The following is a 115,343-nucleotide window of genomic DNA, read 5'->3' on the forward strand; positions in this document are numbered from 1 at the left end:
ATCTTTCGAATCCAGAATACGCAGTGGATTAGTCGTCAGACGGCGTTGAGAATCTTCATCCAGATCCGCTTTATGTGCTTGTAAGAATTCAACCAATGCCGCGCGGTATGCTGCACGCTCGTCAGACTCGCCCAGTGTATTCAGTTCAAGTTGAACTTTGTCAGCCACGCCCATACGTTTCCATAGACGCGCTGTCATCAGGATCAGTTCTGCATCCTGATCAGGCGTTGCCACACCAAAGGTTTCTACACCAAACTGGTGGAACTGACGATAACGGCCTTTTTGCGGTTTTTCATAACGGAACATCGGTCCGATATACCAGACTTTGGGGGTCGCACCGCGAAGCAGGTTATGTTCCAGCATCGCACGTACACAACCCGCTGTTCCTTCAGGACGTAAAGTCAGAGACTCAGGCGGATTACCTTTGTCCAGGAAGGTGTACATTTCTTTTTCAACGATATCTGTGGCATCACCGATCGAACGTTTAAACAGATTGGTCTGTTCAACCATCGGCAAACGGATTTGTTGATAGCCATAGGCATCCATCAGACCTGATAGATGCTGTTCAAGACGTCTCCAAGCTGGGGTTTGCGTTGGGAGAATGTCATTAAAACCTTTGATTGCGACGATTGAACTCATGATCTACTCAGAAAAACTTGTGCGAATAATTTCTTTTGATTTGGCTTCTTCAAGCTCGGAAACACGTTGACGAACCATTGATTCGATTTCATCAACCAGTTGATTGGTATCGATTAAATGGCTCTTTTCGCCATTACGATACACCAGTGAGCGCGGACTTGCACCTACTACACCGATATCGGCTTCTTTGGCTTCGCCTGGACCATTCACTTTACAGCCAATCACAGACACATCCATCGGAACACGGACATCTTCCAGACGTTCTTCAAGGGTCTGCATTACTTTAATCACGTTAAATTCCTGACGTGAGCAGCTTGGGCAGGCAATGAAATTAATTCCGTTAGAACGAAGGCCCAGCGATTTCAGGATATCAAAACCAATCTTGATTTCTTCTTCAGGCTCAGCTGCCAGAGAAATACGCATTGTATCGCCAATGCCTTCCATCAGTAGACCGCCAAGAGCAATCGCTGATTTTACTGAACCGGTACGATACACACCCGCTTCAGTCACACCCAAGTGCAGTGGATTATCAATCTGTTTAGACAGCAGACGATAAGCATCCATAGTCAAAAACACGTTTGATGCTTTGACCGATACTTTGAATTCATGGAAATTCAGGCGATCCAGAATGTCGATATGACGCATCGCAGATTCCAGCAATGCTTCACCAGTTGGTTCGCCATATTTTTTCTGGATATCTTTTTCCAGTGAACCGGCATTCACACCAATCCGCATGGAAATGTCGTTGTGACGTGCTGCTGCCACGACTTCACGAATCTTGGCTTCTGAACCGATATTCCCCGGGTTAATACGCAGACAGTCTGCACCCAGATCAGCAACAGCCAGCGCAATTTTATAGTCGAAGTGAATATCTGCAACCAGTGGTACGTCAACTCGCTTACGGATTTCACCAAATGCAGCCGCTGCTTCCATACTCGGGACAGAAACACGCATGATGTCTGCGCCTGCATCCACACAACGCTGAATTTGTGCAACAGTTGCTGCGACATCACAGGTTTCAGTATTGGTCATTGACTGAACAGTGATCGGTGCATCACCACCGACATAGACAGAACCGACACGGATTTTACGTGTTGGACGGCGCTGAATTGGATTTACGATCATGATTTCGCCCTATCTGCTCACCATTAACGTGATAAACGGAAATCTGCTTTTCCGTTAACCGTATAAGGTGACAATGCAATACTTTCATTATTTAAACTGAGTGATACTGCGGTCGCATCATCCAGTCGGATCTGGAATGGCGCTTCACCGTTCAGCTCTAAAGTAGACGCCTGACGGCCAGTGGCCAGCACGTTACCGCCTGCATCTACAATATGCACAGAGGTCGGACGGCTAAAATCAAGCTTAAGCTGATCACCGGACATGGCAGCACCGGCATCCAGATTTAAAATTTCGACATCAGAAGAGGTGTCCGCAACTTCGGCACTATTCTCGCTGCTCTCTGACCAGTTCTGGATCATTGCGACCAGTACACCCAAAATCAGTACTATAACCAGTGCAATCAGGCCACGCTTTAACCATTTGCGGTTACGATCACGCTTTGATCCTGGCAATTTACCCATGATCTTGATTGGAGAATCTTTCAGGGCATGCGTTGCGACCATACCGGTATCACTGGCATAAATTTCATCAAAACGCTGAATCAGGCTAGAAGCATCGACACCGAGATATTTGGCATAGGTGCGGTAATAGCCCTTGATAAAGGTTGCTTCAGGCAAGGATTTATAATCATCCTTTTCCAAGGCATTCAGGGTCTTTACCGGAATATTGAGTTCTTTGGCAACGTCTTCAAGCTCACGTTGCTGATTAATACGAATCTTGCGTAAGTACTCACCTGGACGCTGAACATTTCCTAACGCGTTTGGAGCTACGCTCGAATTATTCGAATCTGAATTAGGATTTACTTCCATACGGCCTCAGTACTGTACTGTAATTGCAAATAACGTTGGTATTCCGGGCTTTCAGGGAACAATGCACGTAATTGATTCACCAATACCTGCATGCCTAACTGATCGCCACTGGCACGCGCAGTGCGAATGCCAATCCAGAGCGCACGGGCACTCTGGTTTTTCTGCCCCACACCACGCACAAACTGTTCATACATTTGAGTCGCGGCCGGGAACTGCTGGTTCAGATAAAAAATTTCTGCCAACTCTAACATTGATATATACGAAGCGCGATTAGCCTGTAGTGCCTGTTTGAATGATTTTTCAGCATTCGCCAGATCACCCTGTTTCAGGTAAATTCGCCCCATATTTTCAAGGGCACGAAATCGCTGGTCATAACCTAAAGTTGCGCCGGCAATTTCGAACTGCTCGATCGCATCTTTATAGCGCTCAAGCTGATATAAATAGGTGCCATAGTTATTTCGTGCCTGGGCATTTTTGGGATCTGCCGAAATTGCACGCTTGAAATAACCTTCGGCTTTTTCAAGATTAGGTTTGCTGCCTTCCTGCTGAAGCAGCACGCCCATCATCATATTGGCTTGCGAATCACGCGGATTGGTTTCCAGTGCCTGATCCAGCGCACGTTTGGCTGAATCCAGATCACCGTTTTTAAGATATTCAACCGCCAACTGAGTACGAACCTTGGTGGCTTTTTCCGGATCCTTCTGACCCAGATCTGGTGTTTGACACGCAGTTAAAACCAAAGACCCACATACTACTGAAACCAAAGCAAGTTTAGATGTCAGATTACTCAATTGGCGACCTCTTGTTATCCTTGTGAGCGCATAATCTCATTGGACTGCGCAATTTTCTTTTTCCACTGTTCCGCACGACGGGTACGGTCAGCAACTTGTCCTACCAGTTGTCCACACGCAGCGTCGATATCATCACCACGTGTCTGACGAATCGTACACACAAAACCGGCATCAGACAAAGTTTTTTGGAAAGAAATAATCCGGTTACGGCTTGAACGGCCATATGGCGCATGCGGGAACGGGTTAAATGGAATCAGGTTAATCTTGCTTGGCAGATCTTTGAGCAGCTTGATCATCTGCTGGGCATGTTCAGGTTTGTCATTTACGCCATCCAGCATCACGTATTCGATGGTCACGTGCTTACGCGCACTTTCATTACCATCTTTAGTAATGTAACGCTGGCAGGCTGCAATAAGCTGCTCTAATGGATATTTTTTGTTGATTGGTACCAGCTCATTACGCAGCTCGTCATTGGTTGCGTGTAATGAAATCGCCAAAGCCACATCAATATCTTGGGCCAACTGGTCAATTTTCGGCACGACACCAGACGTTGAAAGCGTTACGCGGCGTTTAGACATGCCATAAGCAAAATCATCCAGCATAATGCGCATAGAATTTAATACAGCGTCATAGTTCAGGAGTGGCTCACCCATGCCCATCATCACCACGTTGGTCACTGAACGCTCACGCTCAGCCACAGGCACTTCTTCCATATAGGAATAGTTGGCCATCCACAACTGACCAATGATTTCAGCTTGAGTCAAGTCACGCTGGAAACCTTGCTTACCGGTTGAACAGAATGAACAGTCCAGAGCACAGCCCACTTGTGAAGAAATACACAGGGTCTTACGTGAGCCGGTTTTGTCTTCTGCCGGAATCAGGACCGTTTCAACCAAAGAGCCATCACCATCACCGACACGGAACACCCATTTACGGGTACCGTCTTTGGAATAGTTTTTATGCACCACTTCTGGTGCTTTAATTTCACAAATCTTTTCCAGTTTTTCACGCAGCTTGCCTGAGATATTGGTCATCTCGGCAAAATCAGTCACGAAATACTGATGAATCCATTTCATCACCTGACCGGCACGGAACTTCTTCTCGCCCATATCTTCGAAGAATTTTTCCATTTGCGGACGTGACATGCCTAGTAAGTTCACTTTTTCCACAGAATTTTGCTGTGCAGGAGTGGACGGAGATTGTTGCTGTGCATCAGAAACTGCTGATGTAGCGACCACTTCAGTACTCATGTGTATACCTAAACCATGTCTAAAGATGAAAGGAGAAGCTCAATATCTGAGCAAAGAATTATTCAGAGAATAAAAAAACCAGATAAGTATAATAACACTTATCTGGTTTGAATACTGCGTATTAACGAGTACGTGGAGCAATCTCAGTTTGCGCGAAGAAGTAGTTAATTTCGCGGTCAGCAGATGCTACAGAGTCAGAACCGTGAGCAGCGTTTTCATCGATGCTTACAGCGAAGTCTGCACGGATTGTACCGGGAGCAGCTTCTTTAGGGTTAGTCGCGCCAAGGATGTCACGGTGAGCAAGAACAGCGTTTTCGCCTTCAAGAACTGAAACAACAACTGGACCAGAAGTCATGAATGCAACTAGGTCACCGAAGAAACCACGTTCTTTGTGCTCAGCGTAGAAGCCTTCAGCTTCAGCTTGAGTCAGGTGTTTCATTTTAGTCGCAACGATTTTAAGACCTGCTTTTTCGAAACGAGCAAAGATGTCACCGATGTGGTTTTTAGCAACTGCGTCTGGTTTTACGATAGATAATGTACGTTCAATAGCCATGATTGGCTCCTTAAGTCAATTGTTGACATGAAAATTTGCCGCATTATACCGAATAATGGACTTTTTTCTGCCTTTAAACTGTAAAAAAATTGCTTTTTTCAATTGGCAATTAACGTGCTTCGTCAATCCATGCCATTTGAATGGCTTCCAGAAGCCCTTCGGTTGATTTGGTTGGATCGTCTTCAAAATCAGGAAGTGCACATACCCAGGCATGCAGGTCGGTAAAGCGAACCCATTGCGGATCCACGTCTGGATGCGCTTCATACAATTCAATCGCGATATCGAGGGTATCTGTCCAACGTAAACCCATGTCTATTCCTAAGCCTATTTACTATGATGTAGTACTTTAGCAAATCTGCAAAATTCTGCGAGTCTTTGCTGGATCATCTCGTGATTTTTTACAACATGATATTAAAAAAAGGCGCCGTAAATACAATCATGGTGGCCACCAGCGCGCCCAATATGGCTCCTACCGCTACATCGCTTGGATAATGCAAACCTAAAACCATTCGAGAGATCGCGACTAGAATGGCAAATGGCAGCATCAAAAATAGTAAAAAAGGCACAATATAACCCAGCACAATGGTTACCATCACTGCATGCAAGGTATGTCCCGAAGGAAAACTAAAATGATCCAGCGGATGCTCACAGAGCCGAATCACCTGATGCACCTGATAAGGACGTGGACGTACTGTTTTGGTTTTTAGAAGTTTATAAATCAGGGTTCCGACCATACTGCCAAACACCAGATAAACAATCTGCAAGGTATACATCAGGCCCTGAATCAGCCAGACGGCAATGAGCATCAAATACCAGAATACGCCATTGCCCAACCGGCTAATGATTTTGAAAAAAGCTGCAATGCGTTCTGAATGTGAAAAATGATTAAGATAAATACAGCCTTTTAAATCAATTTCTAAAAATTTTAGTTTTGCATTCTGAAATTTCATTGTAGAGCTCTTATTGTTTTATGCCCTGTATTTCAGGTTTTGCACGACTGAAAAATAGAGCTTGTTCAAATTGACACATGAGATAATCGCTATTCACCTTTTTAGTTTGTTAATGTCCGCATCCTTCTGTAATCGTTATAAATCGCTTAATTCAGACATCTAACAGATGAATTCTTGCCACTATCTCAACCTACTCAGCCAACCTGTCCAATCATGTTGCACCTGTAAATCAGTACGTCCATGATCATTAGCGATCACTGCTCCACCGCTGGCCATCGCCTCCTGCACTATATTTTTAACCTTTCAATCCGACCTATCCTTGAACTGTTAATAGATGATTTATTTGTACTGGTATTTATTGAAATAAGTCTGAACAAAACCTGAGAAGGATCGAATGTGCTTCGAGTATAGTGCAGTTATAGCGCCCAAGACTTTGGTGAAAATGTATCTGGAAGCCGCTTCTTGCCTTGCTCTTACTCAAAATTTGGTTATTTCAAAGCATTTAAAAGTTAATGAGATATAACTATCCATACTTTTGATTAAGTATGGGGTTCAAGTGTGACTGTTTTATGAATTGATTTATGGGAGCTTAGCATTTCTTACATTATCAAACTTGCTGATGCTTTATGTCTGTTCCATCTACCTTTTCAATTTCTTTACTATACTTATGCTCAACTAATAACCGATTAAATACCTGATCCATGCCAATGAATTCAACTTGTAAAATAGTTGCCATTTTTGAATATGATTTATTTTTTGAGATAACCTTTTATCTTCAAATCCCCAGTCAACCAACAAAGCTGCTCTAAGCAATAAAATTAAAATTAAAATTAAAATTAAAATTAAAACAGCTAACCACAAACTTAATGAAAGCCAACTACCCCACAATACATCACGATAAATAATTGTTTGGATTTGCTGCCATGAAGTTTTGGTATTTTTTAATTCGAATGCATATTGCTCAAACTCTTGATCACCTACTCCTACTTCAGTCCAAGCATAGATATGATTTTCTATATTAAAAATTCAGTTCGATCTTTCATCTTATCTTTTTATATTTATTTAAATTATTATTCGACTATATAAAAAAACCCACTCTAGTGAGTGGGTTTTCGCATTCAAATCAAATGATTCAAGAAATTAGTTTTTCTCTTTATCAACGATTTTGTTTGCTTGAATCCATGGCATCATCGCACGCAGTTTAGCACCAGTTTGTTCGATACCGTGTGCAGCATTTTGACGACGACGAGCAGTCATAGATGGGTAGTTCAACGCACCTTCTTGGATGAACATCTTCGCATATTCACCAGATTGGATACGTTTAAGCGCATTACGCATTGCTTCACGAGACTGTTCGTTGATAACTTCAGGACCAGTTACGTATTCACCGTACTCAGCGTTGTTAGATACTGAGTAGTTCATGTCAGCGATACCACCTTCGAACATCAAGTCAACGATCAGTTTAAGTTCGTGTAGACATTCGAAGTAAGCCATTTCAGGTGCATAACCAGCTTCAACCAGAGTTTCGAAGCCCATTTTAACCAGTTCAACAGCACCACCACAAAGAACCGCTTGCTCACCGAACAGGTCAGTTTCAGTTTCTTCACGGAAAGAAGTTTCGATGATACCAGTACGACCACCACCTACACCTGAAGCGTAAGAAAGTGCAACATTACGAGCATTACCAGAAGCATCTTGGTGGATCGCGATTAAGTCAGGAACACCTGAACCACGTTGGTATTCAGAACGTACAGTGTGACCAGGAGCTTTAGGCGCAACCATGATTACGTCTAGGTCTTTACGTGGAACAACTTGGTTATAAAGAACAGAGAAACCGTGAGCAAATGCAAGAGTCGCGCCTTCTTTGATGTTTGGCTCGATCACGTCGCGGTAAAGTTGAGCTTGGAACTCATCTGGAGTCAAGATCATGACTACGTCAGCTTGAGCTACAGCAGCAGGAACTTCAGCAACTTTAAGACCAGCGTTTTCAGCTTTTTTCCAAGAAGTAGAATTCGCGCGTAGACCCACAGTTACGTCAACGCCAGAATCTTTAAGGTTAAGCGCGTGTGCGTGACCTTGTGAACCATAACCAATGATTGCTACTTTCTTAGATTGGATAATAGATAAGTCGCAGTCTTTATCGTAAAAAATTTGCATTGCTGTCTCCGCTTAAATGCTTGTGTGTCCGTTTCATCAGGCAATGATCCTTGATCACATTGCCTGAAGCCCCCTTCTTATTAGAATGAGGAAATAATTTAAAAAATTTAGATGGTTAGTACTTTTTCGCCGCGTGCGATACCTGATACGCCTGAACGCACCACTTCCAGAATCGTGTTTTCTGCTAATGCATCAATAAAACCGTCGATTTTTTCAGTCGTACCCGCGATTTGAATCGTGTAGGTTGTTGGCGTTACGTCAACCACCTGACCACGGAAAATATCGGTCGTACGTTTGATTTCATCACGGGTTGCACCTAAAGCTTTCACTTTGATCAGCATCAACTCACGTTCAATGTGCGCACCTTCAGACAGATCCACTACTTTAACCACTTCTACCAGCTTGTTCAGCTGTTTGGTGATCTGTTCGATCTTGTGATCATCACCATACGTGGTCAAAGTCAGACGTGAAAGTGTTGGGTCTTCAGTTGGCGCAACGTTCAATGTTTCAATGTTGTAGCCGCGTTGTGAGAATAAACCCACCAAGCGAGAAAGCGCGCCTGCTTCGTTTTCTACGAGTACAGAGATAATATGTCTCATTTCGTGCGCTCCCCTTTTGCTAACCACATATCCTGCATCGATTGACCCGCAACCAGCATTGGATATACGTGTTCTGTACGGTCAACCATTACGTTAATAAATACGCACTTATCATTGATTGCCATCGCTTCTTCAAGCTTAGACTCAAGCTCGTCCGCATGGTCAATCTGAATACCTACATGACCATAAGCTTCCATCAATTTTGCAAAGTCAGGTAAAGACTCTACATAAGAGCTAGAGTGACGGCCTTCGTAGTTCATGTCCTGCCACTGTTTCACCATACCTAGGGCACGGTTGTTCAGGCACAGGATTTTAACGTTCAAGCCGTATTGCTTACAGGTAGAAAGTTCCTGGATACACATCTGAATAGACGCTTCACCAGTAATACAAACCACTTGCTGATCCGGGAATGCAAGCTTAGCCGCCATTGCATATGGCAGACCTACACCCATCGTACCTAGACCACCAGAGTTGATCCATTGACGAGGACGTTTGTAGCGATAGTGCAACGCGCCGAACATCTGGTGCTGACCAACGTCAGACGTGATGATCGCTTCGCCATTGGTGACTTTATCTAGAGCACGAACCACTTGCTGTGGCTTCATAGAACCGTCAGTCGGTACATCGAACTTCAAGCCATGAACCTGACGCCATTCATCAATCTGTTTCCACCATGCCGCAATCGCTTCAGGATTTGGCTTGGACACATTCATTTGCTTCAACTGGTTCAGCATTTCGTTCAGCACAGGTTCTACTGCACCCACGATTGGAATGTGCGCCATGATAGTCTTAGAAATGGTCGCCGGATCGATGTCAATGTGAATGACTTTGGCATTCGGACAGAATTTCGCAGGATTATTGGTTACACGGTCATCGAAACGCGCGCCTACACACAGAATCACGTCTGCATTGTGCATGGTCATGTTTGCTTCGTAAGTTCCGTGCATACCCAACATGCCGATGAACTGTGGATCATCGCCCGGGAATGCGCCAAGACCCATCAAGGTATTGGTAACTGGGTAACCCAATAGATGTGCAAGCTCAGTTAATTGTGCTGAAGCATTGCCCTGAACCACGCCGCCGCCTGAGTAAATCACTGGGCGTTTCGCATGAATCAGTTCATCAATCGCTTTACGGATTTGACCTGAGTGACCACGGTATGGTGGTTGATACGAACGCATCTTCACTTTTTCAGGATATTCGTAAGCAAATTTCTCTGCTGGATTGGTTGCATCTTTAGGAATATCAACAACCACCGGACCTGGACGGCCAGATGACGCGATATAGAATGCTTTTTTGATAATTGAAGGAATTTCGCTGGCATGGCGAACCTGGAAGCTGTGCTTCACGATTGGGCGAGAAATACCGACCATATCAGTTTCTTGGAACGCATCCTCACCGATCAAATGGCTTGCGACCTGACCAGACAGGATCACCATTGGAATGGAATCCATATAAGCCGTTGCAATTGGAGTAACGGTATTGGTCGCGCCTGGGCCAGAAGTGACCAGCACAACACCAGTTTTACCTGTTACGCGTGAGTAAGCATCCGCCATGTGACCGGCAGCTTGTTCGTGACGTACGAGGTAATGATTAATTTTGTCTTGTTGAAATAGCGCATCATAAATATGCAGTACTGCGCCGCCTGGATATCCAAAAACATGTTCAACGCCTTCATCCGCTAATGCGCGAACGAGCATTTCACCACCAGATAGAAGTTCCAACGTGATTCACCCTATATTATTCACTGCACAAATGGGAGGCATTTGCAGTGTTCATTCATTAACTGTCTGCACTGTTATAGCACACAAATTTCATAGTTTTCAAAGCAATAGGAATAAAAAATCCGATCTACCTGCTGTTCGAGCAATACAAGATCTAAAACATGTTGGGGTAAACATATTTTGTTCGCTTTGTTCAATTTTTCGGCTAGAAAAATTGCCCATTGCATGACATGACACTTATTCGAAGGGTGATCGATCTAAGGCATATAAAACTATTGCTGCATTCTTGTGTTTTCAGCCTTTAAAGTCAAGTTTAAAAAACAGGCTATTATTGTTTATACGTCTAAAATTTGCTGCTTTTACAGGCAATTTCGACTTTAACTCTGGTTTTTAGCTTTAAAATTCTAATTTAAATTAATAAATTTCATATACTTAAAACTTTAATTTTATAAATTTTTAATATGTCTTATATAAAAAAATTGAATGAATTTTTAAGAAATTCAATGCAACTGTTTATAAATAAATTTCTTTTTATATAAAATTACTCTGTTTAGGTATCAGCTCAAAACATTAAGATCACTACTGATCACAAAATTAATTGAATTAAAAATCATCTTATGGCAAAAAATTCTCTACAATAACAACCCTATTTAACCGCTTGAAATTTTCAGGACTTTTACTCATGAAAAGATCTTTCCTGACCGCATTAAGTTTTGCCACTACGTTTGTTTTAGGTGTAGCAAGCAGCTCTGCTTTAGCGATTGAATATTATAAATGGGTCGATGCCAAAGGCGTGACTCACTACACTAAAACCCCGCCTCCTAAAAATGCCAAGCACAAAAGCAAAGTAGAAACCTATGGCTGGAACAATTCCGCGCCTACCCCAGCAAGAACAACCGAAAATGAGAACCAGACCGAAACGGGTAACTCAAACTCATCTGCAGCTGTGCCTGTCGTTTCTGAAAATGAGCAGCAACAGCGTGAAGCCAATGAAGCTTTACAACGTGGTCAGTCTGAGCGTGTAGCCTTCTAATCATACTCGTCTGCCAATTTAGATTTTTCCTGCAGAATACCATCCGCAAAATTCACTTTTAGGTGCATTTTGCGCTATGCTGTGCCTTATATTTTTTTAACCGTTCTCTTGTATTACGTATATGACTACTCACATTGACTCAGAATATCAAGCCAGTGCGATTGAGCCTCAAGTCCAACAGGACTGGGAATCTCGCAAAGCCTTTAAAGTTGCCGACACTGTAGAAGGTCCACGTCGTTATATCCTCTCGATGTTCCCTTACCCAAGTGGCAAACTGCATATGGGTCATGTGCGTAACTATACGATTGGTGACGTGATCAGCCGCTTTCACCGTCTAAAAGGCGAAACTGTATTACAACCAATGGGTTGGGATGCTTTCGGTCTTCCTGCGGAAAACGCTGCAATTGCACACCAGGTCGCTCCTGCAAAATGGACTTTCGAAAATATTGATTACATGCGTAATCAGTTGAAAAAACTTGGCCTGTCTGTAGATTGGGATCGTGAATTCGCAACCTGCACACCAGAATACTATCGCTGGGAACAATGGCTATTCGTTCAGCTTTATAAAAAAGGCCTGATCTATCGTAAACTTTCTACAGTCAACTGGGACCCAGTAGACCAGACAGTTCTTGCCAATGAACAGGTTGAAAATGGTCGCGGCTGGCGTTCAGGCGCATTGGTTGAGAAACGTGATATCCCAATGTACTACTTCCGCATCACAGATTATGCGCAAGAATTACTGGACGATCTTGAAACACTGAAAGACGGCTGGCCACAACAAGTCTTGACCATGCAACGCAACTGGATTGGTCGCTCACAAGGTATGGAAATCACCTTCCCTTCAGCGAATCCAGACGTGTATGCAAACGGCTTAACAGTATTCACAACACGTGCCGACACTTTAATGGGTGTGACTTATGTTGCAGTGGCAGCAGAACATCCAATGGCGCTAAAAGCAGCTGAGAACAATCCTGAGCTTCAAGCATTCATCGAAGAATGCCGTATGGGTTCTGTGGCAGAAGCAGATCTTGCGACTGCTGAGAAGAAAGGCATGGCAACAGGTCTTTCTGTAAAACATCCTGTGACAGGTGAAGAAGTTCCGGTTTGGATCGCAAACTACGTTCTTATGTCTTATGGTTCAGGTGCGGTGATGGCAGTACCTTCACACGATGAACGTGACTTCGAATTTGCCAATAAATATGGCTTAACCATCAAGCAAGTCATTGATGCTAAAGGCGCAGAAGATGCAGACTTTGATGCAACACAATGGCAAGAATGGTACGGCTCTAAAGAAGGCAAATTGATCAATTCAGGCGAATTTGACGGTTTAGACTTCCAAGGCGCATTTGATGCATTCCTTGCAAAATTAGAACCACAAGGTCTTGCGAATGTAAAAGTTCAATTCCGTCTACGTGACTGGGGTGTATCTCGTCAGCGTTACTGGGGTTGCCCAATTCCAATGATCAACTGTGACAAGTGCGGTCAAGTGCCGGTACCTGAAGATCAACTTCCTGTTGTTCTTCCAACTGACGTGGTTCCAGATGGTTCAGGTAACCCGTTAAACAAAATGCCTGAATTTTATGAAACCAAGTGTCCTTGCTGTGGTGGCGATGCACGTCGTGAAACAGATACGCTAGATACATTCGTAGAATCATCTTGGTACTATGCACGTTATGCATCTCCAGACTTTACTGATGGCATGGTGAAACCAGAAGCAGGTCAAACTTGGCTTCCAGTAAACCAATACATCGGTGGTGTTGAACACGCGATTCTGCACTTGTTATATGCACGTTTCTTCCACAAATTGATGCGTGACGAAGGCGTGGTACAAGGTAACGAGCCGTTCACTAACTTGCTCACTCAAGGTATGGTGCTTGCGGATACTTATTACCGCGAATCTGAATCAGGCAAGAAAACCTGGTTTAACCCTGCCGACATCGAACTTGAGCGTGATGAAAAAGGCCGTATCACCTCTGCGAAATACAAAGGTGATGGTCAAGACGTCATCGTTGGCGGTCAGGAAAAAATGTCGAAATCGAAAAACAACGGTATCGACCCGCAAGCGATTATTGACCAATACGGCGCAGATACTGCACGTGTGTTCATGATGTTCGCAGCGCCACCTGATCAATCACTTGAATGGTCTGATGCTGGTGTGGAAGGTGCAAACCGCTTCTTGAAACGTGTATGGCGTTTGGCAACAGGTTTCCTTGAAAAAGGTAATACTGCGACTGAATTCGATAAAGCTGCTCTTTCTACAGCTGCGCAAGATTTACGTCGTAAGACTCACGAAACCATCCAGAAAGTGGGTGATGATATTGAACGTCGTCACGCATTCAACACTGCCATTGCAGCGATGATGGAGCTATTAAATGCGAACAACAAGTTTGAAGCCAAAGATAACAATGACGTTGCAGTAGCACGTGAATCGATCACTACGCTTTTAACTTTGCTTGCACCATTTGCACCACACTTAAGCCAGACTTTATTGGCTCAGTTTGGAATCGAGTTAACTCAAGCGCAGTTCCCACAAGTGGATGAATCTGCATTGACTCGTAATACCCAAACGATTGTGGTTCAGGTGAACGGTAAACTTCGTGGCAAACTCGAAGTGTCTGTGGATGCATCTAAAGATGACATTCTCGCTCAAGCCAAAGCCTTGCCTGAAGTTCAGCAATTCTTGACGGGCCCAACCAAGAAAGAAATTGTGGTGCCGAATAAGTTAGTGAACTTGGTGGTTTAATTTAATCCCCCTAAATCCCCCTTTACAAAAGGGGGACTTCCCACTTCAAATAAAAAAATGAAGTCTCCTCCCTTTTTTAAAGGGAGGTCGGGAGGGATTAAATTAACCTCTCCCTAACCCTCTCCTTGTAGGAGAGGGAAATTTCTTCTCCCTTTGGGAGAAGGTTAGGATGAGAGAAAGGATTTCACAATTCCAAACAAAGCCCGTTGCCAGCCAACGGGCTTTGACTTTACAATCCGGTTCAGGATTTCAAATATTTCCCTGAGGGAAAAAGAGGATACTCATGCATTTAGGCAAACGTTTAGCAGCAATTGTTTTAACTTGTGGTCTAAGTGCAGGCCTCGTCGGCTGTGGCTTTCATTTAAAAGGAACCAATCCGAGTTCCGCACCTGTAGCTTACTCAGTCATGAGTCTGGCCCTGCCTGACAATACTGAAGATCTTCAGGAAAAACTAGCCGTTTACCTGGGTGCTGCTGGAGTACAGCTAAGTAATGCACCTGATGCTTATGTCTTACGTGTCCTAGATTACACCCCTCGCCGTTTAGAATTGAATGGCAAACTGGTGGAAACCTTATTGCGCCTGAATGTGACGTTCCGAATCGAAGATGCACAAGGCAATCCGGTGACTGAACCCCGTACGGTAATCGCGACCCGTACCTATCAATATGATATTGAAACCGTGAATACGGATGACCAAGAACAAAAATTCTTAAATCAGGTCTTAATTGATGATGTGGCCCAGCAGATTGCCCGTCAAATTTCATCGAATCGTTTGCCATTGGCAAAACCAGAAACTTCGACTCAACCAGCCCAATAAGACGACCCAATGAAACTTGACTACCTCCAGGCATTAAAACGTGTCAATGAAGCTCGCGGTGCCTGGGTGTTGCATGGTCAGGAGCCTTTGCTGGAACAGAATCTGGTAGATGCCTTTCGTAGCAGCTGGCAAAGCCGTGAAGTTGAACGCCAGCGTTATGATATTAGCTCTGCCTCTGACTGGAAAAATGTCTTTAATGCTTTAAACAGCCTGTCATTATTTTCTAGCCAACTGGCAATTGAAGTGCATGGCAATATCAAACCGGATGCCAGTGGTCTCAAACTGTTAAAAAACTATCTGCAACAGGACAGTGATAACCTGCTATTGGTAGTTATGCCGAAACAGGATGCCAGTAGCCTGAAATCCAGTTTTTTCCAGACCATTGATGCCAATGGCGTAAATGTATCACTGGTAGCGAACTACCCAAAAGATCGTCAACAGATCCTCGGGATTGAAGCGGAAAAACTGGGAATTAAGCTGGCCAATGACGCCTGGCAATGGCTGGAGCAGCATCATGAGCACAATTTGCTGGCAGCCAAAAATAGCCTGATGCGCGTAGCAGACACCTTTGCTGAAGTGGATATCATCCAGATTGACCATCTATATGCCTGCTTGCAGGATCAGTCCCGTTACAGCACCTATGATCTGAGTGATGCCTTGCTGAATGGGAATTTGGCACAATCAATTAAGATCTTTCAGTATCTGATTGCCTCAGGTGAACCGATGAGCCTGATTTTGTGGAGTATCAGTAAAGAAATGCGTCTATTGATGCAATTATTTGAACAGCCACAAAATGCCTTACAAATCGGTATCTGGAAAACTAAAGTGAGCTTATATCAGCAAGCCTTGCGTCGTTTAAGTCCACAGCGCTTTTTAAGCTGGCCTCAGCTTTTGATCCGGATCGATGCTGCAATCAAAGGGATGTCCAGAGAGAACCCTGAACATCTGATCTTGCAGGCCATTGCTGAAATGTGCGGTCAAACCTTGTTTGCATCCTCGAGTGCCTAACTAAAGAAACGCGCGAACCAGCCTTTGCTTTTTTCTTCTCCTGCGTTCGCAGGTAGCTCAGCATATTGTCCCGTACTGCTTCGACATAATCCTGATCATCGTGCTGAATATGGTTGATGAGCCATTTGGACAGAAGAAGATACAAATCTTTTTCAATGGACTGACCTTGCTCAAACTTCAGACGATAATCATTCAATTTTTTGACAAATAATTCATGTATGCCGCGATGTGAGGGCAAATATTGATAACTCACCTGTTCCAACAGGTTTTCCTCAAAGCTGAAATGTGACTGGGTATAGTCGATCAAATCATCTAAAACCTCCCGGATTTTATCGCGATCTCCGGTACTTTTGACCTACTCTAAAGCATTTATATAGTCCAGAATCTGGCGATGTTGATGATCAATCACCTCAATTCCAATATTGTAACTTTCATTCCATTCCATCTATGAACCTCATCAATTTTCTTAGTAAAGTCGTATTATTTTTTCGCTCATTAAATAAGCATATTCTCTTAATGAATAAACCCATATTTTTTTTATTGAATTAAATATTACAAACTTTATTTGCTTAAATCTATATGTAAAACATAGATTTTTTAAATTTTAATAGAACACATCATTCGAAAAATTAGATTAAAAAATAAAAGAGGTTAGCTTTAGCGCAGAATTATTTTTACAACAAATATCATTAAAAACTTCCATGATATTGAGCAGCACTATGGCGTATTTTTATCAGCAATTTAGTGGCCAAGTTTTTGCATGCAGTATATCTGAGAAGTACTTTATACTCCCATGAAGATTTAATTGATTCATCATATGATCAATATTTTTTGGATAGCTAAATCGTATAAAATTTCACCTAAAAAAGATAACTCTAATAGGAGTAGTTCAATGAATCCCTTATATAAAATCAGGTTTTATCTTATATGCTTTTTTAAACCAGGCAGTGGAAAATAGTTCTCATTTTAAATAAAAAAAATTCACGTTTTATCCTAATTTCGCTTTTATAATCAACTGTTATCCTACGACCCGAATCTGAATCCATATGCCAAAAATAAAACCTACGAAACTCATTATGGCGATTGTAATTGCCATCCTGGTGGCAGTCACTGCCTGGTATTTTCTGAAACCAAAAGAGCAGCAGCCACAATACATTACAGCTGAAGTGACCCAAGGGGATATTGAAAATTCGGTACTGGCAACTGGTGTACTTGAAGCCACCAAAATGGTCAGTGTCGGTGCCCAGGTTTCGGGTCAGGTTAAAAAAATGTATGTGCAACTCGGCGATCAGGTCAAACAAGGCCAGTTAATTGCCCGAATTGACTCTGTTCGTCAGGAAAATGATTTAAAGACTGCTGAAGCCAGCATTAAAAACCAGATGGCACAGCTTGCCGTGAAACAGGCCAACCTCGCTAAGGTGGAAGCCGAGTATAAGCGTCAGCAAGCCATGTATGCCCAAGATGCAACCTCGCGTTCAGAACTGGAATCTGCATTAGCCAGCTACAAAACGGCTCAGGCAGATATCACTGCGATTAATGCACAGATCGAACAGTCACGTTTAACTCTAGCCACTGCGAAAGAAGATCTCGGTTATACCCAAATTGTGGCGCCAATGGACGGAACCATCGTAGCGATCGTGACTGAAGAAGGTCAGACTGTAAACGCCAATCAAAGTGCACCAACGATTGTGAAACTGGCGCAGCTGGATACCATGACCATTAAGGCTGAAATTTCTGAAGCCGATGTCATGAAAGTTCAGGAAGGCCAAACAGTGTACTTCACTACTTTGGGTAATACTGATAAGAAAATTTACGCAAAACTGCGTCAGGTTGAACCTGCACCAAATTCAATTAATACCGAAACCAATACTTCAAGCTCAACTTCAGGTTCTGCAGTGTATTACAACGCCCTGTTTGATGTACCGAATGAAGATGGCAAGCTGCGTATTGATATGACGGCGCAAGTCTATATCGTGCTAGATGAAGCACGAAATGTACTGACTGTTCCGGCGGCTGCCATTCAAGGTTCAAACCGTCCACAACGTCCAAATCGTGGTGAAGGCTCTCGTGGTGCCGGTGACCCATCTGCACGTGGCGAAGGTCAGGATCAAGCCCGTGGCGATAGTAAACGTCCGGCAGGTGACCGCCCTCCTCGCTTAGAACTTTCTGATGCTGAACGTGCCCTGATTGAACAAGGCAAAGCTCAGCGTGCCATGGTTCGTGTATTGCAGGCAGACGGTACAGCAAAACCAACCCCCGTCCTGATTGGTCTGAATAACCGTGTTACTGCACAAGTGATCAAAGGCTTGAAACGTGGTGATCAGGTTGTGATTGCAGATGGCTCTGATACTTCTAATGACGGTGCTAAACGTGGCGGCAGTGGTCGCGGTCCTGGTGGCGCCGGCCCAATGAGAATGTAAGCATGAATCAACAACAGCAACCTCTACTCGAGGTCAAGAATCTGGTTCGTGAATTCCCTGCGGGTGAAAGCACGGTCCAGATTTTAAAAGGGGTCAATCTGGAGATTTATCCGGGTGAACTGGTCGCCATTGTCGGTCAGTCCGGTTCCGGTAAATCCACCTTGATGAATATTCTGGGCTGTCTGGATAAGCCGACCAAGGGCAGCTATAAAGTTAAAGGCCGTGAAACCCGCGAACTTGAAGCCGATGAACTGGCGCAGTTACGTCGTGAATATTTTGGCTTTATTTTCCAGCGTTATCATCTGCTCGGTGATTTAAGTGCGGCAGGTAACGTTGAAGTTCCTGCAATTTATGCTGGTGCAGATTCAGATGCCCGTCATGAACGTGCTGTCAAGTTACTGACTGATTTGGGCTTGGGTGAAAAAACCCAGAACCGTCCGAGTCAATTGTCTGGTGGTCAGCAGCAGCGTGTTTCGATTGCCCGTGCCTTGATGAACGGCGGTGACGTGATTCTTGCCGATGAACCGACCGGTGCACTCGACAAGAATAGCGGTATTGAAGTGATGCGGATTCTGCGTGAGCTGAATGCCAAAGGTCATACTATTATTCTGGTCACACACGATCATAACGTGGCAAAAAATGCGACGCGCATTATCGAGATTTCAGACGGGAATATCATTTCAGATAAACCGAATGTGCCTGAAGTTGATGATGGTTTCGAGAAAGAAAATCTGGTCCGAAATGAACAGAAGAAAATCTCAAGCTGGCGTTCCGCGGTAGACCGTCTCGGTGAAGCTTTCCGTATGGCTCTATTGGCCATGAATGCACACCGGATGCGAACCTTCCTGACCATGCTCGGGATCATTATCGGGATCGCGTCGGTGGTTTCAGTCGTTGCGCTCGGTAACGGTTCACAAAAGCAGATTCTGGAAAATATCAGCAGTCTCGGGACCAATACCATTACCGTGTTCCAGGGCCGGGGCTTCGGGGATAACTCACGTTCCTCCCAATCCAAGACCCTGATTCCCGCTGATGCCGATGCACTGGCAGAACAGCCTTATGTGGATGGGGTCAGTCCATCGGTCAACAGTAGTGTCACCGGACGCTTCAAAGAGATCGAAGCATCGACTACTGTCAACGGCGTCAGTGAAGACTTCTTCTATGTCAAAGGTATGACCTTTAAATCAGGTCAGCCATTTGATAAAGAAAGTATTACTGAGCAGGCGCAGGATGTGGTAATTGATACCAACACCCAAAATACTTTCTTTGCAGATGGCACCAATCCTATCGGTCAGGTGCTGCTCTTAGGCAGTGTACCGAGCCGGGTGATTGGCATCATTGATGCGCAAAAAGGCATGATGGGCAATAATGATAGCCTAAATGTCTATCTGCCCTACTCTACTGTTATGAGCCGTATGCTGGGTCAGCCCAATGTGCGTCAGATCATTGTGCGTATTAAAGATGAATATCCGAGTGCAGCCGCTGAAAATGCCATTTTGAATTTACTGGTCCAACGTCACGGTGCGCAGGATGTGTTTACGCAAAATGCAGACAGTATCCGTGAAACGATTCAGCAAACGACTCAAACCATGACCTTGCTGATCTCGGCAATTGCGGTAATTTCATTAGTTGTCGGTGGTATCGGCGTGATGAATATTATGCTGGTTTCCGTGACTGAACGTACTCAGGAAATCGGGGTACGGATGGCGGTTGGTGCGCGCCAAAGCGATATTCTGCAGCAATTCCTGATTGAAGCTGTTCTGGTTTGTATTCTGGGCGGTATTTTAGGCGTATTGCTGTCACTCGGTATCGGTCAGCTGATTACCCATTTTGCTGGAGGAACCTTCCAGATGGCATATTCGACCACATCAATTGTCGCGGCCTTTGTCTGCTCAAGCCTGATCGGTATTGTGTTCGGCTTTATCCCGGCACGTAATGCAGCCCGTTTGAATCCGGTCGATGCACTTTCTCGAGAATAAGGAATCTGATATGCATACTCTTACCAAACTTGCCAGTGCCCTACTCCTCGGGAGTTCACTGGTCGGCTGTGCGGCCGTGGTGAAAACGCCGTATGAACAACCTGCTGTACAAGTGCCTAACAACTTTCAAAACAGTAAAGCTGTAAGCCAGCAAATCCATGCTGATATTCTGGCAGACCAATGGTGGACTCTATTTAAAGATCCCCAATTGAATAGTCTGGTGAATGATGTACTGGCAGCCAATAGTGATCTAGCCGTGGCCGGGATCAATTTACAGCAAGCTCGTATTCAGGCCAGACAGACACAAAGCCAGCAAGGTGTACGTATCAGTGATGCTGGATTAACCACGCGTAGAAGCTTTGATCTGGAAGATGGCAGCAGTTCATCCGGTTTTGGTGTCAATTTCCCTGGCTTAAGCTATGAACTGGATCTGTTCGGTAAACTGGCCAATCAGACTGAAGCAGCACGCTGGGAAGCTCTGGCATCTGAAGAGGACTTGCAGGCGACTGCACAAAGTCTGATTGGCACAACTGCGCAATTGTACTGGCAGCTGGGTTATCTAAATGAACGTTATAGTGTGGTTCAACAAAACCTGGCAACCGCACAGCGTACTTATGATCTGGTCAATGTTCAATATCGCGCCGGTGCTGTCTCTGGTTTAGATTTAACCCAAGCTGAACAGGCCATCCAAAGCCAGCAAGCGACCTTAAGTCAGATTGAGCAGCAGCGTGTGGAAACACGTACAGCACTGGCAGTACTCATGAATATGCCTGTGCAACAGCTTTCAATTCATGAACCTAAACGTTTACCGAATATTGCTTTACCGTCGATTGAAGCTGGGTTGCCTGCTAGCCTTCTCTCCCGTCGTCCTGACTTGAGAGCCACTGAACTGCGTTTGCGTAAAGCCTTGGCTAACAAGGATGCCAATAAAGCCAGTTATTACCCTTCGATCAGCCTGACTGGCAGCCTAAGTACCGGCGTGGGCACCAGTTCATCATTGTCAGATGCACTTAAAAATCCGGTGGCGACCTTAGGCGCAGGACTCAGCCTGCCATTCCTGCAATGGAATGATATGAAACGTGATTTGCAGGTGAATGAACTGGAATATGAAAAAGCGATTATCCAGTATCGTCAGACCATGTACGAAGCTTTTGCCGATGTAGAGAATGCCCTGTCTAATCGTACTGAACTCACCAAACAGGTTGCGTTACAACAACGTAATGTTGAACTGGCTGAACGTACTGAACGTCTGACCGAAGTACGTTATCGTAATGGTGCAGTAGCATTGAAAAATCTGCTGGATGCACAGGAAACCACGCGGAATGCCCGTCTGTCTTTGGTGCAAACCCGACAAAGCCAATACAATGCTTATGTGACCCTGATGCAAGCTTTGGGTGGTAGTCCGATCAAGCAACTGCCTTAAGCAACATATTTGACTCAATAAAAAACCGCTGTTAGTCAGCGGTTTTTTTTGAAGTTTACATATGCAGATAAGCATTTACATTGTTGAGCTGTTCAATAGAAGGTTCATGTCCCAACAAGCTGCCTTTTTCCAGCCATTCACGGGCAATTGCAATATCACGTTCTACACCAATGCCTTTGGTATATAAGCGCCCCAGATGACTATAGGCATCGGCATTGACCTGCGCAGCCGCTTTACGATAGCACTGGATTGCCTGCTCCAAATTGGCTTCAGTACCAATTCCTTGTTCCAAAGCCTCACCTAAAGCATTTAGTGCGAGACCATTATGCTGGCTCAAAGCCTGTTGCAGATATTTCAGTCCTAAAGCCGTATCTTGCTCCACCTTCTTGCCCTTTAAATACATCAAGCCTAATTCGGCCTGTGCTTGTGCATCTTCCAATTGAGCTGCCTGATGCAGATAACGTTTGGCCTGTTCCTCATTCACTTCAAAGACTGGATAAAGACCACTATAAGCCTGATACAAATACCAGGCAGCCTTACTTGATCCTTTCGCCACCGCCTGATTCAAATATTGAATTGCCTTTTCTCGGGTCGACAGCGGATATTCAGGCAAGCCATAAAAACGTCCCACTATATAAATCAGATCAGCTTCAGACTTTGCTACAAGTTGCTCTTGCTGTGCAACTGCCTGAATCATTTGGGTGGCTTTAGCCGTATCTTTGGCTACACCTACTCCGTTTAAATAGCAGAGTGCCAGACCCATCTGACTAAAGCCATGATCAGGATCACTTTGCAAGGCATGTTGATAGAGTTCAAATGCTTTCTCTGGTTCATGTGCGACCAGATAGGATTCAAAATATAGTGCGGCAATCAGACTCAAGGCCTGAGGATGCTGAGTTTGTGCTGCTTCAGACCAGTAGCGAAATGCCATGGTTTCATTTTTTTGTACATACCAGCCATGAAAATAGGCCAGACCGATCAGGGTTTTGGCCTGTGCATCTTTATACTCTTTGGACTGCTGTAATAGATGCCGAAACACCCGTTGGCGTTGATCAGGATCAATAGTGCCGAGTAACACGCCGGCATAGTAATCATATAAACCGCTCTGATCACCCAGATGAATACAGCGTTTAATGAAATTCAAAGCCTGCTGTTGATCTTTGGGCAAGACTTTGCCATTTGCATAGGCTTCGGCAATATCCTGATTGGCCGCCAAGTGATCCTGCTGTGCTGCCAGAAACAGATAGTGGATCCCCAAACTTAAATCTTGCGCTGCACCATCTGCCAAATAATATTGGGCTAACTGATACTGTGAATTGGCATGTCCCTGCTCGGCATTTTGAATTAACAGTTGCAGACGTTGCTGTTCTGCAGTGTCATGATCAGATTCAGCTAGTTCAGTGATGCGGTACTGCGCATCCAGATGACCGCGCGCGACCGCATGCCGATACCAGTACAAGGCTTTTTCAGGGTCATTTAATTGGTATTGATGACAATCATAGATCTGGCCTAAATGATAGGCCGCATCCTCACCACCTAAACTATAAGCTTTTTCAAGAAAGCTAATGGCTTTTTCCGTGCTCTGCTCACGACCCTGTCCGTTTAAATGCATTAGAGCCATGCCCACATAAGCCTGTGGCAAGTCCTGCTGCTGGGCTAACCCGTGATAAATTTGATAGGCACGTTCATAATCCGGATGATGTGGATCCGTACTTAGACGCGCCGCATACTTCAATTGAGCATCAATCTGCTCAATCCATAGATCATGATGCACGGCTTTGGCCTGATCACGTTTCACCGGATCAGGACGTTTCCACATCCAGATTGCTAAAGCCCCAATCCCCAAAACCAGCACTAGCAAAAACCACATAGCTGCTCCAAAACCAAAAGATTGTTTTTGTTATATGTTTAAAAATTCATTTTAAACTTAGCATAAAAAAAAGCACAGATCGTGTGCTTTTTTTTGACTCAATCAGGCTTTAAGTCTTTTGCTATCAAGCTTTTTCAATACTTCTGATACCGCAACCATGGCGAAGCTAGAGGTCACTACCACTGCAGACCCATAACCACCACAGCGTAAGCCTGCGCTTGCACAAACATCCGCACTGGAAAATGGGTTATCGATAGAATAGACACAAGTGATACCAAATTTTTCTTTTGGCTTTTTACAGATGCCTTTAGCACGTAATTGCGCACGTAATTTTGCCAGCATTGGATCCTGTTCGGTTCTGGATAAATCAGCTACCCGGATTTTTAAAGGATCCAGTTTACCGCCTGCCCCACCTGACACAATCAAAGGAATCTTGTTAAAACGGCAATGCAGCATCAAGGCAAACTTTGCTTTGACGTCATCGATACAATCCAGAATGATGTCAGGCTTTCCTGACAGAATTTCTTTCACATTTTCTGGTGTCAGATAATCGTCAATCAGATTGATCTTGATTCGGGGATTAATCAAACGGCAGCGTTCCGCCATGATTTCGATTTTTTCACATCCTAGCGTCGCCGTCATGGCTGGTAACTGACGGTTAATGTTCGATGCTGCCACCACATCCATGTCAACCAGTGTGAGCTCGCCAATCCCGGTACGTGCCAGTGCTTCGACTGCCCATGAACCAACACCGCCAATTCCGATCACCATCACATGACTGTTTTCATAATGATGAAAGCTATCGTCACCATAAATTTTGGCTACACCCGCAAAACGGCGGTCATACTCATCATCTTGAAGCAGATCAGTCATAGGTCATCAATAGCAAGAAAAACACCAGAGCATTTTAGCAAAATCATGGGCACTTTACTGCCACTAAAATCCAGATACAAAATCAGTCAAAAAAGCATTCTTGTGCCATCGCTAAAACACATAAAATTGATCAAATTACCATCATGATAATCTTCAAAATATTTCAATTATTATTGTCCTAAAGGGAGCCAGATCAGCATGCTATTTAACGCCCTTTTTGCCCTGGTGGTTTTGCTGTTCCTGCTCTATCTTTACGTCTTAATCTTTAAGAAGCAGAAAAATTATTATCTCAGTATCATGATCCGTATCCTGACTTTGGGATTATTTGCTTTAATTATCTTGGATCAATATGAAACCCAGACCCATCTTGCTCTGGTGCTACTAACATGGGTACTCTTTGAGAGCAGCGAGAATTTTTATAATAAAAAGCTATCTTCAAGCAAATAAAAAAAAGAGGCTTTCGCCTCTTTTTCACTGTTCGGATTATTTATTCATAATGAAGAAATATTCACGATAGTATTTCAGTTCAGCAATCGAATCACGAATGTCATCCATGGCTAGATGCGAAGCATTTTTCTTCAGGCCACTCATAATTTCAGGGCGCCAGCGTTTTGCCAACTCTTTCACTGAAGATACATCCAGATTACGGTAATGGAAATACTGTTCCAGTTCAGGCATTAAACGGTGCAGAAAGCGACGATCCTGACAGATTGAGTTACCACACATCGGCGATACTTTTGGATTCACCCATTTTTTCAGGAATTCAATGGTTTCACGTTCTGCATCCTGAGCAGTCAATTTACTGCGGCGTACACGCTCAATCAGGCCAGACTGACCATGCTGGCGAGTATTCCACTCGTCCATCGCATTCAGGATACGGTCAGATTGATGCACAGCTAGCACGGGCCCTTCGGCAAGAATATTCAGGTTATCGTCCGTTACAATCGTGGCAACTTCAATAATCTGGTCATTGTCTGTATCCAGACCTGTCATTTCCAGGTCAATCCAAATCAGGCGGCTATCCGGGGTGCTGCTCATAAATGTGCAATCTTATTAGGCTATAAAACATTTATAGTAGCAAATTTATTACGTCGATGCTGTAACTGACACCCCGCTTCATGCTATTTTTGCCATCTCGCTCCCATGGTTTTTTAGGATTTGAATGGCTTTAATACGTAAACGTCGTTTAACTGAACAACAACAACGTCGTATTCAAAAACAGCACAAAACGCGTCAGGAAGAGATCGATACCTCTCAAGACCTGGAAGGGCTGGTCGTGCAGCATTATGGCCGCCAGCTTGAGGTCCAGGCCTTGTCCATACCTGAACAGCATCCTGAAAAACCGGTCGTGGCTGAAGGCGAACCTGAGCCATTCTGGAAGCCGATTGAACTGGGTAGTGTCTGGCGCTGCCATACCCGAACCAACCTGGAATTGCTGGTAACAGGCGACCGAGTCAAATGGCAGGCTGATCCCAATACTGGACTCGGCATTATTACGGCGATTCATCCGCGTACCTCTTTGCTGACCCGTCCTGACCGTTACCACAAGGTTAAACCGGTTGCCGCCAATATTTCCCTGATTGTGATTGTGTTTGCACCATTGCCTGAGCCAGCCCCGGGTTTGATTGACCGTTATCTGGTGGCTTGTGCAGATGCAGAGATTCCAGCACTTTTAGTGCTCAATAAATCAGATTTGCTTAAGGAAAATGATCCGATTCTGGATTTGCTTAAAGAATATAAAGATTTGGGTTATGAAGTCATGCAAACCCAGTCCGATGGCGATCTGACAGAACTGTCCGCTCGTCTAAATGAAGAAACTGTAGCGTTTGTCGGTCAGTCTGGTGTGGGTAAAAGTACGCTGATTAATGCGATCGTTCCGAATGCTGCACAGAAAACCAATGTCATTTCTGAAAACTCGGCACTGGGTCAGCATACGACGACCTCCACACGTCTGATTTCCTTTGGCGATGGCGCTGCTCTCATCGACTCACCGGGAATCCGTGAATTTGGTCTCTGGCATCTGCCTTTAGACAAAGTTCAAAGTGGTTTTCCGGAAATTGAAAATCTGCTCGGTCACTGTCAGTTCCGTAACTGCACACATAAACATGAAAAACAGTGTGCCTTACGTCAGGCAGCATCAACAGGGGAAATTTTGCCGCGCCGACTGGATAGCTATTTACGTTTAATTGACGAAATTAACGAAGCGCAGCAAAAAAATTAATTTTCTTAAGGCTTAGCCCTTGAAGCGGTGATTTTGATCACCATATTTATGAGCTATACTCTTGGCAATTTTAAAATTGTAATTAGGTGAATTGTGGAACGTTGGTTCGAGTTTATGGGGAATCACCCCTTCTTGTTTGGAACACTCGCGGTACTCGTGGTTGTCTTCTTCATTATCGAAGGTCAACGTAATGGTCGCAAAATATCTCCGCAATCGCTGGGAATTTTAGTTAAAGCAAAAAATGCCATGCTGATTGATTTACGTGATGCCAAAGACTTCCGTGAAGGTCACATCAGTGGTAGCCGTAACATTCCATATAGCCAAATTACAAAACACGTTGATGAGTTAAAAGCATCTGATCGCCCGTTGGTGTTCATTTGTAATCTTGGGCAAGTTGCAGGTTCTGCACTTCAACAGGTAGGTCATGCAGATGCCTACCGTCTGGATGGTGGCATTACAAACTGGAAAGCTCAAGGTTTACCTTTGGTGAAAAGCAAATAATCTGCGAACAGGAGATTGATCATGGCTGAAGTTACTATCTATTCGACGACAGTATGTCCGTATTGTATCCGTGCAAAACAGCTCCTTGAGCGCAAAGGTGTTGCATTCAAAGAAATTAATTTATCGAATGAAGCCCCTGAAGTACGTCTTGAATTGATGCAACGTACCAATCATCGTACCGTGCCACAGATTTTTATTAATGAACAATTCATCGGCGGTTTTGATCAACTTTATGCCCTAGAGCGTGAAGGCAAACTAGACGAATTACTGGCTTAATCTACTAAAACCTACCTCATATCAAGGATTAAAGAATGAGTGAAGAACAACAAGCTCAACCACAATTGGCATTAGAGCGTATTTACACTAAAGATATTTCTTTTGAAGTTCCTGGGGCACAAGTTTTTACCAAGCAATGGCAACCTGAGTTAAACATCAACCTTTCTTCTTCTGCAGAAAAAATTGATCCGACTCATTTTGAAGTGGCTTTAAAAGTTGTGGTTCAAGCAACCAATGAAGGTGATACAGCGTTTATCGTTGACGTGACTCAAGCGGGGATCTTCCTGATTGATGGCGTGGAAGAAGAGCGTCTGCCATACATTCTTGGTGCTTACTGCCCGAACATCCTGTTCCCGTTCCTTCGTGAAGCGGTGAATGATATGGTGACTAAAGGTAGCTTCCCGCAATTGCTGCTTACACCAATCAACTTCGATGCTGAATTTGAAGCGAACATGCAACGTGCGCAAGCTGCTGCTGAAGGTCAAGCTTAATCACTTGATCTTGAAGTTAAAAAAGACCGCAATTGCGGTCTTTTTTATGGCTTATTTAAAGGCTTGATGCCCCTGCTTCTTAATCTGATCCATTTTCACCGTGAGGGTTTGAGCTTTGGCTAACTGATCTCCTGCAACAAGCTGTTCAGCTTGTTTAATCTCTTTCAATAAGTCAGTTAACAATCCCTGATACGCTGTGATTTTTGCATCTTTAGATTTTAGTTTTTGCAGACCTGAAGGTAAATTTTTCTGGCAGACTTCCACAGATTTTTGCATGCCTTGCAATGCTGCCCGCGCCTCTTTACTATCTTTGGCAGATTTGAAATTTTTTAAATGATGGTCAAGTTCATGCATATTGTCATGATAGTGATTGTCTGCTGCCATGCTCGACGTGGTGATCCCCACAGTTCCCATCACAAAAATCATGCTGATTAAAAAATTTTTAAACATCCTTAATTGTCCTGTATTGTTTTTATATTAAGCATCTTAGTGGGAAAGCCTTGAAAGATAAATTATTTTGATCCAAATTCTTGTATCCCTTGTCATTAGATTTACATCATTGACGATTAGAATTAAAAATAAAAAACCCTCAAAAACTTGAGGGTTTTTCTCTGCTGAGAATTAATCTTTTAAAGAGGCTTATTCTGCATCCAGCATCAGTTCAGCGCTCATGCCTACTGTGTTATAACCCGCATCGACATACATGATTTCACCAGTAATCCCGTTCGCCCATGGTGAGCACAGGAACAATGCTGCATTACCGACATCTTCAATGGTCACATTGCGTTTTAGTGGAGCCACTTTTTCATTCAGATCCAGCATTTTACGGAATGATTTAATACCAGACGCCGCCAATGTACGGATTGGACCGGCTGAGATCGCATTCACACGGATACCTTCTGCACCCAGGCTAGATGCCAGATAACGTACACCTGCTTCCAAAGAGGCTTTCGCCAGACCCATCACGTTATAGTTCGGCATCACGCGTTCAGAACCTTGATAAGTCAGCGTTAACAGGCAGCCTTGGCGTGCAGCCAGTAATGGCTTCGCAGCACGTGCCATCGCGATAAAGCTGTAAGCACTGATGTCATGGGCAATCTTAAAGCCTTCACGATCCGTCACATCAGTAAAATCACCATCTAAAGTATGTGCTGGTGCGAAACCGATTGAATGTACGACACCATCCAGACCATCCCAGTGTTTTGCCAGTTCTGCAAATGCATTGTCAATTTCTGCATCTACAGCCACATCACAAGGAAAAACCAATTCCGAACCGAATTGTGCAGCAAAATCATCTACACGTTTTTTCAGCTTTTCATTTGGATAAGTAAAAGCGAGTTCTGCACCTTCACGATGTAATGCCTGAGCAATACCAAAAGCAATTGATAATTTACTTGCAATACCTGCGATCAAGAAGCGCTTACCCGCCAATAGTCCTTGTGCCATGTGAATCTCACTCAAAATAATTTATATGCATGATGCCAAGTCTAAAGCATTTTAGAAATTGCATAATGCGCCTTTTTTTCATTGGATCATAAATTGGAATCCAGTTTCCGACCGATGTAGGGTTTTATCTTAGATCGTCAGATGTAAAGCCTGATGGGTATTTTTCCAGAGCTGCTGTGCCAGTTCATCCTGATCCATATGCAGACCCTTGGCCAAGCCTTGCAAGACATAAGGCAGATTGGCAGGTGTATTGCGAGTTCGCTGTTCAGTAGAATGCTGACAACATAAGGGCATCATGTCCGGACAATCGGTTTCAAGCACCAGATGTTCCGGTCCTACCTGTTCTACCACCTGATGCAGTTTTTTGGCATTCGGATTGGTGATTTGTCCTGTTATCCCAAGCTTAAAGCCCAATTTAATAAAGGCCTTGGCCTCTTCAATCCCGCCACCAAAAGCATGGGCAATACCGCCTTGTTTAAACTGATGCTGTTTTAGAATCTGTAAAACATCGGCATGAGATTTACGGATATGCAGTAACACAGGTTTATCAAACTGCTGCGCCAGTTCCAGCTGTGCAGCAAAAAAATCCTTCTGTTTCTGAAAAAGTTCCGGCTGTTTATGTCGCTTATCAAAAGTATCCAGACCAATTTCACCAATGGCAATACAAGGCTCTGTGCTTAATAACTGCTCTAGATCCTGTAAATGCTCAGGTTGATGCTGCTCAATATAAAATGGATGCAGGCCGGGTGCCAGATGACTTTGAGGCGCATTGTCTAACTGATTAATAAAATGATGCGTCTGCAATAAATCCTTAAACCGGCTCTGTAAAAAACCAATTAAGACCAGATGCTCCACCCCTGCTGCTTTGGATGCATAAGCCAGCTGTTCCCGATCATGATCAAAATCGGGAACATCAAAATGGGTATGGGTATCAAATAACGAAACCATCAGCGTGCTTTGGCAGGAGTTGCAGGCTCGGCTTCTGAAGCAGCGTTCTCTGTTTGAGGCAGATATTCAGGTTTCAGAATGCCATTCAGCTGTTCATAAGGAATGACCAGACGTGGTAAACCGACCACATAAGGACCAATCTCATATTCGGCATATTGCAGCGCCAATCCCTGTTTAGACAGATAGAAATTATCCGTCAGTTTGAATTTCCAGGCCTGTTCATATTCAGCTACATCATTGGCCAGTTTGGATTCCATCACCCAGGCTTTAAAAGCCTCATAAGCTTTGGCTTCAAGTTGAGCCTTTTGTTTAGGCAAAATGATATCGCCCAGCTTAATCAGCTTTTTCTGCTCAAGGTCAAAATTGTAGTAGGTTTGAGCAGAAGCGCCATGTGCACCACCGAGATAATGGGTACTGTTTAAGACCACAGTCGCGAGTGGATCGCCAGACTGCAGAATTCTCGGCTTGATCATCAGGCTAATACTATGACTGGCACTGAGTGCTTTCAGTTCCTTATCCAGATTCAGGAAAGTCTGCATATGCGGCTGAATCTGCTGTTCAAGCTGCTGTTTTGGAGTTTGGACATTGGCTAATGCAGTTTGCGGTTCGGAAGCAGCGGCTTCAGCTTCACTGGCTGCAGATGCTTTTGCCGGTTCGATCACATCAATTGACAAAATACCCTGTAGCTGCTGCAGAATCTGCTGATCTATCCATTCATCAATAAATGGCTGATTGCTTTTCAATCGCTCAATAGAAATCTCAGGACAGTTTTTTCCTTCACATTCAGGCAAGGCCAGTTTCAGCTTCTCAGTATCACCACTCAGCTTCAGCACTTCAGGCTGAGCCTGTACCACTTCAGGTGCAGCAGTATCTTTTGGCTCTTTTTCTTTAGGCTGACAGGCACTCAGCAAAACCGCTGATGCCAATACTGACAGACATAAAACATTCTTATAATTTGACATGCATTAACCTTTGTTCAACATCATCATTTATCCTTGCAGGACCTACCTGTTAGAACATATTCTGATAAATATCCACTTTCAAGACTTGTTGTGTTTGTTCTTTGGTTAAATAGATGTCCAGTTGTTTGGCATCTTTGCTAATTTCCTGACTACGATAATGTAGACCAATTCCTTCCTGATCAAAGAACCAGTCCGCCTGTCCCCAATACAGTTTTTTTGAAGCTTTCTGCTGGACTTCCGCATTATTGTCTTTTAACCATTTCTGATAAGCTTGCTGCACAATTTGATCCATCTGCAACTGCTGCTCAGGATTGATAATATCCAGAGGACTGAGTATTTTTTGCTGCAGCCGGTCAGCCACAAAGAAATAATAGCGTTCATTGACGCGGATATTTTCCTGAGTGCTATCTACCCCAATTTGCACTAACACAAATTGATTGCGCTGATAAGGAATACGAGTATATAGCGATAACTCATAGGCCTTATTCAGTTTGAGCTGGGCTTGCCAAGCATCTGATTTTTTTACATAGGCATTAACCGCCTGCTGCAGACTCATATCCTGCTTTAAGCCAATCTGATCCTGAATGACTTTTGCCTGCTGCTTTTCAATAGACTGGTTTAGCCAGGCATCGGCTGTCTTTAAGGTTTGAATATCCAGATTAATACAGTTTTTAGTTTCACAAAATGGCAAGGCAATATCGGCCGATTTCTCCTGAATATTCAGGTAAGGCAAAACTTTGGCTTTTTCTTCAGGGGTGACTGCTGCAGATTCTTTCCGTTCTACTGACGGCTGTTCATTTTCATTTTTATCACATGCTCCAAGCAACAAACTACAGCCAATGACTGAACCGAGCAGGATTTCCTTACTAAACTTCATGATTTTTTAGAGATATAAGTAATGAGTCGTCTAAATGTAGCACAAAATAAAACAGCTTCCGGAGAAGCTGTTTAACATTTTCCAAGCCTGAAGGCTTAGTGTTCGCGTGTGTTACGGAATACGATATCCGGATAACGTTCCTGCATCAGCTGTAAGTTCACTCGGCTTGGTGCAAGATAAGTCAAATGACCACCACCATCAACAGATAACTGGTCATGGGCTTTTTTCTTGAATTCGTTGAATTTTTTCTCATCTTCACAAGATACCCAACGTACTGTATTGATGCTCACCGGCTCATAAATACAGTCCACCTTGTACTCTTCTTTCAGACGATACGCGACCACTTCGAACTGCAGCACACCCACAGCACCAACAATCAGGTCATTGCTGTTTTGTGGCATGAAGACCTGAGTTGCACCTTCTTCAGAAAGCTCTTTCAGACCTTTTTGCAGCTGTTTTGACTTCAACGGATCTTTCAGACGAACACGGCGGAACATTTCCGGTGCAAAGTGCGGAATACCGGTAAATTGCAGTTTTTCACCTGAAGTGAAGGTATCACCGATCTGGATGGTACCGTGGTTATGCAGACCGATAATATCACCCGGCCATGCTTCTTCCAGATGCTGACGGTCACCGGCCAGGAAGGTCAAGGCATCGCTAATGCGGATATCTTTATCGATACGCACATGCTTCATTTTCATGCCTTTTTCATACTTACCTGAACAGATTCGCATGAAAGCGATACGGTCACGGTGTTTCGGGTCCATATTGGCCTGAATCTTGAAGATAAAACCTGTAAAACCTTCTTCATCTGCCTCTACTTTACGGTCTTGAGTTGGATGCGCTTTTGGAGGTGGTGCATATTCGCTAAATGTATCCAGAACATGGTCGACACCGAAGTTACCCAAAGCAGTACCGAACAGAACTGGAGTTTGACGGCCTGCCAGGAATTCTTCACGATCTAATGGCTCATTGGCCATTTGTACCAGTTCCAACGATTCTTCAAATGCCGCCCAAGCCAGCTCACCGACTTTTTTACGTAAGTCTGCATGGTCATAGCCATCACGAACTTCGATGTCAGTAATTACTGAACCAAAACCGGCTTTATAGACATAGAACTTTTCTTCAAGCAGGTTATATACACCAGCGAAGTCACGTCCTGTACCGAGTGGCCAGGTGATTGGTACACATTTAATTTTCAGGACATTTTCGATCTCATCCAGCAGCTCTAAAGGCTCACGGATTTCACGGTCCATTTTGTTGACGAAAGAAATGATCGGTGTGTCACGCATACGACACACTTCCATCAATTTAATGGTACGTTCCTCGACACCTTTTGCACCGTCAATCACCATCAACGCCGAGTCTACCGCAGTGAGGGTACGGTAAGTATCTTCCGAGAAATCTTCATGCCCCGGGGTATCAAGCAGGTTAATCATCTTGTCCTTGAACGGGAACTGCATGACGGACGTGGTGATCGAAATCCCACGCTCTTTTTCCATTTCCATCCAGTCAGAAGTGGCTGCACGATCCGATTTACGGCTTTTCACCATACCTGCAACCTGAATGGCCTGCCCCCATAACAGCAGTTTTTCTGTCATGGTAGTTTTACCGGCATCGGGGTGGGAAATAATGGCGAATGTACGTCGCTGAGCGACCTGCACCGCTAACTCATCTTTAAAACTCATGGAAAATACCTACTGCAGAACCGCAGTGCTCAAGATCAAATACGATCAATATGAAAAATTGACGATATTGTAGCAGATTTCTAGAGCCAATAAGCAGCCCTATAAACTGGAGAAATCGCAGTTTTCCATTCTCTTTTCTGGTTGAACTGATATTTTTTTGGCTCGTCGATTTAACGGATTTAATTTACTACTCAACCTAGAAATTATAAATCAATAATCACATAAATTTTATAATTTACAATTGATTAGCTTAATCATAAAAATTTCTAAATAGTGATTTACTGAGTTCAAGAAACCAAGGCCCTAGCTTCAAGTTGCTCGACATCCATCGGTTTACCCAGCAGATAGCCCTGCATCTGCTGACAGCCTAAACGGGTCAAAATTTCTGCTTGCTGTACAGTTTCAATTCCTTCAGCCGTTACTTTCAGGCCGAGTTTAATGGCCAGCTGAATAATACTTTCCAGAATCATTTCTTCCTTGGAACCTGCACTCAGACCCTGAATAAACTCCTTGTCAATTTTCAGCTCATCGACAGGCAGGTTTTTTAAATACAGAAAGCTGGAATGCCCGGTACCAAAATCATCAATCGCCAGCTGGATGCCCATCTGACGCAACTGCTGCAAAGTCCGGATACTCGAATCAATGTGATGCATGGCAGTCGATTCAGTAATCTCAATCATCAAATGTTGAGGATCAATTTTATATTGACTGAGTAGCTGCTCCAGCGTACTGATCAGATGCTTATGCTCAAACTGAACCGCAGATAAATTGACACCGATCGGGAAAAAATCAGCATGATCAGTTTCCCAGAGCTGAATCTGTTTACAGGCCTGCTCTAAAGCCCAGTAGCCCATCGGAATAATCAGACCGGTTTTTTCTGCCCCCGGAATAAACATATTTGGACCCAGCAAACCATGCAATGGGTGCTTCCAGCGGATTAGCGCTTCTACACCACAGATCTGCTCATCATGGGTAAATTTTGGCTGATAAACCAAGATAAATTGCTGTTCTTCTACTGCCTTATACAGATCATTGATCAGTTTGCTCTGGCTCTTGCTTTCATGCTGATCAGTCGAGAAATTAAAAACCGAATAGGTATTTCGTCCCTGATACTTGGAAGTCAACATGGCGGCATCTGCATTGATCAGCAGATCTTGCAGATTCTGGCCATGCTTCGGATACATCGCGATCCCGATACTGCCCGAAATATTGATAGTCTTGCCACTGATCTGGAAACTTTCCTGAATTAGTTCCAGAATCCTTTCCGATATTTTCGAGGCCTGCTCTACTGAAGTATTTTCCAGCACCAGCAGAAATTCATCGCCACCGATGCGTAGCAGTTTGGAATCATCTCCCAGAATTTGATGAATACGATAAGCCAGCTGAATCAGTAGCTGATCCCCAACGTGATGGCCAAACACATCATTCACGGCTTTAAAACGGTCTAGGTCAATATATAAAAAAGCGATTTCATGCTGGGTATCTTGCTGCCGGCCAGAAAATAGCAATTGTGCATATTTGACTAGATATAATCGGTTTGGCAGTTTGGTAAGATTATCTTGAATCGCCTGATTCGCCAGCTCTTTATTGGCCAGCATTAGCTGACGGTTACGTGATTCAAAGCGTAACTCCAGCATGGCTACACCAAATGCAGTCACCAGTACCAGACAACTAATCAGGATGACTGAAAATAACAAGTCATAGTGTGAATGACTGACTTGGGGCAATGGATGGGCATCTTCATAAAAACTAAGTGCCGCCATACCCGTATAATGCATCCCGACAATGGTCAACGTGAGCATACTCGCGACCACGAGCTTCATCCGGATTGTACTTTGCACTGCCTGTCGATATTTGAAGGCCACCCAAAAACTGAGTCCCGCTCCACTCGTTGCAATCAGGATCGAACAAATCATTAATAAAGGATGATAGGCAGTCACATGATTTTTAACATTCAGGCCCAGCATGCCCACATAGTGCATTCCTGACATGCCCAGCCCCATCAGAACAGCACCTAGAATCAAGCGGGCACAAGGCAAGGTTTTACGGGTAGTGAGCCAGATGGCAAAGGTTGCTCCCACAAAGCCAATCACATAAGAACTTAATGTGAGTGCAGTATCGATATCATAAGCATCAGGAAAATGAGCTGCCGTCATGCCGACATAATGCATTCCCCAGATCGCCAGTCCCAGCAAGCCACCGCTGAACAGTAAAATAAGGGTTTTCAACCTTAGCGACACATTACGAAATAGCATCTGCTCAAGCGTAAGCGTCAAATAGCAGGCAAGAAATGCCACAGCCATCGATCCAATGAGCAGACTGACATCATGATGAGCATGAATCATATAAAATGTTCCATCTGGGCGATCATTTTTATTTTATTGCACAGCTGTATTCGCACGATTCCCCGCTAAATTTACGCCCTATAAAAAATAAAATACTCTTTTCAGAGTTCATCCCGACTGCTTCAAACTTGAAGCCATATACAAAATTTATTGCAATATTTTTATCTCTTCAGTAGCTGGAGTGGAGTTTAAAATTGCCCTGAATCGATAAAATAAAAAATTAAGCTTATATATTAGAAGTCTTTGAGATTTTATCAATTGATTAAATTTAATATTCCAGCTTTTTTATTCGACATAAATCACAAATTTTTCTTTTTTATTTAGTTACATAGCACTTTATATTTAATTGATATTGCATTCTATTTGCACAAAAAAACAGCCTATCGAGATAGGCTGTTTTAGAAACTGTATTACTTTATGTGAAAGTTACTGTTTTGACTGTGCTTGAGCATAGTCAGCCAAGACATGCGCGGCTTCCAGTACAAAAGCTTCTTCTTCCGGTAATGCCGGACGCTCTTTGGCTTTCATTTTCGCTCGAGCTTCAACCATGGCATCCAGAGAAGCCTGATAACTTTCCCAGTTCGGATAAGGTTTCAGGCCGGTTGCCGCACGGCGGGCATTTTCAGCTTCTAAAGCTTTACGCTCGATATCCAGCAACTCAGCTTTACGCTGTTCCAGATCCAGAACTACACGTTTTTGGTCTTCGACTTTTTTCATAGCCGCTGTACGCTGTTCCAGATACTTGAATTGAGGGTTCTGAGCGACACGCTGTTGAGATAACTTGGCCAGTTCCGGTACATATTTCTGTACCACACCTTCACGTTTAAATGGCGCAGTTGGAATCGTATCCCACTCTAGGGCATTTTTAGCCTTACGTTCACCAAACTCTTCATTATAGATGTCGACCAGCTTGATATCCGGAATCACGCCCTTGTTTTGGGTACTACCACCGGTCACACGATAGAACTTACGCTGGGTCAGCGTTGCCTGACCATGTGCCAAGCTATCCAGCTGAACCTGTGCAGTTCCTTTACCCGTTGTGGTACTACCGATCACGATGCCGCGTTCATAATCCTGAATCGCCGCCGAATAAATTTCACTTGCAGATGCAGAAGCCAGGTTCACCATTACTGCCAATGGGCCAGCATAGGTTTGCGCACCGCCATCATCATCTTCAAAGACGCTAACATTACCGTTACCATCACGAATCTGAACCACAGGACCCGACTTGATCACCTGTCCTAGCATGCGTGCCACTTCTTCAAGTGAACCACCCGGGTTATTACGCAAGTCTACAATAATACCGGCAACATTCTTCGCAGCCAGCTCTTTCAGGGCCTTATTGGTATCTTCTGATACAGAACGGTAGTCAGTACCTGCACGACGGGCACGATAGTTCAGATAGAAAGATGGAATTTCAATCACACCGTACTGATATTTTTTACCATCACGCTGGATTTCAACGGTACGGGTTCTAACCCCGGCATCTTCTTCCTGAATCACATCACGTACAAGACTGACATTACGCGCCTGTCCCATGGTCGCACCCGGGCCTAATAACTTCAGCGTTACTTTGGTGCCGCGCTTACCACGAATCAGGCCAACAATTTCATTGCTCGGCCAGCCGACCACATCAACCATCTGTTCGCCGTCTTGAGCAACGCCAACAATACGGTCACCTGATTTTACCTGTCCTGATTTGCTGGCAGGCCCACCTTCTACAATGGTTTCAATCTTGGTGTAATCTTCATTACCACGTTCCGGACGAATCGACACCCCAATCCCTTCCAGCTGTAAGGTGGTCTGACGGTTCAGCTCCATCGCATCTACAGGCGGGAAATAATTACTGTGTGGATCGTAAGTCAGCATCATCGCATTCAGGGTTTTGTCCAGCACATCATCGCTCTTGATCCGGCTGAGACGTTCTAACTGACGGGTATAACGTTTGGTCAGAGTTTGAGCAGGCGTTAAATCTTCTGGCCCAGTCAGGTCCTGACCATTCGCCAGTTCAGGGTTGGCTTTGAGTGCATTCTGCTTGGCCTGCTCTTCTTCCTTACTAATAGTCAGATTGATGAGCTGAGAAACCAGCATTTTTGACCAGTGAGCACGCTGTTCAGCCTGAGTTTTAAAGAACGGTGCTTTTTCGCGATCCGTTTCGATATATACATTCTTCTGGTTCAGGTTTTGCGGCTTTTTCAGTTCTTCCAGCATAAAGGTATAGAACTGGGCTAAACGCTCACGATACTGCGCATGAATTTCATAAGGGCCAGACAAATTACCGGCTTTCAGATTGGCACCAAAAGTAGCACCATAGCGTTTTTTATAATCTTCTATTTCAGATGCCAGAAAAAGACTGTGATCTGCATCCAGACTATCAATATAAAAATCAAAGATACGCTGTGAAGTCTGAGCATCCAGACGCATATTCAAATAATGTTGGCGATCAACGAGAGTTGCCAGTTGTCGGGATACCAATGCCTGTTCTTGAGAAGGTTGAAGCACTGCTTTGCTGACTACTTCTTTACCATCAGCTGCAATTGCATCATTCACCACATGGGTAAAAAATAATCCGCCTGTCGCAATCGCAACTGCACAAGCTATTGTTTGAAATTTCATAAATAATTCGTACTTCCTTGGCCTCAAGACCAATTTGACCGTGTTGCTTTTCGAGCAGAACTTAAAGTATTCAGCATCTTAAACAACTTAATATGTTTATGTCGTGTAGTTTTATCATATTCTGTGCTGACAAAGTGTAGCAAATCATTGCAGAATTCAGGTATTGTTTTCCCCGAAAATTCGAAAATGGATTCCGCATATGATTGGCGCATTGATGCTCGACATCGCAGGCACTACCCTTACTCAAGAAGATATTGAACTCTTGGGTGCACCACAAGTCGGTGGTGTGATTTTATTCGGTCGCAATATTGAATCTCCTGCCCAAGTCCGCACTTTGACTGATCATATGCGTCAGGTCCGTCCAGATATTCTGATTGCGGTGGATCAGGAAGGTGGCCGTGTACAGCGCCTCAAACAAGGTTTTACTCTGCTACCTGCTATGGGTAAATTTGGTGAGCTTTACCAGACCGATCGTGAAAAAGCGCTGGAACTGGCCGAGAAATGTGGCTGGTTGATGGCCACCGAAGTACTGGCTGTCGGAATTGATTTTAGTTTTGCGCCTGTGCTGGATTTAAATGATATTAGCGATGTGATTGGTGACCGCAGCTTTGCCAAAAATATTCAGGATATTATTCCACTAGCTGGTGCTTTCCTGAAAGGTATGAAACGTGCTGGCATGGCTTCAACTGGTAAGCATTTCCCGGGACATGGTTCGGTTAAAGCAGATTCGCATGTAGCCGCTGCCATTGATATGCGCAGCTATGAAGAAATCCAGCAAAAAGATATGCAGACTTTTATCCAGTTACAATCACAACTGGATGCGCTTATGCCTGCCCATGTCATCTATAGTCAGGTAGATCCAAATCCAGCCGGTTTCTCAGAATTCTGGATTCAGAAAGTGTTACGCCAAGAACTTGGCTTCGACGGCGTACTGTTCTCGGATGATTTAAGCATGCAGGCTGCCTGTGTGGCTGGCGGTGCCGATGCTCGTATTCAGGCGGCATTGAAAGCAGGTTGTGATATGGGATTGGTCTGCAATGATCGCGCAGCACAATGTATTGCGCTTGAGGGCATTCAGGAGCTACCGCTGCCAAATCAGCAGCGTCTGGAACGTATGCGTGGAAAAATTCCAGAGATTCAGATCGGCACTGAACTGGATCTTGGAGATGAATGGCGCCAGATCCGTGATGAAATCAGCCAGTTTAAAGATCAGGTTCTGTAATTTTTTAATGATCTGAATACGACAAAGGAACACGACAAGGTGTTCCTTTTTTATTATCATGTTGAAAAGACTGCTATATTAATGAGCAGCATTGAATTAAAACAACAATAAGGTCAGGACGACATGACAGAATCTCTTTCACAACATCGCCATATTTCTTTTACTGCACATTATACCGGCTATATCTGGTACAAAATGGGGATTTCACATCCGGTATTTGCCACCTCTAAAGGCAAATTCCTTGCCAAACTGGTTCATCCGCTGGAGTCATGGGCTGAGCGTCATGTAGGTGGTAGTATGCGCACTACCCTGAAACAGCGTCATCAAATGATTGATGAACACCTAAGCCAGTTAATTAGTAAATATCCTCAGTTACAGGTACTGGAAATTGCCAGTGGTCTTTCTCCACGCAGCTGGAATTTTAGACAGAAGTTTCCCGGGATTAATTATCGGGAGCTGGATCTGCCCGATATGGCCAGGATCAAAACCAATGCTTTGCAGCAGATTGATCAGGATGCCCCGGAAGTATTGAGTGCCGATATTTTTAGTGCAGAACTGGCGAATATTTTTAAAGTCTTTGACCCACAACAGCCTCTAGTGATTATTAGTGAAGGCCTGATCAATTACTTTGATCAAAAGATGCTGTTTACTTTACTCAAAGGCATTACCGAATATGGTCAAGGCTTTAGTGAAGTGCATTATCTCAGTGATATTTATCCTGAACCGGTCAAAAATAAACTGGCAAGCTTTATCTGGACCTGCAGCCGTCTGCTAAAATTCATGTCACGCAGTGCATTTACCTTTCATTTTAAATCACCCCAAGAACTACAGCAGTTTTTTCAGCAAACTGGGTTTATGCAAGTGGAGGTCGAACAGCCACAACGTTATTTCGCAGAACCTCGACAGCAGAATCCTCATTATGAACAGGATGAACATTTGGGAGATTTAGTCTGGATGATTCATGCAGTGAAAAAAAACAGCGTTTAATTACGCTGTTTTTTTATGAATTTTATTGATTAGATGACTGCATCGAATACTTCAGCCTGTTGAAGGGCTTTCTCTTTCTGGACAAAGCGTAATAAACGCTCTGCTACATCAAAACTGCCATGCTTGAACAAAGCACGTAACTGAGTGCCATCATGCTCGAAGATTAAACATTCGATCTTAAACTCGCCTTCTTCATCTTCCAAATGTAAAGCCAAATCTCGTGGATATGCGGCTGCCTGATCGGTTAATCCAGGTTCCAATTCCAGCAATACCCCAAAGAAATTCATATCGACAATTTCTGTCTTGAGTACCAGATCAGAATGGCGATGACTTAAATAACGCTGTGGATCCTGAACCGTAATCCGCTCTTCACCGCGCCGTTCGATCTGCTGCATCTGTTCACGGGTGAACGGAATAATACCTTCGAGCTGATCAACCGGCTCATCACGCAAGAAAGTTGCAAATAGATGCATGGTTTCTTTACGGCGCTGTAACTGAGGCACATGATCTGCAGAAGCAATCTGCACATACTGCATGTTTGGACATTGCAGGGCAAAATTGGCATTTTCATGTGGCAAGGTAAAGCTGTCATATTGCCCGCATGCGACTAGAACCTTACATTGAGGAATCGGTACATTGGTCAGTCTTAAAAGACGATTACAATTAATGTCATAGCGGTCCTGTTCTGTCGCTGTAAATTCTGACATCTGCTTAAAGAACAACCGTTTTGCTGTTGGCGACATACGGGTTTCTTTTAAACGTGCATGATTAACCAGATACAGAATTACTGCTTGGCCAAATTCGTCCATGCGCTGTTCTTTCATTAAATGCAGAGATTCTTCCAGCAGCATGCGCCAGCTTTTGCGGGTCTTTTGCATCACACCCATTAAAATCATACGATCTACCAGTTCAGGGCGCTGATCCGCCAGACAGGAAGCAACCACCGAACCTAAAGACATCCCTAGAATAGCCACCTTAGGTAGTTGCATCTGCTCCAGCCATTGGCCTAGCATCGCTGCCAGATCTTCCAGTTCAAGTGTTCCTGCGGATAAGCCGGTATCAACGTTAGTAATTTGCTGGTTGGCCCCCATGGAAGGTAAATCAATTAAAATAATAGGTCCCGCATCAAATAACTGTTCTACACAATATTTGTAAGAATTAAAGTTCTGAAAAGCTCCCCCAATAATCACCATTGGGCGCATATGCAAAGTATCAGGACGCGCAATGGCCATATACTCGATTTTCCAGCCATCGATCCATGTCGTACGTGCTGGTTGCTTGAAACTGTGCTTATCATAAAGATCAAAAAAACCGTAATGGCTATGTTGGTCCAATGCCTGGGCATCCATCTGGATAATGGAATTCATATTCCTTTCCTCCGTCCTTGCCTTATTTTTATTGTGCAAGTCATTATTTACAGATCTTATGCTTCAGGATTATTCCGATTATCCTGAACACGCATCCTGTGCTGTAGTAATTATATCAATGACATCTATGTCGCTACATTTCATTCTATACAGAGCGGCTTTTCACAAGCAACTGATTCGACAACCACTTATCTGCTTTTAAAGATAAAACAATTTCAAAATGTTTAGAAACAGTGAAAAGCTTATGATTTTTAAGTGTTGGGCTTCATTGTCCGGCATCAGACTGTTAATATCAAAGTGAAATTTCTAAGTGATTGAACCGCTATGCAAGAGTCTATTGAACAATACATGCAAACGGTAGGACAGCAGGCACGCCAGGCTTCTCGCATTTTGGCTCGTGCGTCTACCCAAACTAAAAACAGCACATTGTCAGCAATTTATACCGCTTTAGAAAACAGTCAGGCCGCTATTCTGGCTGCCAATCAGATTGATATGAATAAAGCTCACCAGAACAATCTGGATAGTGCCCTGCTTGATCGCTTAGAACTCAACCCCGCACGCTTTAAAGGTATGTTACAGGGCCTGAAAGATGTGATCAGCTTGAAAGATCCAATTGGTGAAATCACCGATATGGCTTACCGTCCTACCGGCATTCAGCTTGGCAAGATGCGTGTGCCTTTGGGCGTAGTGGGCATGATTTATGAATCACGTCCCAATGTAACCTTGGAAGCTGCTTCATTGGCATTGAAATCCGGAAATGCGATTATTCTGCGTGGCGGTTCAGAAGCTCTGGAATCTAACCAGGCCATTGCAACTGCCATCCAGCATGGCTTAAAAGTGGCAGGCTTACCTGAAGCGTCAGTTCAGGTGATTAATACGACTGACCGTGCTGCAGTTGGCCAGCTGATTACCCTGACTGAATATGTCGATGTGATCGTACCGCGTGGTGGTAAAGGCTTAATTGAACGCATTACTGAAGAAGCACGTGTACCTGTGATTAAACATCTGGACGGGAATTGTCATGTCTATGTCGAAGCACAGGCCGATCTGCTCAAAGCACTGCCCATTGCTTTAAATGCCAAAACCCATCGTTATGGTGTATGTAATGCCATGGAAACTTTGCTGGTTGATGAAAAAGTGGCTGAAGATTTCCTACCTCGAATTGCTGAATTGTATCAGGAAAAACAGGTAGAGCTTCGCGGTTGTCGTGAAACCCAGCGTATCTTGGGCAATCAGGTAGTTGCCGCAACAGAAGAAGACTGGTACACCGAGTATCTGGGTCCGATTCTGGCAGTTAAAATCGTATCGGGTGTTGAGGAAGCCATTGAACATATCAATAAATATGGCTCACATCATACCGATTCAATCATCACTGAGAATTACAGCATCGCTCGTGAATTTTTAGCAGGTGTAGATTCGAGTTCAGTCATGATCAATGCCTCTACCCGCTTTGCTGACGGCTTCGAATATGGCCTGGGTGCGGAAATCGGTATTTCGACGGATAAGATTCATGCCCGTGGCCCGGTTGGTCTGGAAGGTTTGACTTCCCAGAAATGGGTAGTCTTTGGTGATGGTCAGATTCGTCAGTAAATAGATAATAAAATCAGCCTTGTTCGCAAGGCTGATTTTTATGCAGTGAGTTGATAAAAGACATGTTCAAGTAAATACAAAGCCTTTATAAAATTGTATATAATTTCTTCATATCCATACTTAAAAGATAGAATAAATAAACATTCTTTTTAAGAAATATAAGTTACAGTTTAATAGATCATTTTTTAACAGTATTTTATTTATAAATGAAAACTATGAACTGATAAATTTTAATTATTATTGTCGCTGAGGTCGATAATGCTTAAGTCTAATCGGCTAAAGTCTATCTAGGACAGTAAAAAAACCCATGTTAAAACATGATCACAGACCTATCTTATGTCGCTTTTGCCAGCAGACAGGTCAACGAAATGGATGAGAATTTTAATTAGAATCGGGTAAACAATCGTGTCTAAATCAGTATTAGTTATTAATTGTGGCTCTTCTTCAATCAAGTTTGCCCTATTGCTTGAAGAACAGAATTTCCGTATTCACGGCTTAGCTGAGAACTTAGGCACAGAAAATGCCCGTATTAAAGGTGTGACTGTCGGCAATGAACCCGTCGATATTCATATTCCTTTTGCAGATCATAAAAAAGCATTAGAAGTAGGTTTAGAGCGTTTGGCGAACTACAAGCCGGATGCCATTGGTCACCGCGTGGTACATGGCGGCAGTCTGACCAAAGCTGAACTGATTACTGACGAAATTATTGAAAAAATTCGCGAAGCAACTCCACTTGCGCCTTTACACAATCCGGCTCACCTGATCGGGATCGAAGCGACTAAACGTTTATTCCCAGATTTGCCACAAGTCGCAGTATTCGACACAGCTTTCCATCAAACCATGCCGGCACATGCTTACCGTTATGCCCTGCCTAAATTCCTTTATACCGAATATGGCGTACGTCGTTATGGTTTCCATGGTACCAGCCATGCTTATGTCTCCGATCGCGGTTCTGAACTGGCTGGCAGCTTTAAGCAAGGTGGCTGGTTAACAGCACATCTCGGTAATGGTAGTTCGACCTGTGCGGTGTGGAATGGCCAAAGTGTAGATACCTCAATGGGTCTGACGCCACTTGAAGGTGTGGTGATGGGGACCCGTAGTGGTGATGTCGATCCAAGTTTGCATAGCTTCCTGGCTGCAAACCTAGGCTGGGATGTATATAAAATTGACAAGATGCTGAATAAAGAAAGTGGCTTGCTTGGTTTGTCTGACAACCTGTCTAATGACATGCGTACTCTGATTGAAGCCTCAGAACAAGGCAATGAAGATGCGACACTTGCGATTGAAGTATTCTGCTACCGTCTGGCGAAATCTTTAGCTGCTTTAAGCTGTGGTCTGCCACGTATTGATGGTCTGTTCTTTACTGGGGGTATTGGTGAAAACTCGGCGTATATCCGTGAAAAAACCATGACTTATTTACCACATTTCGGTTTCAACCTGGATAAAGACGCTAATAGTAGTTTGAAACGCGGCACTGAAGGCCGGATCGATAACGGTACAGGCCCACAAATCTGGGTAGTTCCAACTGATGAAGAAGGCCGAATCGCGAAAGAAACTCATTATGTGGTAGAGCATGAAGTGGAGCAAGCCACTGCAAAAAAGTCTGAACCTGAAGCTGCGCTTGCATAAGCAAGCCCGGTTCCCTTTTACCTAATTTCTATTATTGCGCGACTGATATTACTTATGAAAACGATTTTATTGGTGCCGACCGGGGAAGGCGTCGGCTTAACTTCAGCCTGTTTAGGTTTGGTATATGCTTTAGAATGCCAAGGGGTAAAGGCAGGCTTTGTGAAACCTTTTTCACAAGAAAAAAGTCAGGATACAGATCGCACTACAGCACTCTATCGTCATTTATCCCAAAGTGAAACCGTTGAACCGATTGCTTATGAAAGTCTGATTCAGCGCTTTAATCTTGGTGAAACAGATGAATTGCTTGAAGATGCAGTACGCCTGCATCGTGAGATTGCCAAAAATCACGACCTGATTATTGTTGAAGGTTTGGTACCCAATAGCCGCGATACCTTTGCGCCAAGCTTTAATGCAGCCTTGGCACAGGCACTAGATGCCAAAGTCATTATTGTCAGCAATGCTGATATCAACCAGCCTGAAGTGGCAGCTGAAAAAGTTGAAAGCCAATTACGTTATTTGGGTGGGTCCTCTTCTACCCGTATGGCTGGCGTATTGTTTATGCGCACCAAAGGCTTACCGGAAGATTCTGCCCAGATCCCGGTGACCATTGATCCTGGTTTACGTCTGATTAGTGATACCAACAAATTTATAGCTGATATTCAAAAAACCCATGCCCATATTGGTTCTGAAAAGCTTCCAGTGATTGGTCTGGTTCCATTCAGCAATACTTTAAGTGTGCCACGTATTTCTGACCTGGCAGCGCATATTTCAGCAGACTGGGTGAACTTGGGTGAAGCAAAGCAGCGCCGTGTCTTACACAGCAGTTTAATTGCGTCCAACATTGAACATGAGTTGCATAAATTCGTGGCTGGCGAGCTGATTATCAGTGCATCAGACCGCATTGATGTCCTGCTGGCAAGTAGCCTGGCGAGCAGCAATGGCATTCCATTGGCAGGTCTGGTGCTGACTGAACATTATGAGCCAAATTCGGCAGTACTGGAGTTCTGCCAGACAGCAATCAAACATGGCCTGCCTATTCTGCATACGCCACTCAGCACTTTTGAAACTGCCCAAAGTCTGGCCAATTTAAGCAATGAAATTCCATGTGATGATACTGAACGTGCTGAACAGGTGACCCGTTTTGTATCCAGTCACTTAAATGAAGAATGGATTGCACAGCTAATCAATGGTTCTTACAAACCACGTCTGTCGCCTTCTGCATTCCGTCATGAACTGGTACAAAAATCGATTGCTGCGAAAAAGCGTATTGTGCTTCCGGAAGGTGATGAGCCGCGTACCATTCAGGCAGCTGCAATCTGTCAATCTCGCGGGATTGCACACTGTATCTTATTGGCAAAACCGGAAGAAGTGGTTGAAGTTGCCAAAGCACGCAATATTGAATTACCGCACGATCTTGAAATTATTGATCCCGACCTGATTCGCGAGAATTATGTCGAAAAAATGGTTGAACTGCGTAAAGGCAAAATCAACGAATTGCAGGCGCGTGAACAGCTACAGGATACTGTGGTACTCGGCACCATGATGCTGGCACTTGATCAAGTGGATGGTCTGGTTTCTGGTGCAGTACATACGACTGCCAATACCGTTCGTCCTGCTTTCCAGTTGATCAAGACAGCACCTGAATATTCACTGGTTTCCTCAGTATTCTTTATGCTGCTGCCAGATGAAGTCTATGTCTATGGTGACTGTGCGATTAATCCAGATCCAGATGCTGAACAACTGGCTGAAATTGCAATTCAGTCTGCTGACTCTGCAAAAGCCTTTGGCATTGATCCGCGCATTGCTATGATTTCTTACTCTACCGGTACTTCAGGTACAGGTGCAGATGTAGAAAAAGTGGTGAAAGCGACTGAGATTGCCAAGCAACGTCGTCCTGATCTGTTGATTGATGGTCCACTGCAATACGATGCCGCTTCAGTTGAAAGTGTGGGTCGTCAGAAAGCACCAGATTCACAAGTCGCTGGTCGTGCTAATGTGTTTATCTTCCCTGACCTAAATACCGGTAATACCACTTATAAAGCGGTACAACGTGCAGCAAATGTCGTGAGTGTCGGTCCAATGCTGCAAGGCTTGAACAAGCCGGTGAATGACCTGTCACGTGGTGCGCTGGTCGATGACATTGTATTTACCATTGCTTTAACTGCGATTCAGGCTGATCAGCAAGCTAGTTAATTTTCTTTAACACTCCACAACCATCCGATCAAAAGATCGGGTGGTTTTTTTATTGATCTATTTTATAAGTTTTCTCAGTAATTATTAGACGTTCTATAATCTACAGATTATCTAGCTCAAAAAATTATGCAGGTTCTTAATCTGCTCTATGAGTAAATGAAACTAAAATAAACAGATTGATGACACAAAAGAAATGCCAGCCGAACAGGCTGGCATTTACCACTTTAACAGATCAGACTTGCCTATTTTAAACTTACATCCAGTTTGACTATTTAAGCCAAACCAGAATAAGTCAGGCAAAGATCATGCCTATACCGTGGTCCATTCTTTGTGCACATCTTCTGCTGTTTTATTCAAGATCACGCTGTCATCTTTCACTTCGCTTACCCAGCTGATCGGAATCAGATGATGCTCATTATTCTCGTCATCACTTCTTGTCAATTTAATCTTGTCCTGACCTTCTAAATGATCCACTTTACCAACTTGAGTACCATCTGAAGCAATTACTGAAGCATGTTCTTTGATGTTATTTGTATTAAAGTTACTCATTCCAATTGCCCTATTTATAGAAGTTGAGAGACCTCAGTCTAAGCCCTAAAAAATTGGCTGTGTGTAAGGGTTTTCAGGCTTTGGGTTTTTCTGGGTTAATAATGTAATGAAGAAAAATAACTATGTCACAGGCATGTTGTGGCAAGGGCAAGATGATTGAAATATTGTTTTTTTTATTAAGGTAATTTGAAGATTTGAAGATTTGAAGATTTGAAGATTTGAAGATTTGAAGATAGGCTAATTTTTTAGCTCTTAAAATGTAAAAAAGAAGATAAAGCTTAAGCTTGATCTTCTTTCTGGCCGTAGAACCAAGTAGCAGCGATATAAAGACTAAAAGCAATTACCATCAATACACTAGTCAGGGTCATAAAGAAAACTCATCATTCATTTGATAAGCGCATTATGTAAAACTTTTATGACAGTTATATGACAATGATGAAATTTTCCTAATTTTAATTAACTAATAAAAATCAAATATTTAAAATAAAATTAATTATATTTAAATAAACTTTAAGCTGAAATATGACAGTAAATATGACAAAAACTGGTCATTTTTAACAGATCTCTCAGCCAAAGTAATATGCCTTATTGCTTAAACTATAAACTTTTGGCCAATGTCCCTGCAAAACGCCCACAACCGGATTCATTTGTCTTATAATTTAGCCCGCTAGCTAACAGCCCGCTCAAGAGATATTTGTATGACAACTATTATCAAGCAAGATGACTTGATCACATCGGTTAAAGATGCGCTTCAGTTCATTTCTTACTATCATCCACAAGACTTCATCCAAGCGATGAGCCGTGCGTACGACCGTGAAGAGAACAAAGCTGCGAAAGATGCGATCGCGCAAATCTTAATTAACTCACGCATGTGTGCAGAAGGCCACCGCCCTATCTGCCAGGATACTGGTATCGTCAACGTATTTGTTGAAGTGGGCATGGACGTTAAATTTGATTTAACCATGAGCCTCGACGATGCGATCAACGAAGGTGTACGTCAAGGTTATCTTGAAAACTCTAACGTACTTCGTGCATCTGTACTGGCTGACCCTGCTTTTGGCCGTAAGAACACCAAAGACAACACGCCTGCTGTGATCTACCACAAACTTGTTCCAGGTAATAAAGTAGACATCACTGTTGCTGCTAAGGGTGGCGGTTCAGAAAACAAATCTAAACTGGCAATGTTGAACCCATCTGACTCAATCGTGGATTGGGTATTGAAAACTGTTCCAACTATGGGTGCAGGCTGGTGTCCTCCTGGTATGCTGGGTATCGGTATTGGTGGTACTGCTGAAAAAGCTATGATGCTTGCAAAAGAAGCATTGATGGAAGAGATCAACATGGACGAATTGCTTCGTCGTGGTCCACAAAACAAACTTGAAGAACTTCGTATCGAAATCTTCGAGAAAGTAAACGCGTTGGGCATTGGTGCTCAAGGTCTTGGCGGTTTAACCACTGTTCTAGACATCAAGATCAAAGATTACCCTTGTCACGCTGCGGGCAAACCAGTCGGCATGATCCCGAACTGTGCTGCAACCCGTCACGCACACTTCACACTTGATGGTTCAGGCGTTGCGCATATTCAAGCACCAAGCCTTGAAGACTATCCATCAGTTACTTGGGATTCTTCATCTTCTAAACGTGTTGACCTAGATAACATTACTCAAGAAGAAATGAACTCTTGGAAACCAGGTGATACGCTGCTTCTAAACGGTACAATCTATACTGGTCGTGATGCTGCACACAAACGTATGGTAGACATGCTGAACAACGGTGAAGAACTTCCTGTTGATCTGAAAGGCAAATTTATCTACTACGTAGGTCCTGTTGATCCAGTAGGTGACGAAGTTGTAGGTCCTGCAGGTCCAACAACTGCAACTCGTATGGATAAATTCACTCGCCAAGTATTAGAAGCAACTGGTCTTTATGGCATGATCGGTAAAGCGGACCGTGGTCCTGCTGCTGTTGAAGCAATTAAAGACAACAAAGCGACTTACCTCATGGCTGTAGGTGGTGCTGCATACCTCGTATCTAAAGCAATCCGTGAAGCTGAAGTGGTTGCATTTGCTGATCTGGGTATGGAAGCGATCTACAAGTTTGTAGTGAAAGATATGCCTGTTTCTGTTGCAGTTGACGTAAATGGTACATCTGTACACGCGACTGCTCCAAAAATCTGGCAAGCGAAAATTGGCAAGATTCCAGTAGTTGACGCTGCTGCAGGCTAATTTAAGCTAATAAAAAAGCACCCAGATGGGCACTGCTGTCCCATAGTTTGCTTTAAATAAAAAAACCTGAGTCCTAACAGTTAAAATATGAGTGCAAACAAACACTTTAACGACCAGGATTCAGGTTTTGTCACATCAGAATACCGTATTTCATGAGCTAATTAAACCTGTTGTGCGACAGGATTTTGAACAACTTGCTAAAGTACACCATGTTGGACAGAAATTTAGAGCAGCTTCCCGGTGGGATCAGTTTATTGCCATATTGATGTCTCAATTCTCTTGTAGGCAAAGTCTGAGAGATATTCAATCCAATTTGGAGTGCCAACAGGAAAAGCTAAGTCATCTCGGAGCAAAGTCTATTCCCCGAAGCACGCTGGCACGAATCAATGAGCAGCAGCCTGCTGCCTTGTATCAACAGCTATTTTACAAGTTGCTTAAATACTATGACCACTCAAAAGTCGCTCATAAATTTCGCTTTAAGAATCCCTTGTATTCCTTGGATGCCAGTCATATTGACCTGTCGCTTTCCTTATGTGAATGGGCCAAAGTTCACGACTCAAAAGCCAGCATGAAACTCAGTATAGGATTGAATCACAGCAATGATATTCCTGAGTTTGTTGCAGTTGAAAATGGCAAAGAAAATGACATGGTACAAGGCCGCAAATTCCAGTTTCCTGCTGGCAGCATTGTAGTTTTTGATAAAGGCTATGTCGATTACCAATGGTATGCAAATCTGACTGCTCAAAACATTGGATTTGTCACACGTTTTAGGCCTAAATCTGTGTATCAGGTGATCCAGCAACATCCAGTGCTTGAATCCAAAGGTATTCTAAAAGATGAAACCATTCAGCTGAATAGCGCACATGCCCTAAAAAGAAAAGCCCCAGTGTTAAGAAGAATTGAATATAGAGATCAGCAAAGTGGCAAGCACTTTAGCTTTCTCAGCAATAACTTTCATTTAGCCGCCTCCACCATTGCGGCGATTTATAAAGATCGTTGGAAAGTTGAGCTGTTCTTTAAGGCGATTAAGCAGAATCTCAAATTAAAAGCGTTTCTAGGCCGCAGCAGGAACGCAATTCAGACACAAATCTGGATTGCGATGATCGCCTATTTATTGGTGAGTTTCGCTCAACATTTAGGAAAAACAGGTTGGACAGTTCAACGTTTACTCAGAATAATTCAAGTGAATTTGTTTGAAAGAAGAACTTTAAAAGCTTTATTTTCACCCGATAAAATACCCATAAAACAAGAGGAAGCTCATTTGAGCTTCCTCTTGTGAAAAATTGTGGGACAGCAATGCCCAGATGGGTGCTTTTTTATTGGCGTTTGAAAATTAATTACCAGGTTCTTGGATCCCAGAGTTTAAACGGTGTGGTTAACTGTACATCTGTAGATGGATCATATTCAGTTGCCTTAATTTTCTGAGCTTTCTTGCGGATTTTCCCAGTTTCCTGATCCTGTGCAAAAAAGTTAAAACTGTCCGATTTTAACTGGGTAAAAGCGATTTCATTGAGGCCTACACTGCTCGGCATCAGCATCAGAGGACCTGGAACACTACGACGGGTGCTTAGATTTTCTTCATCATACTTAATAAAATAGGATTGCCCCGCTTCTACCGTAAAGTCCAGATACTTAGGTTTCTGGAAGTGCAACGCACCTAAAGGACGACTGGTACTCAAGCGATAAGTACCTGCAGGTAGCTCAATCCAGTAATGATGATTATGTAATAAACTCGGAATACGATGCTGATTGATAAATAGGCTGGCAGCAACAATTTCCTGACGGTTCCATTTTGAATCCGGGCGGTATAAATAAACGATCGCAGCGTCCTCATGCTGAGGTTTAACTGCCTGAAAATGATTGCCCTGTTTCTGGTTGACCCAGCCACCAATCGTAAACATCCCCACCCGATGCTGTTCGACGAAGCCCGGTTTCTTTTCAAGATCAATATTTTTTAAAGTGCTGAGTGGCTGTGTAGGCTCAACTACGGCTTTTTTACCGTGACAACCCATCAGCGCCAAACTGCCGATGAGCATCATTGCGACTCCACGCATGCTTATCCCTCACTGCGTCTTTATTCTTGTATGCAAGTGCCTTGCGATATATTTTTATAGCTTTCGGCGTCCACGCCTAGATGTTGAGATTAGCATCTGCTTTTATCTTTTGGAAATAAAAAACGTGCGAAAACACGGGGTTTTCGCACGTTTCTGACGAATAGCAATCAAGCAGATTTGCTATTCACCACCTTTAAATCAACTTTTGCCGCTGTTTCTGGCTCGTCATGTGGTTGGCGTTCAGCACGAAATTCTGGTGCAGCTTCGCCATTAATGACCGCTTCATTCACCACCACGGTGCCTACATCGCTACGACTCGGCAGGTCATACATGGTTTCTAGCAATGAATTTTCCAGAATCGAACGCAGGCCACGCGCACCAGTATTACGTTCCAGTGCTTTTTTCGCAACCGCACGTAGTGCTGAATCTTCAAAGACCAAGTCCACATTTTCCATCTCAAACAAGTGTTTATATTGACGGGTTAATGCATTCTTTGGCTCAGTCAGAATCTGCATTAAAGCTTCTTCATCCAGCTCATCCAGAGTCGCAATCACTGGTAAACGACCAATGAATTCTGGAATCAGACCAAATTTCACCAAGTCAGTCGCTTCAACCTGACGGAACAATTCAGACAGCTTTTTGCTTTCGTCTTTATTACGGACTTCTGCAGTAAAGCCAATACCACCTTTCTCCTGACGCTGCTGTACGATTTTCTCAAGACCTGAGAATGCACCGCCACAGATGAACAGGATATTCGAGGTATCAATCTGAATGAATTCCTGCTGCGGATGCTTACGGCCACCTTGTGGTGGAATTGAAGCAACCGTACCTTCGATCATTTTCAGCAAGGCTTGCTGTACGCCTTCACCTGATACATCACGGGTAATCGATGGGTTTTCAGATTTACGGGTAATCTTGTCGATTTCATCGATATAGATAATGCCCTTTTGCGCTTTTTCGACATCGTAATCAGCTTTTTGCAAAAGCTTTTGTACAATGTTTTCAACATCTTCACCCACATAACCAGCTTCAGTCAGGGTTGTTGCATCTGCCATGGCAAATGGAACGTCCAGAAGACGGGCAAGGGTTTGTGCCAGCAAGGTTTTACCTGAACCCGTCGGACCGACCAGCAGGATATTACTTTTGGCAATTTCAACGGAATCATCTGCTTTCTTACCATTGGTCTGTACTTTCAGACGTTTGTAATGGTTGTATACGGCCACAGATAATGTCTTTTTCGCTACGTCCTGACCAATCACATATTGATCGAGCGCCGCACGGATTTCATGCGGTTTCGGTAAAGGACGGTTCGCCCAGTCATTGGTTTCGACCTGTTGACTGGTTTGAACCAAATCTAAGCATACGTCCACACATTCATTACAAATGTATGCGTCCTCGCCTGCAATCAGCTTTCCGACTTCAGACTGCGTTTTACCGCAAAATGAACAATGCTTTTGTCCTTGAGGATGTTCGGACATATTTACTCCAATATCTCAATCTCTAAAACTTATGGACGTTTCGTTAGAACTTCATCCACAAGACCGTATTCTTTCGCTTGCTGAGCAGTCATGAAGTTGTCACGGTCTGTATCGCGTGCCACTTTTTCATAGTCCTGACCGCTATGTTCAGCCATTAAACGGTTTAAACGTTCTTTAATGAACAGAATTTCACGTGCGTGAATTTCAATATCTGATGCCTGGCCTTTGAAACCACCCAAAGGCTGGTGAATCATGACACGCGCATTTTCAAGGCAGTAACGTTTGCCTTTAGTCCCTGCATTGAGCAAGAATGCGCCCATTGATGCTGCCTGACCCATACAGTAAGTCACAACATCCGGTTTAATAAACTGCATGGTATCGTAGATCGCCATGCCAGCAGTCACCGAACCACCCGGTGAGTTGATATATAAATGAATATCTTTATCTGGGTTCTCAGCTTCTAAAAACAACATTTGCGCAACGATCAGGTTGGCCATATTGTCTTCAACTTCACCTGTCAGAAAAATTACCCGCTCACGTAAAAGGCGTGAATAAATATCAAAAGAACGCTCACCACGAGAGGATTGTTCTACCACCATTGGCACTAAAGCGTTTTCAATCGTTGGAACATACATAGGTTTATTTATTCCTAAATTTTTGTGACTTAATCCATAATCACAATATGAGGGATAATCAATGAAATTGCAAAATAATCGCGAATAATTCCATCATATTTTTTGCATTAGTTTTGTGAAAATCAGATATGTCAAGAAATTACTAATATGAAAAAAGGCGCACGAAGCGCCTTTTTATGGAAAGCTTGAATTAGCCTTGTTGACGAGCTTGTTGCTCTTTCAATAAGTCTTCATAGCTTACAGTCGCATCAGTCACTTTAGCAGATGCTAGGATGTGATCAACAACTTGGTCTTCAAGTACAACTGCTTCGATTTGAGCACGTTGTTGCTTGTCGTTTTTGAAGTATTCGATCACTTCGTTTGGATCTTCGTAAGAAGAAGCCATATCTTCGATATAAGCTTCAACGCGCGCTTGATCTACTTCGATTTTCGCATCAGCAAGAATACGGCTTACCAATACGCCAAGTTTAACTGATTTCTCAGCTTGTTCTTTGAACAGGTCATCTGGAAGCATGCTTGAATCAAATGCTTTCGCGCCTTGAGCACCGAACTGTTGAGTGAACTGCTGGATCATTTGTTGACGTTGACGGTCAATTTCTTGAGCAACCATTGCAGATGGAAGTTCAACTTCGTTTGCAGCTACAAGTGCATCGAAAGTTGCGCCTTTAACCTGGTTACGCAGGCCGTTTTTCACTTCACGTTCCATGTTTTTACGAACGTCAGCTTTCAGTTTTTCAACGCCATCTTCTTCAGAAATACCGAAGATTTTTAGGAATTCAGCATCAATTTCTGGAAGTTTTTGTTTTTCAACAAGTTTTACATTAATTTTGAATTGAGCTTGCTTACCAGCAAGGTTTTCAGCCTGGTAATCTTCAGGGAAAGTAACATCGATCACTTTCTCTTCGCCTTTCTTCATACCGATGATGCCATCTTCGAAGCCAGGGATCATACGACCAGAACCTAAAACAAGTTTAAAGTCTTGCGCAGCGCCGCCTTCAAATTTTTCGCCATCAACAGTACCTTCGAAGTCGAAAGTTACTTGCATGTCTTTTTTAGCCATGCCTTTAGTTTCAGCCCAAGAAGCGCGTTGTTTTTGAAGATTTTCAATCATCTTCTCAACGTCTTTGTCATTTACTTCAGACGCTTTACGTTCAACTTCCAGACCTTCGAATTTCACTTCAACTTCTGGATAAACTTCAACAGTCGCTTCATAAACTAAAGCGTCATCTTTCATTTCAGTTTTTTCGATGTTTGGCATACCAACAGCGTTGATTTTTTCTTGTTGGATTGCTTCGAATACTGTGTCACGAATGATGTCGTTGACAACTTCTTGGTAGATACCAGCGCCGTATTCACGACGAACTACGTTTACAGGTACTTTACCTGGACGGAAGCCGTTGATCTTCGCAGTTTTAGCAGTGCGTTTTAAACGAGCTTCAAATTGCTCATTAATACGGCTCGTCGGTACAGAAACATTTAAACGACGGGCAACGCCCGAAACCGCTTCAGAAGTTACTTGCATGGCTTCCTCTATATATTTGGTAATAACAGGTTTATAAAAATGTGCCACATTATATGACAACATTTGCAGATATACAAAACACAATACTTGAATCGTCTTTATTGATGCTGTAATAATCAAATTTATTCAGTCAAATTCATTTTTCTTTGATTAAATATCCCTTCCCTCAAATAAGAGTAGATATATTGATTACTGAAACTGGACAGATCATCTCATTCATCTGCATTTATGGATTTTTATAGTGCTTTTAGTAAACTTTTCTTTATCTTTTCTTCAAAATTTTTAAACTCTAATAATCTCAATAAAAGTAACGATAATAATCTATTAATCAGATCTATTTTAAATACATTAACTTAGAAACATTTTGATACACTATCACATTGTTCAAACCAATTAATACAATCCTTAAAATCGTCATTTCCTATCGGCAAGTAATTCTTAATTTAAATAAGAATTATTATTATTCGCATACATAAATTTTAAGCTTTTTTCGGGTTCCCACATGTCGTTTATCAAATCACGTAAAAAACTCGTTTCATCGGCGATTGCCTCTTCCCTCTCGATTGTAACCGTAAATGCTGTGGCTGATGAAAATGTGGTCAAGCTCGAAACTATTCATCAAGAAGTTAAAGCTGAACAGACACCAAGTTTAAAAGTAGATAATTCCGCAAATAAGAAATTTGTTGCGCCTTTACTGGATACACCTAAATCTGTATCAGTCATTTCTAAGCAACTGATTGAAGACACTCAAGTCACTACACTTTCTGATGCTTTACGTACTGTACCTGGTATTACTTTGGGTGCGGGTGAAGGTGGCAACCCGAATGGCGATCGTCCATTTATTCGTGGTTATAACTCTGAAAGCTCAATGTATGTAGATGGAGTTCGTAGCGCGACTTCACAAAACCGTGAAATGTTTGCGGTCGAACAGGTTGAAGTGACCAAAGGCTCTTCTTCTGCAATGGGCGGTGCCGGTACGACTGGCGGTAGCATCAACATGATCTCTAAGGTTGCTAAAGCTGGTGATTCTTTAGAAGGTTCCATTGCACAAGGTACCGATAATTACCAGCGCATCACTTTAGATGGCAACAAAGATTTCGGTAATGGCATTGCAGCGCGTATTGCTGTGATGGGTCATCAAAATGAAAAAGCAGGTCAGAAAGACGGCGCTGAATATAAACGTGTAGGTATTGCACCAAGTATCAGTTTTGGTCTGGATACCCCTACCCGTGGGACTTTAAGCTATTACTACTTAAAATCTGATGATACGCCTGACTCAGGCGTACCTTATTGGAACTCTAAAGATAACACTACAACTGGTAAGCCACTTGATGCTAAACAAGGCATTTACTACGGCTGGAAGGATCGTGATTTCCAGAAACAGGAAAATCAAATCGGCACTTTAAAATTAGAGCACGATTTAACGGATAACCTGACCATTAGTAATACAGCTGTTTATGGTAAATCTAAAAACGATTATATCTGGACACAACCGGATGATTCGAAATCAAATATTGCTAATGGACAAGTAGTTCGTCGTGCGAATACACGTATTACTGATACTGAAACCTTTAGTGATCAACTTTCATTAACTGGTAAATTTAATACAGGCACACTAAAACATAGCTTTAATGTGGGCGCTGAATATTCAAAACAGGAATCTGATAAAGGAAATTATTTACTTACAGATTTGGGCCAAGCACCAAGCTCTACCCTTCCAGCCATTATTAGTGGAAACAAGGCATGTAGTACCTTTACAAGTGCTACTTCAAATAATTGGTGTACAAGTGCCTATAATCCCAATTCAAAAGATCCTTGGTTAGGTTCAATCACTGCTGCACCAAAAGCGAGTACGACCGACACAGAAAGTACTGGTATCTACTTATTAGACAATATTGAATTAAATCCACAGTGGTTATTAGATTTAGGTGTTCGTTGGGATAAATTTGAAACTAAACAAAATATTCACGCTTCAAATACCAGATACGCAAATGACAGTGATTTCTTTAATTACCAAGCGGGCGTAACCTACAAGCCATTAGAAAATGGTTCTATCTATGCAAGTTATGCTACTTCCGCAAATCCGGTTGGGGTAGATGCGGCTGATGGATCAGAAGGACTTTCTGTTCCTGGACGTAATACGACTGAAGCACAAGCTGAGGCTATGAACAACCTTAAACCAGAGGAAGTTCGTACTATGGAACTTGGTACAAAGTGGGATTTATTTAATGATAAATTAAATCTAACCGCTGCCATTTTCCGTACTGAGAAAACCAATACACGCTCTACTGACGTGGATGGTTTCACACGCAATATTGGTGAAACCCGTGTAGATGGTATTGAGCTAGGTGCAAGCGGTAATCTTACTGATAAATGGGCAGTTTCAGCTGGTTATACTTATTTAGATAGCGAAATTGTAGATGCCGGTTTCTATAATGCAGGTACTTCTGACGTTCCTGATTACCAGCCAAGTTTAAATAATGGCAACCAGGTTCAAAACGTAGCTAAAAACTCTGCCACACTTTGGACGACTTACGATCTCACTCCTGCTTTAACAATCGGTGCGGGTGCAGTTGCTATGGATAAAGTTTATGGTAATGCCGATAACACCAAATATGTTCCAGGTTATGTACGTTACGATGCAATGGCGCGTTATAACGTAAATCAAAACGTTGACCTGCAGTTAAATGTAAATAACTTATCTGATGAACGTTATTTCACTAAAGCATACTCATCACATTATGCAACTGAAGCAGAAGGCCGTAACGCAGTTCTTTCTCTGAACTTTAAATACTAAGTTTTAGCTTCTTCCCTCCTCAAAAAATAGCCTCATTCGTGAGGCTATTTTTATTTTCTGAAAGATATAAAACTTTAAATCTAGATTTAGTTCTATTTACACACCTTTTGATAAAAAGCTTTAAATAGAAAATAATTACATTTTTTAATCTTAGGTAAAAAACTGAAAAATAAGTTTATTTTGAAATTTTTCTTAATAGAAATCCTAGATTAAAGTTTGAATATTAAACAGTAATTTCATCCATAAATTCATAAGAATGACTTAATTGAATATTGTTAATGATAATTATTATCACTACAATTCGCAAAATTGTTAAAAGCCATAACAATAACTCCATAATTGCTGCTATTTGATGAACTCGAGCATATCAAGGTGGTAAGGGAAATATTATTCACTTCAGGAATTCTGTCACATGGCGCATATCAAAAGCCGGAAACATCATTACAAGACTTCATTGGTCGCACTTGCTGCAACTTTGCCACTGATCACTCATGCAGATAACATCACCAATGAAGGCGTTATTCAGCTTCCAGAAATTACAGTTAAGAATAAAACTGCAAATGAATATAAAGTGGATCAATTGAGTTCCGCTAAATCTAGCCAAGCTTTAGTAGATACGCCTCAAACCGTTTCGATTATCAACAAGAACTTATTAAAAGAACAAGGTGCAACCACCCTGGTTGAAGCCTTGCGCAATACGCCAGGAATTACCTTACAACTTGGTGAGAATGGGAATACCAGTGCTGGCGATGCCTTCCAGATGCGCGGCTTCTCAACTCAAAGCTCCACCTATCTGGATGGCATTCGTGACCTCGGCGCTGTGAGTCGTGATGTGTTTAACCTGGAACAGGTGGAAGTCGTAAAAGGCCCTGCTGGTGCCGAAGGTGGACGTGGTACGGCGTCTGGTTATGTGAATCTGGTCAGCAAATTGCCTCATTTAGAAAACAGTCGTGAAGTCTCTGCCACCTACAATACGGCTGAACATACGCGTCTTGCCACTGACATCAATCAGGCAATCAATGACAGCATTGCTGTCCGTTTAAATGCGATGGGTCAAGATGGCGGTGTAGAAGGCCGCGACTTTATCGAGAATCAAGGCTGGGCTGTTGCCCCTTCTATCGCCTTTGGTCTGGATAGTGATACTCGCCTGTATCTTTATTCCCAGCATATCCGCCAACGTAACATTCCGGATGGCGGTATTCCGACGATTGGCATGAAAGGATTTTGGAATGCAGACCCGCTGATCGCCAGCGCACCTAAAGTAGACCGTGAAAATTATTATGGCCATGCAGATGACCATGAAGATGTTGATGCTGACATGTATACAGCCAAAATCGAAAGTGACTGGGCTGAAAATCTGAAATTTACCAATATTACCCGTTTGGGCAATACCCATATGCAGCGTACTTTGACGGGGATTAATAGCCTTTCAAGAAATGACTCTACCGATCCTCAAGACTGGACAGTAAGCCGTTCACGCCAGGGTGTCGATCAGGAAAATAAAATTCTGGCTAATCAGAGCATGGTGAACTGGAATATCAAAACCGGTTCAGTGGAGCATGATGTGGTCGCTGGTGTAGAACTATTAAAAGAGCAGCAACATTCCAGAACACTGGCTACACAAATGCCAGGGCAGCCTACTAACAGTACGCCACCCGCGAATCTATACCATCCTGATCGTCACCAGAATCTACCTGATCCTATGTATACGGGCGCTTATTCAGATGGTGAAACCCAGACGGCGGCTGCTTATCTTTTTGATACGCTCAAGTTTAGTGAACGTTTTCAACTCAATGGTGGCGTCCGTGTCGATTATTACGATACCAATTACGATGCACTAGGTTACTCAACCGATAGTACGACACTAGCAGTAACTGAAACCAAAACAGATTTAAAAGCCCATGACACTTTATTCAGCTGGAAGCTCGGTGGTTTATATAAGCCAACCGCCTACAGCAGTGTCTATGCATCTTATGCCAAATCCCTGACACCGCCGGGTAGCAGCAACTTTAGCCTTTCAACCACAGGAATAAACAGCTCAGCCGCAGACCCTCAAGAAACTCATCATTATGAAATTGGCACCAAATGGGACCTGCTGGATGACGATCTGGCTTTAAATGCTGCTGCATACTACACCGAAAATGAAAACCAGTTTACCCAAGATCCGATTACTCGCGAGTCTGTTCAGGAAGGTAAAACTACAGTTAAAGGAATCGAATTGAGCGCTGTCGGTAAAATTACCGATGCCTGGAATATTTCAGCAGGTATTGCCCATATGAAAACCGAGCAAAAAGACCAGTTTAGTGTCAATTCCAACACGGGTGTAGTGACCCAGACCAATAGTGTACGCTGGTCACCTGAATGGACCGCTTCTTTATGGACAACCTATAACATTGCCGGTTTAAAACTAGGCTTGGGGGCACGTTATGTGGATGAGCAAAAACGTGTGATTACCGACAGTACTGCAGCAGCGAATATGCCAAGCATTCCAAGCTATGTGGTGTTTGATGCTATGGCCGGTTATACCTTTAATGACCAGACTTCCTTAAACCTGAATGTTTATAATCTGGCAGACAAAGAGTACATCAGCACGCTGAATAATGGAGGTGGTCGTGTGATCTTGGGTCAACCACGTTCAGCAGCTTTAACCTTGAACTATAAATTTTAATTTAGCTTTTATCTCTATCTATCAATATCGTGTATTCTCTTGAATGCACGATATTTTCAATTGCAGGAATGCTTTTAAAATGATGTTACATATCCCGGCAGTATTAAGCAAAGCACAAGTTGCTGAACTGAGACAACAACTGGATCGCTCAGAACACTGGATGAATGGGCAACTCAGTGCCGGGAGTCAGGCACAGAAAATCAAAAAGAATCTGCAGCTGGATTCTTCTTCTGTCCTGTATCAGCAGATTAGCCCTATCATTTTACAGGCGCTTAAAAGTCATCATTTAATTACCTCTGCTGCCCTGCCGAAACATATCCTGCCGCCCCTGTTTAACTGTTATCAGGATTCAGGTACCTATGGCAATCATGTGGATAATGCCATTCATTATTCTCCTCTACTTGGACAGCCCATTCGTACTGATGTGTCACTGACTTTATTTTTATCTGAAATCGATGAATATGAAGGTGGCGAGCTGGTCGTTGAAGACCAGTATGGCTGCCATGAAGTGAAACTGGACGCTGGTGATGTGATTGTTTATCCATCGACCAGTCTGCATCGGGTTGAACCGGTGACTCAAGGTAAACGTATTGCGGCTGTGACCTGGATTCAGAGTATGGTTCGTGAAGATGCCAAACGCAGCATGCTGTTTGATCTGGACATGACGATTATTAAACTACGCCAACAGATTGGCGATACCGAAGAAGTCCTACAACTCACCCATCATTATCACAACCTGATTCGTCAGTGGGGTGATTTATAATGTTACGTGAACCAATGGCGCCATTAACCCAGATCCCGGCCTACCTACAAACCATCGCTGATTATGAGGTCGAAGCAGAAAAACATCTCTCCAGTATGGTCTGGAACTATCTGCAAGGTGGCTCCATGGATGAAGTCAGTGTCCGGGACAACCTGCAGCAGTTTCAGGATATTCAGCTTCTACCGCGTATGCTGAAAGATCTGACCCATGGCAGCACTGAAATCGAGATTTTCGGACAAAAATTTCCGCATCCAATTTTTCTGGCACCGATTGGACATCAGCAGCAGTTTCATCCTGAAGCAGAAGCCGCGTCTGCCCTCGCAGCAGAAGTGATGGGCAGCAATATGATTCTCAGTACTTTTACTAATACTGATATGCGTGCATTAAAGCAGGACAATCCACGCAAATGGTTTCAGCTGTATTGGCAAGGGGATCGGGAAAAATCTCTAGCTTTGGTCAAAATGGCGGAAGTACACAATTATACGGCGCTGGTGATTACGGTAGATTCACCGCATACTGGCATCCGCGATCGTGAACGTCGTGCCTTTTTCCATTTACCGGAAGGCATGCAACATCCGCATACGCCTACGCATATTCCCCTTCCGGAATTAAAGGAAGATGATCATCCAGTTTTTAATGGACTGATGAAAATTGCCCTGACTTGGGAAGATGTTGCCTGGATGGTACAGCAGACCCATTTACCCGTAATTCTAAAAGGAATCGTGCACCCACAAGATGCCCAGCTGGCCATTCAGCATGGGGTAAAAGGCCTGATTATTTCCAATCATGGCGGTCGCGTGCTGGATACCTGCATTTCTCCTCTCATTGCCTTGCAGCTGATTAAAAAGGTGGTGCCAGCAGATTTTCCTCTGCTCTATGATGGCGGCATCCGCCGTGGATCAGACGTATTCAAGGCCATTGCCTTAGGTGCTTCTGCTGTCCTGATTGGCCGGCCTTATATTTATGGTCTGGCGACTGCCGGAGCACTTGGGGTCGCGCATGTGATCAAAATCCTGAAAGAAGAATTTGAAATTACCATGGCCTTAATGGGAACAGCGACCGTGGCAGATATTCAACCGAACTGTCTGTTTAGTAGAATTGATTAATGAGGATTTAATTGAAAATAAAAATGAAAAATCAATGAGTTATATATTCTATATTTAACTCATTGAAGCTTTATTAAAAGCAATTCAACATAGCTTTATATATCAATAGCTATTATCAATAAAAACCAAATAAGATCCATATTTAATCAATCTATATTAAAAACATAGTTTTAATTCTCTCTTCTCACTCTAATTTATCTATTTTTTAAATTGATTAAATTTTGTTCATCGCCAATATCAATGCAAGAAGGATAGCAACGATAACAATAATAATTATTATTTGCGAATCCAAACTTAAAAATAAAAAAGAATGATTATGAGCTATATAAAATCTCGTAAAAAAATAGTTTCTTCAGCCATCTTTTCTTCCCTTTCTTTTGCATCTGCACACGCGACTGCACAGGAAAATGTGGTACAGCTTGAGACCATTCATCAGGAAGTACAAGCTGAACCCGTGCCGGGTCTAAAAGTCGATCAGTCAGCAAATAGCAAGTTTGTTGCTCCACTCCTCGACACGCCAAAATCTGTGGTCGTGATTCCTCAACGACTGATTGAAGACACTCAAGTTACCACTCTGGCTGATGCTTTGCGTACTGTACCGGGGATTACTTTAGGCGCAGGTGAAGGTGGCAATCCGAATGGGGACCGGCCTTTTATCCGGGGTTATAACTCGGAAAGTTCAATGTATGTCGATAGCGTGCGGAATTCAACTTCACAAAACCGGGAAATGTTTGCCATTGAGCAGGTCGAAGTCACCAAAGGTTCTGCTTCTGCCATGGGTGGTGCCGGAACCACGGGTGGCAGCATTAATATGATTTCCAAAGTGGCGAAAAAAGGAGATGCACTGGAAGGCTCTGTTGCGGGTGGTACAGATATGTATGCCCGTATCACTTTGGATGCTAACAAGGACTTCGGCAATGGTATGGCGGCTCGTGTCGCGGTCATGGGCCATCAAAATGAAAAGGCCGGTCAACATGACGGTGCTGAATATAAACGTGCTGGTATTGCACCCAGCTTCAGTTTCGGCCTGGACAGCGCAACGCGTGGTACTTTCAGTTATTACTATCTAAGAACTGATGATATTCCAGACTCTGGCATTCCCTATAACAATCCATTTGCAGCGACCAATGCCAATGTCGCTTTAAATGGCAATGGGAAACCAATTGATGTGAAAGCAGGTCAATACTATGGCTGGAAAGATCGTGATTTCCAGAAACAGGAAAACCAGATTGGTACTTTAAAATTAGAACATGACCTGAATGACAATCTAACCCTGAGTAATACGGCAGTATTTAACCGTTCCAAAAATGACTATCTTTGGACCAACCCCGATGATTCACGCGGGAACTTCATTTTAAATGACAATGTCTGGGCGCGGGCCAATTCACGTATCGCAGATACCGATACCTTTACTGACCTACTGGCTTTAACCGGTAAATTCGATACTGGTGCTATTCAGCACAGCTTTAACCTAGGTGCAGAATATTCAGATCAGGATACCGAGCGTACCCAATATATTATTAATGGTCTGAATGCTACTGGAAGCTCTTTTGCGGCCTGTGGTACCCCTGCCAATGTGGCCTTAGGTTGGTGTACCTCAGTAGACAATCCAGACCGGGGTGCGTGGACAGGGACTATTAGTACGGACGGTGCGGACCGTTATGATATCGAGACCAAATCAAAGTCGATCTACTTACTGGACAGTATCGAATTGCATCCGCAATGGATTCTGGATCTGGGTGTACGTTGGGATGATTATAAAACCCAGCAAACCTTGACTTATGGACGATTCAATAATGCGGTGACAGGTGCTAACAACACGCCGATTACCGCCGTTCCAGGTGACCAGCTCACTGTCGGGAATGAAGAAGACTTTTTTAACTATCAAGCAGGTCTGGTCTTTAAGCCAAGAGAAAATGGCAGTATTTATATCAGTTATGCCACTTCCTCTAATCCGGTCGGTGTCGATGGCGGTGATGGCTCTGAAAGTATTAGCGCAGCTATCGAAAATCTAAAAGCTGAAAAAGTCCGCACCATGGAACTGGGAACTAAATGGGATCTTCTGGAAGATAAACTGAATCTGACGGCCGCCATTTTCCGTACTGAAAAGACCAATACCCGCTACACCGATGCTGATGGCACCACCCGTAATATTGGTGAGACCCGTGTCGATGGGATTGAGCTGGGTATCAATGGAAATGTTACCGAGAAATGGGCAATTTCCGCAGGCTATACCTATTTGGATAGTGAACTGATTGATGGTGGCTTTGAAAATATTGGAACCACGGCAGAACCGGTTTATGTTCCAAGCACAAACAATGGCAATCAGGTTCAGAACGTAGCAGAAAACAGTGCAACCTTATGGATGACCTATCAGGTATTACCTCAACTAACATTAGGTGCCGGTGCTGTGGCAATGGATAAAGTCTATGGCAATGCCGCCAATACCAAATTTGTTCCCGGTTATGTGCGTTACGATGCCATGGCACGTTATCAGGTGAACCCCAATGTGGATCTGCAGTTAAATATTAATAACCTGTCCGATACGCGTTATTTTACCAAAGCCTATTCTTCCCACTATGCCACTGAAGCAGAAGGCATCAGTGCCGTTTTAGGGCTGCATTTTAAATACTGATCTGAGCAATCTTCATGCTATTAAAGGCTAGTCTGGATCCATCAGGCTAGCCTTTATTTTTTGATATGAAAGATTTCATGTACGCATTGCTTAAGAACTTCCAACAAAGCTATCATATAAAGAAATATTTTAGCCTTATCGCTTAACTACAGGAAAATCCAACTAGATTAAAATAGATCAAAGAAATATTTTTCCAATTAACAACTTTATAAGAAAATCTTTTTTAAGATACGACTAAAATCCATAGAAAAAGCAAAAACTTTTCACCTTTTCTGGACTAAAATTTAATTATAGGTTCACCATGCAGGTGTCTGGTCGATCCTGAAGATCAAAACTTAAAAAATACAGGATTGATCTAATTTACCCTCACCTGCATGTAAACGAATATATAGACAAAATCTATGCTGTAGACCGAGCAACTGCTACACCAAGCGAGTATGCCGGGCTACTTTAAGGAGCTCTCTCATGATGTTGGCTGATCCAAGTAAAAAATACCGTCGCATGTATCAACGTGTGGACTTACCAGACCGTCAATGGCCGAACAATGAAATCACTAAAGCGCCAATCTGGATGAGTACTGACCTGCGTGATGGTAACCAGGCGATCTTCGAGCCAATGAACATCGAGCAGAAGTTCAAAATGTTCCAGATGTTGGTAAAAATCGGTTTCAAACATATTGAAATCGGCTTCCCATCTGCATCTCAAATTGATTTCGACTTCACCCGTAAATTGATTGAAGAAGGTCATATTCCGGATGATGTTTACATCGAAGTATTGGTTCAGGCACGTGACCATTTGATCGCACGTACCTTTGAATCTTTACAAGGTGCGAAACGCGCAATCGTGCATATCTACAACTCTAATTCACCGACATTCCGTCAAAAAGTGTTGAACGTAGACGTTGAAGGTGCAAAACAGTTGGCGATTAATGCAGCGCAAAAAGTGAAAGAATACGCAGCAAAACAGCCTGAAACTGAATTTGTTTTCCAGTATAGCCCTGAATGTTTCTCTGCAACTGAATTGGAAGTGGCGAAAGACGTTTGCGACGCTGTGACTGAAATCTGGGAAGCATCTCCAGAAAACAAAGTGATCTTGAACTTGCCAGCCACTGTCGAAGTCTCTACACCAAATGTGTATGCTGACCAGGTGGAATGGATGCACCGTAACATCGAGCGTCGTGACGGCGTGATCATTTCAGTTCACTGTCATAATGACCGTGGCTGTGGGATCGCAGCATCTGAATTGGCAATTATGGCCGGTGCTGACCGTGTTGAGGGTTGTGTATTCGGTAATGGTGAGCGTACCGGTAACGTGGACGTAGCGGCAATTGCCTTGAACATGTATACCCAGGGTGTTGCACCAAACTTGGATTTCTCGAATATCAACGAAATCATTGCAACTGTTGAAGAATGTACTGGCTTGCCTGTACACCCACGTCATCCATATGCGGGCGACTTGGTCTTCACAGCATTCTCTGGTTCACACCAGGATGCGATCAAAAAAGGTTTCGAATTCCAGAAAAACGAAGAAATCTGGGATATGCCGTACTTGCCGATCGATCCAAAAGACTTGGGCCGTGACTATGACGCTGTCATCCGCGTGAACTCACAGTCTGGTAAAGGCGGTATCGCTTACTTGTTAGAATCGAATTACAACGTGACCTTGCCACGTCGTTTACAGATCGAATTCTCGCAAATCGTGCAGCAAAAAACTGATGAAGATGGTACTGAGATTTCAGCACAAGCGATCTGGAGCTTGTTCAAAGAGACGTATGTTGCCGCGAAAGATGCCCATTATTCAGCGAAAAACTACAAATTGTCAGATGAAAATGGCAATCAGGTGATTGAGCTGGATATTGAAGTCAATGGTGAAACCCAGCACTTGCGTGGTGAAGGTAACGGTCCGATCTCTGCGATCTTGGATGCCTTACAATTGCCGATTGATGTCTTGAACTATGAAGAACGTAGCATCAGCTCAGGTGCACATGCCAAAGCCTTGGCATTGGTTGAACTTCAAGTAAAAGGTACAGGTAAATCTGCCTTTGGTGCTGGCGTACATGACAACATCGTGACCTCTTCAATTGAAGCGATTATTGCATGTACCAACCGCCTGATCGACCAGGATGTGCTAAGCACTGAACAGGTGATTGCTGCTGCCGTTTAAACCCGGTATTTGAATTAGCAATAATTCATAGCATTAAAAAGACTTTAGAAGGATACCTGCAAATGGTATCCTTTTATTTATTCATACTAAAGATTTAAGGCGAATCATTCCCGTGTCTTTTCCAGCTGACTCAGTGGGCCTTGTTATCCCACAAAAGTTCCAATTCGAACAGCCGTTAGAGCTTGAATGCGGTCGCATCCTCCCACGTTTTGAACTGATGGTAGAAACTTATGGCGAACTGAATGCCGATAAGTCCAATGCCATTTTGATCTGTCATGCCCTGTCTGGCCATCACCATGCAGCCGGTTATCATCATGAAGATGATAAAAAACCAGGTTGGTGGGATGCCTGTATTGGCCCGGGTAAGGCAATCGATACCAATAAATTCTTTGTGGTGGCGCTGAATAATATCGGCGGTTGTAATGGTTCTACTGGTCCTACCTCTCCTAATCCCGAAAATGATAACCGTCCATATGGTCCAGACTTTCCACTGGTCACTGTGCGTGACTGGGTAAAAACTCAGGCGATGCTGTCTGACCGTCTGGGAATTGATGTGTGGTATTCCATCATTGGCGGCTCACTCGGGGGCATGCAGGCCTTGCAATGGTCGGTAGATTATCCGGACCGTCTGCAAAAATGCGTGATTATTGCCAGTGCACCGAAACTGTCTGCACAAAATATTGCCTTTAATGAAGTCGCGCGTCAGTCCATTCTGTCTGATCCAGACTTCCATCATGGCCGTTATCTGGAAAATGACAGCTATCCAAAACGTGGTCTGATTCTGGCGCGTATGGTTGGTCATATTACTTATCTATCTGAAGAAGCCATGAAGCAGAAATTTGGCCGTGATTTAAAATCTGGCAAATTCATGTATGGCTTCGATGTGGAATTCCAGGTGGAAAGTTATTTGCGTTATCAGGGTGAACAGTTTAGTCGTAACTTTGATGCCAACACTTACCTGATCATGACCAAGGCACTGGATTATTTTGATCCTTCACGTGAATATCAGCAGTCACTGGTCAAAGCGATGGCGCAAACCAAATGTAAGTTCCTGGTAGTTTCTTTCACGACTGACTGGCGTTTCTCGCCTTCACGTTCTGTTGAAATCGTGGATGCCCTCATTACCAATCATAAGCCGGTCAGCTACGTGGATATTGATGCTGAACAAGGCCATGACTCCTTCCTGTTCCCGATTCCCCTGTATGTAAAATCCTTGCGCGCCTTCCTGGGCGGTGAAGAACATCTGCGATCAACACCGAAGGAGGCTGTGTAATGCGTATTGACCAACAACTTGCTGAGAAATGGATCAAGCCCGGTTCACGTATCCTCGACCTCGGTTGTGGTGATGGCGAACTGCTGGCCCATATGAGCAAAAAGCACAATATTCGTGCATATGGATTAGAAATTGATCAAGAAAAGATTGCAATTGCGATCAGTCGCGGGTTAAATATCATCCAGCAGGACTTAAACCTCGGTTTAAGCCGTTTTGCTGACCAGTCTTTTGACTATGTGGTGATGGCACAAGCTTTGCAAGCTGTAGATGCACCAGACGTATTATTGCGTGACATGGTGCGTGTAGGGAAACAGGCCATTATTACCTTTCCAAACTTTGCGCACTGGAAGACTCGTTCTTTCTTGGCATTAAAAGGGAAAATGCCGGTTTCGGAAGCGTTGCCCTATATGTGGTATAACACCCCGAACATTCACCTATGTACCTTCCGTGACTTTGAAGCATTATGCGCGGAAAACAACATAAAAATTATTAATCGACTCGCTGTGAATGGGAATCAAGAAGATAGTTTGCTCAGCAAACATCTCCCAAATCTGTTTGGTGAAGTCGCAATTTATCGAGTGAGCGCTCTATGAAAAAATTATTATTAAGTACGACGCTACTGGCTGGACTTTTTGGCATGCAGGCCCATGCCGATTACGTTGCACCAACGCCTTCTGTGGCCAGCCAAGCAGCGCAATATTCAGTAATGGACATTCATAGTCTGACTAAAGCAGCTAAAGCGGGTCAGCCTGGTGCACAATTTTATTTAGCAACCAAATATCAATATGGCAAAGACGTCCAGAAAGATGAACGTCAGGCCTTTGCATGGTACAAAGCTGCTGCTGACCAAGGTCTGGCAGTGGCTCAGCTGAATGTTGGCCGTATGCTGGCAGATGGTATTGGTACCAAAAAAGATGAAACACTGGCTCGTCAATACTTTGAAAAAGCAGCCAGCCGCGGTGATAACCGTGCCAGCTTCAATCTGGCCATGATGGAAGAGAAGAAGAAAAACTACATGGGTGCTTACCAGTGGTATGAACTCTCTACCCGCGATGGCATGCTGGACAATAAAGTGATTACTTTATCTGAAGGCAAGAAAACTGCACTGGCAGCCAACTTAACCCAAGAGCAGATCCGTCAGGCACGTGACCGTGCAGACAAATGGATTCAGGCACAATAAGCTAAAATCTTTAAAGAGCACCTTCGGGTGCTTTTTTATGGTCTGAAAACTGTAGCAAGTTGCTACACTATGTATATATGTAATTTGAAAGATGAGTAATTAATATGACTTCAACTGACTGGCTCTCCCAAGGCACTCTGGTACTGGCAAGTAATAACAAAGGCAAGATTGCGGAATTCGAAAAGATGTTTGCTGAGCTTAATCTACCGGTTGAAGTAATTCCTCAAGGTCAGCTAAATATCGAAGATGCGATTGAAGATGGTTTAAGCTTTGTGGAAAATGCCATTATTAAGGCACGTCATGCCTCTAAAATTTCGGGTAAACCAGCCATTGCCGATGACTCAGGAATTTGTGTGCCAATACTCGGTGGTATGCCAGGGATTTATTCAGCCCGTTTTGCCGGTGAACATGGCAATGATGCAGCCAATAATGAAAAACTTTTAAACAGACTAAAACCGTTACGCAAAGACGGTGAAGCGATTGAAGGCATGTTTGTGTGTGTGCTGGCCTTAGTCCAGCATGCTGAAGATCCACTGCCACAAATTTTCCAGGGCATCTGGAAAGGTGAAATTCTGGAAGCAGCACGCGGTGAAAATGGCTTTGGTTATGATCCATTGTTCTGGCTACCTGAACTAGGAATTTCCAGCGCTGAAATGAGCAAGGAAGAAAAAAATAAAATCAGCCATCGTGGTCAGGCGATGAAACTATTTAAGGCGAGTTTGGAAAAATAAATCTAATTCCTAAAGGAGTCCTCCCTCCTTTTAGGAGGGAGTTAGAGGGAGGTCATTCCCTCGCCCTTGGGGAGAAGAAGCCCCTCCCTTTTTCAAAGGGAGGTTGGGAGGGATTTAAATAGTAAATTACCTCTCCCTAACCCTCTCCTACAAGGAGAGGGAACTTTCATAACGTTGGCACCAACACATTTACCACCACTCCATATACTCCAATCAATATTGCACTCGCAATCGTTCCTGAAGCAATATATTTGGCTGAATAGCCTGTGCCCTGATAATGGGTTTCCAGTGCCACAATATTGGCTGCGGGTGGAAGCAGGAAATACATCATCATTACTGCATAAGTTAGCACTTGATGCGGTATCGGCAACAGGAAATAAGCCCCTGCTGCCAGACCTAGAGCCAGCATAAAACGACCGCTGATCAAGATCAAACTACGTTTTAAATCACTCAGTTGAATCCTGACTTTACTCAGCCACATCCCCAGAATACACATACCGGCAAAAGTCACCAGAAACTTGTTCGCGGCATAGCCCCATTGAATCAGCGGATGCGATTCATAAGCACTGAAATCCCAAAATGATAAAACTGCTGCAACCGTCAGTGCAATCACTGGTGGGGATTTCAGCATATTTTTAATAATGAATTGGGGAGCCTGTTTTTCAGCACTGACTGCCACCACTGCACTGACATTGCCAAATAAGGAACCGCCAATATAAAGAGCAACAATAGTATTTAAAGCATCCGGACCAAATACAGCTAAGGCAAAAGGAAAGCCAAGCCAGACCCCATTTAAATAACTAAAACATAATGCCCTCAACTTATCTTTGGAGAAAAGAAAGAACAGGCCAAACAGAAACAGCGAGCTAAAGATACTAAAACCGATCAACCAAAGACTGCCCGGCTTATAAAACACCATGTTGTAAATGACAATCAAGGGAATCAAAAGACGTGCCAGCAAGGCCGCCATGAATGGACGGATCGACTTTAAATAATGAACGCCCCAGAATCCAATCAGAAATGAAATAAGCGGAAGGAGCAATGCCATAGGAAAGCTGAAAATGCGTAGATAGATGGGCTTTATCCTAGCATACCTATCTGTTTTCAGAGTTCACTGTTTAAACTGATCTCTTTATAAATATCATCACCAATACTGTTATTTATGAAGTGATCGGAATGACTTGCACAACGACCTGCCCTGCGGTTTCACCCTGCTGGGATTTTTCCAGCCACTGCCATTCATCGGTTTTCATTCGCAGGAAATTAGAACAGCGCGTGCCATACACTGGACTTTGAATAAAGGTCGAAGATAACAGCTGTTCCATTTCATGCGAGATCCCGGTCTTCGGCAATAATTCGGGAATGATCTTGCGCTCATCTTCCAGAATATCCCAGGCAGCATGATATATATCCGCTTGTGGGATGCTGTGCTGTTGAAGCATCGGCAGAAACTCCTGAGTAAAGCGCTTGCGCAAATGCCGGGTCTTTTGCCAGTCTTCGCTCATCAGGCTATTCGAAACCACATATACCCCATGTGCCAGTACTTGTGGCGCCTCACCACGATTACTCATATAGACGGCTTGATCACGATCACCGACAAACAGGTTAAAGCCCGCATAATCACATTGATGTTTTTCCAGTTCTTGAGCAAACCGGATAGGTGTCAGCTCAGATTGCAGGAATTCCTGAATAATATGTCCACGTGAAGTTGGGTAGTTATTCTTGTCATTACCATCCCTGAAATTGGTAATCACTGCCCATCGTCCTGAAGTAGTTATACCCATCCAGGTACCACCAGACTGCAGATCCTGCCCGGCAATAATCGGACTGTTCTCCCATTCATATAATGCCTGGGTTGGACGTTGATAGAACTCATCACGATTTGAAATCAGACATAAAGGCGTTTCATCCAGAACTCGCCAAGCCAGTGCCACAATACACATAATTGATGCTCTCGATCTTTACACATTGAATGTACAACATTTTTCTTCGCTTTCAGCTAAAATCTGTGCAAAACAGAATCACAAGGAACAGGAATGCTCACCTATCCAAACATAGATCCCGTTGCAATTTCGCTCGGGCCTTTACAAGTCCACTGGTATGGACTGATGTATCTCTTGGCTTTTTTATTTGCCTGGGGACTGGCAACTTATCGCGCTAAACAACGCGGCTGGACACCAGATATGGTCTCGGATCTGATTTTCTTTGGGGCTTTGGGTGTGATTATCGGTGGCCGGGTCGGTTACGTTTTATTCTACGGTTTTTCTCAGTTTTTGGAAAATCCACTCTGGCTGTTCCAGATCTGGACCGGTGGCATGAGTTTCCACGGCGGCTTCCTCGGCGTAATTTTAGCGATGTTATGGTGGTGCAAGAAATATAAAATGGCCTGGTTCCAGACGCTGGACTTTATTGCCCCCTGCGTTCCAACAGGTCTGATGTTTGGCCGGATCGGTAACTTTATTGGTGGTGAACTCTATGGCCGTCAAGTGACTGATCCAAATTTTGCCTTGGGCATGATTTTCCCAACCGATCCGCTGCAACTGGTACGTCATCCCTCACAACTGTATCAGGCGCTCTGTGAAGGCCTGATTCTGTTTATCGTACTGTGGTGGTTTAGTAGCAAGCCACGTCCACGTATGGCAGTTTCTGCGGTATTCCTGACCGGCTATGGTCTAGCCCGTTTTATCGTCGAGTTCTTCCGTGAACCGGATAATGGTCAGCTATTTATTGGCTGGATGAGTAAAGGACAATTCCTGAGCCTGCCAATGATCCTGGTTGGTCTGTGGATGCTTTGGTATGCCTATCAGAAGAAAGTTTATGACTGGGGTCCACAGAAAAATAACGGATAATTTTCCTAAATATTGCGAGGCATCTGCCTCGCTTTTTTATATTTAAAATATGCTAAAGTGCTTTTTATCTTTTCTGTTCATACATCATCATGCTTGAGTTCTGGTTCAATCCGCAGGTGTCGCTCCTGAAAAAACTGCTGTTCTTTGTTGTGATTGCTGCAATTGCCGTAGGTCTGTACTGGATGGAACCTTTGCCTTTAGATGCCATCCTGATGTTTGCTGGTACTGGAATTATTTTCCTGATTTGTCGTTACTGCAAAATTCATTTCGCAGCAAAAAATCCGACTGGCCTGTTCTATCGTGTCCTGACCTGGATTCCGATTGCCTTATTAATCAGCCTGATTTTTATGAACATGAAACAGGGTGAAATTCTGCTACCGGGCGTTCAAGGGATTGCTTTTATGGCTTTGGCGATCTGCCTGTTTTCGCCCCTGTCTTTGCTTAATCAGAACAAGTCGAATTCAGGTTCCCCACATGCTTGAGTTCTGGTACTCCGAACGCTGCAACCGTCAGCTCAAGCTCATCATTATTATTGCGGTATGTATCGTAATTTACATAGCATCGACTGTAGCGAAACTGGGTCCGATATTTGTTGGGATCAGTCTTATGATTGGAATGCTGATGCACGTCTTGCGTGAATTTAGATTAAAGCTTTCTCCTGAAAATCCTTATACCGAAGGTTTTCGTGCTTTAACGATGGCGATTCCGATTGTGGCAGTAATTAGCCTGATCGGTTATTTACCTAAAACGAGTGAGATCGGGGAAACTATAGCGCTAGGTCTACAATGCTTGGGTTTTGTGGCGATTGGACTGTTTATCGTGTCGATTTATAATCAACGTGCGAAACGCTTCGAAGATTGAACCATTTCGCGACTTTCATTTTTACGTTCTAAAATTTTCAGCGTCTGATTTAAAGATATGAATCCAGACGGTAATACGTGTATTTCACATCGGAATTACGATAGACCGCATAGCCATTCTGTTTAAAATCAGAAACCCAGGCCGAACCAGAATACGCTGCAATATGACCATACTGATGCTGTGAAGTCCGGTCAATAATATAGATATCACCTTTTTTCGGACGGTCAAAAGACAGGTTGATTTTTCGATAGCCCAATTGCTGCAGAGTATTGCCCCAGTCAGCTGCGGCAACAGGATGATTCACAATTTTTGCGCCTGAAGACTGCAAACCGACACGAATACTGCGTGCACATTTTTGTGTACTGGTACTGCGGGTAATGCCTTGCAGATAGCTGGTGAATTTTTCAATATCGAAACGCTGGCCGTTCATTGCACCGAAAGTCTTGCGAGATTCAGAGTTTTTGCTACGAGCTGACGCAGAGGTATAGCGCTGAGGCTGACGTTTGGAATTTTGTCCCGATTGGGAACGAATTATGACGTTCGCTTGAACAGGAGCATGCACTTCGCTCATATTCACTTGATGATCATAAATCATATTGGACCAAGTACTCCTCGCCTGTAAGTTTGGCTTTCAAATCTTCAACACGCGGTGAATACTAGACGGTTAAATGTTACTTTTCACGTTAAAAATGTAAATATATTTTTCCATATTTATTTAATTTTACTTAACTTGTTATTTCTTTTAGATTTATAAAATTTACAATTTTCACAAAAAAGTTATAAATTCACAACTTTTCAAATCTACTACCGATCCTGCTCAGACTATTTCTAAATCAATATTTGAGCGCCTTTCTGACTAAATCTGTAATTTTACTCACGATAATAAAGTCAACATTTCACTACAGGATTACATCATTCTGGCCAGTAGCTCTCGTATTAGACTGATTTAGTAAATTTAAATTGAGATGATGAGGAAGAAAAAAAATATGAGTCATGATGTAAAGACTATTTCAAATTTCAATTTAGAACAATATTTAGGGATCTGGTACGAAATTGCCCGTCTGCCCATGAAACACCAGCCTGAAGACAGTACTGATATTTCCGCAGTCTATAGCCTGAATGAAAACGGCACAGTCCGTGTCCAGAACCGTTGTCTGGATGGTGCGGGCAAACTGGATGAATCGATTGGGGAAGCCACCATTGTGGATGCAGAACATGGCAAACTGGAAGTCAGTTTCTTGCCTGAAGGTTTGCGCTGGGTACCTTTTACCAAAGGGGATTACTGGATTCTCAAACTGGATGACAAGTATGAAACTGCATTGGTTGGTGAGCCAAACATGAAATATCTATGGCTCCTGCATCGTAAGCCGACACTAGATGAAGCAACCAAACAGGAATATCTGGCCTATGCTGAATCTCTGGGTTATGACCTGTCCGATCTGATCCATACGGTACACACCGGTAAGCCAACAGCTTAAAAAAAGATGATAAAAAAGCATCCATCATGGGTGCTTTTTTATACCCTTTTCTCTCATGTTTAATCATTTTCACTGCTATGCGGAAGTACTCAAAAAAATGTTATGATGAGCGCAATTTTAAATTGCCCAATTCAAAGAAAAGCAATTTGCAACAGATTTTAAGAGAGACCTATGCGCCAATATCTTGACCTTTTACAACATATCCTCGACAACGGCGGCGATAAAGGCGACCGTACCGGCACAGGTACACGCTCGGTATTTGGTCATCAGATGCGCTTTGATCTTTCCAAGGGCTTCCCTTTACTTACCACTAAAAAAGTTCATTTCCGTTCGATCGTGATTGAACTGCTGTGGTTCCTGAAAGGCGATACCCATGTAAAGTATCTTCAGGATAATAAAGTGACCATCTGGGATGAATGGGCAACTGCGGAACAAACCGCACGTTTTGGTCGCCCAGAAGGTGAACTTGGTCCAGTATATGGCCATCAATGGCGTAATTTTGGTGCCACTCAAAATGCAGATGGCAGCTACAATCAGGATGGTTTTGACCAGATCAAATGGTTGATCAATGAAATTAAGACCAATCCGAACTCACGCCGTCTGATTGTATCTGGCTGGAATCCGAATGAAGCGAGTCAGGTGGCTTTACCGCCTTGCCATACCCTGTTCCAGTTCTTTGTCCATAATGGCAAATTGTCTTGCCAGCTTTATCAACGTAGTGCTGACGTTTTCCTTGGCGTTCCATTTAATATTGCCAGCTATGCCCTGCTGACTCATATGATTGCGCAGGTGTGTGATCTGGATGTAGGCGATTTTGTCTGGACGGGCGGTGATACACATTTATATGCCAATCATTTTGAACAAGCCAAACTTCAACTCAGTCGTGAGCCTTTAGGCCTATGCCAGTTGAAACTGAATCCTGAAGTTAAAGACCTGTTTGATTTCAAATTTGAAGATATTGAAATTGTCGGTTATGAATCGCATCCAGGAATCAAGGCACCCGTTGCAGTTTAATTTCGGTTAAACCTCGGAAAATATTCAAATCCCACTTTGCTTAAAGTGGGATTTTGCATTTTAATAGCAATAATTTTTATCTGTTTTTGAGTATGGGTATGGCATTTCAGGATTTAGAAGTCGTTCATGTCGTGGCAATGGATCAGCAGCGCTGTATTGGTAAGGACAATGACTTGCCTTGGCATATCTCAGCAGATCTCAAGCACTTTAAGGAAATCACTCAAGGTGGTGTGATTGTGATGGGCCGTAAAACGCTTGAATCAATGGGCCGTGCGCTGCCTAAACGTGTGAACTGGGTCATTACCCGGGATCCTGACTGGTCTTTTGAAGGCGTCAAAGTCGCGCATACGATTGAAGATGCCCTGACTCAAGCCGTGGCCGATGTGCAGACTTCAGAAAAACCGACTGCTATTTTTATCATTGGTGGTGGTGAAATCTTTAAACAGACTCTGGATATCGCTGATCGTCTGGAACTGACCCATGTTGAACTAGATGTACAAGGTCATGCCTACTATCCGGAAATTCCGGTCGAGTTCAAAAAAGTTGCATCAGAACAACATATCGATGACAAAACTGGTATTGCATTTGAGTTCGCAACATACAGAAAATAAAGCCTATTTTCTATAAAAGATTGAACATGCAAGGACAAGACAATTCAGAAAAGCATTGGAGCCTGTGGTTATTAGGGAGTCTATTTAGTTTATTTGTCCTGTGTTCAAGTCTCTGGCTAAGCCTGATGCTCTGGGTGCAACAACCCTTGGGCAAAATTGGCAGCATCATTCTGATCGGTCTCTGGCTTCTGTTTGCCTGTGTGGTCTTGGGCATTTACTTCACCAAGCATCTGATTTCCCGACAGGTGGATACGGTGCTTTATCTGCTGGCCTTTCTGGTCAGCTTACTCGCTTATTTGAGCATGGAGCCTCGTCAGGATCGTGACTGGAATCCTGAGGTTTCCCGGCTACTCTCCTATGAGCAGCAAGGCAATCAAGTCACCTTGCACAATATCCGTAATTTTGACTGGCAAGCAGAGGGTCAGTATATCGAACGCTGGGAAAGCCGCAGTTTTGATCTAAACGACATTACCGGGGTAAACATTATTACCTCCTACTGGATGGGACCTAAAATTGCCCATACGCTGGTCAGTTTTGATTTTGCCAATCAGAAACCGCTCGCCTTCTCGATCGAAATTCGCAAAGAAAAGGATGAGAAATTTTCTGCTATTGGTGGCTTCTTCCGAAAATATGAACTAAGTCTGGTCGCCTCAGATGAGAAAGATATTGTATATACGCGTAGCAATATTCGTGGTGAACAGGTTTACTTTTTTCCGGTAAAAATGCCACAAGCAGAAGCTCAAGCCCTATTTAAAGAATATCTGCGTAAGGCTGATGAACTGGCCAAAGAGCCTAAATGGTATAACACCCTGAGCAGTAACTGCACGACGCTGGTCTTTGATATGGCTCAGGCAGTATCTCAGCAACAGCTTCCTTCAGATTACCGCTTGCTGGCTTCTGGGTATTTACCCGATTATTTATATGATTTAAAAGCGCTAGATCAGCGCTGGGATATACAAACCTGGTATCAGCGTGCACACGTTAATCCACGGGTTAAAGATACCGGTCAGATTTCCAGTCAAGAGTATTCACAACGCCTGCGTCAAGGCCTACCTGAGCCGAGTTCCAGATAATTTTCTAAGCTATCGAACTTAAAGAAAGATACAAAACCAACTGGCATATATTGAATTTTTTTGTTTATATACAAATAGCTAACTCAGAATTAGAGTCTCTCGCATGCTAAAAAAATTAACAGCAATCATGATTTTAGGTTCAGTTTTTACGCTGTCAGGTTGTGAAACCGTACCGAGTACCTCATCAGTCAAAACTGAAAATAATTTACAGCTCTTACAAAATCGTACCTGGATTGTGAGCCAGATTGGTAATACTGAAATTACTACAGCACCGACAGCACGCAATATTCCAAGTCTGCAATTCGATGCAGCGACTCAACGTGTGTCTGGCGCAGATGGCTGTAACCGTATCATGGGCAGCTACACTGCCGGCAAAGATACCCTTAACTTAAGCCAGATGGCGAGTACCGAAATGGCTTGTCTGGATAATGCAGGTCTGGATCAGAAATTTAAGGAGGCACTGAGCAAAGTGACTCATTATCAGGTCTATGGTAAAACCCTGAAATTAATGGACCGTCATGGCAATTTACTCATCCAGTTAGAAAGTGCAGTACAGCCTCGCTAAGTTCTGACTACAAAAAGCCTGTGTCATGCAGGCTTTATATCTTTCATACTCATATGAACATTCAATAATCAGCACTCTACAATGATGAGGACTTAACCATGCAACAAGCACTATTTGGTGGTGGATGCTTTTGGTGTACCGAAGCAGTATTTTTACAGCTTCAGGGCGTACAGAAGGTCGTCAGTGGCTATGCGGGCGGACAAAATCCTAATCCAACCTATGAGCAAGTCTGTGGCGGTGATACCAATCATGCCGAAGTGATCCTGATCGATTTTGATGAAAATCAGATTACGTATAGTCAGTTGCTCGAAGTCTTTTTCGCAACCCATGATCCAACGACATTAAACCGTCAGGGCAATGATGTCGGCACGCAATATCGTTCTGTGATTTATTATTTTAATGATGAGCAGAAAGAAACTGCACAGCTCACAATAGATTCATTGAAAGCTGAAGGGCTGAATATTGTGACTGAACTTAGCCCTGCACCGACTTTCTACCCTGCTGAAGAATATCATCAGAATTTCTTTGCCAAGAATCCGAATCAGGGCTACTGTAATTTTGCGATTCCACCTAAGTTGAACAAATTACAACACAAGTTTATGACGCTGCTTAAAACTCATTAAACTGGATTCTGCTTGATCAAATGCCCTATTAAATTAAGGCAATAAAAAAGCGACTGAGATCAGTCGCTTTTTTCATTGAGAGCAAAAAATTAATTATCGGTTGCAAAAGCAATATCGCTGAGTCCGGCTCCACTCGCGCGTGACATCACTTGAGCAACGGTGTCATAACGTGATTCTTTATCTGCTTTCAATACGATGGTCGGTTGACGCTCTGCCTGGCTCGCCTCATTGAAACGGGTTTCAAGCTGTTCCAGAGTCAGCACATCGCCGTTCCATGCTACATCACCTTTTGCATTGATGCTAATGGTGACATTTTCCGGTGGCAGGTCAATAATTTCTGCAGTGGTTTGCGGTAAGGTTAATGGAATTGATGGGTTCGCAACGGTCGCTGTCACCAGAAAGATGATCATCAATACCAACATAATGTCGATCAGGGGAATAAGATTCATCTCATTCATGCCTGTATCGTTGTCTTCACCCAATTGAAAAGCCATTAAGCTTGACCTCCAACTAAACTGTCTTGTGTTACTTTCGCATCAGCCTTCTTTGCAGAAGAATCCTGTTGCAACATGGTGTCAATCAATAAGCTATGCGCATGGTCTTGCAGTTCATTGCTTAAAGTGCGGTTAACACGTACACAGATGTTATATGCAAGTACCGCAGGAATCGCCACAGCCAGGCCCAGACCGGTCATGATCAGCGCTTCACCCACTGGAGTGGCTACTTGTGCCAGACCTGCCTGACCACTCTTACCCACAGCAACCAGTGCGTGGAAGATTCCCCATACTGTACCGAACAGACCGACAAAGGGTGAAATTGAAGCGATAGTACCCAGGACGGATACACCTTTTTCTGCATTGCCTTTTTCTAATGCGATCTGACGCAGTAAAGCCTGTTCAGCTACAGCTTTACGTTGTTCAAATGCCAAAGGAGTCATTTTATTTTTCAATTGCCCTAATGCGTTAGATAACTGAGCATAGGCAATCTGTTTAAGTTGGCGAGTGCCCATCAAACGCAGCACAAAAATGGTCCATGTCGCAATCGACATTGCCAATAACACGAAATACAGTGTTTTACTGACTGCATCAGCGTGTTGCCAATAAACTGAAAAGTTCATACTCGAACTCCTAATGGGTTAGCCGTTATTTGGTAATCTGAAAATCGAAAGGCTGTTCCACTCGGGTTGGATAAGCCACGCCATTTTCAACATATTTGGTCAGTTGTGCACGACGTACCGCTGATTCGACTTTGCGCGTAACGGCCGGACTACAACTCGAATTTCGTGCGGTCGCAGAGACCACTTTCCCCTGCTCATTTGCAGATACATCTACCACCAATGAACAGGCTGATTTTAACTCTCCTGCCGAGAGCGACACTTTTGGTGCACGCTGCCAGGATACGCCGCCGCCAATTGCAACACTTTTCGGTGCTGGCGGTGCAGGTGGAGCCGGCGGTGCGACAGGTGCTGGTGGCGCAACCGGTGCAGGCGCAGGTGCCACTTTTTTAGTTTCAGTCACGACAACAGGAACCACTGGACTTGGTGCAGGTTTGGTTTCAACTGGCGGTGCAGTAACAGGTTTAGGTGTTTCTGCTTTTTTCACCTGCTCAATTTTTTCTACTTTTTTGGGCGGTGGTGGCAGCGGTTTTTCTACAATTTTAACTTCTTTCGGCTTTGGTGGCTCTTGTTTAGGCTCTGGCGGCTTTGGCTTCGGTGGTAAAGGTTTCGGGGCTTCCTGAAGTTTGACGAAACGAACCTTTAAAGGTTCTTTATCGACCTGTTTCAGTTCAGGTGCTTCCATCTGGCTGACTGCCCATAAGAGACCCACGTGTCCAACCAGAACCGCCGCCAGAATAGAAACGACTTTCTTTTTCATCTGATTTGACGGTGGTGGTGTCATGGGAGCAGCAACTTGACTCATTAAATCTATTTACCTCGAGGAGATGATGTGAAACAAACTATCAAGCTCATCGGTTAGCACAATTAAAGTACGCCAATAATAAATGAGAAGTGTTTTCATTTGCAACTACTAATCCCACTTTTCTCCATTATTTTTGTTTCAAACAAAAAGGCATACTTAAAGTATGCCTTTTTTAAACAGAGGTGCAAGCGCTTATTGGAACACGACAGTTTTATTGCCGTCGACAATGACACGGTCTTCCAGATGCCATCTCACTGCACGTGCCAGTACATTACGTTCAACGTCCTGACCCAGTTCACGCAGCTGTTCAACAGTAAAGTCATGGTTCACACGCTCCACATCCTGCTCAATGATTGGACCCTGATCCAGATCAGCTGTCACATAGTGTGCAGTTGCACCGATCAGTTTGACACCTTTGTCATAAGCCTGTTTGTACGGATTAGCCCCTACGAATGCTGGCAAGAATGAATGATGAATATTGATCACTTTCATTTCCCATTTACTTACGAATTCTTCATCCAGAATCTGCATATAACGGGCTAATACCAGCAGATCGTTACCCTGCATCAGTTCATCAATCTGTGCATAGGCTTCACGTTTGTTCTCTTTGGTCACAGGAACCACTTCAAACGGAATACCGAAGTTTTCTACTGATTCACGTAGAGTCTCATGGTTCGATACTACTTTAGTGATTTCACATGGCAGACCGCCGCGTGCATGACGCCATAGCAGCTCAAGCAACGCATGGTCGACTTTAGACACCAGAATACCGACCTTTTTCACATCACTGACCAGTGCCAGACGCCAGTGCATGCCATAGCGCTCTGCAACATTGGCAGCAAAAGTCTGCAACAGGCTTTCTTTACGGCTTTGCAGATTGTCCAGTTCAAACTCAACACGCATGAAGTAACGTCCGCCCTGCGCTGCTGTCGCGTATTGATCAAGCGCCGTAATGTTGGCACCCTGATGATACAAGAAGCTTGAAACAGCCTGCACGATGCCCGGCTTGTCTTCACAAGTAATCAATAAACGTGCGGTATTAGCAGTCGTCATATTCATGTTGGTTAAGGTCACTAATTAGTTAAATTAAAAAAATAAGCCGAGTATTCTAACGCGTTTCTTAGATATTCTGAATAGTTTGTTCAGATTCAGGCGGTTTAGGCGACGATAGACTGGCAAACAGCTCTGAAGAACCAAACGAATTGAGCAGGCTCTCATACGTCTGACGGCTTTCACCACGCAGATAAGCACCTTCCAGGAACACCATCTGACGCAGTGCCTGCCAGACCCATTTTTCTTCCAGAGTATTGGAATCGGTAATATGCCCCGACATATACAGGAAGTTGGTCCAGTTGGTCAGTACAATCCAGAGGTTAATGATCAGCGCTTCAATTTCTGAATCGGTCATTTCCATCAAGCCGGCATTTACGAAGGCTTTATAAATTTTTTGTCCCTGCTGCATGACCTGTCCAGCAAAGCGTGGATAAAGCTTGCGGAAATCTTCGTTATTTTCGACCAGATGATAAACATCACGATGCAGAAAACGATAAGCCCAAAGCTGACTGCTCAGTACCTGAAAATAATGAATCTTATCATTGGCATCCAGAGCACGATCTTCCGGAAGTGCCAGCATTTCCAGCGTCTGATGCTGATACTGCTCCATCAGTTCCTTGATAATTTCATTTTTATTACGGAAATGGTAATACAGATTACCCGGACTCATGCCGAGTTCAGCAGCAATATGGTTGGTGGTTACAGATCGTTCGCCACGTTCATTAAACAACTGCAAGCTGAGCTGTAAGATACGCTCTTTGGTTTTTAACGTTTTGGTTTGGGACATCCTAAAATAACCATTCAGTTCATGCATTAGTAAGGCTAACACACAAAGTAACTTGACTAATTAGAGTATTTGCTCTAAAAATTAATTAATCGATTTTGAATAATGGTAGTGCGGCATGAACAGTCACACAAAAACAACTTCAATGACACCACATTTTCTTGATAGCCAGCACCTCAATGAAATTCTGGCTCAACAAAAACACGCCTACTTACGCTACCCACTGCCGACTGCAAAGGAACGTATCGATCGTTTAGCTCGGCTTAAGCGTATCTTAGTTAAGTATCAAGATCAATTTGCCGATGCAATTAATCAGGACTATGGTAACCGCTCTGTCGGGGAAACCAAAATTGGCGAGTTACTGACTTGTCTTGAACATATTAAATATTACAGCAAAAACCTGACCGGCTGGATGAAACCGTCCAAGCGTCATGTCGGTATTATTCACCAGCCGGCAAAAGCCTGGGTGCAATACCAGCCTCTAGGCGTGATCGGCATCATCGCACCGTGGAACTATCCTTTATTATTATCTATCGGTCCTCTGATCTGTGCGTTGGCTGCGGGCAACCATGCCATGATCAAGATTTCAAGTTCATCGGCTGCTTTCGGTAAGGTACTGGAAAAAGCCTTAGCTGAAGCCTTTCCTAAAGAACTGGTTGCCGTGGTGAATGGTGGCGGTACGGTATCTGATGCCTTCTGCCGACTGGCTTTTGACAAGATGATTTTTACTGGTTCAACGGCTGTCGGTAAGACCGTGATGGCAGCAGCTGCAGAAAATCTGGTACCGGTAATCCTGGAACTGGGTGGCAAATCCCCTGTACTGGTGCATCCATCGATTGACCTGCGTGATGTGGCTCAGCGTATCGCTGTGGGCAAGCTCTGGAATGCTGGTCAGACCTGCGTAGCACCGGATTATATGTTCCTGCCACGTGGCAAGACTGCCGAGTTTATCGATCATTTTAAAGCCTGTGTTGAAAGCATGTATCCGGACATCAGCCATAATCAGGATTACACCTCGATTATCAATGACAAGCAGTACAATCGTTTGCAAGGTTATCTGGATGATGCCCGTGAGCAAGGCGCGCAGATTATTGAAATCAATCCACGTAATGAATCGCCAGCAGACCTGCGTAAAATTGCACCGACCATCGTGACCAATGTTATGCCAAGCATGCAGATCATGCAGCATGAAATCTTTGGGCCGCTCCTGCCGATCATGGAATATGATCAAATTGACGACGTTATCGACTTTATTAATAGCCGTCCGCGTCCACTTGCATTATACTATTTCGACTTTGATCAGGCGCGTGCTGATTATGTCGCACAGCGTACCCATTCAGGGCATTTCGGGCAAAACACTGTATTAACCCATGTCGCACAGGATGACCTGCCATTTGGTGGTGTCGGTGCTTCCGGTATGGGTAAATATCATGGGCCAGAAGGCTTCTTCAGTTTGTCGCATGAACGGTCTGTAATGTCGAATCCTAAGCTGTATAGCTTGAAATACATTCTGCCTCCGTTTAATAAGCCGATCCATAAGCTGATTTCGAAGACACTTCTTCGATAAATGATCAAGGCATGAGCTATCACACGGGCTCATGCTTCGTTTTAGACAAAATCGCTTGTCTTTTAAGCGCATTTTTGATATAAAACGCCCCTTGAATGAATTCAATCCGTTTATTTTTGACTGGCCATACAGATTTGCTGTTGGCTAAATCAATGGAGTTACACCATGTCTAAGGTTTGCCAAGTTACCGGCAAGCGTCCAGTCGTTGGTAACAACGTCTCACACGCCAACAACAAAACTAAGCGCCGGTTCGAGCCGAACCTGCACCACCACCGTTTCTGGTTAGAAAGCGAAAAACGTTTTGTACGTCTTCGTTTAACCACTAAAGGTATGCGTATTATCGACAAATTGGGCATTGAAAAGGTTGTTGCTGACCTTCGTGCTCAAGGTCAAAAGATCTAAGTAAGGAGTCAGGACAATGCGTGATAAGATTCGCTTAGTTTCTTCAGCTGGTACAGGTTATTTCTATACCACTACTAAGAACAAACGTACTATGCCGGAAAAAATGGAAATCAAAAAATTTGATCCAAAAATCCGTCAACACGTAATCTTCAAAGAAGCTAAAATCAAATAATTTTAGTTTTTTGAAAAAAGCGACCTTCCCGGTCGTTTTTTTTTGCATTTTTTTTATGCGGCTTGATAAACTTTCTGTTTCTTCTGGCATTTTCTGTGCTTATTTCCCATAAAAAACTGAAATTTCATAAAATTTATTTTAAAGGAGTGTTTAGTGCCACATGACGTAGAGCTCATTATCCTGTTAGCTGTCGGTTTTGGCTTGGCCTTGGTTTTTGGCTATATCGCTGCACGTCTACGCCTTCCCCCACTGATTGGTTATCTGGTTGCCGGGATTCTGATTAGCCCGAACACCCCAGGCGTGGTCGGAGATGTGCATCTGGCGAACCAGCTGGCCGAACTTGGCGTCATGTTCCTGATGTTTGGTGTCGGGATGCACTTTTCTCTGAATGACCTGATGCAGGTCAGGCGTATTGCCTTGCCGGGTGCGGTCTTGCAGATTGCAGTCGCGACACTGCTCGGAGTCGGGGTCTCTATGCTCTGGGGCTGGAATTTCGGCTCTGCCCTGATCTTTGGTTTAAGCCTGTCTTGTGCCAGTACTGTTGTACTTCTCAAAGCCTTGGGCGATCGTGGCCTGCTTGAATCCATTAACGGGAAAATTGCAGTCGGCTGGCTTCTGGTTGAAGACCTTGTCATGGTTCTGGCATTGGTATTGCTACCTGCAACCGCAGTATTGCTCGGTGGTCAGGCACTGGAAGGTAGTAGTAGCGATCAGAATGTCTGGATTACCTTAGGCATTACCTTGCTCAAAGTAGCCGGCTTTATTGCTTTCATGCTGATTATTGGTAAACGTTTAGTGCCAATGATCATGCAGGTGGTGGCACGTTTAGGCTCACGTGAGCTGTTTACCTTAACCGTCGTAGCTGCAGCCGTATCGATTGCCTTTGGGGCTTATAAGGTCTTTGGCGTATCCATGGCACTCGGTGCGTTCTTTGCCGGGATGGTAGTGAAAGAGTCTGACTTCAGCCACCGTGCCGAAGAAGAAACCTTACCGCTGCGTGAAATCTTCTCGATTCTGTTCTTTGTGTCCGTCGGTATGCTGTTTGATCCGCGTATTCTGATGGATCAGCCGCTTCATGTATTGGCTGTACTCGGCATTATCATGATTGGTAAAACCATCGCAGCGATGGCACTGGTGCTGTTCTTCCGCTACCCAATCAATACGGCACTCACCGTCAGTGCATCTCTGGCACAAATCGGTGAATTCTCTTTTATTCTGGCCGCACTTGGTGTATCGCTAAATCTATTGTCACTCGATGGACAAAACCTGATTCTGGCGGGTGCCCTGATTTCGATTACCCTGAACTCGTTTATTTTCTCGGCAGTAGAACCGGTACAAAAATGGATCCGCGAACGTTCGTCTCTGGCGCGCTTATTGGAGCGTAGTGGTGATCCGCTTGCCATGCTACCGGATGAGGTCTCGCAGGACTATCTGCGTGATCAGGTGGTGATTGTGGGGCATGGTGAAGTCGGTCGTCGAATTACCTTATCTCTAATGGAGCAAGATATTAAGGTAGTCATTGCCGAAGAAAACCGTGAGATCGTAGAGAACTTGCGTAAAAAAGGCATTGCGGCAGTTTCTGGTGTCGCAACTGAACCCGGTGTGTTGATTCAGGCTCACATTCAGCATGCACGTCTATTGGTGATCTCACCGATGGATATTATTGATATCCATAAAATCGTGGATATTGCCAAGACCCTAAACCCTGCTATTCAGATCCTGCTATGTTCGGAAAGCAAGGAAGAAGCCGAAGTGATTCGCCGTGACAATATTGGCGAGGTGTACTATGCCAAAGAGGAAATGGCGAGAAATATGAGCAATCATATTTTGAACCAGATCGAGATTGCACATAACCATCCACCTACGCATTATTCAGGCTGATTCATTAAAGAAGTTGTCAAAATTGGCAACTTCTTTTTTATTGATTGGACTGGAATTTATCACCTCGACAAACCATAAAATTTCAGATTACTTTTCTGTTTAATAGACTTAATTTTTTCTCTTATTCTCTATTTTTTTCATTTTATAAACACAAAAAAAGCACACTTCAAGTGTGCTTTCCTGCTCGCCAGGGTAGGCAATTTAGCTCATATATTTGGGCTCTTCATCCACAACTTCAGCTTGCCATTCATTGACCTGCTGTTCCAGCAAACCATATAAAGCGGCCTGAATCATGTGTTGTGCAATCACAGGCGTTTGATCACCCAACAGGGCTTTCACCTCGTCATTAAACTGAATCATGACTAATGGCTGTTTTTTTGAGCCCGCATTTCGTAATGCCAACGCGCCACCTTCAAGTTGAACGAGTTCCAAAATCGCGTCTTGATTACCAAATAAATCTTTCAACTGTTCTATAGACATAAATCCTCCATGTTCAACATGGTGGCAAAGAGCGATTGCACTTTGCATCATTAGAGTAATTGATATAGGGTTAATAATCGCAATTTCAAGTACAGCTGATCAGATTAAAATTCAACCATCTCATTACGAAAACCATCAATAAGCTGCGTCAGGTCACGATGCCATTCTCGTAATATAGCAGTATCAGGTAACCAGGCTTGTGGTGTCTGTGTGACTTTAATGATGAGATTTGAAGAAGTTTCGTCTTCGGGTTGTGGCGAACTTGGCTCTGGCGCATATTGGCAGAGACGGTAAGCACGTTTCAGTTCAGCCAAAAAACCATCTTTGGATAAATGCTGTAATACGGTCACTTCAGGTGACACCTGACCCTTAGCCGCCATGAGCTCTTCAATCGATTTCAGCGTCGGGTTCAGGTCATTCAGACGGTAATAACGTACCAGTTCCTGTAAAAAGGCCAGCAGTGCCCCATGCAGATGGAATACAGCAGCTTCACGATAAGCTTGTGCCTGCTGCACATGATCAGTCTGTTCAGCCTGCTGACAGGCCAGACGGGCGAAATAAAGTTTTTGATTGGTACGGTCCGCATGATAGCGAGCAACTCGTGTCATCGAGATTTCCTAAGCATTAAAACAAATTTTGGCTCTTATAAAGTAAAACGTCCGCTCGTATTACGCAATGCAAGATTGTCTACGCTGCCGCTCTATTCTGCATGATCTTGATACTTCAGACTGCTGATATTTACCCTTCAGTAAAAAATCCAAGCCTTTTTAAAGGCAAAAAAAAGAGCATCACACATGCTCTTTTTATCAGCTGTTATTTAAGCCTGTGGCTTTTCTTCAGCTTGCTTCACACGAATCCCCTGACCATGCAGGCGCAGTGTATTTAAACCTTTAATTGCTTTAACAGCTTCACGGCCATGTGGCATTTCTACGAAAGCAAAACCTTTAGACTTGCCTGTTTCTGCATCCATGACTAGCGCACAAGATTCAACAGTACCGTACTGTTGGAACAGGGTCAGCAATTCAGCTTCTGTTACTGTACGTGCCAAGTTACGAACTAAAATTTTCATCGGATAACCTTAAGAAGATAGGCAAAAATAATCAAAAAGCACGTGCCTACCCTACTTTTTGCGTCAAACCCAGAAGGGATAGTTTAATCGAGATCAATCCCAAAATCTAAATTAATCGACTGGCGCTCAATTAAAGCACTTTTCACAGTCTGTTGACGGGTTTTGTAATGGGTTTCTGTGACACATAAATTGCGGGTCAAATCATTGAGAAAATAGCTTTCAATTTTACGCCCCTGCTCATCCACCGTTTCACGTGCCCAGTGATTCAGGTTTTGCTTGGTCAGAATCAGTTCATTCTGTGCACGGGTCAAAGCTACATATAGCACACGACGCTCTTCCTCGACATCATCGAAATCCCCTTGCGCCCGTGCATGCGGATATTGTCCCGGCGTGACATTGGCCACATAACAGACTTTCTGTTCCGTACCCTTGGCCGAGTGAATGGTAATGAGGGTCACCACATCTGTATCCGACTGGCGTTCAATTTCGGAAATAGAGACCGGATCGAGCACATACTCTTCCAGAAATTCACTCACTTGTGCATGCTTGGAAGCCAGCTGTTTTACCAATTCGAAATCCCCCTGACGGCGGCTCCAGTCTTTCTTATAGTTCTCGGCCAGTTGTGCTTCAATCGCCTGTACCGCCAAACCAACACAAGCCTGTACTTCGGTTTTGAGTACCGCCATTTGTTTCATGATCAGAATAGTTTCTAGCGGAATCTTGCCGAATTTTTCTAGCTTGTCGGCAATCTTTTCCATCTCTGGCTCAGCTAAAAGTTGTTGAGACAGTTTGCTGGCACCCACATCACCGACGCCATTCCACAACGTTAAAAAACGCATCCAGGCAATATCGTCCAGCGGATTGGCAACCACACGCAACAGGCTGAGCAGATCTTTTACATGTGCAGTTTCTAACAGTTTCATCCCGCCGATGAATCGATACGGAACATTGGCCGCGATACAGGCTGCTTCAATATGTCGCGCTGCATAACTGGAACGTACCAGCACCATATGATCGGACCATTTGCTGCCTTGCAGATAGTGGCGCTCTTTAATATCAATCGCGATCCATTTGGCTTCATCAAACTCATTCGGGAAAATATGCATCTTTGGCTTGATGCCTTCACCGCGATGCGCATCCAGACGCTTATCATATTTGATTTCGGATTGATCCAGCAGCCAGTTGGACAAGTCCAGAATTTCCTGGGTTGAACGATAATTCTTTTCTAATTTAAAAATCTGGGCATCAGGGACACGCTCTTTGAAATGATGAATATTTTCAAAATCAGCACCACGGAAACCATAAATTGACTGCGCATCATCTCCAACACAGAACAGGCTAATATGTTCTTTGAGAGGTTCGAGTAATGCCCATTGCAGTGGGTTAGTATCCTGCATTTCATCCACCAGCATATGCCGACAGATCGAAGCCACATAGTCCACCAGACCTTCAGACTGTGCCAAAGCAGTCGCCACCACAGCGAGGATATCGTCATAATCCAGAAAACTACGCGCACGCTTACGCGCTTCATATTCTTTCATGATGTCGGCAATCTGGTCTTTCAGCGCCAGATATTCCGGCATCTGTTTCTCCAAAGCCAGACTCAGTTTTTGCCGGGTATTCCGCGCAAAGGAATATAGGTCACAGAGTTCCTGTGGCTTCGGCAGATAATTCGGATTTTTCTTGTCATCACGCCCGCGAATCAGGCGGAACATCATCAGCTGATCATCACGGTCAATAATTGAAAACTGTTCCAGACCAAAAGCCTTTGGAATCCGGCGCAGCAGATACATACAGAAGGTATGAAACGTAGATGCACGTAAGCCTTTGGCCTGTTCACCGAGTGCCAGTTCCACCCGTGCCACGATTTCACTCGCCGCACGACGAGTAAAGGTCAGAATCTGAATCTGATTCGCTGGTACGCCTTGATCAATCAGATAAGCTGCACGTGCCACGATAGTTTTGGTCTTGCCACAGCCTGCCCCAGCCAAAACCAAACTGTGCTTTGCTTCTGTCGTCGCAGCTTGCTTTTGTTGCGGATTCAGTTCATCAATCAGGGAGGCTAAACTCATGGTCACTCATCAATTTGTGGATAGGTGTAGTTTAACAGATCACTCTTATTATAGCTTTGAGCTGCTCTGAAACAGACCGAACTTTTATTCTTAATGAGCTATAGGGTTGACGGCATAGATGCCTTCCGCTGGATTGAGGTATAGGGATATACCCTAAATCCAGCAAAGAATTTTTGTTACCTTGCGAAATCAAAATATATTTTGAGGATTCTCATCCCTGAAAAGTAAAATCTGCTTACGCGTTTATATTTATCTTTTTATAAAGCTTTTGTGGCAATGAACATCTTACTCAAACATCCTGTTCCTGAATATTTTGAACAGTTTGAACCACCGCTTTTTCCAGATTGATTTCTGCATTCTTTAAGGCATCTTCCAATAAACAATCTGGTGGATTAATTCCGAAAATCTGACTAAATCCGGCCTGATACAGTGACTCAATCCCCTCACCGACCAAACCTGCAAACGCAATTACCGGTTTATTCAATTGCTGGGCGACCTGAGCTACGCCAAACGGGGTTTTTCCTAAAGCAGTCTGATGATCAATCTTGCCCTCGCCAGTGAAAACATAATCTGCATCTGCAATTTTTTCTGCTAGCCTATTTTGTTCCATAATTAACGCTACACCGGATTGCAGCTTTGCTCCTGCAAACGCCATCAACCCAAAACCTAACCCACCGGCTGCCCCTGCGCCGGGAAAGTTTTTAAAAGAAATATCTAAGCTTGTTTCAACCAGATCAGCAAAATGTCTTAGATTTCGATCCAGTTGTTGCACCATTTCCGATGTTGCACCTTTCTGCGGCCCAAAGATCACTGAAGCACCATTCGGTCCACAGAGTGGATTATTCACATCTGAAGCGATTAGGATTTCTGTATTTTTTAACCGGGAGTCTAAGCGAGAAAAATCAATTCGATCAATCTGGTTGAGATTACCGCCACAGACCTGCATGACTCCACCTGTAGCATTAAAAAACTGCACACCCAATGCTTGCGCCATCCCGGAACCACCATCATTAGTGATACTGCCACCAAGTCCAATAATGATTTTCTTTACACCAAGATCCAGTGCTTGCTTGATCATTTCACCCGTCCCATAGGTTGAAGTCAGCATAGGATTACGCCGAGCAACTTCGAGCAGATGAATCCCGTTTGCCTTGGCCATTTCAATCACTACGGTCTGACCAGCATCAACCAAGCCAAAGTAAGTTTCGATCGACTGACTGGCTAATGGTCCGGTGACTTGGCACGTTACTCGTTCACCCTTTAGGCTTGAAATTAATGCATCTACAGTTCCCTCACCACCATCTGCCATTGGTACAGTGATACAATTTGCATCCGGAAAGACCTGCAAAATACCACGCTGCATCGCCTGACAAGCCTGCTCGGCAGTCATACTTTCCTTAAAAGAATCTGGAGCTAGAACAAAGGTTTTCATGAATATGATCGGCCGCGTGATAGGTTTTATACTAATTTGAAATGCATACCCATCTTACAGGCAAAGCTGAATATGCCAATAAAAAAAGAGCGCTGATTCGCGCTCTTTTTTATACTGGTCTTACTTAAAGATCTGCGGAGCTTTTTGGCACACGATGCTTGATATAGGAAGCCAAAGTCAGATAGTTAATTCCTTGGAACAAAATATCGATTGCCAGAAAAGCACCTAGAACCCAGAACGGTGCATTCGGTGACAATAGAATCAGGATACCTGTAACTAAAGTCAAAATTCCGGAAAATAAAGTCCAGCCCCAGCCGCGGAATGCTTTAAAGATAAAAGCATTGAAGACGCGAATTATTCCCGCCACAATCAAAGCAATCGCAAGCAGATGGGTCAGTACAATCGCAGTTTTCGCTGGCGTGCTAAAGGCATAATAGCCCGCAATAAAATAGATGATACCGAATAGCAGCCAGAGCCAGCGAAATGCCCCATCGAAGATTTTAATCCCGGCGATCAGATGAACTACTCCACCTATCATCATCAGGACCCCAAACAGGAATACTACGGATAAGGTGGCAAAAGGCAGTGATGCTAACAGTACGATTCCAAATAACACTAATAAGGCACCCAGGCCTAAATACCATTTACGGTTTTCATGCAATTGATGCCGAACCAGATCATTTCCAACAGTCTTCATATTCTTCTCAAGTCATTGGCTATAACTTTGATTATGCTCTTAAATCATGGAGAAATTTGTTAGAAACTCACTGAGTTTATCTATAAAAATAGTAAGTTATGCCAGTTTATTCAGCACTTTGTTAATTATTTTTTCCAGCCAAGTTCAATTGCCGTGATTTCATTAATCAGGGTCTGATTTAAAGATTCCGGCATTTTACTGGTGCTTTGCGATACTGGAATGTGACCCGCCATCAGCTCAGCTTTAGTTTGGGGAAATAAAGGCTGCTGATTCGGATTGGCATAACCCACGGGATATATCGGCTGGCCTGTGGCGAGATCATATTTATCTGAAGCACCAAAGGCATGCAGTAATTCATGTACCAGAACAATTTTATTCTGGTCAGACTGTCTGCTTGAAGCAAATAGATTAACTGAACCAATCCGGCCTTTTTGCAGAGCTGTTGAATGCTTTAACTGCTGGGTGTGTACAGGATCATAATAATTTAAAAAGAGAGTAACGTTCGAGGAAGGATCTGAACCTTGCTGCTGTTGCCAGGCATAGAAACGGAATTTTAGACTCCATAAAATGGTGCCAAGTAAGGAGGCCTGCTCCGGCACTTTAGGCGGCAATTCTTTGAGTTCACGTCCCAGATTAAAATAAAAATAAGTAGGCTGTCCACGGTACTGCTGGGCCGCTTTTTCCAGATATTCTTGTGTCCCTTTTAGATCCTGAGCAGATAATTGCTGGATATATTGCTGTGTGGTTGCCAATCCATCTGCATTGATCGGATGCAACAGAACAAAGATTGGTTTGTTCCAGTCCTGATTCTGATCCCGATAAGCGTTAATTGCCACCACAAATAAAATCATCAATAAAATCAGGATTCGGATTTTTTTCCACATATGAACATGCCAATAGAGAGTTTATTTAAAAGTTATTTTTGTTTCGTTTTTTGATCTTCAGAGCGTAGATATAAAACACAGCTCAAAGTAACCAGCGACATAATAATCACCAAAATAATCATCATTCCCCGATCCATAGGAATACCCATTTCATTAATCTTTCCAAGCATGAAATAGAGGATAGATCCTAATCCGATACTTAAGAACAGGAATTTATCTAGCCAAGTCATGCATGATTCCTATTTTAATCTTTTATTATTTAACGCCTAGAATATCCTAGAACTGTGTTGATCAAAAATACTTAGTCATAAAAAAATGCCGACTTTCGTCAGCATTTTCTTGATGTCTTATAGCTTAGGCCTCAACCCATTTGCCATCCTGATAGACCAGCGACCATTTGGTTTGCTTGCCTTCAGGGGTTTCCGAACCAATATATTGAGACTGGTTCTTACGGCTGAATTTCACCAAGGTTGGATTTCCTTCAGGGTCCACATCTGGTGCCTGCAAAATAAACTGATATTTTGGATCTAGCTGATCCGCCACAGTACGCAGTTCTGCGACCTTCGGTGCGCGCGTTTCACGGACTTTCGGGAACTTGCTGGCGGCCAGGAACAGACCGGCTGCGCCATCACGCAGAACAAAGAAATCGTCATGCTTGGTTGAACGCAAGTGTTCCATCTTGATCGGATCAACACGCGGAGGCGCAGGCTGACCATTCTTCAGGACTTTACGGGTGTTTTCACAGCTGGTGCAGGCAAAATATGGACCAAAACGACCGGTTTTCAGCTGCATTTCACCATCACATTTGTCACATGGAATGGTTGGGCCATCATAACCCTTGATCTTGAACTCGCCTTCTTCCAGCTCATAACCAGCGCAGTCCGGGTTATTCCCACAGATATGCAGCTTACGGCCACCATCAATCACATAGCTGTCCATCGCAGTGCCACAGACTGGACAACGTTTTTTCGACATCAGATCCGCAGTTTCTGCTGCATCATCATCAGATAATGCTGCCAGAGATTCAACCGGAGTCAGGTTCAATGTACCTTTACAACGTTCTTTCGGTGGCAGGTTATAACCCGAACAGCCCAGGAATACACCCGTTGTGCCGGTACGGATCTGCATCGGACGGTCACATTCTTTACAATGGACTGCTTCAACTTCTACAGGCTGATTACGGCGCATGCCGTTTTCACCCTGAGCATTGGTCAGACGTTTCTTGAAATCACCATAGAAGCTGTCTAACAGATCTTTCCAGTTGCGTTCACCATCTGCCACTTTATCCAGCTGACCTTCAAGGTCTGCAGTAAAGTCGTAGTTCATCAGGTTATTGAAACTTTCATCCAGACGATCGGTGACGATCTCACCCATCTTCTCAGCAAAGAGACGACGGTTTTCCAGTTTTACGTAACCACGATCTTGAATGGTCGAGATAATGGCGGCATAAGTCGAAGGACGACCAATACCTTTTTTCTCAAGCTCTTTGACTAAAGATGCTTCAGTAAAACGTGCCGGTGGCTTGGTAAAATGCTGAGATGGATCAAGTTTTTCCAGTTTCAGTACTTCGCCCACTTTCACTGCCGGTAACAGTACATCATCATCAGATTTGTTCTGGCCACGAACTTTGGTGAAACCATCAAATACTAGGGTACGACCTTTGGCTTTCAGTTCAACACCATTCGCATCCACTAAAATAGTCGATGATAAATATTCTACTGGTGTCATCTGACAAGCTACAAACTGACGCCAGATCAGGTCATACAGACGCTGTGCATCACGTTCCACTCCAGCCAGACTATCGCCTTTCAGCGCGACATTAGATGGACGAATGGCTTCGTGGGCTTCCTGCGCGCCAGCTTTATTACCATAACGGTTCGGCTTGGCTGGCAGATATTTCTCGCCATATTCAGATTCGATATGACCGCGCACCATGTTGACTGCATCATCACTCAGGAAGGTGGAGTCAGTACGCATATAGGTAATGAAACCAGCTTCATACAGGCGCTGTGCCAGCATCATGGTTTTCTTCACCGAGAAACCTAGACGGGTACTTGCGGCCTGTTGCAAGGTGGACGTGATATACGGCGCGCTTGGATTGACCTTGGTCGGTTTATCTTCACGGCTAATAACTTTATATTCGGCGTCTTTGATCAGATTCAGTAAAGCATCTGTTTCAGCTTTATTATGCAGCTTTAAAGTCTTGCCATTTTGCTTGACCGCTTCCAGACGAATATCATCTTTCTTGGATTTGGTATCTGCAAAAACCTGCCAGTATTCTTCAGGAATGAACTTACGAATTTCACGTTCACGTTCTACGACCAGCTTTACAGCGACAGACTGTACACGCCCCGCAGACAGACCACGGGCAATTTTTTCCCATAGCAGTGGCGAAATCATGAAGCCGACGACACGGTCCAGGAAACGGCGCGCCTGCTGGGCATTGACCTTATTGGTATCTAGACGTGAGGGCTGTTTAAACGCTTCCTGAATGGCATTTTTGGTAATTTCGTTAAAGACCACACGCTGGTAGCGCGAATCATCACCGCCGATCACTTCTTTTAAGTGCCAGGCAATCGCTTCCCCTTCACGGTCCAAATCCGTTGCGAGATAGACTTCATCGACTTGCGATGCCAGTTTTTTCAGTTCAGCGACTACGCCTTCCTTGCCCGGAAGGACTTCATATTTGGCTTTCCAGTCATGTTCTGGATCGACACCCATCCGGTTAATCAACGCCTGCTGTGATTTTTCTGCTTTTTCTGCTTCAGTCAGCTTGGTTCGGGTCACCGGTTTTTTCTCTGCAGTTTTCGCAGAGCCGCCCGTCGGCAAGTCACGCACATGACCCACCGAAGATTTCACGATGTAGTTTGAACCGAGATACTTGTTGATTGTTTTCGCTTTTGCAGGCGACTCCACAATCACCAAGGCACGTTTACTTCCAGCGTCGGAAGACTTCGCCGTGCTGCTTTTTGATGTGGACCGAGGAGCGTTCGCCATATTAACCGTTTAATCCTGTTTATTTCTAAAATTAAAGTTCAGCCAAAGAATGTAATAGTGCCTTGATGTCATCAAGTTGCGTGGCTCTAAGGTCAGATTCTTCATCCCAATAGAGTCCTACACAGTTTGCCTGCATATCAATAGCATAAATGCCCTTTAATGCAATGGGAAAATCTTTAAATTTGTCATCCCCATGCACCAGTTCAAGTTTGTTATCAACCACGCGGGCACGCATCAGCGGTAAACGGGCATCTGGAAGCAGCACACTATAATAGGCCACCATACTGGCACGACTTTCAGTCACCTTGGGAATATTAGTCCAGTCAGGTGCAACCACCAGACGTGGATGTAAGCCCATCTTGCGGGCTTTATCACGCATGAGTCCTAATGCCTTTTCTCTAGGACTCACACGCAGACCAAAAATAGACCCCAGTACGAAAACGATGATGACAACTGCCACCCAGATTCCGGTATTTTCCATAGTTCAACCTTTATGTTCTTATATTAGATTTGCATAAGCCCGCTATAAAAGGCAAGCACCGCTTGCGAAATACTATTTTATTCTCTGTACTTATTACTTTTACGTCTTTGTTTTAAGATAAGATTTCAGTTTTTGGCTGATTGATGATATGCGCTTGTATCGCCATTGGAATCAGGCAGGACTCATCCAGATTGGCCCAAGCCTGTATGAGCTGGCTGTTATAAATCAGCTTGGTATTGTCCTGTTTGAAAATATCCTGCTTCTTTAAAACCTGAATGAAATCTTGCGCTGCTTGCTGGTGTTCTAAGCCTAAGATTGAGCGTACTGAATTTAATAAACTTGCTGTTTTGGCCGGACGGCTACTTCCACTCTTCGCCAGATAATCACTATAGATTTTGACCCGCTGTAAATGAGGTTTTAACTGAATATCAGCAATACTTGGTAAAGTAATGGCTACTGGTTTCGATTGTTTGAGCGCTTCCAGTTTTAACAGTTCGCGCATCCGGTTTAGCTCATAACTTACTTTTTGATCCTGAATCCGAATCAGCTGATAATTTTTTAACTGGCCAATGACCTGCTTGATAGTGGCAGAAGTGCCTTTTAGCCAGGACTTTAAGGCATTGTTGAGAGAGTTAAATTGTTTGGGCTGATTTTTCACTAACAGTTTAACCGCAGCGAAAAGCAGTTTGAATTCAGCTTTTTCTGGATGAATGTGCTCTAAAGATAATTTAGTGGAACATGTGGACTGAATTTCTTTTTTCTTCTGTTGTGCCTGAAACCCCATGACTTTGAGTAAATCGACAATATATTCAAATTTCTTATCATTCGACATGATATCAAATTCAGCTTCAGATGCCTGCATTTGTACAGACAACTGCCCGGCTACAAATGCCAAGCCAAAATCAGCAGCATCAGGTCCGGTTTTTGGCATTTTAATGAGAACCAGACGTTTTTGAACTACATGATCAGACAAATTTTGCAATCCATCCAGACTCAAGGCTACAGGTGATTTTGCATAAACCAGATAAACGAGGGCATAAGATTTGAGTAGGCTGAGTAACTCATTTTCTGTTTTAGGCTGATTTTCAATATCCAGTAACAGTATTTTTTTCATATGCCCTCATGAGATTATTCTAATTCAGAAACATCTCATGACTATATAACACTTCGTGACCATTCCAATAAATATATCCTTTTTCAATCAATTCTTTAAGTAAAAGACGGACATCTGACTTTGGAAATAACTGCTCGAGCAAATCACGTAATTCATAAATATCTTTAGGCTTATTTCCCTGTAATTCGCGCAGCTTGCGCGCAACTTCGAGCTGTACCGGATCAATTTTATTAAAGTTTTTGAACAGATCTTGCTGGGCAGACTGAATTGGAGATTGAGCAGGTGCAACAACAGGCTCTTCAGGATTAAGCTTCGAGACCACCTGATCCAAAGCTGGTTTTTCAGCAGGTTGGTTGTCATTGATATCCAGCTGCATCCACTGTTTCAGCACTTTTTTACGGAAACTGATCTGCTCGTCATAGCGTTTGACTATTTTCAGATTAATCAGCATGCCAACTACATGCTGCGCTTTGCCTGGTAAAACTTGCAGAATATTGGTGACAGAATTTTTTAAGGTTTCGAGCGTGGTCGGTTTGCCACTCATCTTGCCGAGCGCATCACAATATTTTTTCACTAGCTGCAAAGCTGGTTTTGCTTTAATGGCTTCAATACTCGGCAACTGGATTTTAGGTTTATCTTGAGTCTCTGTGGATGCATTCTCTGGCAACACCTGAATCAGGCTGCAATCAATATCTGAAGCCTGTAGCATCTGCATTAGCATTTCACTGTTATCCATGGCTGAAATCAGCTCGACATGAGTATCTGCTTCTAGCAAAGCCATTAGCTGACCCACAATCACGGCATATTCATATTCCTTATGCTCTGCTTCCGGGACATCCAGAATGATAATTTGTCCACTGCTGATCCAGCTGGCCAACTCAGTTAGTTCTTCTAGAGCAAACTCGAATTTTCCGGCACAGTTAAACAGATACAAGGTCGGATAATGTTCAACGATGTCACGTAACAGCTTGGCTGTAGGAAAGTTATTTTCGAGATCAAGAAGGACAACTTTTTGGCGCATAAGGCAAGATTAAAAACTGAGCTAGAAAATACTATTAGAGTAGGAAGTGTGTGAAAGGTCAAATAGTTTCCACCTTCCATGACGATATTTAGATTTTAAAGATCATCTTGGACGGAATAAAAATGGTGACTTGGTTTAGGTTTATCGAGCTTCACCAGCTTAAAAGAAAACCCTCGCGCCTGGAGGGCTTTTTTTGCTTTCTTTTTTAAAATTATTTGTAAATTAATAATGCGGTGGACGGTTGGTGACCGGATCAAAAGCATCAATTCCTTCGGACAAATCTGCAGACTCAACACGTTGATATAACAACTGCATTTGTTTTTTTAAATCGGCAATTTCCAGATTCTGGCGAGTGACCTGTTGATTCAACTGTTCAACTAAATCATCTAAAAATGCAATTCGCACTTGCAAATCTTCAATGGGTGCGGAAAATGACGCCTGATCATTTAGATTTTGTTGTTTAGTCATTTTAAGTCCTCATTTGGGATTTCAGGAAACATTAACATTATGGCCTATATTACTTTAAGGGATGTCCAACTGGCATTTGGCGGACCTGCCTTGCTCGACGGCGCCAACTTTAATTTGGAACGCGGTGAACGAGTATGTTTGATTGGCCGTAATGGTGAGGGTAAGTCTACCTTACTTAAACTGATTGAAGGAAGTTTACTCCCGGATAGTGGTGAAGTTTCGTTACAAAATGGCATCACCATTTCCATGCTGGCCCAAGACGTGCCGATGGATTCTGGCAAGGTTGCAGATATTGTTGCCGACGGCGCTGGTGAAGCTTCAGAAGTATTGCGTGCCTATCATGAAGCCAGTGAAGCTTGCGTGCTCGGTGATATGGAAGCCTGCGACCGTATGGGACATTTGCAGCATCAGATGGACCAGCTGGATGGCTGGGCTTTAGAAACTAAGGTCAACTCAATCCTGAGTAAAATGGGACTGGATCCGGAAGCGGATCTGGCCGATTTATCTGGCGGTCGTAAGCGCCGTGTTCTGTTGGCACGTGCCTTACTCACCCAACCTGATGTGCTGTTACTCGACGAACCGACCAACCATCTGGATGTCGAAAGTATTGAATGGCTGGAAAAATTCCTGCTCGAGCAAAACAATCTGACCTTACTATTTATTTCGCATGACCGTGCCTTTGTGGACAGTATTGCGACCCGTATTGTCGAACTAGACCGTGGTATTTTGCGTAGCTATGAAGGCAACTATTCACGTTACCTCGACCTGAAAGCTCAGCAGCTAGAAGCAGAAGAAAAGCAAAATGCCCTGTTCGAGAAAAAACTGGCTGAAGAAGAAGCCTGGATTCGTCAAGGCATTAAAGCGCGCCGTACCCGTAACGAAGGTCGTGTCCGTGCTCTAAAAGAATTGCGTGAAGAGTCTAAAGCACGCCGCTTCCAGCAGGGTAAAGTCAACATGTCGACTCAGGAGGCCCAACGTTCAGGTAAAGTGGTGTTCGAGATTGAACATCTCAGCGTGAAGTTTGGTGACAATGCACCGATCATTAATGATTTCTCGGCGCTGGTAATGCGTGGCGATCGGATCGGTCTGGTGGGTGATAATGGTGTCGGTAAAACTACACTGATCAAAGCCATTCTGGGAGAAATCGAGCATGGCGGTACAGTCAAAACCGGAACCCAGCTGGAAATTGCTTATTTTGACCAGCTACGTAATGTGCTGGATCTGGAAAAATCAGTTAAAGATAACGTTTCGGAAGGTTCGGATCATGTCGATGTAAATGGTCAACGTCGTCATATCTACAGCTATCTGCAAGACTTTCTGTTCTCGCCAGAACGTGCGCGTACGCCAGTTAAAGCTCTATCTGGCGGTGAACGTAACCGTATTCTGCTGGCTAAGCTGTTACTGAAACCATCAAACCTGATCGTGATGGATGAACCGACCAACGATCTGGATATGGTGACGCTGGAACTGCTGGAAGAAATGCTGGCGGAATACAAAGGCACCCTGCTACTGATCTCGCATGACCGTGCTTTTATGGACAACGTCGTCACATCAACCTGGGTCTTTGATGGCAAAGGCAATATTGATGAATATGTCGGTGGCTATCAGGATTATCTGGAACAACGTCCAGATCAGACTGTGGTTGACCAGAAAATGGCTGTCAAAAAAGCTCAGGCCAAAGCCGAAGCAGCGGTTACACCTGCAGCACCGGCTCCGAAGAAAAAACTCAGCTATAAAGATCAGCGTGAACTGGAAATGTTACCGGCTGAAATTGAAGCACTGGAAAAAGAACAAGCTGAACTTTCCGATAAACTGGCGGATGGTTCCTGGTTTGTCACAGATGCCGCAGCAGCGACTAAAGCATCTGAACGTTTAGGCGAAATTGATGAGATTTTGCTGGAAAAAATGGAACGTTGGGACGAACTGGAAAATATGACCAAGGGTTAATCTTTCAATCGCCTAGTCACTAAGCATCTGTATTCGTACAGGTGCTTTTTTAATTTGCAGTTTTTTATTTCAAAAAGCTCTTCTGCTACACTGCTGACATCTTTGATTTCAAATATTGAATTTATGAGTCGAACGCCAGAATACAAACCCGGTGAATTTCAATGGTCATTCCTGTTACCCCAATACTGGGGTATCTGGGTGGGTATTGTATTTCTGATGATTCTGGCCATCTTACCTTGGGCGATTCAGCATCGTCTGGCAGATTTACTCGGCCAGATGGCATTTAAATATTTGAAATCTCGCCGTGAAACCACGCTTCGCAATCTGGAAGTCTGTTTCCCGGAATGGTCAGCTCAAGAAGTTCAGGACAATGCCCGTATGGTCTTTATTGACCAGATGCTCGGTGTATTTGAGACCTTGAATGCCTGGTATTGCCCAAAATGGTTTAAAGGCCGGGTACAAATTGAAGGGCTGGAACATATCCAGCAGGCTCAGGCAGAAGGTAAAGGGGCTTTATTGCTCGGCACCCACTCGACTTTGCTAGATGCCGGCGGTTATTTATGTGCACAGTATTTTGAGCCAGATGTGGTGTATCGACCACAAAATAATCCCCTGCTTGATATGCTGATTTACCGTTGCCGTGCCACCATTTATGCCAACCAGATTGACCATGATGATATGCGTGGTCTGGTGCGTAACCTGAAAAATGGCCATGCCATCTGGTACAGTCCGGATCAGGATTTTGGTTTAAAACAGGGTGTAATGGCGCCCTTTTTTGGGGTACCTGCAGCCACAGTGACTGCACATCGTCGCTTACTCAAAATGACCAAAGCTGCTGCAATTCCCCTCTATTTTTACCGGGCTGGGGATATTAAAAATCCACGCTACTGTGTGCTGATCGAGCCGGCGGTAGAGAACTTGCCAAGTGCGGATGAAATCGATGATGCAACCCGGGTAAATCTGATTATTGAACGCCAGTTGCGCATTGCACCGACGCAATATATGTGGTTTCACCGTCGCTTTAAGACCCGTCCTGAAGGCTACGATAAAATCTATTAAGCACTAGAGACAATATGCACGGTATTATTGGCAAGAAAAATCAATGATCCGTTCCCTGATAAATCCACATTGCTTCTGTATGCCCTGCACGCTCAAAACCTAGAGCTTTATAAAATTCAGTGACATGCTGATCAGCCACCAGAATTTTCTGATGAAATCCTGAATAACGTTGTAGCATTTCTTGCATGATCAGACGACCAATACCCTGTCGCTGCACCTCCGGGTGAACCAATAAATGTGGGAAATACACCACCAGATAACCATCTGAAATCGCATTTCCCAAGCCGACCAGCCGACCGTTGATACGTGCCGTCACCAGACTATGAGAATGCTGCAAAGCCTTTAAAAGCAATTGAGGTTTTTCTGCAGCTGACCATTGATTGACAAGATAGAGCTGTAGCACTTCGGATTCATTGACTGAATCATGATCGGAAATCATAACTTCCATTCAGGTAATATCCATTTTTTAATTTAAATTTTATTTTAATAATCAATTAATTATAATAAATAAATGAGCCAAAAATAATTTAACCCGGGTTCTACATCCTGTAAAACCCGGGTTAATGAGGTTGTGCTTTCATATGTTATAATTGCTTCTTCGTTGTTGTGATTTCCCTTTCAGCATCATTTCCATGATGTTTTCATTCAGCTTCGTCTTCCTTATGAGAATATCCTTTCTCGACTCCCTGTGCTGATGAGCTTAGAATACGTGGATTCCTCTGTGCTGCCCATTCGCAAGAAGCGGAAACTGCTGTAAGCAATATCGTACACTTTTCAGCTAAAACTATAAGAATTTCTCCTCATTCTTATAAGCCATCGCAATCTTATCAGTGACCTTTTTCTCTTCTTTCTCTGCCTTTTCAATTCCTTCCTGAATTGCTTCTTTGGCTTCCTGATCATCCTGATCCGTTTCTTCTAGCTCTTCCTGATGATGCTCAAATACCCGGCCAGTTTGTAATACCAGATAAACTGGAAAATGATCTGATCCGACGTGTTTTAAACGCTCCATATGCACCAGAGCGAAATCGGTGCTGTGAAACACATGGTCAAGCGACCAGCGCAATAAAGGATAATCGGCATGAAAAGTATTCACATAACGTCGACCGACACGGGGATCAAGCAAACCGCTAATACGCTGGAATAAACGTGTTGTGCGTGACCAGGCCACATCATTCAGATCTCCCATCACGATGCTGCTTTCATCCAGATCTTTAATCTGATCCCCTACAATCAGCAGTTCCGCATCACGTAAGGTTGAATCTTTGGCTTCAGTTGGGCTTGGAGGCTTCGGATGCAGACAATAGAGCTGTACCGGCTGTCCGGAACGTAACATCACCTTGGTATGAATCGAAGGAATTTCATCGCTCAAAATAAATTTAACCTCAGTCTCACTCAGCTCAAGTTTGCTGTACAGGTGCATGCCATACAGATTATCCAAAGGTACGGGTACCCGATAGGGATAATCTGGCTCAATGACAGCCAATGCATCCTGCCATGCCTGATCGGTTTCCAACGTTAAGACCAAGTCTGGCTGATGGGTCTGGATCTGTTCAATCAGTAAATGATATTTAGTATTGGTCGTAAGGACATTAGAGACAATCAGGGAAATCTGACGATCCGGATCCAGCTGATCCTGCTTGACCTGCTTGACCTGTTTTTTCCAAACAAAGGTATAAGGCAAGACCATTTTCAGCTGATACGCCAAAGCAGCGATCAGACCAACAAAAAGCAGCTGATTAAAGGCTGTCCACGGGTGATCGACCAGGAGAAAAAGAACAAAGGCAATGAAGCCCAAAACCAGAATCTGTAAACGTGGAAAATCTGCACCACGAATCCACCATTCATCTCGGGGAATCAGCGACCAGAAACTTAACCAGATGACCACGATTGCCATGATCTGGATAAACCCTACCATAAGATACACTCTTTACTAAGTTATTATTTTTTCTAAAAGAAAAATTACTTTATCAATTTTGTATGTATCATAAAGCAGATATTTCGCTCAAGAATATTGATGTTTTGATTGTGTAGCTCTTGCAGTCGCGTCCCTTTTTGATACACTCGAATCCCTTTTGATTTTTTAACGCACCGAGGCAAAGTGACATGAAAGTAGGTCTGGTCGGTTGGCGCGGGATGGTGGGTTCCGTCCTTATGCAACGTATGGTTGAAGAGAATGATTTTGCTCATTTTGAGCCATTCTATTTTTCTACCAGTAATGCAGGTGGTGAAGCTCCTGCATTTGGTGGTAAGACTGCCCCAGCACTTATGGATGCAACAGACATTAACAGTCTGAAGCAAATGGATGTCATTATTACCTGTCAAGGTGGCGATTACACCACTGAAGTTTTCCCGAAAATGAAAGCTGAAGGCTGGGATGGCTACTGGATTGATGCAGCATCTACCCTGCGTATGGATGATGAAGCAATCATCGTACTTGATCCGGTGAACATGCATGTGATCAAAGACGGTCTGGTCAAAGGTACCAAAACTTTCGTGGGCGGTAACTGTACCGTTTCTCTGATGTTGATGGGCTTAGGCGGTCTGTTCCAGAACAATCTGGTGGAATGGGCAACTTCCATGACTTATCAGGCAGCTTCGGGTGCTGGCGCGCAAAACATGCGTGAGCTGATTACTGGCATGGGTTATTTATATAACAATACCAAAGACTTGCTAGATGATCCACGTTCTCCAATTCTGGACATTGATTCTAAAATTGCTGAATTGCAACGTGGCGAAGGCTTCCCGTCTGCAAACTTCGGTGTGCCTTTAGCGGGTTCTCTGATTCCATACATCGACAAGCAGCTGGAAAGCGGCCAGTCTAAAGAAGAATGGAAAGGTCAGGCTGAAACCAACAAGATCTTGGGTAACCAGCAGATTGTACCGATTGATGGCCACTGTGTACGTATCGGCGCAATGCGTTGTCACTCTCAGGCATTAACGCTGAAACTTCGCAAAGACGTTCCACTGGATGAGATCGAAGATATCATTGCAAATGCAAATGACTGGTCTAAAGTTGTGCCAAACACTCGTGAAGCATCAATGACTGACCTGACTCCTGTTGCAGTCACTGGTACATTAACTGTACCTGTTGGTCGTCTGCGTAAACTGAACATGGGTAAAGAATACCTAGGTGCATTCACAGTAGGTGACCAGTTACTTTGGGGTGCTGCAGAACCTTTACGCCGTATGCTGCGCATCTTGATTGACTATAAAAACTCTTAAGTTTCCGTCAAGAAATAAAGCACAAAGCCGATCTTTATTGATCGGCTTTTTTGTGTAACTATTGCGTAAGTATTTTACAAAAAACAAACATCCCGTTAATCTATAATTTTCGCTATGCGATAATGACTGAGCTCACAGATGACTGTATATAACAAATTAAAGCTTGCCATTTTAGCCATTGTTGCTTCACAAAATATTTATGCGATTAATGTAGATCCGGTACAAATCCAGTCTGCACCTGGGGAATTGCTTTATGCGGAAATGAATTTCCGTCAATCAGATATTAACTTGCCAATTGAGGTAAGTTTAGCCTCGCCAGAAGACCTGATTTCTATGGGTGCATCGCATCAGCCACCGGGTCATTTGAATTTTTTCACCCGTCGCAACAGTAATGGTACTGGGGTTATTACCATTACCTCGTCGCGCCCGGTCACTGATCGTGAATTAAATATCATTGTAAAAATCAAGGAAGGCAATGCAGCACGCCTACAGCATATCCGTACTGCATTAAGACCTAAAACTGATTTGTTACAGGCCAGCCTGAAACAGACTGAACAGCCCCTCGCGCCTGTCGTAGTCGTGAGTGAAAAAGATATTGCTCTGAACTTACCGGTGAGTACGCGCTATACCAATGCCCCATCCAAACCAGCCACCTCGTTTGTGGCAGAAAAACCGTTAGCCTTACAAAACACAGCACCTCCTGCATTATCAGCCAGCTCGATTCCTAAAACAGCGATAGCTGCTGTGACCCATGAGCCGACATCGAGTATTGCAGCTCAAGTCGCAAGCCCAACAAAACTTAATACCGAAACTGCGGTAGCAGCGACAAGTCATAGTGCACAGCAGGCTAGTACTGTAAACACTACGCCAGTAAATACTCCATCCAAAGCAGTCAACACAGCGGTGACTCAAGCAGATGCAACGCCCAACTTACAGGCTGCAGCGACAAAAGTTCAGGCTGAAACAAAACCAGCTGAAGTTGCAGTAGATCCAACAAATAAAAATGCAGCCTCAGCGCAAGTTTCTGCACCGACAAGCACTGAAAATCAGATGGTGTCCAGTGATCCACTTGTCAAAAAATATGCAGAACAACAGGCACGCAAGCAGGCGGCATCCACTACTGCACAGGACAAACCAAATTTAGCAGCTATAACTCAAGCACAGCCGGCAGCCATCAAACAAAGCACCTCAACCCAGGTCAAACCGACCTATGTAGTACAGTCAAATGAGTCGCTTTGGGGCATTGCTTCCAGGATTGCCAATGAACAGCAGCGTCCAGTGAGTGAGGTCATGCAGCAAATCAAACGTGAGAATGAACATGCTTTTATTGGAGGCGATGCCAACCGCTTGCGTAAAGGTGCAGCGCTTAATTTAGCGACCATTCATACTGCGAAAACTCCGATCCAGGCCGCAGCGATTAAGTCCACTCAAGTACCCTCCAAACCTGCTGCAAAAACCAAATATCGCCTGAATGAGGCTGAAATGAGCCTGGTTGCCGAGAATCAGCGTGATTCCGGCCAGGTTTCTGCCAACTCAAACACAAAAGAAAATCGAACTTCGAAAGAGTTGTCATTAAAAGTTATGACAGCCCGTGAAAAAACCGTTAAATTACAGAGAAACGTAACTGAACTAGAATTGGCACTCAATCAGAAGGATCACAGAATTCAATTATTAAATGCTCGTCTTGCCCAGCTGCAACAACAGCTTAAAGCACAACAGGCAGATAAAAAGCCAATTAATTAAAAAGTTACACATGACGATTTATTGGGATAGGCGAACTTAATGACTCTATCCCCAAGGGGTAAAACATGCTGATTTATGTGATTCCATTAGTGATATTGATCATCGTATTAATTGTCATAAAAAAACGACAAGATGCTCAAGAATCAGATAAAGCAAAAACTAAAACTGTAAAAGCGAAAAAACCTGGCGCTGCATCAAAATCCACTTCCCAAAGAACCAAAGTGGTCGAGCCAGCCGGAGTCGTTAAAAAATCAGCAACGCCTCTATCAGCAGAGACACGCAAGAAAATTGAAGGTCTGATTCAGGAACGTAATTTCTTTGCAGCCGAAGCGCAAATCAATCAGGCACTGAATCGCGATAATTCTCAACATGAGTTGTATTTATTGCTACTCGACATTCATATCCTGCAAAAAGATGAATTTGCGATTTCACAGCTGATTAATCATGTCCGTTCTCTAGGACTGGAAGATATTCTGGCTCAGGCTGAGGTCAAAAAGCGTGAGTTTGAAAACTCTTCGGTCGCTGTTCAGGATACTATTGATTTCCCAAGTGCTCAGCCACAAACCCCTCCTGTACAGGAAAGCAAACCTTCTACAGATGCCTTTGCAGACCTGGTTGCCGCCCCCGCTTCAAACGAACAGGCATTTGATGCATTACAACAGGAACTGCAACCGAGTAAACCAGCTGCTGTAGCGGAACCAGTACCTGATATCCAACCCTTAGAGTTCAACTTTGAACCGAAGATTCCAGCGGCTGAGCCAGTAAAAACGGAAGAAGTTCCGCCTGTATCAGATAATTCAGTTGAATTTGATCTTCAGATGAATACTGCTGAAACCCAGACTGCTCCAACAGCAGCAACTGAGTCAGCACCGGTTCTGGATTTTAAGCTTGAGCTTGAACCATCTATATCCTTAAAAACAGAATCAGCACCTGCAACAACAGAAGAAATCCAGCCTTTAGATTTCTCTTTCTCTCTAGACACTCCAACACCTGCAGCGAAAAAAACAGCCGAACCTGCGACTGAGTTTGACCTGTCTAGCCTCGATATTGCAACGCCTGCAACTGAAACGCCTGCTGCGACTGAAACATCTGGACTAGATTTTAAACTTGATAATGTCGAAGCTGTAAAAGAAGCTCCTGTTTCTACAGGGGTGAATTTTGAGATTCCGACAGCGCCTGTGACTTCAACAACCGATCAACATGATCCATTGGTGCAGTCCTTCCCGGAACTGATGGAAGTTAATGAAGCGGACCTTAACCTGGAGCTGGCACAGCAATATATCCAGTTAGGCGCTTATGCAGCTGCCCGTGAAGTCATAGCTGAACGTGAAGCTGAATATACAGCAGCACAACGTCAGCAAGCCGATCAGTTGCTGAATCAAATCGCATCTTAATCAATTTCCCTTTACACTAAAGCAGTCACATTTGGCTGCTTTTTTTATGATGAAAGATATTGCACTGATTTATATGGGCGGCACCTTTGGCTGTGTCGGTGATCCGCTCGCCCCTATGTCTGCCGATTTATTTATTCCAAAACTGGAACAGCTACTTACAGATCAACCGTTCATTCAGTATTACTGCGCTCCTGTGATTAAGGACAGTAGTGCCTGTACTGCTACAGACTGGTTAGAACTGGTGCAATTTATCCAAAATCTGCAATCTGTACAGCAGATACAACATTTTGTGATTATTCACGGGACAGATACCCTGAGCTATGCCAGCGCAGTATTGGCACATTTTATGGGGAATTCGGCTCATATTGTGCTGACTGGCAGCCAGTATCCCCTCCTGAATGCTGAAGGCGATGCGCAACGCGAATTTAGCGATGCCATGGACAATCTGAGCTTTGCGCTCGCTTCAGTAACTCAGTGTAATGCAGGTGTTTATCTGGCTTTTCATCAGCAACTGATTCATGCTCAAACTGCCTTAAAGCAACATACCACTGAGCTGAATGCCTTTGCTGGTCTGGATGCGCATATCGCTATTCAGGCCAACCAGCAAAGTCATCAGGTTACAGCAGACGATATTGCCAAAGCTCTGGATTTTAACTGTATGAGCTTGATGATGCAGCCGATCGATTTAGTTCAACAGTTCAATAATCTGAAAAATATTTTGGCCTATCCTCCGCATTTTCTATTCCTGCAAGGCTTTGGAACCGGCAATCTGGCCGTCAATCCAGAGATCGTAGATTTTATCAATCAGCTCTATGCCAAAGGCTGTATCTTGGTCTTAACTACTCAAGTACCTTTCGGTGCCACCGATCAGCGTTATGCCATTGCTGAATGGGTGCATGATTGCAAAATTCTACTCAATGAAAGTTATGGCCATGCTGATCTTTATGCAAAAGCCCTAAAAATGTATTTACAATATGACACGGTAGAGCAATGGCATGCCCATTGGTACAATTAGTCAGGTTTTGAGGTCATTATGCAGCGTTTTGCGGTGGGAATTGAGTTTTGTGGAACGAATTATCGAGGTTGGCAGACTCAACAACCGGGCGTAATCAGTGTTCAGGAAACCATCGAGAAGGTACTCAGTAAAATTGCCGATGAACCGATTATTCTGCATGGTGCAGGCCGAACCGATGCCGGCGTGCATGCGACCAATATGGTCGCACATTTTGATACCCATGCCTTGCGTTCTGAACGAGGCTGGTTAATGGGCTCAAATAGCCAGTTACCTAAGGATATCTCAATCCAATGGATCAAGGAGATGGATGATGGCTTCCATGCACGCTTTAAAGCACAGGCACGCCGTTATCGTTATATTGTCTATAACCATCCGGTACGCCCTGCCTTGCTGCATAAACAGGTCACTCATATTTACTATCCACTTGATGTCAAAAAGATGATTGAAGCGGCTGCAAAGTTTGAAGGCACACATAACTTTGAGAGTTTCCGTGCAGCAGCCTGCCAGTCCAATCAGCCGGTACGTCACGTCCGTCACTGCCGCCTGATCCAGCATGGGCCTTATCTGATTCTAGATATTCAGGCGGATGGCTTCCTGCATCATATGGTACGCAATATCATGGGCTGTTTGCTGGAAATCGGCCAAGGTATGTATGGGGTTGACCATATTGACCATATTTTTGCAGCAGAAGATCGTAAAGCAGCCGGTGTTACCGCACCACCGGACGGTCTGTATTTTATCCAGGCTGAATATCCAGAGTATTTTGACCTACCCAAAGTACCTTTGGGTCCATACTGGTTAAATATGCCGGAATAAGCTAATTATTTTTAATTTTTAAATCCCTCCTAACCTCCCTTTGAAAAAGGGAGGAACTCTCCTCCTGAGCAAAGCTTAAGCACTGCTTTAAGCTGAAGCGCAAGAAAGGAGGGACTTAAGATAGTAATTAACGCTGCTTGCGCTTCCGATATTCCACCGGCGTTTCATTGGTCCAGCGTTTAAAAGCACGGTAGAAGGTACTTGGCTCCGAGAATCCAGTCAGATAAACGATACGTTCTACACTTTCATTGGTACTCGCCAATAAACGTTTAGCCAGACGACAGCGATAATCGGACAGAATCTGCTGGAAACTGGTATTAGCCTCACTGAGCTGGGTACGTAAACGGCGTGGGGTAATATTCAGTTGAGCGGCTACAGTTTCCAAAGTCGTTTCACCACTTTCTAAAGTAGAACCGATTGCACGACGTACTTCCCCGACTAAATCGTAACGAGCCAGTTCCTGTAATTTTTCAATTGCCAGCTGTTCATGTAGCTGCAACAGTTCCGGTTCTGCCTGCCAAAGCGGGAAATCAAGAATGCTTGGATCAAAATACAAACGGGTTTCTTTCTGCCCCAGACTTACCGGGCATTCATAAACCCGGAAATATTCTTCATCTGCCGCGCCTTTGGAAAAATTGAAATCGATATAGATCGGTTCAAAGCGACCTTCAGTAATAAATTTAAAGAAACGCAACACACCTGACATCGCACATTCGGTAAAGTGACGATTGACCAGACTTTCAGCGAAAGGCTGCTCACCATTGGTCAGATAGCAGCGATCATCTTCGACCACCAGCTTGGCATGAAAAGCATCACTGATCAGACGCTGATAAGCCAGCGCACGTTTCAAGCCTTCACCAAAATTCTCTGATGAAATAAACAGATGCTCGATCACCTGTCCGCGATAGAGCGGCAAATGTTCACCCAGATGCAATCCGATATCTGGGTCCTTACTGACCTCTTCTGCGGCAACCCAGAAGGCATACTGAGCACTGAGTGGAGTACGGTCATTGGTCTCCACCTGATTTAAAGCGACTCCTGCTTTTGTCAGAAGTTCTTCTGTTGGCAAACCTGCACGACGAATCGCCTGATAGCCTAAACGCAATACGACTGATGCATCCGTTAGCTGACTCACTCAAAAACCTTCCTTGTATGTACTTCATTTATACTTAAAAAGATTGAAATTAGATTAACTGTGATTGACCAAACTGACAACAGATACCACACGCTTTTTAGTTAAAAAGTTTAAACTCATACTTCGCTTATTTTACTGACAGATGATCAGTCTAACGCCCGTTACACCTTGTGTTTTGCGAAAAAATTGACTATAATTTGCGCCTTTCCAATTTATTCATTCAGGTAGGCTATGGCCAATAAAGAGGAACTCATCGAGTTCGAAGGCGTTGTCACCGAGACGCTTCCTAATACTATGTTCCGTGTACGTTTAGAAAACGGTCACGAAGTAATTGCCCATATTTCTGGTAAAATGCGTAAACACTATATTCGTATTTTGACTGGCGATAGCGTGAAGGTCGAAATGACTCCTTATGATTTGACTAAGGGTCGTATCACATACCGTGCGCGCTAAGTTTTAGCGGAAGCAAAAGCCACTCATCCAGTGGCTTTTTTATTGCCTTTTCTTTTATATCAATTCCCCTGCACATTCCCTATACTGCATTCGAAGATAATAATTTCTATTTTTCCTCTAATAAAAACAGTGAATCATTCATGCAAAAAATCTTGCTTTCTCTGATCCTAGGAATCAGCCTGACTGCCTGCGCCACTACAAGTTCGATAAAATCACGGCAGCTAGATCAGCAACTACAGCAATATATCGGCCAATCTGCAGAGTCAATTCGTAAGGATCTGGATTTAACTGCACTCGGTTTTAAGACCTCAAAAGTACCTGTACAAACGGAAAAACGTCTGAGTTATACCGTACTTCCTACCATTGAACTTCCGCTGGGAATACCGGCCATTCAGCAAAGTGTCAGTATAGGCGCCCCTGTACGACTCGCAACTGCACCCGGCCCGGGTTATCAGGCTGAAATGCCTTGTCAGATTCATTTTCAGCTAGAACAAGGGATTGCCCAATCTGTGCAATATAGCGGACGTGCCTGTTAAGACTTATTTTGGCGTTTTATTCATTTTAAAGTGGACTTAAAAACGTTCTAAGTTGTCTTGAATTTGACAGCTAAAGCTAACATCTAACTGCCTGATTATTCCTGTCTTGCCTAATAATAAATTACAACAGTTCCTCTCACACTTTGCGACTACACTGTTTTTAAGCGTTCCTTGAGTAGGAGTGATGTGATGTTGTTAAGCAAAGGTACTTCTCTGGTATTGGGCTTGAGCATCCTGTTGCTCGGTCTGTCAGGGTGTGCACAGACACCCACGATCAGCCAGACCGACCGTGAAGCTTATTTACAGCAATTTATTGGTCAGAGCAGCCAGTATATTGATCGCAATTTAGATTTGAAACGTTTGGGTTATCAGCAAATCAGTGAACCTGAGCTCAGCTCCCAACAGCTCAGCTATGTCGTAGAACGTCCTGTGACCGTTCCCTTACCAATTGCTCAGTTTCCGGCAGCAGGTACTGGCACAGTTCCGGTTCCAGTCACTGTGAGCCCTGCATCAGGTTATGATGTGAATTTGCAATGCAAGATTACCTTTTTGCTT

General features: G+C 43.7%; 104 protein-coding genes and 1 pseudogene (2 of these 105 running past the window's edge). 52 read left to right on the forward strand and 53 right to left on the reverse strand.

The annotated features are described in order from the left end of the window. The 11 genes from hisS to AC4MCD_RS12105 form a co-directional block, all read right to left on the reverse strand. On the reverse strand, positions 1-639 hold the 5' end (the start) of the coding sequence (gene hisS, locus AC4MCD_RS12055) for a histidine--tRNA ligase (RefSeq protein WP_312086595.1). The gene continues 657 nt to the left of window position 1, outside the view; the window shows 639 of its 1,296 coding nt (coding positions 1-639); the start codon lies at positions 637-639; its stop codon lies off the left edge, out of view. 3 nt (positions 640-642) lie between these two features. Further along, complete coding sequence (gene ispG, locus AC4MCD_RS12060) at positions 643-1,764, reverse strand: flavodoxin-dependent (E)-4-hydroxy-3-methylbut-2-enyl-diphosphate synthase (protein ID WP_491876185.1); 1,122 nt, start codon at positions 1,762-1,764, stop codon at positions 643-645. A 23-nt stretch (positions 1,765-1,787) separates the two neighbouring features. Next, complete coding sequence (locus tag AC4MCD_RS12065) at positions 1,788-2,573, reverse strand: RodZ domain-containing protein (protein WP_491876186.1); 786 nt, start codon at positions 2,571-2,573, stop codon at positions 1,788-1,790. Continuing rightward, positions 2,564-3,364, reverse strand: a complete 801-nt coding sequence (pilW, locus tag AC4MCD_RS12070; protein ID WP_004782101.1) for a type IV pilus biogenesis/stability protein PilW — start codon at positions 3,362-3,364, stop codon at positions 2,564-2,566. Before pilW ends, AC4MCD_RS12065 begins: the two co-directional genes overlap by 10 nt. Positions 3,365-3,378: 14 nt before the next feature. Then, the gene (gene rlmN, locus AC4MCD_RS12075; RefSeq protein WP_005232136.1) at positions 3,379-4,614 is read right to left on the reverse strand and encodes a dual-specificity RNA methyltransferase RlmN; all 1,236 of its coding nucleotides are present in this window, start codon (positions 4,612-4,614) and stop codon (positions 3,379-3,381) included. Between the two features lie 121 nt (positions 4,615-4,735). Then, positions 4,736-5,167 (reverse strand): nucleoside-diphosphate kinase, encoded by a 432-nt coding sequence (gene ndk / locus AC4MCD_RS12080; protein WP_004782097.1) that lies wholly within the window; start codon positions 5,165-5,167, stop codon positions 4,736-4,738. Between the two features lie 109 nt (positions 5,168-5,276). Further along, positions 5,277-5,477, reverse strand: coding sequence for a Fe-S cluster assembly protein IscX (gene iscX, locus AC4MCD_RS12085; protein ID WP_005232138.1), 201 nt, complete (start codon positions 5,475-5,477; stop codon positions 5,277-5,279). An 88-nt stretch (positions 5,478-5,565) separates the two neighbouring features. Continuing rightward, positions 5,566-6,117 (reverse strand): phosphatase PAP2 family protein, encoded by a 552-nt coding sequence (locus AC4MCD_RS12090; protein ID WP_004782094.1) that lies wholly within the window; start codon positions 6,115-6,117, stop codon positions 5,566-5,568. A gap of 1,140 nt (positions 6,118-7,257) precedes the next feature. Continuing rightward, positions 7,258-8,274 (reverse strand): ketol-acid reductoisomerase, encoded by a 1,017-nt coding sequence (gene ilvC / locus AC4MCD_RS12095; protein ID WP_004782092.1) that lies wholly within the window; start codon positions 8,272-8,274, stop codon positions 7,258-7,260. Positions 8,275-8,381: 107 nt separating this feature from the next. Then, the gene (gene ilvN / locus AC4MCD_RS12100) at positions 8,382-8,873 is read right to left on the reverse strand and encodes an acetolactate synthase small subunit (RefSeq protein WP_004782091.1); all 492 of its coding nucleotides are present in this window, start codon (positions 8,871-8,873) and stop codon (positions 8,382-8,384) included. Continuing rightward, positions 8,870-10,597 (reverse strand): acetolactate synthase 3 large subunit, encoded by a 1,728-nt coding sequence (locus tag AC4MCD_RS12105; protein WP_004782089.1) that lies wholly within the window; start codon positions 10,595-10,597, stop codon positions 8,870-8,872. Before AC4MCD_RS12105 ends, ilvN begins: the two co-directional genes overlap by 4 nt. Positions 10,598-11,279: 682 nt before the next feature. Between AC4MCD_RS12105 and AC4MCD_RS12110 the strand changes: the two genes are divergently transcribed. The 4 genes from AC4MCD_RS12110 (at position 11,280) to holA (ending at position 16,198) form a co-directional block, all read left to right on the forward strand. Continuing rightward, a complete protein-coding gene (locus tag AC4MCD_RS12110) occupies positions 11,280-11,630 on the forward strand; it encodes a DUF4124 domain-containing protein (protein ID WP_004782087.1) in 351 nt (116 codons plus the stop codon). Between the two features lie 121 nt (positions 11,631-11,751). Continuing rightward, entirely contained in the window at positions 11,752-14,373 is a 2,622-nt protein-coding gene (gene leuS / locus AC4MCD_RS12115; protein WP_491876187.1) for a leucine--tRNA ligase, read from the forward strand. Between the two features lie 283 nt (positions 14,374-14,656). After that, positions 14,657-15,190 (forward strand): LPS-assembly lipoprotein LptE, encoded by a 534-nt coding sequence (locus AC4MCD_RS12120; RefSeq protein WP_004782084.1) that lies wholly within the window; start codon positions 14,657-14,659, stop codon positions 15,188-15,190. A 9-nt stretch (positions 15,191-15,199) separates the two neighbouring features. Further along, entirely contained in the window at positions 15,200-16,198 is a 999-nt protein-coding gene (holA, locus tag AC4MCD_RS12125; protein ID WP_419363618.1) for a DNA polymerase III subunit delta, read from the forward strand. Here the strand turns inward: holA and AC4MCD_RS12130 are convergent. After that, positions 16,195-16,643, reverse strand: a pseudogene (locus AC4MCD_RS12130) (bacteriohemerythrin). The gene holA and the pseudogene AC4MCD_RS12130 overlap by 4 nt on opposite strands. Before the next feature lie 601 nt (positions 16,644-17,244). Here AC4MCD_RS12130 and AC4MCD_RS12135 point away from each other — a divergent pair. From AC4MCD_RS12135 to AC4MCD_RS12145, 3 genes are read left to right on the forward strand one after another with little or no spacing between them, the layout of a single operon-like run. Beyond that, positions 17,245-18,618, forward strand: a complete 1,374-nt coding sequence (locus tag AC4MCD_RS12135; protein ID WP_419363620.1) for a MacA family efflux pump subunit — start codon at positions 17,245-17,247, stop codon at positions 18,616-18,618. 2 nt (positions 18,619-18,620) lie between these two features. Continuing rightward, complete coding sequence (locus tag AC4MCD_RS12140) at positions 18,621-20,597, forward strand: MacB family efflux pump subunit (RefSeq protein ID WP_419374811.1); 1,977 nt, start codon at positions 18,621-18,623, stop codon at positions 20,595-20,597. Positions 20,598-20,607: 10 nt separating this feature from the next. Continuing rightward, complete coding sequence (locus AC4MCD_RS12145; protein WP_419374810.1) at positions 20,608-22,020, forward strand: efflux transporter outer membrane subunit; 1,413 nt, start codon at positions 20,608-20,610, stop codon at positions 22,018-22,020. A gap of 55 nt (positions 22,021-22,075) precedes the next feature. Here the strand turns inward: AC4MCD_RS12145 and AC4MCD_RS12150 are convergent, their stop codons facing one another. Together AC4MCD_RS12150 and AC4MCD_RS12155 are read right to left on the reverse strand one after the other, a co-directional pair. After that, positions 22,076-23,890, reverse strand: coding sequence for a tetratricopeptide repeat protein (locus tag AC4MCD_RS12150; protein ID WP_419363625.1), 1,815 nt, complete (start codon positions 23,888-23,890; stop codon positions 22,076-22,078). A 102-nt stretch (positions 23,891-23,992) separates the two neighbouring features. Then, positions 23,993-24,763 carry a tRNA threonylcarbamoyladenosine dehydratase gene (locus AC4MCD_RS12155; RefSeq protein WP_419363627.1) on the reverse strand — a complete coding sequence of 257 codons (771 nt, stop codon included), beginning with the start codon at positions 24,761-24,763 and terminating at the stop codon, positions 23,993-23,995. 198 nt (positions 24,764-24,961) lie between these two features. On the opposite strand from AC4MCD_RS12155, the gene AC4MCD_RS12160 reads away from it, so the two are divergent. Further along, positions 24,962-25,210, forward strand: a complete 249-nt coding sequence (locus AC4MCD_RS12160; protein ID WP_419374807.1) for a hypothetical protein — start codon at positions 24,962-24,964, stop codon at positions 25,208-25,210. A 36-nt stretch (positions 25,211-25,246) separates the two neighbouring features. Here AC4MCD_RS12160 and orn read toward each other — a convergent pair whose 3' ends face one another. Continuing rightward, positions 25,247-25,801 (reverse strand): oligoribonuclease, encoded by a 555-nt coding sequence (orn, locus tag AC4MCD_RS12165; protein WP_004782074.1) that lies wholly within the window; start codon positions 25,799-25,801, stop codon positions 25,247-25,249. Positions 25,802-25,925: 124 nt separating this feature from the next. Between orn and rsgA the strand changes: the two genes are divergently transcribed. From rsgA to secB, 4 genes are all read left to right on the forward strand, one after another. Continuing rightward, positions 25,926-26,984 carry a ribosome small subunit-dependent GTPase A gene (gene rsgA, locus AC4MCD_RS12170; RefSeq protein ID WP_491876188.1) on the forward strand — a complete coding sequence of 353 codons (1,059 nt, stop codon included), beginning with the start codon at positions 25,926-25,928 and terminating at the stop codon, positions 26,982-26,984. 93 nt (positions 26,985-27,077) lie between these two features. Further along, complete coding sequence (locus AC4MCD_RS12175; RefSeq protein ID WP_005232169.1) at positions 27,078-27,485, forward strand: rhodanese-like domain-containing protein; 408 nt, start codon at positions 27,078-27,080, stop codon at positions 27,483-27,485. A gap of 21 nt (positions 27,486-27,506) precedes the next feature. Continuing rightward, positions 27,507-27,761, forward strand: a complete 255-nt coding sequence (gene grxC / locus AC4MCD_RS12180) for a glutaredoxin 3 (protein ID WP_004782071.1) — start codon at positions 27,507-27,509, stop codon at positions 27,759-27,761. 35 nt (positions 27,762-27,796) lie between these two features. Beyond that, the gene (gene secB, locus AC4MCD_RS12185) at positions 27,797-28,252 is read left to right on the forward strand and encodes a protein-export chaperone SecB (protein ID WP_491876189.1); all 456 of its coding nucleotides are present in this window, start codon (positions 27,797-27,799) and stop codon (positions 28,250-28,252) included. A 51-nt stretch (positions 28,253-28,303) separates the two neighbouring features. Here the strand turns inward: secB and AC4MCD_RS12190 are convergent, their stop codons facing one another. The 8 genes from AC4MCD_RS12190 to AC4MCD_RS12225 form a co-directional block, all read right to left on the reverse strand. Then, positions 28,304-28,702: a cytochrome b562 gene (locus AC4MCD_RS12190; RefSeq protein ID WP_491876190.1), complete on the reverse strand. Its 399-nt coding sequence runs from the start codon at positions 28,700-28,702 to the stop codon at positions 28,304-28,306. A 189-nt stretch (positions 28,703-28,891) separates the two neighbouring features. Then, a complete protein-coding gene (locus tag AC4MCD_RS12195) occupies positions 28,892-29,698 on the reverse strand; it encodes an enoyl-ACP reductase FabI (protein WP_004782067.1) in 807 nt (268 codons plus the stop codon). Positions 29,699-29,827: 129 nt separating this feature from the next. Next, positions 29,828-30,649 carry a TatD family hydrolase gene (locus tag AC4MCD_RS12200; protein WP_491876864.1) on the reverse strand — a complete coding sequence of 274 codons (822 nt, stop codon included), beginning with the start codon at positions 30,647-30,649 and terminating at the stop codon, positions 29,828-29,830. Continuing rightward, positions 30,646-31,608, reverse strand: coding sequence for an RsiV family protein (locus AC4MCD_RS12205; RefSeq protein WP_491876191.1), 963 nt, complete (start codon positions 31,606-31,608; stop codon positions 30,646-30,648). Before AC4MCD_RS12205 ends, AC4MCD_RS12200 begins: the two co-directional genes overlap by 4 nt. A 49-nt stretch (positions 31,609-31,657) precedes the next feature. Further along, entirely contained in the window at positions 31,658-32,485 is an 828-nt protein-coding gene (locus AC4MCD_RS12210) for a hypothetical protein (RefSeq protein ID WP_491876192.1), read from the reverse strand. 95 nt (positions 32,486-32,580) lie between these two features. Beyond that, on the reverse strand, positions 32,581-34,173 hold the full coding sequence (locus AC4MCD_RS12215; protein WP_491876193.1) for a peptide chain release factor 3: 1,593 nt from the start codon (positions 34,171-34,173) through the stop codon (positions 32,581-32,583). Between the two features lie 287 nt (positions 34,174-34,460). After that, complete coding sequence (locus tag AC4MCD_RS12220) at positions 34,461-36,518, reverse strand: bifunctional diguanylate cyclase/phosphodiesterase (protein WP_491876194.1); 2,058 nt, start codon at positions 36,516-36,518, stop codon at positions 34,461-34,463. Positions 36,519-36,944: 426 nt separating this feature from the next. Next, positions 36,945-39,134, reverse strand: coding sequence for a carboxy terminal-processing peptidase (locus tag AC4MCD_RS12225; RefSeq protein WP_419363641.1), 2,190 nt, complete (start codon positions 39,132-39,134; stop codon positions 36,945-36,947). Positions 39,135-39,333: 199 nt separating this feature from the next. Between AC4MCD_RS12225 and nagZ the strand changes: the two genes are divergently transcribed. Then, positions 39,334-40,356: a beta-N-acetylhexosaminidase gene (gene nagZ / locus AC4MCD_RS12230; protein ID WP_419374800.1), complete on the forward strand. Its 1,023-nt coding sequence runs from the start codon at positions 39,334-39,336 to the stop codon at positions 40,354-40,356. 123 nt (positions 40,357-40,479) lie between these two features. Beyond that, a complete protein-coding gene (locus tag AC4MCD_RS12235) occupies positions 40,480-41,343 on the forward strand; it encodes a class I SAM-dependent methyltransferase (protein ID WP_419363645.1) in 864 nt (287 codons plus the stop codon). A gap of 29 nt (positions 41,344-41,372) precedes the next feature. On the opposite strand, the gene AC4MCD_RS12240 is transcribed toward AC4MCD_RS12235, so the two are convergent. Then, complete coding sequence (locus tag AC4MCD_RS12240; protein WP_491876195.1) at positions 41,373-42,710, reverse strand: alpha/beta fold hydrolase; 1,338 nt, start codon at positions 42,708-42,710, stop codon at positions 41,373-41,375. Positions 42,711-43,034: 324 nt separating this feature from the next. On the opposite strand from AC4MCD_RS12240, the gene AC4MCD_RS12245 reads away from it, so the two are divergent. The 3 genes from AC4MCD_RS12245 (at position 43,035) to pta (ending at position 48,122) form a co-directional block, all read left to right on the forward strand. After that, positions 43,035-44,300 (forward strand): glutamate-5-semialdehyde dehydrogenase, encoded by a 1,266-nt coding sequence (locus AC4MCD_RS12245; protein ID WP_419363648.1) that lies wholly within the window; start codon positions 43,035-43,037, stop codon positions 44,298-44,300. A 405-nt stretch (positions 44,301-44,705) separates the two neighbouring features. Continuing rightward, entirely contained in the window at positions 44,706-45,929 is a 1,224-nt protein-coding gene (locus AC4MCD_RS12250) for an acetate/propionate family kinase (RefSeq protein ID WP_312332544.1), read from the forward strand. 54 nt (positions 45,930-45,983) lie between these two features. Further along, positions 45,984-48,122 carry a phosphate acetyltransferase gene (gene pta, locus AC4MCD_RS12255; protein ID WP_491876196.1) on the forward strand — a complete coding sequence of 713 codons (2,139 nt, stop codon included), beginning with the start codon at positions 45,984-45,986 and terminating at the stop codon, positions 48,120-48,122. 309 nt (positions 48,123-48,431) lie between these two features. On the opposite strand, the gene AC4MCD_RS12260 is transcribed toward pta, so the two are convergent. Then, entirely contained in the window at positions 48,432-48,671 is a 240-nt protein-coding gene (locus tag AC4MCD_RS12260; protein WP_419374797.1) for a DUF2171 domain-containing protein, read from the reverse strand. A 698-nt stretch (positions 48,672-49,369) separates the two neighbouring features. Between AC4MCD_RS12260 and AC4MCD_RS12265 the strand changes: the two genes are divergently transcribed. Then, positions 49,370-50,896, forward strand: a complete 1,527-nt coding sequence (locus AC4MCD_RS12265; protein ID WP_005232211.1) for a fumarate hydratase — start codon at positions 49,370-49,372, stop codon at positions 50,894-50,896. Positions 50,897-51,023: 127 nt separating this feature from the next. Beyond that, entirely contained in the window at positions 51,024-52,175 is a 1,152-nt protein-coding gene (locus AC4MCD_RS12270) for an IS4-like element ISAbe18 family transposase (RefSeq protein WP_194088144.1), read from the forward strand. 58 nt (positions 52,176-52,233) lie between these two features. Here the strand turns inward: AC4MCD_RS12270 and AC4MCD_RS12275 are convergent, their stop codons facing one another. The 4 genes from AC4MCD_RS12275 to tig form a co-directional block, all read right to left on the reverse strand. Then, positions 52,234-52,950 carry a DUF2846 domain-containing protein gene (locus AC4MCD_RS12275; RefSeq protein ID WP_179992399.1) on the reverse strand — a complete coding sequence of 239 codons (717 nt, stop codon included), beginning with the start codon at positions 52,948-52,950 and terminating at the stop codon, positions 52,234-52,236. Between the two features lie 167 nt (positions 52,951-53,117). Further along, entirely contained in the window at positions 53,118-54,428 is a 1,311-nt protein-coding gene (gene clpX / locus AC4MCD_RS12280; RefSeq protein WP_004781987.1) for an ATP-dependent protease ATP-binding subunit ClpX, read from the reverse strand. Between the two features lie 29 nt (positions 54,429-54,457). Next, complete coding sequence (clpP, locus tag AC4MCD_RS12285; RefSeq protein WP_004781985.1) at positions 54,458-55,063, reverse strand: ATP-dependent Clp endopeptidase proteolytic subunit ClpP; 606 nt, start codon at positions 55,061-55,063, stop codon at positions 54,458-54,460. A gap of 190 nt (positions 55,064-55,253) precedes the next feature. Then, entirely contained in the window at positions 55,254-56,585 is a 1,332-nt protein-coding gene (gene tig, locus AC4MCD_RS12290; RefSeq protein ID WP_005232218.1) for a trigger factor, read from the reverse strand. Positions 56,586-57,087: 502 nt separating this feature from the next. Here tig and AC4MCD_RS12295 point away from each other — a divergent pair. The 10 genes from AC4MCD_RS12295 (at position 57,088) to rdgB (ending at position 71,901) form a co-directional block, all read left to right on the forward strand. Beyond that, positions 57,088-59,382, forward strand: a complete 2,295-nt coding sequence (locus tag AC4MCD_RS12295) for a TonB-dependent receptor (protein WP_491876197.1) — start codon at positions 57,088-57,090, stop codon at positions 59,380-59,382. Between the two features lie 412 nt (positions 59,383-59,794). Continuing rightward, on the forward strand, positions 59,795-62,050 hold the full coding sequence (locus tag AC4MCD_RS12300) for a catecholate siderophore receptor Fiu (RefSeq protein ID WP_491876198.1): 2,256 nt from the start codon (positions 59,795-59,797) through the stop codon (positions 62,048-62,050). 79 nt (positions 62,051-62,129) lie between these two features. Beyond that, complete coding sequence (locus AC4MCD_RS12305; RefSeq protein WP_346795142.1) at positions 62,130-62,813, forward strand: Fe2+-dependent dioxygenase; 684 nt, start codon at positions 62,130-62,132, stop codon at positions 62,811-62,813. Further along, the gene (locus tag AC4MCD_RS12310; RefSeq protein WP_491876199.1) at positions 62,813-63,919 is read left to right on the forward strand and encodes an alpha-hydroxy acid oxidase; all 1,107 of its coding nucleotides are present in this window, start codon (positions 62,813-62,815) and stop codon (positions 63,917-63,919) included. The genes AC4MCD_RS12305 and AC4MCD_RS12310 overlap by 1 nt, the downstream gene beginning before the upstream one ends. A gap of 316 nt (positions 63,920-64,235) precedes the next feature. Beyond that, positions 64,236-66,554, forward strand: a complete 2,319-nt coding sequence (locus AC4MCD_RS12315) for a TonB-dependent receptor (protein WP_491876200.1) — start codon at positions 64,236-64,238, stop codon at positions 66,552-66,554. 465 nt (positions 66,555-67,019) lie between these two features. Beyond that, on the forward strand, positions 67,020-68,717 hold the full coding sequence (leuA, locus tag AC4MCD_RS12320; RefSeq protein ID WP_034704399.1) for a 2-isopropylmalate synthase: 1,698 nt from the start codon (positions 67,020-67,022) through the stop codon (positions 68,715-68,717). Positions 68,718-68,829: 112 nt separating this feature from the next. After that, a complete protein-coding gene (gene metX / locus AC4MCD_RS12325) occupies positions 68,830-69,990 on the forward strand; it encodes a homoserine O-succinyltransferase MetX (RefSeq protein ID WP_419363664.1) in 1,161 nt (386 codons plus the stop codon). After that, positions 69,990-70,583, forward strand: coding sequence for a methionine biosynthesis protein MetW (gene metW, locus AC4MCD_RS12330; protein WP_004781976.1), 594 nt, complete (start codon positions 69,990-69,992; stop codon positions 70,581-70,583). Before metX ends, metW begins: the two co-directional genes overlap by 1 nt. Continuing rightward, positions 70,580-71,170, forward strand: a complete 591-nt coding sequence (locus tag AC4MCD_RS12335; RefSeq protein WP_004781974.1) for a tetratricopeptide repeat protein — start codon at positions 70,580-70,582, stop codon at positions 71,168-71,170. Before metW ends, AC4MCD_RS12335 begins: the two co-directional genes overlap by 4 nt. Before the next feature lie 104 nt (positions 71,171-71,274). Beyond that, on the forward strand, positions 71,275-71,901 hold the full coding sequence (gene rdgB / locus AC4MCD_RS12340) for an RdgB/HAM1 family non-canonical purine NTP pyrophosphatase (protein ID WP_491876201.1): 627 nt from the start codon (positions 71,275-71,277) through the stop codon (positions 71,899-71,901). Positions 71,902-72,067: 166 nt separating this feature from the next. On the opposite strand, the gene AC4MCD_RS12345 is transcribed toward rdgB, so the two are convergent. Then, positions 72,068-72,949: an AEC family transporter gene (locus AC4MCD_RS12345; RefSeq protein ID WP_491876202.1), complete on the reverse strand. Its 882-nt coding sequence runs from the start codon at positions 72,947-72,949 to the stop codon at positions 72,068-72,070. Positions 72,950-73,061: 112 nt separating this feature from the next. Next, on the reverse strand, positions 73,062-73,844 hold the full coding sequence (locus AC4MCD_RS12350; protein ID WP_491876203.1) for an NRDE family protein: 783 nt from the start codon (positions 73,842-73,844) through the stop codon (positions 73,062-73,064). 93 nt (positions 73,845-73,937) lie between these two features. Here AC4MCD_RS12350 and lgt point away from each other — a divergent pair, with 93 nt between their 5' ends. From lgt to AC4MCD_RS12365, 3 genes are all read left to right on the forward strand, one after another. Then, positions 73,938-74,750 (forward strand): prolipoprotein diacylglyceryl transferase, encoded by an 813-nt coding sequence (lgt, locus tag AC4MCD_RS12355; RefSeq protein WP_180033533.1) that lies wholly within the window; start codon positions 73,938-73,940, stop codon positions 74,748-74,750. 89 nt (positions 74,751-74,839) lie between these two features. Beyond that, entirely contained in the window at positions 74,840-75,232 is a 393-nt protein-coding gene (locus AC4MCD_RS12360; RefSeq protein ID WP_491876204.1) for a hypothetical protein, read from the forward strand. Further along, positions 75,225-75,611 carry a hypothetical protein gene (locus AC4MCD_RS12365; protein WP_491876205.1) on the forward strand — a complete coding sequence of 129 codons (387 nt, stop codon included), beginning with the start codon at positions 75,225-75,227 and terminating at the stop codon, positions 75,609-75,611. Before AC4MCD_RS12360 ends, AC4MCD_RS12365 begins: the two co-directional genes overlap by 8 nt. Positions 75,612-75,660: 49 nt before the next feature. Here AC4MCD_RS12365 and AC4MCD_RS12370 read toward each other — a convergent pair whose 3' ends face one another. After that, the gene (locus AC4MCD_RS12370) at positions 75,661-76,206 is read right to left on the reverse strand and encodes a CHAP domain-containing protein (RefSeq protein ID WP_419363677.1); all 546 of its coding nucleotides are present in this window, start codon (positions 76,204-76,206) and stop codon (positions 75,661-75,663) included. Positions 76,207-76,597: 391 nt separating this feature from the next. Between AC4MCD_RS12370 and AC4MCD_RS12375 the strand changes: the two genes are divergently transcribed. From AC4MCD_RS12375 to msrA, 6 genes are all read left to right on the forward strand, one after another. Continuing rightward, positions 76,598-77,089, forward strand: a complete 492-nt coding sequence (locus tag AC4MCD_RS12375; RefSeq protein WP_180002393.1) for a lipocalin family protein — start codon at positions 76,598-76,600, stop codon at positions 77,087-77,089. Between the two features lie 171 nt (positions 77,090-77,260). Continuing rightward, a complete protein-coding gene (gene thyA / locus AC4MCD_RS12380) occupies positions 77,261-78,103 on the forward strand; it encodes a thymidylate synthase (RefSeq protein ID WP_034169878.1) in 843 nt (280 codons plus the stop codon). A gap of 98 nt (positions 78,104-78,201) precedes the next feature. Then, positions 78,202-78,714 carry a trimethoprim-resistant dihydrofolate reductase DfrA40 gene (dfrA40, locus tag AC4MCD_RS12385; protein WP_419363679.1) on the forward strand — a complete coding sequence of 171 codons (513 nt, stop codon included), beginning with the start codon at positions 78,202-78,204 and terminating at the stop codon, positions 78,712-78,714. 26 nt (positions 78,715-78,740) lie between these two features. Continuing rightward, a complete protein-coding gene (locus AC4MCD_RS12390) occupies positions 78,741-79,787 on the forward strand; it encodes an Lnb N-terminal periplasmic domain-containing protein (RefSeq protein ID WP_419375004.1) in 1,047 nt (348 codons plus the stop codon). Positions 79,788-79,890: 103 nt separating this feature from the next. Next, a complete protein-coding gene (locus AC4MCD_RS12395; RefSeq protein WP_491876206.1) occupies positions 79,891-80,352 on the forward strand; it encodes an META domain-containing protein in 462 nt (153 codons plus the stop codon). A gap of 98 nt (positions 80,353-80,450) precedes the next feature. Continuing rightward, a complete protein-coding gene (gene msrA, locus AC4MCD_RS12400; RefSeq protein ID WP_004781907.1) occupies positions 80,451-80,975 on the forward strand; it encodes a peptide-methionine (S)-S-oxide reductase MsrA in 525 nt (174 codons plus the stop codon). 89 nt (positions 80,976-81,064) lie between these two features. Here msrA and AC4MCD_RS12405 read toward each other — a convergent pair whose 3' ends face one another. From AC4MCD_RS12405 to AC4MCD_RS12425, 5 genes are all read right to left on the reverse strand, one after another. Further along, on the reverse strand, positions 81,065-81,469 hold the full coding sequence (locus tag AC4MCD_RS12405; RefSeq protein ID WP_034702344.1) for an ExbD/TolR family protein: 405 nt from the start codon (positions 81,467-81,469) through the stop codon (positions 81,065-81,067). Beyond that, positions 81,469-82,092 (reverse strand): MotA/TolQ/ExbB proton channel family protein, encoded by a 624-nt coding sequence (locus AC4MCD_RS12410; protein ID WP_419363687.1) that lies wholly within the window; start codon positions 82,090-82,092, stop codon positions 81,469-81,471. Before AC4MCD_RS12410 ends, AC4MCD_RS12405 begins: the two co-directional genes overlap by 1 nt. A 25-nt stretch (positions 82,093-82,117) precedes the next feature. Continuing rightward, the gene (locus AC4MCD_RS12415; protein WP_491876207.1) at positions 82,118-82,894 is read right to left on the reverse strand and encodes an energy transducer TonB; all 777 of its coding nucleotides are present in this window, start codon (positions 82,892-82,894) and stop codon (positions 82,118-82,120) included. 192 nt (positions 82,895-83,086) lie between these two features. After that, entirely contained in the window at positions 83,087-83,953 is an 867-nt protein-coding gene (gene purU / locus AC4MCD_RS12420) for a formyltetrahydrofolate deformylase (protein ID WP_005232297.1), read from the reverse strand. Between the two features lie 61 nt (positions 83,954-84,014). Next, the gene (locus AC4MCD_RS12425) at positions 84,015-84,734 is read right to left on the reverse strand and encodes a TetR/AcrR family transcriptional regulator (protein ID WP_034580311.1); all 720 of its coding nucleotides are present in this window, start codon (positions 84,732-84,734) and stop codon (positions 84,015-84,017) included. A 115-nt stretch (positions 84,735-84,849) separates the two neighbouring features. Here AC4MCD_RS12425 and AC4MCD_RS12430 point away from each other — a divergent pair, with 115 nt between their 5' ends. The 4 genes from AC4MCD_RS12430 (at position 84,850) to AC4MCD_RS12445 (ending at position 88,753) form a co-directional block, all read left to right on the forward strand. After that, positions 84,850-86,298: a coniferyl aldehyde dehydrogenase gene (locus tag AC4MCD_RS12430; protein WP_180012677.1), complete on the forward strand. Its 1,449-nt coding sequence runs from the start codon at positions 84,850-84,852 to the stop codon at positions 86,296-86,298. A gap of 165 nt (positions 86,299-86,463) precedes the next feature. Next, positions 86,464-86,700, forward strand: coding sequence for a 50S ribosomal protein L28 (gene rpmB, locus AC4MCD_RS12435; RefSeq protein ID WP_000048256.1), 237 nt, complete (start codon positions 86,464-86,466; stop codon positions 86,698-86,700). A gap of 16 nt (positions 86,701-86,716) precedes the next feature. Continuing rightward, positions 86,717-86,872 (forward strand): 50S ribosomal protein L33, encoded by a 156-nt coding sequence (gene rpmG, locus AC4MCD_RS12440; RefSeq protein ID WP_001205031.1) that lies wholly within the window; start codon positions 86,717-86,719, stop codon positions 86,870-86,872. Positions 86,873-87,025: 153 nt separating this feature from the next. Next, complete coding sequence (locus AC4MCD_RS12445) at positions 87,026-88,753, forward strand: cation:proton antiporter (RefSeq protein ID WP_491876208.1); 1,728 nt, start codon at positions 87,026-87,028, stop codon at positions 88,751-88,753. A gap of 201 nt (positions 88,754-88,954) precedes the next feature. Here the strand turns inward: AC4MCD_RS12445 and AC4MCD_RS12450 are convergent, their stop codons facing one another. The 13 genes from AC4MCD_RS12450 to AC4MCD_RS12510 all read right to left on the reverse strand — a co-directional run bounded on the left by AC4MCD_RS12450 (position 88,955) and on the right by AC4MCD_RS12510 (position 101,468). After that, complete coding sequence (locus AC4MCD_RS12450) at positions 88,955-89,233, reverse strand: hypothetical protein (protein ID WP_004781893.1); 279 nt, start codon at positions 89,231-89,233, stop codon at positions 88,955-88,957. 104 nt (positions 89,234-89,337) lie between these two features. Then, positions 89,338-89,841: a DUF6586 family protein gene (locus AC4MCD_RS12455; RefSeq protein ID WP_180012678.1), complete on the reverse strand. Its 504-nt coding sequence runs from the start codon at positions 89,839-89,841 to the stop codon at positions 89,338-89,340. A 209-nt stretch (positions 89,842-90,050) separates the two neighbouring features. After that, on the reverse strand, positions 90,051-90,302 hold the full coding sequence (locus AC4MCD_RS12460) for an RNA recognition motif domain-containing protein (protein WP_005232301.1): 252 nt from the start codon (positions 90,300-90,302) through the stop codon (positions 90,051-90,053). Between the two features lie 83 nt (positions 90,303-90,385). Beyond that, entirely contained in the window at positions 90,386-92,374 is a 1,989-nt protein-coding gene (locus AC4MCD_RS12465; RefSeq protein WP_180068606.1) for an ATP-dependent helicase, read from the reverse strand. Between the two features lie 289 nt (positions 92,375-92,663). After that, entirely contained in the window at positions 92,664-93,806 is a 1,143-nt protein-coding gene (locus AC4MCD_RS12470) for a glycerate kinase (protein WP_419375008.1), read from the reverse strand. 124 nt (positions 93,807-93,930) lie between these two features. Then, positions 93,931-94,503 (reverse strand): HdeD family acid-resistance protein, encoded by a 573-nt coding sequence (locus AC4MCD_RS12475; protein WP_419363698.1) that lies wholly within the window; start codon positions 94,501-94,503, stop codon positions 93,931-93,933. Positions 94,504-94,628: 125 nt separating this feature from the next. Next, on the reverse strand, positions 94,629-95,387 hold the full coding sequence (locus tag AC4MCD_RS12480; RefSeq protein WP_419375009.1) for a hypothetical protein: 759 nt from the start codon (positions 95,385-95,387) through the stop codon (positions 94,629-94,631). A gap of 32 nt (positions 95,388-95,419) precedes the next feature. After that, a complete protein-coding gene (locus AC4MCD_RS12485) occupies positions 95,420-95,617 on the reverse strand; it encodes a hypothetical protein (RefSeq protein WP_034169867.1) in 198 nt (65 codons plus the stop codon). Positions 95,618-95,741: 124 nt separating this feature from the next. Further along, on the reverse strand, positions 95,742-98,384 hold the full coding sequence (gene topA, locus AC4MCD_RS12490; protein WP_491876209.1) for a type I DNA topoisomerase: 2,643 nt from the start codon (positions 98,382-98,384) through the stop codon (positions 95,742-95,744). A gap of 31 nt (positions 98,385-98,415) precedes the next feature. Beyond that, positions 98,416-98,865 (reverse strand): ammonium transporter, encoded by a 450-nt coding sequence (locus AC4MCD_RS12495; protein ID WP_005232313.1) that lies wholly within the window; start codon positions 98,863-98,865, stop codon positions 98,416-98,418. Positions 98,866-98,977: 112 nt separating this feature from the next. Continuing rightward, on the reverse strand, positions 98,978-99,979 hold the full coding sequence (locus tag AC4MCD_RS12500) for a PIN domain-containing protein (RefSeq protein ID WP_491876210.1): 1,002 nt from the start codon (positions 99,977-99,979) through the stop codon (positions 98,978-98,980). 19 nt (positions 99,980-99,998) lie between these two features. Further along, positions 99,999-101,000 (reverse strand): hypothetical protein, encoded by a 1,002-nt coding sequence (locus AC4MCD_RS12505; RefSeq protein WP_419363706.1) that lies wholly within the window; start codon positions 100,998-101,000, stop codon positions 99,999-100,001. A 222-nt stretch (positions 101,001-101,222) separates the two neighbouring features. After that, complete coding sequence (locus tag AC4MCD_RS12510; RefSeq protein WP_004781873.1) at positions 101,223-101,468, reverse strand: SlyX family protein; 246 nt, start codon at positions 101,466-101,468, stop codon at positions 101,223-101,225. Between the two features lie 39 nt (positions 101,469-101,507). On the opposite strand from AC4MCD_RS12510, the gene AC4MCD_RS12515 reads away from it, so the two are divergent. Both AC4MCD_RS12515 and AC4MCD_RS12520 read left to right on the forward strand, forming a co-directional pair. Next, positions 101,508-103,415, forward strand: a complete 1,908-nt coding sequence (locus AC4MCD_RS12515; RefSeq protein WP_419363708.1) for an ATP-binding cassette domain-containing protein — start codon at positions 101,508-101,510, stop codon at positions 103,413-103,415. Between the two features lie 123 nt (positions 103,416-103,538). After that, positions 103,539-104,474: an LpxL/LpxP family acyltransferase gene (locus tag AC4MCD_RS12520; protein ID WP_491876211.1), complete on the forward strand. Its 936-nt coding sequence runs from the start codon at positions 103,539-103,541 to the stop codon at positions 104,472-104,474. Between the two features lie 40 nt (positions 104,475-104,514). Here the strand turns inward: AC4MCD_RS12520 and AC4MCD_RS12525 are convergent, their stop codons facing one another. Together AC4MCD_RS12525 and AC4MCD_RS12530 are read right to left on the reverse strand one after the other, a co-directional pair. Beyond that, positions 104,515-104,922, reverse strand: coding sequence for a GNAT family N-acetyltransferase (locus AC4MCD_RS12525; protein WP_419363712.1), 408 nt, complete (start codon positions 104,920-104,922; stop codon positions 104,515-104,517). A gap of 336 nt (positions 104,923-105,258) precedes the next feature. After that, positions 105,259-106,389 (reverse strand): endonuclease/exonuclease/phosphatase family protein, encoded by a 1,131-nt coding sequence (locus tag AC4MCD_RS12530; protein ID WP_419363714.1) that lies wholly within the window; start codon positions 106,387-106,389, stop codon positions 105,259-105,261. A 188-nt stretch (positions 106,390-106,577) separates the two neighbouring features. Between AC4MCD_RS12530 and asd the strand changes: the two genes are divergently transcribed. From asd to truA, 5 genes are all read left to right on the forward strand, one after another. Then, positions 106,578-107,696 carry an aspartate-semialdehyde dehydrogenase gene (gene asd, locus AC4MCD_RS12535; RefSeq protein WP_166136231.1) on the forward strand — a complete coding sequence of 373 codons (1,119 nt, stop codon included), beginning with the start codon at positions 106,578-106,580 and terminating at the stop codon, positions 107,694-107,696. A gap of 138 nt (positions 107,697-107,834) precedes the next feature. After that, positions 107,835-109,439: a FimV/HubP-related protein gene (locus tag AC4MCD_RS12540; protein WP_419363718.1), complete on the forward strand. Its 1,605-nt coding sequence runs from the start codon at positions 107,835-107,837 to the stop codon at positions 109,437-109,439. 65 nt (positions 109,440-109,504) lie between these two features. Beyond that, on the forward strand, positions 109,505-110,833 hold the full coding sequence (fimV, locus tag AC4MCD_RS12545; RefSeq protein ID WP_491876212.1) for a T4P machinery localization factor FimV: 1,329 nt from the start codon (positions 109,505-109,507) through the stop codon (positions 110,831-110,833). 46 nt (positions 110,834-110,879) lie between these two features. Further along, positions 110,880-111,848, forward strand: coding sequence for an asparaginase domain-containing protein (locus AC4MCD_RS12550; RefSeq protein ID WP_419363722.1), 969 nt, complete (start codon positions 110,880-110,882; stop codon positions 111,846-111,848). 18 nt (positions 111,849-111,866) lie between these two features. Then, a complete protein-coding gene (gene truA, locus AC4MCD_RS12555; protein WP_034702377.1) occupies positions 111,867-112,664 on the forward strand; it encodes a tRNA pseudouridine(38-40) synthase TruA in 798 nt (265 codons plus the stop codon). Between the two features lie 127 nt (positions 112,665-112,791). Here truA and AC4MCD_RS12560 read toward each other — a convergent pair whose 3' ends face one another. After that, a complete protein-coding gene (locus AC4MCD_RS12560) occupies positions 112,792-113,799 on the reverse strand; it encodes an AraC family transcriptional regulator (protein WP_004781856.1) in 1,008 nt (335 codons plus the stop codon). Between the two features lie 231 nt (positions 113,800-114,030). Here AC4MCD_RS12560 and infA point away from each other — a divergent pair, with 231 nt between their 5' ends. From infA to AC4MCD_RS12575, 3 genes are all read left to right on the forward strand, one after another. After that, positions 114,031-114,252 carry a translation initiation factor IF-1 gene (infA, locus tag AC4MCD_RS12565; protein WP_001284370.1) on the forward strand — a complete coding sequence of 74 codons (222 nt, stop codon included), beginning with the start codon at positions 114,031-114,033 and terminating at the stop codon, positions 114,250-114,252. A gap of 140 nt (positions 114,253-114,392) precedes the next feature. Continuing rightward, positions 114,393-114,788, forward strand: a complete 396-nt coding sequence (locus AC4MCD_RS12570) for a hypothetical protein (RefSeq protein ID WP_419363725.1) — start codon at positions 114,393-114,395, stop codon at positions 114,786-114,788. Between the two features lie 189 nt (positions 114,789-114,977). Further along, positions 114,978-115,343, forward strand: partial view of a hypothetical protein gene (locus tag AC4MCD_RS12575; protein ID WP_312307389.1) — the 5' portion only. Its footprint extends 48 nt past the window's final position; the window shows 366 of its 414 coding nt (coding positions 1-366); the start codon lies at positions 114,978-114,980; the stop codon falls past the right edge of the window.

Source organism: Acinetobacter sp. CAU_H_78 (genome assembly GCF_058599365.1).

What these genes read in the sequence shown, in the direction of transcription:
- rlmN (WP_005232136.1), bottom strand. Translation starts at nt 4,614, where the DNA reads ATGAGTACTGAAGTGGTCGCTACATCAGCAGTTTCTGATGCACAGCAA.
- rpmB (WP_000048256.1), top strand. Translation starts at nt 86,464, where the DNA reads ATGTCTAAGGTTTGCCAAGTTACCGGCAAGCGTCCAGTCGTTGGTAAC.
- orn (WP_004782074.1), bottom strand. Translation starts at nt 25,801, where the DNA reads ATGAGCAGCACCCCGGATAGCCGCCTGATTTGGATTGACCTGGAAATG.
- rpmG (WP_001205031.1), top strand. Translation starts at nt 86,717, where the DNA reads ATGCGTGATAAGATTCGCTTAGTTTCTTCAGCTGGTACAGGTTATTTC.
- AC4MCD_RS12110 (WP_004782087.1), top strand. Translation starts at nt 11,280, where the DNA reads ATGAAAAGATCTTTCCTGACCGCATTAAGTTTTGCCACTACGTTTGTT.
- AC4MCD_RS12390 (WP_419375004.1), top strand. Translation starts at nt 78,741, where the DNA reads ATGCAAGGACAAGACAATTCAGAAAAGCATTGGAGCCTGTGGTTATTA.
- ilvC (WP_004782092.1), bottom strand. Translation starts at nt 8,274, where the DNA reads ATGCAAATTTTTTACGATAAAGACTGCGACTTATCTATTATCCAATCT.
- AC4MCD_RS12360 (WP_491876204.1), top strand. Translation starts at nt 74,840, where the DNA reads ATGCTTGAGTTCTGGTTCAATCCGCAGGTGTCGCTCCTGAAAAAACTG.
- lgt (WP_180033533.1), top strand. Translation starts at nt 73,938, where the DNA reads ATGCTCACCTATCCAAACATAGATCCCGTTGCAATTTCGCTCGGGCCT.
- AC4MCD_RS12215 (WP_491876193.1), bottom strand. Translation starts at nt 34,173, where the DNA reads ATGAGTTTTAAAGATGAGTTAGCGGTGCAGGTCGCTCAGCGACGTACA.
- AC4MCD_RS12475 (WP_419363698.1), bottom strand. Translation starts at nt 94,503, where the DNA reads ATGAAGACTGTTGGAAATGATCTGGTTCGGCATCAATTGCATGAAAAC.
- ndk (WP_004782097.1), bottom strand. Translation starts at nt 5,167, where the DNA reads ATGGCTATTGAACGTACATTATCTATCGTAAAACCAGACGCAGTTGCT.
- ispG (WP_491876185.1), bottom strand. Translation starts at nt 1,764, where the DNA reads ATGATCGTAAATCCAATTCAGCGCCGTCCAACACGTAAAATCCGTGTC.
- tig (WP_005232218.1), bottom strand. Translation starts at nt 56,585, where the DNA reads ATGCAAGTAACTTCTGAAGCGGTTTCGGGCGTTGCCCGTCGTTTAAAT.
- AC4MCD_RS12140 (WP_419374811.1), top strand. Translation starts at nt 18,621, where the DNA reads ATGAATCAACAACAGCAACCTCTACTCGAGGTCAAGAATCTGGTTCGT.
- AC4MCD_RS12550 (WP_419363722.1), top strand. Translation starts at nt 110,880, where the DNA reads ATGATGAAAGATATTGCACTGATTTATATGGGCGGCACCTTTGGCTGT.
- AC4MCD_RS12135 (WP_419363620.1), top strand. Translation starts at nt 17,245, where the DNA reads ATGCCAAAAATAAAACCTACGAAACTCATTATGGCGATTGTAATTGCC.
- purU (WP_005232297.1), bottom strand. Translation starts at nt 83,953, where the DNA reads ATGAATATGACGACTGCTAATACCGCACGTTTATTGATTACTTGTGAA.
- AC4MCD_RS12150 (WP_419363625.1), bottom strand. Translation starts at nt 23,890, where the DNA reads ATGTGGTTTTTGCTAGTGCTGGTTTTGGGGATTGGGGCTTTAGCAATC.
- AC4MCD_RS12225 (WP_419363641.1), bottom strand. Translation starts at nt 39,134, where the DNA reads ATGAAATTTCAAACAATAGCTTGTGCAGTTGCGATTGCGACAGGCGGA.
- fimV (WP_491876212.1), top strand. Translation starts at nt 109,505, where the DNA reads ATGCTGATTTATGTGATTCCATTAGTGATATTGATCATCGTATTAATT.
- AC4MCD_RS12375 (WP_180002393.1), top strand. Translation starts at nt 76,598, where the DNA reads ATGAGTCATGATGTAAAGACTATTTCAAATTTCAATTTAGAACAATAT.
- dfrA40 (WP_419363679.1), top strand. Translation starts at nt 78,202, where the DNA reads ATGGCATTTCAGGATTTAGAAGTCGTTCATGTCGTGGCAATGGATCAG.
- AC4MCD_RS12465 (WP_180068606.1), bottom strand. Translation starts at nt 92,374, where the DNA reads ATGAGTTTAGCCTCCCTGATTGATGAACTGAATCCGCAACAAAAGCAA.
- holA (WP_419363618.1), top strand. Translation starts at nt 15,200, where the DNA reads ATGAAACTTGACTACCTCCAGGCATTAAAACGTGTCAATGAAGCTCGC.
- AC4MCD_RS12450 (WP_004781893.1), bottom strand. Translation starts at nt 89,233, where the DNA reads ATGTCTATAGAACAGTTGAAAGATTTATTTGGTAATCAAGACGCGATT.
- AC4MCD_RS12065 (WP_491876186.1), bottom strand. Translation starts at nt 2,573, where the DNA reads ATGGAAGTAAATCCTAATTCAGATTCGAATAATTCGAGCGTAGCTCCA.
- iscX (WP_005232138.1), bottom strand. Translation starts at nt 5,477, where the DNA reads ATGGGTTTACGTTGGACAGATACCCTCGATATCGCGATTGAATTGTAT.
- AC4MCD_RS12305 (WP_346795142.1), top strand. Translation starts at nt 62,130, where the DNA reads ATGATGTTACATATCCCGGCAGTATTAAGCAAAGCACAAGTTGCTGAA.
- msrA (WP_004781907.1), top strand. Translation starts at nt 80,451, where the DNA reads ATGCAACAAGCACTATTTGGTGGTGGATGCTTTTGGTGTACCGAAGCA.
- AC4MCD_RS12235 (WP_419363645.1), top strand. Translation starts at nt 40,480, where the DNA reads ATGACAGAATCTCTTTCACAACATCGCCATATTTCTTTTACTGCACAT.
- AC4MCD_RS12515 (WP_419363708.1), top strand. Translation starts at nt 101,508, where the DNA reads ATGGCCTATATTACTTTAAGGGATGTCCAACTGGCATTTGGCGGACCT.
- clpP (WP_004781985.1), bottom strand. Translation starts at nt 55,063, where the DNA reads ATGTATGTTCCAACGATTGAAAACGCTTTAGTGCCAATGGTGGTAGAA.
- AC4MCD_RS12240 (WP_491876195.1), bottom strand. Translation starts at nt 42,710, where the DNA reads ATGAATTCCATTATCCAGATGGATGCCCAGGCATTGGACCAACATAGC.
- rsgA (WP_491876188.1), top strand. Translation starts at nt 25,926, where the DNA reads ATGGCTTTAATACGTAAACGTCGTTTAACTGAACAACAACAACGTCGT.
- AC4MCD_RS12430 (WP_180012677.1), top strand. Translation starts at nt 84,850, where the DNA reads ATGAACAGTCACACAAAAACAACTTCAATGACACCACATTTTCTTGAT.
- AC4MCD_RS12265 (WP_005232211.1), top strand. Translation starts at nt 49,370, where the DNA reads ATGACAACTATTATCAAGCAAGATGACTTGATCACATCGGTTAAAGAT.
- AC4MCD_RS12495 (WP_005232313.1), bottom strand. Translation starts at nt 98,865, where the DNA reads ATGGAAAATACCGGAATCTGGGTGGCAGTTGTCATCATCGTTTTCGTA.
- AC4MCD_RS12370 (WP_419363677.1), bottom strand. Translation starts at nt 76,206, where the DNA reads ATGATTTATGATCATCAAGTGAATATGAGCGAAGTGCATGCTCCTGTT.
- metW (WP_004781976.1), top strand. Translation starts at nt 69,990, where the DNA reads ATGCGTATTGACCAACAACTTGCTGAGAAATGGATCAAGCCCGGTTCA.
- nagZ (WP_419374800.1), top strand. Translation starts at nt 39,334, where the DNA reads ATGATTGGCGCATTGATGCTCGACATCGCAGGCACTACCCTTACTCAA.
- AC4MCD_RS12335 (WP_004781974.1), top strand. Translation starts at nt 70,580, where the DNA reads ATGAAAAAATTATTATTAAGTACGACGCTACTGGCTGGACTTTTTGGC.
- AC4MCD_RS12505 (WP_419363706.1), bottom strand. Translation starts at nt 101,000, where the DNA reads ATGCGCCAAAAAGTTGTCCTTCTTGATCTCGAAAATAACTTTCCTACA.
- asd (WP_166136231.1), top strand. Translation starts at nt 106,578, where the DNA reads ATGAAAGTAGGTCTGGTCGGTTGGCGCGGGATGGTGGGTTCCGTCCTT.
- grxC (WP_004782071.1), top strand. Translation starts at nt 27,507, where the DNA reads ATGGCTGAAGTTACTATCTATTCGACGACAGTATGTCCGTATTGTATC.
- AC4MCD_RS12350 (WP_491876203.1), bottom strand. Translation starts at nt 73,844, where the DNA reads ATGTGTATTGTGGCACTGGCTTGGCGAGTTCTGGATGAAACGCCTTTA.
- AC4MCD_RS12570 (WP_419363725.1), top strand. Translation starts at nt 114,393, where the DNA reads ATGCAAAAAATCTTGCTTTCTCTGATCCTAGGAATCAGCCTGACTGCC.
- AC4MCD_RS12530 (WP_419363714.1), bottom strand. Translation starts at nt 106,389, where the DNA reads ATGGTAGGGTTTATCCAGATCATGGCAATCGTGGTCATCTGGTTAAGT.
- ilvN (WP_004782091.1), bottom strand. Translation starts at nt 8,873, where the DNA reads ATGAGACATATTATCTCTGTACTCGTAGAAAACGAAGCAGGCGCGCTT.
- pta (WP_491876196.1), top strand. Translation starts at nt 45,984, where the DNA reads ATGAAAACGATTTTATTGGTGCCGACCGGGGAAGGCGTCGGCTTAACT.
- AC4MCD_RS12315 (WP_491876200.1), top strand. Translation starts at nt 64,236, where the DNA reads ATGAGCTATATAAAATCTCGTAAAAAAATAGTTTCTTCAGCCATCTTT.
- AC4MCD_RS12520 (WP_491876211.1), top strand. Translation starts at nt 103,539, where the DNA reads ATGAGTCGAACGCCAGAATACAAACCCGGTGAATTTCAATGGTCATTC.
- AC4MCD_RS12295 (WP_491876197.1), top strand. Translation starts at nt 57,088, where the DNA reads ATGTCGTTTATCAAATCACGTAAAAAACTCGTTTCATCGGCGATTGCC.
- AC4MCD_RS12205 (WP_491876191.1), bottom strand. Translation starts at nt 31,608, where the DNA reads ATGTCAAATTATAAGAATGTTTTATGTCTGTCAGTATTGGCATCAGCG.
- AC4MCD_RS12210 (WP_491876192.1), bottom strand. Translation starts at nt 32,485, where the DNA reads ATGAAGTTTAGTAAGGAAATCCTGCTCGGTTCAGTCATTGGCTGTAGT.
- AC4MCD_RS12460 (WP_005232301.1), bottom strand. Translation starts at nt 90,302, where the DNA reads ATGAAAATTTTAGTTCGTAACTTGGCACGTACAGTAACAGAAGCTGAA.
- AC4MCD_RS12415 (WP_491876207.1), bottom strand. Translation starts at nt 82,894, where the DNA reads ATGAGTCAAGTTGCTGCTCCCATGACACCACCACCGTCAAATCAGATG.
- AC4MCD_RS12410 (WP_419363687.1), bottom strand. Translation starts at nt 82,092, where the DNA reads ATGAACTTTTCAGTTTATTGGCAACACGCTGATGCAGTCAGTAAAACA.
- infA (WP_001284370.1), top strand. Translation starts at nt 114,031, where the DNA reads ATGGCCAATAAAGAGGAACTCATCGAGTTCGAAGGCGTTGTCACCGAG.
- AC4MCD_RS12405 (WP_034702344.1), bottom strand. Translation starts at nt 81,469, where the DNA reads ATGGCTTTTCAATTGGGTGAAGACAACGATACAGGCATGAATGAGATG.
- clpX (WP_004781987.1), bottom strand. Translation starts at nt 54,428, where the DNA reads ATGTCCGAACATCCTCAAGGACAAAAGCATTGTTCATTTTGCGGTAAA.
- leuS (WP_491876187.1), top strand. Translation starts at nt 11,752, where the DNA reads ATGACTACTCACATTGACTCAGAATATCAAGCCAGTGCGATTGAGCCT.
- AC4MCD_RS12455 (WP_180012678.1), bottom strand. Translation starts at nt 89,841, where the DNA reads ATGACACGAGTTGCTCGCTATCATGCGGACCGTACCAATCAAAAACTT.
- AC4MCD_RS12195 (WP_004782067.1), bottom strand. Translation starts at nt 29,698, where the DNA reads ATGGCACAAGGACTATTGGCGGGTAAGCGCTTCTTGATCGCAGGTATT.
- AC4MCD_RS12525 (WP_419363712.1), bottom strand. Translation starts at nt 104,922, where the DNA reads ATGGAAGTTATGATTTCCGATCATGATTCAGTCAATGAATCCGAAGTG.
- AC4MCD_RS12220 (WP_491876194.1), bottom strand. Translation starts at nt 36,518, where the DNA reads ATGATTCATGCTCATCATGATGTCAGTCTGCTCATTGGATCGATGGCT.
- AC4MCD_RS12260 (WP_419374797.1), bottom strand. Translation starts at nt 48,671, where the DNA reads ATGAGTAACTTTAATACAAATAACATCAAAGAACATGCTTCAGTAATT.
- thyA (WP_034169878.1), top strand. Translation starts at nt 77,261, where the DNA reads ATGCGCCAATATCTTGACCTTTTACAACATATCCTCGACAACGGCGGC.
- AC4MCD_RS12300 (WP_491876198.1), top strand. Translation starts at nt 59,795, where the DNA reads ATGGCGCATATCAAAAGCCGGAAACATCATTACAAGACTTCATTGGTC.
- topA (WP_491876209.1), bottom strand. Translation starts at nt 98,384, where the DNA reads ATGGCGAACGCTCCTCGGTCCACATCAAAAAGCAGCACGGCGAAGTCT.
- AC4MCD_RS12480 (WP_419375009.1), bottom strand. Translation starts at nt 95,387, where the DNA reads ATGTGGAAAAAAATCCGAATCCTGATTTTATTGATGATTTTATTTGTG.
- AC4MCD_RS12365 (WP_491876205.1), top strand. Translation starts at nt 75,225, where the DNA reads ATGCTTGAGTTCTGGTACTCCGAACGCTGCAACCGTCAGCTCAAGCTC.
- AC4MCD_RS12310 (WP_491876199.1), top strand. Translation starts at nt 62,813, where the DNA reads ATGTTACGTGAACCAATGGCGCCATTAACCCAGATCCCGGCCTACCTA.
- AC4MCD_RS12120 (WP_004782084.1), top strand. Translation starts at nt 14,657, where the DNA reads ATGCATTTAGGCAAACGTTTAGCAGCAATTGTTTTAACTTGTGGTCTA.
- AC4MCD_RS12345 (WP_491876202.1), bottom strand. Translation starts at nt 72,949, where the DNA reads ATGGCATTGCTCCTTCCGCTTATTTCATTTCTGATTGGATTCTGGGGC.
- secB (WP_491876189.1), top strand. Translation starts at nt 27,797, where the DNA reads ATGAGTGAAGAACAACAAGCTCAACCACAATTGGCATTAGAGCGTATT.
- rdgB (WP_491876201.1), top strand. Translation starts at nt 71,275, where the DNA reads ATGACTTCAACTGACTGGCTCTCCCAAGGCACTCTGGTACTGGCAAGT.
- AC4MCD_RS12540 (WP_419363718.1), top strand. Translation starts at nt 107,835, where the DNA reads ATGACTGTATATAACAAATTAAAGCTTGCCATTTTAGCCATTGTTGCT.
- AC4MCD_RS12145 (WP_419374810.1), top strand. Translation starts at nt 20,608, where the DNA reads ATGCATACTCTTACCAAACTTGCCAGTGCCCTACTCCTCGGGAGTTCA.
- AC4MCD_RS12510 (WP_004781873.1), bottom strand. Translation starts at nt 101,468, where the DNA reads ATGACTAAACAACAAAATCTAAATGATCAGGCGTCATTTTCCGCACCC.
- AC4MCD_RS12160 (WP_419374807.1), top strand. Translation starts at nt 24,962, where the DNA reads ATGCTATTTAACGCCCTTTTTGCCCTGGTGGTTTTGCTGTTCCTGCTC.
- leuA (WP_034704399.1), top strand. Translation starts at nt 67,020, where the DNA reads ATGATGTTGGCTGATCCAAGTAAAAAATACCGTCGCATGTATCAACGT.
- AC4MCD_RS12190 (WP_491876190.1), bottom strand. Translation starts at nt 28,702, where the DNA reads ATGTTTAAAAATTTTTTAATCAGCATGATTTTTGTGATGGGAACTGTG.
- AC4MCD_RS12500 (WP_491876210.1), bottom strand. Translation starts at nt 99,979, where the DNA reads ATGAAAAAAATACTGTTACTGGATATTGAAAATCAGCCTAAAACAGAA.
- AC4MCD_RS12485 (WP_034169867.1), bottom strand. Translation starts at nt 95,617, where the DNA reads ATGACTTGGCTAGATAAATTCCTGTTCTTAAGTATCGGATTAGGATCT.
- AC4MCD_RS12275 (WP_179992399.1), bottom strand. Translation starts at nt 52,950, where the DNA reads ATGCGTGGAGTCGCAATGATGCTCATCGGCAGTTTGGCGCTGATGGGT.
- AC4MCD_RS12090 (WP_004782094.1), bottom strand. Translation starts at nt 6,117, where the DNA reads ATGAAATTTCAGAATGCAAAACTAAAATTTTTAGAAATTGATTTAAAA.
- truA (WP_034702377.1), top strand. Translation starts at nt 111,867, where the DNA reads ATGCAGCGTTTTGCGGTGGGAATTGAGTTTTGTGGAACGAATTATCGA.
- AC4MCD_RS12425 (WP_034580311.1), bottom strand. Translation starts at nt 84,734, where the DNA reads ATGTCCCAAACCAAAACGTTAAAAACCAAAGAGCGTATCTTACAGCTC.
- AC4MCD_RS12245 (WP_419363648.1), top strand. Translation starts at nt 43,035, where the DNA reads ATGCAAGAGTCTATTGAACAATACATGCAAACGGTAGGACAGCAGGCA.
- AC4MCD_RS12470 (WP_419375008.1), bottom strand. Translation starts at nt 93,806, where the DNA reads ATGAAAACCTTTGTTCTAGCTCCAGATTCTTTTAAGGAAAGTATGACT.
- AC4MCD_RS12155 (WP_419363627.1), bottom strand. Translation starts at nt 24,763, where the DNA reads ATGACTGATCTGCTTCAAGATGATGAGTATGACCGCCGTTTTGCGGGT.
- AC4MCD_RS12395 (WP_491876206.1), top strand. Translation starts at nt 79,891, where the DNA reads ATGCTAAAAAAATTAACAGCAATCATGATTTTAGGTTCAGTTTTTACG.